112 protein-coding genes, 1 tRNA gene and 1 pseudogene (1 of these 114 cut by a window edge) are annotated in these 115,343 nt (G+C 32.5%); 46 read left to right on the top strand and 68 right to left on the bottom strand.

The features are described 5' to 3' along the window. From LPC11_RS01300 to LPC11_RS01275, 6 genes are all read right to left on the bottom strand, one after another. Positions 1–331, bottom strand: partial view of a DUF4064 domain-containing protein gene (locus LPC11_RS01300; RefSeq protein WP_023374222.1) — the 5' end (the start) only. It extends 512 nt beyond the left edge of the window; only the first 331 of its 843 coding nucleotides appear in the window; the start codon lies at positions 329–331; the stop codon falls past the left edge of the window. Positions 332–453: 122 nt separating this feature from the next. Then, the gene (locus LPC11_RS01295) at positions 454–2,448 is read right to left on the bottom strand and encodes an FtsX-like permease family protein (protein ID WP_231307311.1); all 1,995 of its coding nucleotides are present in this window, start codon (positions 2,446–2,448) and stop codon (positions 454–456) included. Positions 2,449–2,465: 17 nt separating this feature from the next. Beyond that, entirely contained in the window at positions 2,466–3,212 is a 747-nt protein-coding gene (locus LPC11_RS01290; protein ID WP_023374224.1) for an ABC transporter ATP-binding protein, read from the bottom strand. Positions 3,213–3,315: 103 nt separating this feature from the next. Continuing rightward, the gene (locus LPC11_RS01285; protein ID WP_023374225.1) at positions 3,316–4,212 is read right to left on the bottom strand and encodes a sensor histidine kinase; all 897 of its coding nucleotides are present in this window, start codon (positions 4,210–4,212) and stop codon (positions 3,316–3,318) included. Positions 4,213–4,217: 5 nt separating this feature from the next. Continuing rightward, positions 4,218–4,883 carry a response regulator transcription factor gene (locus LPC11_RS01280; RefSeq protein WP_107566263.1) on the bottom strand — a complete coding sequence of 222 codons (666 nt, stop codon included), beginning with the start codon at positions 4,881–4,883 and terminating at the stop codon, positions 4,218–4,220. A gap of 21 nt (positions 4,884–4,904) precedes the next feature. After that, a complete protein-coding gene (locus LPC11_RS01275) occupies positions 4,905–5,063 on the bottom strand; it encodes a hypothetical protein (protein WP_164967141.1) in 159 nt (52 codons plus the stop codon). A gap of 255 nt (positions 5,064–5,318) precedes the next feature. On the opposite strand from LPC11_RS01275, the gene LPC11_RS01270 reads away from it, so the two are divergent. Continuing rightward, complete coding sequence (locus LPC11_RS01270) at positions 5,319–6,773, top strand: alkaline phosphatase (protein ID WP_023374228.1); 1,455 nt, start codon at positions 5,319–5,321, stop codon at positions 6,771–6,773. A gap of 82 nt (positions 6,774–6,855) precedes the next feature. Here LPC11_RS01270 and LPC11_RS01265 read toward each other — a convergent pair whose 3' ends face one another. The 3 genes from LPC11_RS01265 to LPC11_RS01255 all read right to left on the bottom strand — a co-directional run bounded on the left by LPC11_RS01265 (position 6,856) and on the right by LPC11_RS01255 (position 9,314). Next, positions 6,856–6,957 carry an SE2200 family small protein gene (locus LPC11_RS01265; RefSeq protein ID WP_015364644.1) on the bottom strand — a complete coding sequence of 34 codons (102 nt, stop codon included), beginning with the start codon at positions 6,955–6,957 and terminating at the stop codon, positions 6,856–6,858. Between the two features lie 179 nt (positions 6,958–7,136). Then, the gene (locus LPC11_RS01260; RefSeq protein ID WP_114599525.1) at positions 7,137–8,609 is read right to left on the bottom strand and encodes a poly-gamma-glutamate hydrolase family protein; all 1,473 of its coding nucleotides are present in this window, start codon (positions 8,607–8,609) and stop codon (positions 7,137–7,139) included. 255 nt (positions 8,610–8,864) lie between these two features. Continuing rightward, complete coding sequence (locus LPC11_RS01255) at positions 8,865–9,314, bottom strand: MarR family winged helix-turn-helix transcriptional regulator (RefSeq protein ID WP_023374230.1); 450 nt, start codon at positions 9,312–9,314, stop codon at positions 8,865–8,867. Between the two features lie 163 nt (positions 9,315–9,477). Between LPC11_RS01255 and LPC11_RS01250 the strand changes: the two genes are divergently transcribed. Continuing rightward, the gene (locus LPC11_RS01250; RefSeq protein WP_023374231.1) at positions 9,478–11,118 is read left to right on the top strand and encodes an alpha-keto acid decarboxylase family protein; all 1,641 of its coding nucleotides are present in this window, start codon (positions 9,478–9,480) and stop codon (positions 11,116–11,118) included. Between the two features lie 353 nt (positions 11,119–11,471). Here the strand turns inward: LPC11_RS01250 and LPC11_RS01245 are convergent, their stop codons facing one another. From LPC11_RS01245 to LPC11_RS01215, 7 genes are all read right to left on the bottom strand, one after another. Next, a complete protein-coding gene (locus LPC11_RS01245; protein ID WP_023374232.1) occupies positions 11,472–11,684 on the bottom strand; it encodes a hypothetical protein in 213 nt (70 codons plus the stop codon). 24 nt (positions 11,685–11,708) lie between these two features. Further along, entirely contained in the window at positions 11,709–12,716 is a 1,008-nt protein-coding gene (argF, locus tag LPC11_RS01240) for an ornithine carbamoyltransferase (RefSeq protein ID WP_023374233.1), read from the bottom strand. A 247-nt stretch (positions 12,717–12,963) separates the two neighbouring features. Continuing rightward, positions 12,964–14,049: a CapA family protein gene (locus tag LPC11_RS01235; RefSeq protein ID WP_226956361.1), complete on the bottom strand. Its 1,086-nt coding sequence runs from the start codon at positions 14,047–14,049 to the stop codon at positions 12,964–12,966. A 301-nt stretch (positions 14,050–14,350) separates the two neighbouring features. Next, the gene (locus LPC11_RS01230; RefSeq protein WP_023374235.1) at positions 14,351–15,871 is read right to left on the bottom strand and encodes a M4 family metallopeptidase; all 1,521 of its coding nucleotides are present in this window, start codon (positions 15,869–15,871) and stop codon (positions 14,351–14,353) included. 140 nt (positions 15,872–16,011) lie between these two features. Further along, the gene (locus LPC11_RS01225) at positions 16,012–16,854 is read right to left on the bottom strand and encodes a M23 family metallopeptidase (protein ID WP_081698186.1); all 843 of its coding nucleotides are present in this window, start codon (positions 16,852–16,854) and stop codon (positions 16,012–16,014) included. 106 nt (positions 16,855–16,960) lie between these two features. Beyond that, positions 16,961–17,527, bottom strand: coding sequence for an immunodominant staphylococcal antigen IsaB family protein (gene isaB, locus LPC11_RS01220; protein ID WP_023374237.1), 567 nt, complete (start codon positions 17,525–17,527; stop codon positions 16,961–16,963). A gap of 156 nt (positions 17,528–17,683) precedes the next feature. Next, positions 17,684–18,919: an ArgE/DapE family deacylase gene (locus LPC11_RS01215; protein ID WP_023374238.1), complete on the bottom strand. Its 1,236-nt coding sequence runs from the start codon at positions 18,917–18,919 to the stop codon at positions 17,684–17,686. 112 nt (positions 18,920–19,031) lie between these two features. Here LPC11_RS01215 and LPC11_RS01210 point away from each other — a divergent pair, with 112 nt between their 5' ends. Beyond that, complete coding sequence (locus LPC11_RS01210) at positions 19,032–19,550, top strand: hypothetical protein (protein WP_041613769.1); 519 nt, start codon at positions 19,032–19,034, stop codon at positions 19,548–19,550. A gap of 141 nt (positions 19,551–19,691) precedes the next feature. On the opposite strand, the gene LPC11_RS01205 is transcribed toward LPC11_RS01210, so the two are convergent. Together LPC11_RS01205 and LPC11_RS01200 are read right to left on the bottom strand one after the other, a co-directional pair. Continuing rightward, on the bottom strand, positions 19,692–20,471 hold the full coding sequence (locus tag LPC11_RS01205; protein ID WP_023374240.1) for a (S)-acetoin forming diacetyl reductase: 780 nt from the start codon (positions 20,469–20,471) through the stop codon (positions 19,692–19,694). A 152-nt stretch (positions 20,472–20,623) separates the two neighbouring features. Beyond that, the gene (locus LPC11_RS01200; protein ID WP_023374241.1) at positions 20,624–23,485 is read right to left on the bottom strand and encodes a YhgE/Pip domain-containing protein; all 2,862 of its coding nucleotides are present in this window, start codon (positions 23,483–23,485) and stop codon (positions 20,624–20,626) included. Between the two features lie 259 nt (positions 23,486–23,744). Between LPC11_RS01200 and LPC11_RS01195 the strand changes: the two genes are divergently transcribed. Next, positions 23,745–25,796 carry an amidase domain-containing protein gene (locus LPC11_RS01195; protein WP_231307310.1) on the top strand — a complete coding sequence of 684 codons (2,052 nt, stop codon included), beginning with the start codon at positions 23,745–23,747 and terminating at the stop codon, positions 25,794–25,796. A 63-nt stretch (positions 25,797–25,859) separates the two neighbouring features. Here LPC11_RS01195 and LPC11_RS01190 read toward each other — a convergent pair whose 3' ends face one another. Continuing rightward, positions 25,860–27,836, bottom strand: a complete 1,977-nt coding sequence (locus tag LPC11_RS01190; protein WP_231307309.1) for a cell wall anchor protein — start codon at positions 27,834–27,836, stop codon at positions 25,860–25,862. A 231-nt stretch (positions 27,837–28,067) separates the two neighbouring features. On the opposite strand from LPC11_RS01190, the gene LPC11_RS01185 reads away from it, so the two are divergent. The 7 genes from LPC11_RS01185 (at position 28,068) to LPC11_RS01155 (ending at position 35,596) form a co-directional block, all read left to right on the top strand. Next, positions 28,068–28,496 (top strand): organic hydroperoxide resistance protein, encoded by a 429-nt coding sequence (locus tag LPC11_RS01185; protein ID WP_023374244.1) that lies wholly within the window; start codon positions 28,068–28,070, stop codon positions 28,494–28,496. A 291-nt stretch (positions 28,497–28,787) separates the two neighbouring features. Beyond that, positions 28,788–28,961 carry a hypothetical protein gene (locus LPC11_RS01180; protein WP_023374245.1) on the top strand — a complete coding sequence of 58 codons (174 nt, stop codon included), beginning with the start codon at positions 28,788–28,790 and terminating at the stop codon, positions 28,959–28,961. Positions 28,962–29,205: 244 nt separating this feature from the next. After that, positions 29,206–31,896, top strand: coding sequence for an MMPL family transporter (locus LPC11_RS01175; RefSeq protein WP_104681511.1), 2,691 nt, complete (start codon positions 29,206–29,208; stop codon positions 31,894–31,896). A gap of 23 nt (positions 31,897–31,919) precedes the next feature. Next, complete coding sequence (locus LPC11_RS01170) at positions 31,920–32,846, top strand: glycine betaine ABC transporter substrate-binding protein (protein WP_023374247.1); 927 nt, start codon at positions 31,920–31,922, stop codon at positions 32,844–32,846. Between the two features lie 213 nt (positions 32,847–33,059). Then, positions 33,060–33,632 (top strand): TetR/AcrR family transcriptional regulator, encoded by a 573-nt coding sequence (locus LPC11_RS01165; RefSeq protein ID WP_231307308.1) that lies wholly within the window; start codon positions 33,060–33,062, stop codon positions 33,630–33,632. A gap of 122 nt (positions 33,633–33,754) precedes the next feature. Next, positions 33,755–34,312, top strand: a complete 558-nt coding sequence (locus tag LPC11_RS01160) for a TetR/AcrR family transcriptional regulator (RefSeq protein WP_002467434.1) — start codon at positions 33,755–33,757, stop codon at positions 34,310–34,312. Positions 34,313–34,402: 90 nt separating this feature from the next. Then, the gene (locus LPC11_RS01155; RefSeq protein WP_107566267.1) at positions 34,403–35,596 is read left to right on the top strand and encodes an MFS transporter; all 1,194 of its coding nucleotides are present in this window, start codon (positions 34,403–34,405) and stop codon (positions 35,594–35,596) included. A gap of 96 nt (positions 35,597–35,692) precedes the next feature. Here LPC11_RS01155 and LPC11_RS01150 read toward each other — a convergent pair whose 3' ends face one another. After that, positions 35,693–36,379, bottom strand: coding sequence for a flavin reductase family protein (locus LPC11_RS01150; RefSeq protein WP_002452037.1), 687 nt, complete (start codon positions 36,377–36,379; stop codon positions 35,693–35,695). Between the two features lie 161 nt (positions 36,380–36,540). Further along, positions 36,541–37,716: an MFS transporter gene (locus tag LPC11_RS01145; protein WP_041613771.1), complete on the bottom strand. Its 1,176-nt coding sequence runs from the start codon at positions 37,714–37,716 to the stop codon at positions 36,541–36,543. Positions 37,717–37,964: 248 nt separating this feature from the next. Here LPC11_RS01145 and LPC11_RS01140 point away from each other — a divergent pair, with 248 nt between their 5' ends. Then, positions 37,965–39,017, top strand: a complete 1,053-nt coding sequence (locus tag LPC11_RS01140) for an LLM class flavin-dependent oxidoreductase (protein ID WP_107566268.1) — start codon at positions 37,965–37,967, stop codon at positions 39,015–39,017. A gap of 14 nt (positions 39,018–39,031) precedes the next feature. Then, the gene (locus LPC11_RS01135; RefSeq protein WP_023374252.1) at positions 39,032–39,391 is read left to right on the top strand and encodes a hypothetical protein; all 360 of its coding nucleotides are present in this window, start codon (positions 39,032–39,034) and stop codon (positions 39,389–39,391) included. Positions 39,392–39,647: 256 nt separating this feature from the next. Here LPC11_RS01135 and LPC11_RS01130 read toward each other — a convergent pair whose 3' ends face one another. After that, complete coding sequence (locus tag LPC11_RS01130) at positions 39,648–40,124, bottom strand: peptide-methionine (S)-S-oxide reductase (RefSeq protein WP_023374253.1); 477 nt, start codon at positions 40,122–40,124, stop codon at positions 39,648–39,650. A 282-nt stretch (positions 40,125–40,406) separates the two neighbouring features. On the opposite strand from LPC11_RS01130, the gene LPC11_RS01125 reads away from it, so the two are divergent. The 4 genes from LPC11_RS01125 to LPC11_RS01110 all read left to right on the top strand — a co-directional run bounded on the left by LPC11_RS01125 (position 40,407) and on the right by LPC11_RS01110 (position 44,566). Beyond that, positions 40,407–41,678 (top strand): hypothetical protein, encoded by a 1,272-nt coding sequence (locus LPC11_RS01125; RefSeq protein WP_104681510.1) that lies wholly within the window; start codon positions 40,407–40,409, stop codon positions 41,676–41,678. A 283-nt stretch (positions 41,679–41,961) separates the two neighbouring features. Then, complete coding sequence (locus LPC11_RS01120; RefSeq protein WP_023374255.1) at positions 41,962–42,924, top strand: trypsin-like serine peptidase; 963 nt, start codon at positions 41,962–41,964, stop codon at positions 42,922–42,924. Between the two features lie 88 nt (positions 42,925–43,012). After that, the gene (locus LPC11_RS01115; RefSeq protein ID WP_023374256.1) at positions 43,013–44,203 is read left to right on the top strand and encodes a C47 family peptidase; all 1,191 of its coding nucleotides are present in this window, start codon (positions 43,013–43,015) and stop codon (positions 44,201–44,203) included. A gap of 36 nt (positions 44,204–44,239) precedes the next feature. Beyond that, the gene (locus tag LPC11_RS01110) at positions 44,240–44,566 is read left to right on the top strand and encodes a cysteine protease inhibitor staphostatin B (protein ID WP_023374257.1); all 327 of its coding nucleotides are present in this window, start codon (positions 44,240–44,242) and stop codon (positions 44,564–44,566) included. 55 nt (positions 44,567–44,621) lie between these two features. On the opposite strand, the gene LPC11_RS01105 is transcribed toward LPC11_RS01110, so the two are convergent. From LPC11_RS01105 to LPC11_RS01080, 6 genes are all read right to left on the bottom strand, one after another. Further along, the gene (locus LPC11_RS01105) at positions 44,622–44,963 is read right to left on the bottom strand and encodes a hypothetical protein (protein ID WP_041613773.1); all 342 of its coding nucleotides are present in this window, start codon (positions 44,961–44,963) and stop codon (positions 44,622–44,624) included. Between the two features lie 132 nt (positions 44,964–45,095). Continuing rightward, on the bottom strand, positions 45,096–45,863 hold the full coding sequence (locus tag LPC11_RS01100; RefSeq protein WP_023374259.1) for a tyrosine-protein phosphatase: 768 nt from the start codon (positions 45,861–45,863) through the stop codon (positions 45,096–45,098). 240 nt (positions 45,864–46,103) lie between these two features. Then, positions 46,104–46,919, bottom strand: coding sequence for a phosphonate ABC transporter, permease protein PhnE (phnE, locus tag LPC11_RS01095; RefSeq protein ID WP_023374260.1), 816 nt, complete (start codon positions 46,917–46,919; stop codon positions 46,104–46,106). Then, positions 46,916–47,716, bottom strand: coding sequence for a phosphonate ABC transporter, permease protein PhnE (phnE, locus tag LPC11_RS01090; protein ID WP_023374261.1), 801 nt, complete (start codon positions 47,714–47,716; stop codon positions 46,916–46,918). Before phnE (LPC11_RS01090) ends, phnE (LPC11_RS01095) begins: the two co-directional genes overlap by 4 nt. A 1-nt stretch (position 47,717) precedes the next feature. After that, entirely contained in the window at positions 47,718–48,491 is a 774-nt protein-coding gene (phnC, locus tag LPC11_RS01085) for a phosphonate ABC transporter ATP-binding protein (RefSeq protein ID WP_023374262.1), read from the bottom strand. Between the two features lie 156 nt (positions 48,492–48,647). Further along, positions 48,648–49,604 (bottom strand): phosphate/phosphite/phosphonate ABC transporter substrate-binding protein, encoded by a 957-nt coding sequence (locus LPC11_RS01080; RefSeq protein WP_107566507.1) that lies wholly within the window; start codon positions 49,602–49,604, stop codon positions 48,648–48,650. Between the two features lie 219 nt (positions 49,605–49,823). Between LPC11_RS01080 and LPC11_RS01075 the strand changes: the two genes are divergently transcribed. After that, positions 49,824–51,359, top strand: coding sequence for a bifunctional metallophosphatase/5'-nucleotidase (locus LPC11_RS01075; protein ID WP_023374264.1), 1,536 nt, complete (start codon positions 49,824–49,826; stop codon positions 51,357–51,359). A 51-nt stretch (positions 51,360–51,410) separates the two neighbouring features. Here the strand turns inward: LPC11_RS01075 and LPC11_RS01070 are convergent, their stop codons facing one another. Beyond that, positions 51,411–52,580: an MFS transporter gene (locus tag LPC11_RS01070; protein ID WP_231307307.1), complete on the bottom strand. Its 1,170-nt coding sequence runs from the start codon at positions 52,578–52,580 to the stop codon at positions 51,411–51,413. 379 nt (positions 52,581–52,959) lie between these two features. On the opposite strand from LPC11_RS01070, the gene LPC11_RS01065 reads away from it, so the two are divergent. From LPC11_RS01065 to LPC11_RS01060, 3 genes are all read left to right on the top strand, one after another. Next, positions 52,960–53,103 carry a hypothetical protein gene (locus tag LPC11_RS01065; protein ID WP_164967142.1) on the top strand — a complete coding sequence of 48 codons (144 nt, stop codon included), beginning with the start codon at positions 52,960–52,962 and terminating at the stop codon, positions 53,101–53,103. A 45-nt stretch (positions 53,104–53,148) separates the two neighbouring features. Further along, positions 53,149–53,280: a hypothetical protein gene (locus tag LPC11_RS12555; protein ID WP_255202525.1), complete on the top strand. Its 132-nt coding sequence runs from the start codon at positions 53,149–53,151 to the stop codon at positions 53,278–53,280. A 120-nt stretch (positions 53,281–53,400) separates the two neighbouring features. Further along, a tRNA-Ile gene (locus LPC11_RS01060) sits at positions 53,401–53,490 on the top strand. 105 nt (positions 53,491–53,595) lie between these two features. Here LPC11_RS01060 and LPC11_RS01055 read toward each other — a convergent pair. Both LPC11_RS01055 and lip read right to left on the bottom strand, forming a co-directional pair. Continuing rightward, a complete protein-coding gene (locus LPC11_RS01055) occupies positions 53,596–53,916 on the bottom strand; it encodes a cell surface protein (protein ID WP_104681509.1) in 321 nt (106 codons plus the stop codon). Between the two features lie 306 nt (positions 53,917–54,222). After that, a complete protein-coding gene (lip, locus tag LPC11_RS01050) occupies positions 54,223–56,445 on the bottom strand; it encodes a YSIRK-targeted triacylglycerol lipase (protein WP_023374266.1) in 2,223 nt (740 codons plus the stop codon). A 383-nt stretch (positions 56,446–56,828) separates the two neighbouring features. On the opposite strand from lip, the gene LPC11_RS01045 reads away from it, so the two are divergent. Next, positions 56,829–59,087, top strand: a complete 2,259-nt coding sequence (locus LPC11_RS01045; protein ID WP_023374267.1) for an ATP-binding cassette domain-containing protein — start codon at positions 56,829–56,831, stop codon at positions 59,085–59,087. A gap of 79 nt (positions 59,088–59,166) precedes the next feature. Here LPC11_RS01045 and LPC11_RS01040 read toward each other — a convergent pair whose 3' ends face one another. Next, positions 59,167–59,577 carry a carboxymuconolactone decarboxylase family protein gene (locus tag LPC11_RS01040; RefSeq protein WP_023374268.1) on the bottom strand — a complete coding sequence of 137 codons (411 nt, stop codon included), beginning with the start codon at positions 59,575–59,577 and terminating at the stop codon, positions 59,167–59,169. A 108-nt stretch (positions 59,578–59,685) separates the two neighbouring features. Here LPC11_RS01040 and LPC11_RS01035 point away from each other — a divergent pair, with 108 nt between their 5' ends. Further along, positions 59,686–60,096 carry an Lrp/AsnC family transcriptional regulator gene (locus LPC11_RS01035; RefSeq protein WP_023374269.1) on the top strand — a complete coding sequence of 137 codons (411 nt, stop codon included), beginning with the start codon at positions 59,686–59,688 and terminating at the stop codon, positions 60,094–60,096. A gap of 75 nt (positions 60,097–60,171) precedes the next feature. Here the strand turns inward: LPC11_RS01035 and LPC11_RS01030 are convergent, their stop codons facing one another. Genes LPC11_RS01030 through LPC11_RS01020 form a run of 3 tightly spaced genes read right to left on the bottom strand, consistent with a single transcriptional unit; the run spans position 60,172 to position 61,608 of the window. Then, positions 60,172–60,627: a GNAT family N-acetyltransferase gene (locus LPC11_RS01030; RefSeq protein ID WP_023374270.1), complete on the bottom strand. Its 456-nt coding sequence runs from the start codon at positions 60,625–60,627 to the stop codon at positions 60,172–60,174. Positions 60,628–60,655: 28 nt separating this feature from the next. After that, positions 60,656–61,201: an NAD(P)H-dependent oxidoreductase gene (locus LPC11_RS01025; protein ID WP_023374271.1), complete on the bottom strand. Its 546-nt coding sequence runs from the start codon at positions 61,199–61,201 to the stop codon at positions 60,656–60,658. Further along, the gene (locus LPC11_RS01020) at positions 61,198–61,608 is read right to left on the bottom strand and encodes a MerR family transcriptional regulator (RefSeq protein ID WP_023374272.1); all 411 of its coding nucleotides are present in this window, start codon (positions 61,606–61,608) and stop codon (positions 61,198–61,200) included. Before LPC11_RS01020 ends, LPC11_RS01025 begins: the two co-directional genes overlap by 4 nt. 233 nt (positions 61,609–61,841) lie before the next feature. Between LPC11_RS01020 and LPC11_RS01015 the strand changes: the two genes are divergently transcribed. Then, complete coding sequence (locus LPC11_RS01015) at positions 61,842–63,407, top strand: YfcC family protein (RefSeq protein WP_023374273.1); 1,566 nt, start codon at positions 61,842–61,844, stop codon at positions 63,405–63,407. 59 nt (positions 63,408–63,466) lie between these two features. On the opposite strand, the gene LPC11_RS01010 is transcribed toward LPC11_RS01015, so the two are convergent. Beyond that, positions 63,467–64,279, bottom strand: coding sequence for an alpha/beta hydrolase (locus tag LPC11_RS01010; protein WP_023374274.1), 813 nt, complete (start codon positions 64,277–64,279; stop codon positions 63,467–63,469). A 49-nt stretch (positions 64,280–64,328) separates the two neighbouring features. Continuing rightward, positions 64,329–64,859 carry a VOC family protein gene (locus tag LPC11_RS01005; protein WP_107566383.1) on the bottom strand — a complete coding sequence of 177 codons (531 nt, stop codon included), beginning with the start codon at positions 64,857–64,859 and terminating at the stop codon, positions 64,329–64,331. A gap of 225 nt (positions 64,860–65,084) precedes the next feature. On the opposite strand from LPC11_RS01005, the gene LPC11_RS01000 reads away from it, so the two are divergent. Further along, positions 65,085–65,600: a YceI family protein gene (locus tag LPC11_RS01000; protein ID WP_023374276.1), complete on the top strand. Its 516-nt coding sequence runs from the start codon at positions 65,085–65,087 to the stop codon at positions 65,598–65,600. A gap of 60 nt (positions 65,601–65,660) precedes the next feature. Here LPC11_RS01000 and LPC11_RS00995 read toward each other — a convergent pair whose 3' ends face one another. Next, a complete protein-coding gene (locus LPC11_RS00995) occupies positions 65,661–66,632 on the bottom strand; it encodes an SMP-30/gluconolactonase/LRE family protein (RefSeq protein ID WP_231307306.1) in 972 nt (323 codons plus the stop codon). Positions 66,633–66,966: 334 nt separating this feature from the next. On the opposite strand from LPC11_RS00995, the gene trhO reads away from it, so the two are divergent. Then, positions 66,967–67,929 (top strand): oxygen-dependent tRNA uridine(34) hydroxylase TrhO, encoded by a 963-nt coding sequence (gene trhO, locus LPC11_RS00990; RefSeq protein WP_002466585.1) that lies wholly within the window; start codon positions 66,967–66,969, stop codon positions 67,927–67,929. Positions 67,930–68,040: 111 nt separating this feature from the next. Further along, on the top strand, positions 68,041–68,679 hold the full coding sequence (gene pcp, locus LPC11_RS00985; RefSeq protein WP_023374278.1) for a pyroglutamyl-peptidase I: 639 nt from the start codon (positions 68,041–68,043) through the stop codon (positions 68,677–68,679). Positions 68,680–68,731: 52 nt separating this feature from the next. Here pcp and LPC11_RS00980 read toward each other — a convergent pair whose 3' ends face one another. From LPC11_RS00980 to LPC11_RS00970, 3 genes are read right to left on the bottom strand one after another with little or no spacing between them, the layout of a single operon-like run. Continuing rightward, a complete protein-coding gene (locus tag LPC11_RS00980; protein ID WP_023374279.1) occupies positions 68,732–69,295 on the bottom strand; it encodes a tubby C-terminal domain-like protein in 564 nt (187 codons plus the stop codon). Between the two features lie 28 nt (positions 69,296–69,323). Continuing rightward, a complete protein-coding gene (locus LPC11_RS00975; protein WP_231307305.1) occupies positions 69,324–70,100 on the bottom strand; it encodes a hypothetical protein in 777 nt (258 codons plus the stop codon). Positions 70,101–70,102: 2 nt separating this feature from the next. Continuing rightward, positions 70,103–70,429 (bottom strand): PadR family transcriptional regulator, encoded by a 327-nt coding sequence (locus LPC11_RS00970; RefSeq protein WP_023374281.1) that lies wholly within the window; start codon positions 70,427–70,429, stop codon positions 70,103–70,105. 200 nt (positions 70,430–70,629) lie between these two features. Here LPC11_RS00970 and LPC11_RS00965 point away from each other — a divergent pair, with 200 nt between their 5' ends. Then, the gene (locus LPC11_RS00965) at positions 70,630–71,097 is read left to right on the top strand and encodes a DinB family protein (protein WP_231307304.1); all 468 of its coding nucleotides are present in this window, start codon (positions 70,630–70,632) and stop codon (positions 71,095–71,097) included. A gap of 219 nt (positions 71,098–71,316) precedes the next feature. Beyond that, the gene (locus LPC11_RS00960) at positions 71,317–72,735 is read left to right on the top strand and encodes an anion permease (RefSeq protein WP_002466590.1); all 1,419 of its coding nucleotides are present in this window, start codon (positions 71,317–71,319) and stop codon (positions 72,733–72,735) included. Between the two features lie 69 nt (positions 72,736–72,804). Here LPC11_RS00960 and rarD read toward each other — a convergent pair whose 3' ends face one another. Together rarD and LPC11_RS00950 are read right to left on the bottom strand one after the other, a co-directional pair. Beyond that, positions 72,805–73,707, bottom strand: coding sequence for an EamA family transporter RarD (gene rarD / locus LPC11_RS00955; protein WP_023374284.1), 903 nt, complete (start codon positions 73,705–73,707; stop codon positions 72,805–72,807). 193 nt (positions 73,708–73,900) lie between these two features. Further along, positions 73,901–74,110, bottom strand: a complete 210-nt coding sequence (locus LPC11_RS00950; protein WP_002466596.1) for a zinc ribbon domain-containing protein — start codon at positions 74,108–74,110, stop codon at positions 73,901–73,903. A 189-nt stretch (positions 74,111–74,299) separates the two neighbouring features. On the opposite strand from LPC11_RS00950, the gene LPC11_RS00945 reads away from it, so the two are divergent. Together LPC11_RS00945 and LPC11_RS00940 are read left to right on the top strand one after the other, a co-directional pair. Continuing rightward, positions 74,300–75,355 (top strand): HoxN/HupN/NixA family nickel/cobalt transporter, encoded by a 1,056-nt coding sequence (locus LPC11_RS00945; protein ID WP_104681507.1) that lies wholly within the window; start codon positions 74,300–74,302, stop codon positions 75,353–75,355. Positions 75,356–75,433: 78 nt separating this feature from the next. Continuing rightward, complete coding sequence (locus LPC11_RS00940; protein ID WP_023374286.1) at positions 75,434–76,291, top strand: SDR family oxidoreductase; 858 nt, start codon at positions 75,434–75,436, stop codon at positions 76,289–76,291. A gap of 62 nt (positions 76,292–76,353) precedes the next feature. Here the strand turns inward: LPC11_RS00940 and LPC11_RS00935 are convergent, their stop codons facing one another. Then, positions 76,354–77,382, bottom strand: a complete 1,029-nt coding sequence (locus tag LPC11_RS00935; RefSeq protein ID WP_107566386.1) for an SDR family oxidoreductase — start codon at positions 77,380–77,382, stop codon at positions 76,354–76,356. Positions 77,383–77,592: 210 nt separating this feature from the next. On the opposite strand from LPC11_RS00935, the gene LPC11_RS00930 reads away from it, so the two are divergent. The 3 genes from LPC11_RS00930 (at position 77,593) to LPC11_RS00920 (ending at position 79,810) form a co-directional block, all read left to right on the top strand. Next, complete coding sequence (locus tag LPC11_RS00930) at positions 77,593–78,642, top strand: ABC transporter permease (RefSeq protein ID WP_023374287.1); 1,050 nt, start codon at positions 77,593–77,595, stop codon at positions 78,640–78,642. 14 nt (positions 78,643–78,656) lie between these two features. Further along, positions 78,657–79,319, top strand: coding sequence for an ABC transporter ATP-binding protein (locus LPC11_RS00925; RefSeq protein WP_023374288.1), 663 nt, complete (start codon positions 78,657–78,659; stop codon positions 79,317–79,319). Positions 79,320–79,396: 77 nt separating this feature from the next. Beyond that, a complete protein-coding gene (locus LPC11_RS00920) occupies positions 79,397–79,810 on the top strand; it encodes a GNAT family N-acetyltransferase (RefSeq protein ID WP_023374289.1) in 414 nt (137 codons plus the stop codon). Here LPC11_RS00920 and LPC11_RS00915 read toward each other — a convergent pair. The 4 genes from LPC11_RS00915 to LPC11_RS00900 all read right to left on the bottom strand — a co-directional run bounded on the left by LPC11_RS00915 (position 79,794) and on the right by LPC11_RS00900 (position 83,137). Further along, positions 79,794–80,696 carry a sensor histidine kinase gene (locus LPC11_RS00915; protein ID WP_023374290.1) on the bottom strand — a complete coding sequence of 301 codons (903 nt, stop codon included), beginning with the start codon at positions 80,694–80,696 and terminating at the stop codon, positions 79,794–79,796. The genes LPC11_RS00920 and LPC11_RS00915 overlap by 17 nt on opposite strands. Before the next feature lie 17 nt (positions 80,697–80,713). After that, positions 80,714–81,469 carry a hypothetical protein gene (locus LPC11_RS00910; RefSeq protein ID WP_231307303.1) on the bottom strand — a complete coding sequence of 252 codons (756 nt, stop codon included), beginning with the start codon at positions 81,467–81,469 and terminating at the stop codon, positions 80,714–80,716. A gap of 1 nt (position 81,470) precedes the next feature. Beyond that, entirely contained in the window at positions 81,471–82,379 is a 909-nt protein-coding gene (locus tag LPC11_RS00905) for an ABC transporter ATP-binding protein (protein WP_023374292.1), read from the bottom strand. An 89-nt stretch (positions 82,380–82,468) separates the two neighbouring features. Then, a complete protein-coding gene (locus LPC11_RS00900; RefSeq protein ID WP_023374293.1) occupies positions 82,469–83,137 on the bottom strand; it encodes a response regulator transcription factor in 669 nt (222 codons plus the stop codon). Between the two features lie 150 nt (positions 83,138–83,287). Between LPC11_RS00900 and LPC11_RS00895 the strand changes: the two genes are divergently transcribed. From LPC11_RS00895 to LPC11_RS00885, 3 genes are all read left to right on the top strand, one after another. Continuing rightward, entirely contained in the window at positions 83,288–83,461 is a 174-nt protein-coding gene (locus tag LPC11_RS00895) for a hypothetical protein (RefSeq protein WP_023374294.1), read from the top strand. 179 nt (positions 83,462–83,640) lie between these two features. Further along, complete coding sequence (locus tag LPC11_RS00890) at positions 83,641–83,991, top strand: DUF4064 domain-containing protein (RefSeq protein ID WP_002466687.1); 351 nt, start codon at positions 83,641–83,643, stop codon at positions 83,989–83,991. A 203-nt stretch (positions 83,992–84,194) separates the two neighbouring features. Continuing rightward, positions 84,195–84,554 carry a hypothetical protein gene (locus LPC11_RS00885; RefSeq protein ID WP_023374295.1) on the top strand — a complete coding sequence of 120 codons (360 nt, stop codon included), beginning with the start codon at positions 84,195–84,197 and terminating at the stop codon, positions 84,552–84,554. Positions 84,555–84,622: 68 nt separating this feature from the next. On the opposite strand, the gene LPC11_RS00880 is transcribed toward LPC11_RS00885, so the two are convergent. The 9 genes and pseudogenes from LPC11_RS00880 to LPC11_RS00840 form a co-directional block, all read right to left on the bottom strand. Continuing rightward, positions 84,623–84,886: a hypothetical protein gene (locus LPC11_RS00880; RefSeq protein WP_002466695.1), complete on the bottom strand. Its 264-nt coding sequence runs from the start codon at positions 84,884–84,886 to the stop codon at positions 84,623–84,625. Between the two features lie 71 nt (positions 84,887–84,957). Then, entirely contained in the window at positions 84,958–86,652 is a 1,695-nt protein-coding gene (locus LPC11_RS00875; RefSeq protein ID WP_231307302.1) for an ABC-ATPase domain-containing protein, read from the bottom strand. After that, a pseudogene (locus LPC11_RS00870) lies at positions 86,652–87,085 on the bottom strand (TIGR01741 family protein). The gene LPC11_RS00875 and the pseudogene LPC11_RS00870 overlap by 1 nt, the downstream one beginning before the upstream one ends. A 407-nt stretch (positions 87,086–87,492) precedes the next feature. Beyond that, positions 87,493–88,149: an SMI1/KNR4 family protein gene (locus tag LPC11_RS00865; protein WP_023374298.1), complete on the bottom strand. Its 657-nt coding sequence runs from the start codon at positions 88,147–88,149 to the stop codon at positions 87,493–87,495. A 145-nt stretch (positions 88,150–88,294) separates the two neighbouring features. Further along, on the bottom strand, positions 88,295–88,687 hold the full coding sequence (locus LPC11_RS00860) for a DUF5084 family protein (protein ID WP_023374299.1): 393 nt from the start codon (positions 88,685–88,687) through the stop codon (positions 88,295–88,297). Position 88,688: 1 nt separating this feature from the next. Continuing rightward, positions 88,689–89,078 carry a DUF4064 domain-containing protein gene (locus LPC11_RS00855; RefSeq protein WP_023374300.1) on the bottom strand — a complete coding sequence of 130 codons (390 nt, stop codon included), beginning with the start codon at positions 89,076–89,078 and terminating at the stop codon, positions 88,689–88,691. 21 nt (positions 89,079–89,099) lie between these two features. Next, entirely contained in the window at positions 89,100–89,474 is a 375-nt protein-coding gene (locus LPC11_RS00850; protein WP_023374301.1) for a DUF4467 domain-containing protein, read from the bottom strand. A gap of 13 nt (positions 89,475–89,487) precedes the next feature. Further along, a complete protein-coding gene (locus LPC11_RS00845; RefSeq protein ID WP_023374302.1) occupies positions 89,488–89,961 on the bottom strand; it encodes a DUF5083 family protein in 474 nt (157 codons plus the stop codon). 317 nt (positions 89,962–90,278) lie between these two features. Further along, complete coding sequence (locus tag LPC11_RS00840) at positions 90,279–90,737, bottom strand: DUF1433 domain-containing protein (protein WP_023374304.1); 459 nt, start codon at positions 90,735–90,737, stop codon at positions 90,279–90,281. Between the two features lie 430 nt (positions 90,738–91,167). Between LPC11_RS00840 and LPC11_RS00835 the strand changes: the two genes are divergently transcribed. The 6 genes from LPC11_RS00835 (at position 91,168) to LPC11_RS00810 (ending at position 97,244) form a co-directional block, all read left to right on the top strand. After that, positions 91,168–91,779, top strand: a complete 612-nt coding sequence (locus LPC11_RS00835) for a DUF5067 domain-containing protein (protein ID WP_023374305.1) — start codon at positions 91,168–91,170, stop codon at positions 91,777–91,779. A gap of 104 nt (positions 91,780–91,883) precedes the next feature. Continuing rightward, positions 91,884–93,368, top strand: a complete 1,485-nt coding sequence (locus tag LPC11_RS00830) for a DUF6583 family protein (protein ID WP_023374306.1) — start codon at positions 91,884–91,886, stop codon at positions 93,366–93,368. Positions 93,369–93,522: 154 nt separating this feature from the next. Then, positions 93,523–94,689 carry an ABC transporter permease gene (locus LPC11_RS00825; protein WP_107566292.1) on the top strand — a complete coding sequence of 389 codons (1,167 nt, stop codon included), beginning with the start codon at positions 93,523–93,525 and terminating at the stop codon, positions 94,687–94,689. Continuing rightward, positions 94,686–95,606: an ABC transporter permease gene (locus LPC11_RS00820; protein ID WP_023374308.1), complete on the top strand. Its 921-nt coding sequence runs from the start codon at positions 94,686–94,688 to the stop codon at positions 95,604–95,606. Before LPC11_RS00825 ends, LPC11_RS00820 begins: the two co-directional genes overlap by 4 nt. 15 nt (positions 95,607–95,621) lie before the next feature. Further along, positions 95,622–96,296, top strand: a complete 675-nt coding sequence (locus LPC11_RS00815; protein ID WP_023374309.1) for an ABC transporter ATP-binding protein — start codon at positions 95,622–95,624, stop codon at positions 96,294–96,296. Between the two features lie 24 nt (positions 96,297–96,320). Continuing rightward, entirely contained in the window at positions 96,321–97,244 is a 924-nt protein-coding gene (locus LPC11_RS00810) for a hypothetical protein (RefSeq protein WP_023374310.1), read from the top strand. A 176-nt stretch (positions 97,245–97,420) separates the two neighbouring features. Here LPC11_RS00810 and isaB (LPC11_RS00805) read toward each other — a convergent pair whose 3' ends face one another. The 4 genes from isaB (LPC11_RS00805) to LPC11_RS00790 all read right to left on the bottom strand — a co-directional run bounded on the left by isaB (LPC11_RS00805) (position 97,421) and on the right by LPC11_RS00790 (position 103,683). Continuing rightward, positions 97,421–97,963, bottom strand: coding sequence for an immunodominant staphylococcal antigen IsaB family protein (isaB, locus tag LPC11_RS00805; RefSeq protein ID WP_023374311.1), 543 nt, complete (start codon positions 97,961–97,963; stop codon positions 97,421–97,423). Between the two features lie 113 nt (positions 97,964–98,076). Then, entirely contained in the window at positions 98,077–101,031 is a 2,955-nt protein-coding gene (locus LPC11_RS00800) for a CDP-glycerol glycerophosphotransferase family protein (RefSeq protein WP_231307391.1), read from the bottom strand. A gap of 89 nt (positions 101,032–101,120) precedes the next feature. Further along, positions 101,121–101,984, bottom strand: a complete 864-nt coding sequence (gene galU / locus LPC11_RS00795) for a UTP--glucose-1-phosphate uridylyltransferase GalU (RefSeq protein WP_015364618.1) — start codon at positions 101,982–101,984, stop codon at positions 101,121–101,123. Positions 101,985–102,288: 304 nt separating this feature from the next. Then, entirely contained in the window at positions 102,289–103,683 is a 1,395-nt protein-coding gene (locus tag LPC11_RS00790) for a YfcC family protein (protein WP_106913180.1), read from the bottom strand. A gap of 381 nt (positions 103,684–104,064) precedes the next feature. Between LPC11_RS00790 and LPC11_RS00785 the strand changes: the two genes are divergently transcribed. Further along, complete coding sequence (locus LPC11_RS00785) at positions 104,065–104,931, top strand: hypothetical protein (protein WP_107566291.1); 867 nt, start codon at positions 104,065–104,067, stop codon at positions 104,929–104,931. A gap of 312 nt (positions 104,932–105,243) precedes the next feature. Here the strand turns inward: LPC11_RS00785 and pflA are convergent, their stop codons facing one another. Next, positions 105,244–105,999 (bottom strand): pyruvate formate-lyase-activating protein, encoded by a 756-nt coding sequence (gene pflA / locus LPC11_RS00780; protein ID WP_023374315.1) that lies wholly within the window; start codon positions 105,997–105,999, stop codon positions 105,244–105,246. A 19-nt stretch (positions 106,000–106,018) separates the two neighbouring features. Then, positions 106,019–108,265, bottom strand: a complete 2,247-nt coding sequence (pflB, locus tag LPC11_RS00775; protein WP_023374316.1) for a formate C-acetyltransferase — start codon at positions 108,263–108,265, stop codon at positions 106,019–106,021. Between the two features lie 338 nt (positions 108,266–108,603). On the opposite strand from pflB, the gene LPC11_RS00770 reads away from it, so the two are divergent. Beyond that, positions 108,604–109,272, top strand: coding sequence for a M15 family metallopeptidase (locus LPC11_RS00770; protein ID WP_023374317.1), 669 nt, complete (start codon positions 108,604–108,606; stop codon positions 109,270–109,272). A 106-nt stretch (positions 109,273–109,378) separates the two neighbouring features. Here LPC11_RS00770 and LPC11_RS00765 read toward each other — a convergent pair whose 3' ends face one another. The 3 genes from LPC11_RS00765 to pbp4 form a co-directional block, all read right to left on the bottom strand. Next, a complete protein-coding gene (locus tag LPC11_RS00765) occupies positions 109,379–110,017 on the bottom strand; it encodes an NAD(P)-dependent oxidoreductase (protein WP_023374318.1) in 639 nt (212 codons plus the stop codon). A 109-nt stretch (positions 110,018–110,126) separates the two neighbouring features. Beyond that, positions 110,127–110,555 carry an Rrf2 family transcriptional regulator gene (locus tag LPC11_RS00760; RefSeq protein WP_002466793.1) on the bottom strand — a complete coding sequence of 143 codons (429 nt, stop codon included), beginning with the start codon at positions 110,553–110,555 and terminating at the stop codon, positions 110,127–110,129. 553 nt (positions 110,556–111,108) lie between these two features. Then, positions 111,109–112,347 (bottom strand): penicillin-binding protein PBP4, encoded by a 1,239-nt coding sequence (gene pbp4 / locus LPC11_RS00755; protein WP_041613778.1) that lies wholly within the window; start codon positions 112,345–112,347, stop codon positions 111,109–111,111. Positions 112,348–112,742: 395 nt separating this feature from the next. Between pbp4 and LPC11_RS00750 the strand changes: the two genes are divergently transcribed. Further along, positions 112,743–113,099, top strand: coding sequence for a DoxX family protein (locus LPC11_RS00750; RefSeq protein WP_023374321.1), 357 nt, complete (start codon positions 112,743–112,745; stop codon positions 113,097–113,099). 151 nt (positions 113,100–113,250) lie between these two features. Here LPC11_RS00750 and LPC11_RS00745 read toward each other — a convergent pair whose 3' ends face one another. Beyond that, positions 113,251–114,450 (bottom strand): IS110 family RNA-guided transposase, encoded by a 1,200-nt coding sequence (locus tag LPC11_RS00745; RefSeq protein ID WP_331275759.1) that lies wholly within the window; start codon positions 114,448–114,450, stop codon positions 113,251–113,253. A 274-nt stretch (positions 114,451–114,724) separates the two neighbouring features. After that, positions 114,725–115,288: a PepSY domain-containing protein gene (locus LPC11_RS00740; RefSeq protein WP_023374322.1), complete on the bottom strand. Its 564-nt coding sequence runs from the start codon at positions 115,286–115,288 to the stop codon at positions 114,725–114,727. Positions 115,289–115,343: the final 55 nt, after the last annotated feature.

Here is a 115,343-nt window from a genome sequence, read left to right as displayed (position 1 = left end):
TCATTACTAATGAAAGTACAGCAGCAATGATGAGTAAAACACCTGCTAATTTAGCCTTTTTCTTTATTAATAATGTCGCAATAAGTGCAATTACTAAAATAACTAAACCATAAATAAGTCCAACTTTAAAAAGTGATGGTAATAATTCAGACATATGTGATGATGAGTCAACAGCTGGGTTTGAAGCTGCCTGCTCTTTAGCTTGTCTTTTAATTTCTTTTTGTACTTCACTTGTACCACCAAACATGGCACCAATGCCTAAACCTAATATTATAAATAATTGAGTAATGATTCCTAACCAAGCAAGAATCCGTTCAATTGTCCTTTTCATTAAATGACACCTCTTTCTTTGTTTCTTTATCATTACCCAATTGACATACTATGTATGCTTAAATTATAAAATTAAATTGGTAATAGTTTTATTTTTCCTATTATATCAGTAGTTTATTAGTTTTATTTTTTTAATTGATTTACATATTTTAAATATAAATAAGAAGTCATTTTATACATCAAGAGGTAGAGTGCACTTACCACAATGATCACACTTATAAAACTAGTTATAAATATACCTTTACTAACTTCTCCAAATAATCCGAGTACATTATATATTATTTTAGAAGCAACCACTGTATGGAATATACCCACAATGAATGGAACGCTAAATAACCAAATTAACTGTTGATCTAATATATGTTTGATATCATCATTATCTAGTCCTAGATGTGCCATCGTAACATAATGATCAACATCTTCTTGCGCTTCTGATACTTGTTTATAGTAAATCATTAAGAATATACCAATCACTAAAACGAAAGAAACTAAACTCCCCACAAATATTAAGCCGCCATTGAAGTTATAAAACATCTTACGAAATGAATCATAGCTGGTAATATTAATATGATATTTTTGCTCAATTTTATGAATATCCGGTGTATCTTTTCCTTTTAAATCATACGCATTAAATTCAATCATCGTGTGTGTGACTTGATCATCAGCTTTACCTGAATTTTTAGTATAATATTGGATGATTTGATCACGTTCTTTGTCATTTTTAACGATTAAATTAATGTTTTCGCTAAATCTTATAGAATTCACATTAGTTTCTTCAACAGGTTTAATATTAAAGGCTTTTCCTCTTAGTACTAAATTGTCATTTATATTTAGCATTTGCATGCTCGTGTTCACACCGATTTCATTTGATTTTAAATGTAGCGGGCGATTAAATTGGTTATAATCATTCAATGTCATAATCGTAATAAACACATTTTTAGTACTCCAAGGATCAATATTGAACTTGTTAGGTGTATCGCTTGGTTTGAGTAAACGCCGATAATCTGAATGATTGTCTAAAAGCACATTAAACATGGATTGGGTATATATTTTCGGCGTATCTGAATTTATATTTTGTTTAATATCTTCTGTTACTGCTTTAACCTTTTGAGCTACCTTTTTATCTCGATGAATATCACCATCAATACTGGTAAGATATTGATTTTTCCACATATTACGAACATTATCACTCATACTTCTGTATATCGTGATAGTCATACCTAAAGTAACAATCAAGAACGTACATAATATCGCGATACTTGCTAACCCTACTGCGTTCGATTTCATACGTGCTCTTAATCCTGATATCAAAAAGAAACGTTTAGGTCGATAGTAATACTTAGGCAACTTTTGTAACCTTTCAATAAGTAAAATACTCAATGAAATAAATAATAAATATGTACCTATAAACACAAAGAATATGGCAGCAAATAATGCCAAAATCGACTCTATTGGTGTATTATTTTGTAAAGCTATACGATAACCATTGCCAACACATAACATTCCGATAATTAATAAACTATAATTGAATACATTTTGAAATCGATAATTACGATACGCTTTCTTATTCATTAATTGCATAGGATTTTGCATAGTGATTTTAAATACATTAATCATTAATAATAATATCATGACGATTGATAATAATAGCAATGTTATCCACATGGCTTTAAAATCAAATGGATAGGCACTTAGATACCCTTCCCGCCCTGTCGTCACTTTATGAATGAACATAAATAATAGTGCACCGAATAAATATCCTCCAACGATACTCAATAATGCGATAATACAATATTTTACTATGGATTCTATTAGTATTATGATGCCAAGATGACGTTTTTCCATACCTAAAATAATATAAAGTGAATAGGTCTTTTGTTGTTGTTTTATGACAAATTGATTTGCATAAATGATAAAAATGATAGCTAATAATGACATAAACACATTTCCAATTATTGCAAAAACACCTAATAATTGATGATGTTGTTGAATATATGTATTAGTGGTTAATGATATTAGTATGTATTCAATCGCAAATATCGTACTTGAAGACAAAATAAATGGTATGATGATATGCCGTTGCGTTACAAAATGGCGTTTAACGATTGTCCAAATCATTGTTAGGGGCACGTTATCTACTCCCTTCCATTTATGATTGCTAAACTATCAGCAATACGCTTTTGATATGCTATCTGGCTCTCTTCCCCACGATATATCTCATGATATAAACGACCATCTTTAATAAAAACAACACGATTAGCATACGAAGCATCAATATTAGAATGCGTAACCATTAAAATCGTTTGTTGTTGTTGATTGAGGTGTTGAAATAATTGCATTAACTGTTTCGAACTTTTTGAATCAAGCGCCCCCGTTGGTTCGTCTGCTAATAATAGTTTAGGATGCGTAATAAGGGCACGTGCTATAGCAACGCGTTGTTTTTGTCCGCCAGAAATTTGATTTGGAAATTGATTTAAAATGTCACTAATATTAAGCTGCTGACTCACTTTATCTAGACGTTCTTCCATCGTATGCACAGATTGATTACTTAAGACAAGCGGCATTAAAATATTATCTTTATTTGTCATTGATTCTAAAATATTAAATTCTTGAAAGACAAATCCTAATTGTTCTCGTCGAAATTGAGCAATATCTTTTTGTTTCAATGACGCTAAAGATTGACCATTCAATTGAATGGTACCCTCCGTTAATTGATCAAACGTAGCAATCAGTTGTAATAATGTAGATTTACCGGATCCTGATTCACCCATAATGGCTACAAACTCTCCAGTATCAACTAATAAATTCATATCACTTAATGCTTCAGTTCTATTTAAACCCTTTCCAAATACCTTTTTGACATGTTTGACTTCCAGTAACATATGGACGCTCCTTTCTAATACCAACTCTATTTTATATTAAAAAAGAACCAACAACATTTATAATTTCTTACAAATCTTGTTGGCCATCTTACAATTTTGAAAGTTAGCTTTGCGTTGGAAAGCTAATTGTAAATTGTGTACCTTTATTTAATTCTGATGTTACTTCAACATTTAAATTCAGATGTTGCGCAATATGTTTAACGATAAACAATCCAATACCACTAGAGGATTCATTGAGGCTACCATTGTAACCAGAATATCCTTTGTCAAAGATTTTCGGCAAGTCTGCTTGACTAATACCAATACCATTATCTTTAATAAATAATTGGTGAGAACTTGAGTCAAAGTCAATCCAAATATCTTTTCCACGTGCGTACTTTAAGGCGTTATTCAGTATCTGTTCTATCAATATCGAAGTCCATTGTGCATCTGTTAAGATACTATCATCTATAGATTGATAATGAATTTTAGTATGTTGTTCAATAAAGTGAATTCGATATTTCATGATTAAGGGTTTGATTAAATCATCTAGGCTAACCTCTGTGATTGTCATATCGGAGGCTTCATTAAGTAATTTTAAGTAACTTAGCGCTAGGCGAGTATAATTTTCAATTTGTACAATTTCTTGTCTCACTTGATTAGCAACATTAGGTTCATTACGTTCTAGCAATAGTTGCGATGCAGTGATTGGCGTTTTGATTTGATGTACCCATGTTAAGAAATAACTTTCAACATCTTTACGATATTCAATTTGTTTGTTCTTCATTTCAAATAGTTCTTCTTCGAGTGATACTACTTTTTCTTTAAGTCTTTCTTGTTTTTGAAAACCTAAATAACTGATCCACCAATAAATACACATAATAAATAAAATAATTGCTAACCCAAGAATCAACGCACTTTTGGGGAGTGAAAACACAAAGAAAATGAGTACAAACAGTAAGGATATAAAGGTAACAATCGCTATTTCATTTTTAATTGATTTAATAAACGTTAGTAACATCTTATTTACACCCTATAACCCACATTTTTCTTCGTTTCAATAAAATCTGTTAAGCCAATTTGACTTAATTTTTTTCGCAATCGTGTCATATTTACCGCCAAAGTATTATCATCAATATAATTCTCTGATTCCCAACATTTTTCAATTAAAGCTGTTCGATTTACAAATTTACCTTCATTTTGAAACAACAATTTAGCGATTTGAAGTTCTGTTAAAGATAGTTGTGTCGCATCATCTTGAAATATTAATTTAGCCTCATCAACGATAAGTTTACATCCTTTAACATTTAATTCGTTGTTAGATACAGCTAAATCATAAGTTCGTCGTAATAAAGCTTGTACTTTAGCAACTGTTAATGATAAATTGAATGGTTTCTCAATAAAATCATCGCCACCCATTTGAATCGCCATAATTTGGTCCATATTATCTGTCCTTGAACTAATAAATATAATAGGTACGTTCGAGATTTTTCTCATTTCTTGGCACCAATGGAATCCATTTAAAGTAGGTAAATTAATATCTAGTAGTACTAAGTCAGGTAGATAGCCTTTGAAATCATCTAAAACATGCGAAAATTGTTTTGCCATCTTAACGTCATAGTTCCATTTCTTAAGTTCACTTGCTAAACTTTCTGCAATGACTAAGTCATCTTCTACTATATAAATCTTCATTGAGATACACCTTTCGTTGCGTTACGTTGATTTATCTTGATGTTGCGCTTGATTCTCATCAGTTTGAGCGTCATTTGATGCCTTTTTAGCATCTTCATTCTTCTTTCTTCTTTTTTCTTCATAAATACTTAATGCAATAAAACCTATGATGAATAACGGAGATAACATAACAAATATCAATTTTTTCACCTCGTTTATTTTAAGCATGAGTTGTCATGGTGGAAAAATGGCTTCCAATTTTCCCCTTGCTGTACTCTATTTAATATCTATTTTACATGTTTATTATTAAAAGTACATTTGTTATGAGTAATCCACTAATAAAATCCTCTTTTATCCATGTTTACAATCTATTTACAAGAACCACACATCTAATCAAAATGATTTGCTTATACTTAAATTGTAATGCGTTTATACATACATTAGGGGGCTTTTTAAATGAAATTATTTAATCAATATACTAAATACTTGTTGTCAGGTAGTATCATTGCTGCAACATTATTAAGTAGTACGAATGTAACTTTAGCTTCTGGGACAAATACAGATAACCATAAAAAACAAGGTAATGACGATGCTATTGCTTTCGGTAATACTAAAAACCCTAAAAATGTCATTTTCTTAGTTGGCGATGGAATGGGGCCTTCATTCAACACAGCTTATCGTTATTATCAAAACGATCCTTCAACTAAATCGATGAAACCCACTACATTTGATAAATATTTAAAGGGTACTAACCGTACTTATCCTAATGACCCTAAGGAAAACGTTACAGATTCTGCGGCAGGTGCTACAGCATTTAGTTCAGGCCATAAAACGTATAACGGTGCCATTGGTGTCGATGCTAATAAGAAAAATGTTAAAACTGTGTTAGAAAGTGCAAAAGAAAAAGGTAAATCTACTGGTCTTGTATCTACAGCAGAAATCACTGATGCAACCCCAGCAGCCTATGCATCACATGTCGATTCTCGTGATAAAAAAGATGACATTGCGAAACAATTCTATAATGATAAAATTAACGGCAAACATAAAGTAGATGTCATTTTAGGTGGCGGTTCTAAATATTTTGGTAAAGATAATGGGAACTTAGATCAAAAATTCAAAAAAGATGGTTACGATGTAGTTTCTAATAAAAATGAACTGAATCAATCTACTGGCAATCAGGTATTAGGTTTATTCTCTGAGAAAGATATGCCACTTCAAATTGATGCGCCAGAAAGTAATCCATTATTAGTAGATATGGAAAATAGCGCTTTAAGTAAACTTGAAAAGAATGATAAAGGATTCTTCTTAATGGTAGAAGGTGCGTCTATCGACAAAGCTGCACATCCAAATGATGTGACGGGTGTAATGTCTGAAATGCAAGGATTTGATAAAGCCTTCTCAAATGCGATTAACTATGCTAAACAACATAAAGATACACTTGTTGTAGCAACAGCAGATCATTCTACAGGTGGTATGACCATTGGTAAAGGTAAAGATTACAAATGGAATCCTCAATCAATTCATCAAATGAAACATTCTGGTATGTATATGACAAAAGAAATTGCTGCTGGTAAAGACCCTGAAAAAGTAATCGACGATGGCTATGGTATTGACTTCCCTAAAGAACAACTGGATAAAGTTAAAAAAGAAGCTAAAAAGCTTAAGAAATTAACAAAATCAGGCAAAGATGAAAAAGATCCAAAAGTTGTCGAACAAACTACGCGTCTACAAGATGCAATTCAAAAACCAATCAATGATGCATCACATACAGGTTGGACGACTTACGGTCACACTGGTGAAGATGTAAATACGTATGCATATGGTCCTGGATCTAATCAATTCAAAGGAAATAAAGAAAATACAGATAGTGCAAAAAATATCTTTGATTTCTTTGCTAATGACGTAAAATAAACTTTGATACTAAATAATCCGAGATGAGCGTGACTCATCCCGGATTATTTTAATGTATGCATCTAATTACTTATGATACATATTAATATTCAATATTAGGCGCTTGGTTCACATGATTTTGATATTTTTTAAATGCATAGTAACCTGCACCGACTAAAGTTAATAATATAGCGAATTTTTTCATCATAAAAACTCCTTCTTCGATTATTCATTTCAACTATCGCTTTGAAATTCTTATGACATAATTATACACTTTTTTTCAACAATTTTAAAAACCTTATTATCAATGGATTGAAAAAACATAAATTAAATTTAATATACTTCATCGACATTATTTTTTCGATAACACTCAACACGTTGATTTTAATGTGTTAATGTCTCCGTTGTTTGTGATATTGCTGTATGCAATGCATCTGCAAATTGATACATTAACGAGGACCAATTATCTTCATTTTTTCGTGATGTTGTACTCATATCTTGATTAATAAATAATGCTTTTCGTAATGCAGTCGTTAACTCTAATTGTACACCAGTGCTATTTTCATTTTTATTAATAAAATTATCCTCATTTAATCCGCCTAAATATTCAGGCGGTACTTGTACAGCAAAACCTCTACTTTCCAATTGTGATTGAATTGCATCTCTTAGGACAGACTTAGCGCCGCCTAAGAATACAATTTGGTCGTCTCCTTTAGCTCCATGTATAGAAATGGTAGCCACACGTCCCTCTACCATTTGATGTAAAGTTGGATCATCATAATGTGTCGACGTTACATGCAATTGTGTATTGTTAGATGGTCTCATAGCTTCAAATGAAAAATAATCATAACCGCCTTGTTGTGCAAGTAATTTTGTTAACTCAGACGTACCTTGTTCTATATTACCTCCATGAGGTGCAACGATTAGTACTTGGTTGCCTTGGTCACGAATTTCTTTCTTCCAATCTATGCCTTCTTTAGTTTCTCGTTGAAGTTGGGTCATTGAAGCATAATAATCTTTATGTGTACTTTCAATCGGCATGATCGGTTTAACATCTGAATTAACACCTGTTGATGGTCTTGTAGTATCTTTCGAACTTGAACTCGTTTGTATTGGATTGGGTGTTGTCGGCGTTACTGATTTCGTTGAAGAAGCAGTCGTCTTTGATATTTGAGTAATTGGTTGTGATGTTGATGTCGTAGGTGATTTTACAGTACTTGTTGATGTTGATGTCTTGGATACTGTCTTCGATGTCTGGATCGATGGACGAGTCGTTGTGGATGTTTTCGTCGACGCTGTTGATTTTGATAGTGTTGTATTCGTATGGTTTGTCGTGCTCGTTGGCTTAGTTGTTGATGTCTTGGATACTGTTGGTTGAGTTGTAGGTGTTTTAGTTGTTGGCGTACGGTTTATCGAAGACTTAATCGTTGTTTTACTGCTTTTATGGTGTGTAGATGTAGGTGCCATAGCAGATGTTGGTTTTTGTGTATGACTCGTGCTTGTTTTGATCTTAGATGTTTGACTTGTTTTAGGAGCTGAAACAGATACCGTTTTTACTGTTTGAGTTGGTTGCTTAACGGTTGCTACTTTCGTCGTCGTTTTCACTGTAGTTGGAGTCTTAACTTTTGTTGTGACATGTTTCACAGGTGTCTTCGTTTGGGATATATGAGACGCTGTCGATAATGTTCGTGTTTGATTTTGCGTGCTCGTATGGTTGTGAATCGATTGTACAGTAGAGGCGTGAGCAGTGGCTTGTTGGGTCACGACACTTATCGTTGCTAAACTAATTGACGCAGTGATTAAACCTAACGTTATTTTAACAATGGGTTTAGTTTTTTTAGTTACATATCTTTTCATTCATAGGCTCCTTAAAATAAAATGCTTTTATCCTATGTTAACTTATCCATTGAAAATAGCAATATTTTTATTTAATATATCAACTATTTATTACATTATTAACAAAAATTTTAAAAAGAGTATGTATGTAGTTAATATTTTTAACATTATTTCTTAACAATACTTTCTTTTAAAATAACTCACTTTTTCTTTCACTACTTCATTATAAAAATCCCCTATCACATCATATGTAACGGGGGTTCGTGAAAGTATTAGTTAATCTTGTCCTTTTAAATGTTCAATATGTTTAAAACCATCTCTTTGGTTGGCTAACGCTTCCATTATATCGTACCAGTTGTTTCCTACTTTTTGTTGAATCGTTTGTAATAGATGATCTTGTGCGTAATTGAGTTCATTAATTAACGCATTACCTTTATCCGTAGCAAATAACTGTTTAACACGCCGATCTTGTTTTGATGTTTGCTCGATGATAAGTTCCTTTTCTTTTAACGTTCTCAGTGTAGCATGAGAACCCTGCTTTGATATTTCCAATGTTTGAAGTAACTCTTTTATCGTAATTCCAGGTAATTTATTGATAAAAAATAAAAAACGGTGATGTTGGCGACTCATACCGTATTGCTCAATAATGTCATCCGCTGTCGTTACAAAGGTTTTATATGCAAAGTAAAATAGCATATGCTCATAATCGTTTTTATTTGTCGACATGTACTTTCTTTCCTTTTCTAATATTTAAGGTTCATTATAATAAAGTTTCCTTATTTCGTCATGTTAAACTTTCTTAAAAAGGTCAAGTTGATTGACTTTCTTTTTACAAAAAGTTATCTTTTAATTGTAAAATGCAAATACATAAACAAAGGTGGAATGCATAATGAAACAACGTGTAGGACAATATTTAATGGATGCAGTTAATGTTGCTGGGGTAGATAAAATATTCGGTGTCCCTGGTGATTTCAATTTAGCCTTTTTAGACGATATTATTTCTCATGACCAAGTAGAGTGGGTTGGTAATACTAACGAATTAAATGCGAGCTATGCCGCTGATGGTTATGCTCGAATCAATGGATTAGGTGCGTTAGTTACTACGTTTGGTGTTGGAGAATTAAGTGCAGTTAACGGCATTGCTGGTTCTTATGCTGAGCGTGTACCTGTCATTGCGATTACTGGTGCACCCACTCGTGCTGTTGAATCAGCTGGAAAATATGTTCATCATTCTTTAGGTGAAGGTACATTTGATGATTATAGAAAAATGTTTGAACCTATAACAACCGCGCAAGGATATATTACGCCTGAGAATGCAACGACTGAAATTCCTAGACTTATACAAGCAGCGATCAACGAACGTCGTCCAGTTCATTTACATTTACCAATCGATGTTGCAATGACTGAAATCGACGTGTCTAAACCTTTCCAACCTGAAGCACGTGATGATCAAGATGTATCTCACTATATTCAAATGATTGAAGATAAATTAAATTCTGCTAAACAACCTGTGATTATAACTGGACATGAAATTAATAGTTTTGGTCTTCATTCTGAATTAGAACAATTTGTAAATCAAACTCATATTCCCGTCGCTCAATTGTCTCTTGGTAAAGGGGCTTTTAATGAAGAAAACGAACATTATCTTGGTATCTTTGATGGTAGTATCGCTGAAGAAAACGTTAAAAACTATGTCAATCAAAGTGATGCTATTTTAAATATTGGTGCGAAGTTAACTGATTCAGCTACAGCTGGTTTCTCATTTGAATTTGATATCGACGATGTTGTTATGATTAACCATAACTATTTTAAAATGAACGAAACAATCACTGAACAAGCTGCACTACCTCATCTTATAAAAGGTTTAATGTCAATTTCTTATAAAAATAAATCAGAATTTCCAAAGTATCAACGACCACAAGAACATGACTATCAAGTTGATCATGAACCATTAACTCAAGCAACGTATTTCAAGATGATGCAAGATTTCTTACAACTAGACGATATATTACTCGCTGAACAAGGTTCTTCATTCTTTGGCGCTTATGATTTAGCTTTATATAAAGACAATACCTTTATTGGCCAGCCATTATGGGGATCTATCGGTTACACATTACCTGCAACATTAGGTACACAAATCGCTGCACCGCATAGACGTAATGTCTTACTTATCGGGGACGGTTCACTACAACTGACAGTTCAATCGTTATCAACAATGATTAGACAACAATTGAAACCAATTATATTTGTAGTCAACAACGATGGTTATACAGTGGAACGTTTAATTCATGGTATGAAAGAGCCATATAATGATATTCATATGTGGGATTACAAAGCGCTCCCTGCAGTATTTGGCGGAGATAATGTAGTCATCCATGATGTTAATACATCACATGAACTTAAAGAAACATTTGAAAAAATCAATGCACATAGCGATTGCATGCACTTTGTTGAAGTAAAAATGGCAATTGAAGATGCACCAGCTAAATTAAGTGATATCGCTAAAGCATTTGCTTCACAAAATAAATAATAAATCATGAAAGAGGTTGAGAGATAAAGCTTTAGTACTCTGGGAAACCGATTAACAACGTCCCAAAACAGGATTATCTGCCGGGAATCAGCAGAGAGAATTTCAATCAGCAATTCTACAAGCAATGCAAGCTAGGCATGGGCCTAGCAGAAAGGTTTTCATTTTGAAAACCTACTGGCAATGCGAGCTGGACATGGTATTCTCACAATCAGACAAAATTAAAAAAAACAATTCAAATGAACAAACTCAACTATTGAGTTTGTAAGAACTACTAACCTATGAATAAGGAAGTAGTTCTTTATCATCGTTCGGTTCTTCTCAAATCCTAAACACTTTTGTCTCAACCTCTTCATTCATTTATGATTAATTATCTTTTCAGATTCTAACTTTGCTATAACATCATTAATAGTTTGGTTTTGAATTTCTGTCTTCATATCTTCGTGTATTTCATTTTCTATCATAGGATAGATGTGATCAATAATTTGCTTACTTGCTATTTCTCCTATTTCTATTTGGTAGTGTTCATAAAGAAATGACTTTAATGCTTTAGAGACTTCTATAATCATGCATAACACCTCATTTGTAATCTCTTATTTTATGCCACCTAAAGTTAATGCCATTATGGCTTTAATAGAATGCAAACGATTTTCTGCTTGTTTAAAAACAATAGAATAAGGACTATTAAAGACCTCATCTGTGATTTCCATTTCTGATAATCCATATTTTTCGTAGACCTCTTTGCCTACTTGGGTTTGTGTATTATGGAAAGCTGGTAAACAATGCAGTACTTTCACATCTGGATTTTGTATCTTTTGAATTAATGACATATTAATTTGATAAGGTTGTAATGCCTTAACTCTTTCTTCTATAACATCTGTTGGTTCTCCCATTGAAAACCAAACATCCGTATAAATAGCATCCGTTTGATAAACGGTCTTTTCAATATCACTACTGATTTGAATCGTTGCGCCTGTTTGTTCCGCATAGTCTTTAGCCATCATTACCACATGTGATTCTGGCAAGCGAGATTCTGGTGCCACAATATTCATATTGACGCCTAATAACGACCCTGTAACTAATAAATCATTGGCTACATTATTTCGAGCGTCTCCAATATATGTTAAAGTCTTACCTTTTAACGTCCCCCACTCTTCTTTAAGTGTCATAAAGTCCGCTAACATTTGTGTTGGGTGCCATTCATTAGTTAAACCATTCCAGACTGGTACATTAGCATGTTGTGCTAGTGTTTCAACATCGTTATGGTCATGTCCTCTAAATTCGATACCATCATACATACTACCGAGCACTTTCGCCGTGTCATATATACTTTCTTTTTTTCCTAAATGTATCTCTCCTTGTCCAAAATAATCTACTTGAACACCTAAATCATGGGCTGCAACACTAAATGCTGCTCGTGTACGTGTAGATGGTTTTTCAAATATAATGGCTATATTTTTATTAGTTAATAATTGATGTGATTGTTTATTTTTCTTTTCTGCTTTTAATTGTTGTGCCTTATCTATGATGTAATTCAATTCATCTTTAGAATAATCGGTCGATTTTAATAAACATTTACCTTCAAAGTTAAACTCGCTCATGTCATCAACTCCTTGATAACATCTTACAACATAACTAATATAAATTCAATATATTGTTTATTTATGCAATATACAAAATGACTTCCCCGCACATTTTACCTACTTTATCGACATCAGAGTGATACAAATCATTCAGTATTGTATACATTATTAAAATGAGAAACATCATTTGCGATGTTTCTCATGAAACATTTAATGATTATGTTGGGGAAATGCTAGTAGTACATATATATAACTGCTAATAATCTTAGAAACTATCATCATCTAAAAATGATTCGTTAACGACTTCTTTAGTTATTTGTTGTAATCGTAATTGACTCATATCAGAATTCGGGTCATAATATCGGCCATGTTTACGAATTAAGCGTTCATCCACATCCTTTAATGGATAAATTTTAAAGTTTTCTTTACTGTTTTTATTGTATACATCACTTAATTCATAATAATTAACCATACTTCGCCATTTAACGTTTTCGATTTTTACTGCTTTAGGCGTTTTCATTATTTTAAATTCTAATCTACCGAGTAAGTCATTACTTTCATTTCCAGTTTCTTGTCCATTCAAGAAATTTCCTAAGGAATAAGCGACTAAGGTACGATGATGATCCTTACCTTTAATCCATTCAACAGGTTGTATGACATGGGGATGTGTACCTAGTACTACATCCACCCCTTCATCAGCAAATAATTTTGCATATTTACGTTGTATTGGATTAGGTTGATGAGATCCTTCATTACCCCAGTGTGCCGATACAAATATGACGTCTGCCACTTCTTTAGCTTGTTGAATATCCTTCTTAATTTGTTTGTCATCAAAATAGTTGATTTCGTATTGATGTTTAGGTTTAATTCCATTCGTACCAAATGTATAACTCAACATAGCTATATTGATACCATTTATCTTTTTGACAGCCACTTGATCATGAGACTTTTGCGAATCGTAAATACCTGTAAACAAGACTTTATTTTTATATTTATTCCATTGTTGAAGATGATATTTAAGTCCTTCATCACCTTGATCTAAAGCATGATTATTAGATCCATTAATAAAATTAAATCCGGTTTGCACTAAACTATCTGAAATATCACTAGGTGTGTTAAATCGCTTAAACCCATGATAAGGACGATGATCACCACCAATTGGAGATTCTTGATTGATGAATGCAATATCTGCAGATTGAATATCTTTTTTTATATTTTGATACATAGGGGTAAAATTGTATGTAACACCATCTGATTCAAGTGCATCCCTATATATATTAGGGTGTATTAAATTATCGCCTACTGCTAAAACTTGTGCCTCTTGCTTTAAATCCATCCGATATGCCAACATGCTAACTATCAAAAATAAAATAAAAGACAAAATCGTTATTAAATAATACTTTTTCAATGTTGTATCTCCTTATATACTATATACATACAACATTACTATATTCATGAATAAAAACAATATTTTTAGTTTTAAATTTATGTAAATTATTGTTTTACAAAATAAAATATGACGAGTTAATTTAAATCGTACACTCTTAACTTTTTTAAATTAGACTGCTCGTTGTCTAACGTTAGACAACCCTAAGTGTTACCACATCAAACAAGCCTTTCACTGTGCTTATCTCAGTGAAAGGCTTATTAGATTAAACGCCAACATCTTCCCATGATTGATTAACTTGATCTGCTGTGGATTTATCATATAAATCAAGCGCAGCTTGATGTAATGATTTTTTAGCATCTTCGAAATCTGAATTAGAAGATAGATAATGTGTTAACGTTCTATAATAAATTTGTTCAGCTTTATCTTTACCCATACGTTTGATTGTTAAATATGCAGCTTTATTAGGGATACCAGAATTGGTGTGTACACCACCATTATCTTCTTGTGTTTTAGAGTAATGTTTCATATGTGCAGGTTGATCATATTTTTCAGGATTAGACATACTTCTTAATGCATCACCTTTAACATTAGGTGTGTATATATCCTCACCAATTAGGAAATTATCACTATCAATAAAATATGCAAAGACATCTGAGAAACTTTCGTTCAATGCACCGGGTTGATTTTCGTAAACTAAATTGGCTGTTTCCTGAGTTATACCATGTGTAATTTCATGTGCTACCACATCTTTAGCACCAGAGAATGGTAAATAATTGTCATTATCTCCATCTCCATAAATCATTTTGTCACCAATCCAAGCAGCATTGTTACGATTATCTTCATTTTCAAATTGATTCACATGAGTTAATGAATCGATAGGACTTCCCTTATCATCGTATGATTCTCGACCAAATTTATTTTTATAATAATCATACACATCTTTAGCATAATCGTTCGCATCAACAGCAGCATGTTGCGACTTGTCTACAAATTCTTTATCTTTATCGGTCATCAGTTTCGAACTGCCATCCTCATCATTATAGTCATAAGCTGAAATATTCCCTTTATGCGTCACATCCTTCAACTCATATCCTTTATCCTTACTATTAATATTAATTTTTTTCGTTTTGTTTAATACGCTTTTTCCCGTACCTTCAGTATGTGCATGTTGGATATTATTGATCTTATCAATAACTTTCCCGGTTTCAGCATCAACTTGAATGTTCCAATGTGATATTTTAGGAGACGTCGTTACAATTTCTACCTGATAAACATATTTGTTATGTTGACCGCTAATTTGAATTTCATTCTTTTTAATGACCTCATTATTAAAGTTTTTGGCTTTATCTGAAGACATAGAAACAGCGTCAAAAGCTTTATTGATGGCCTCTTTTTTATGGATTTGAACATTATTACTAGGATTTATTTCACTACCACCTGTGTCACCATTAATAAGTACAACTTTACCTTGAGGATTGGTATGTATTTTAACTTCTCTATCAGGAACATATGCATTTTTAAATTTTGGTTGTAATGTATAGTGCGTGTAGCCTAATTGATCTGTATTGACGTCGACTGTTTTATAGTGTTTAAATTGCTTTTTAGCATTTTTATCATTGGGTAATAATTTTAATGCCTGGAATGCTTTATTCTTATTCTTAACTTCTAATTTGTTTTGATTTGCTGAACGATCATTCTTTGCATCCACTTCTCCGCTATAAAATGTACTACTTATAGTTATTACTGAAAGACCGGAAATGATAGTTTTAGACAATCGATTCATGTTAATCCTCCGTATATGTATAAATTTTAATCTCCCTTCATACTATTTATATTTTTGTAAAAAGTAAATGGAAATTACATAAAATTCAATAAATATACGTTTCGTTTTGTAATATAATATGTTAATTTTATTAAATTAGTTTATCGACAAATCGTTTCACCTTTAACAGGCATTCTATTATTTTTAAAATTAATTTTGAGTGATTGTCCTTCTATTAAACTAGGTTGATTACTCACCTGAAAATGAATATGAGGCTCTGACGAATTACCTGAATTTCCACAAAGCCCTATCCTATCGTTATCTGTTATTTCATCTCCAATGTTCACTTTGACCGAATGTTGTTTTAAATGTCCAATTAGACTAAATTCATTTGTCGAATGCTTTATCACGACATAATTACCAAGTGGTTGTTTTTGATTCGTTTGTCCTATACGATTATCTTTTATATTATTCTCAATATCGACAACAACACCATTTAATGGTGCATATACTTGAGTACCATAGGCATAATAATGTTTACATCTCATGCCATCATCAATGTAGCTCATTCCAGAGTCTTTATTTATCTTTATAAAATCATATGCATACCTTTGTGTTTCTAAAGGATAATGATAATTGAATAGTTCATTATCGCCACCCCAATATACAAACCATTCATCATAAAATGGAAATTGATAAGTTAAAGTTGTTCGTTTATCTTTAAAATAATACAAAGGTTTAAATAAAAGTGCAGATATTTTGCCATGAGTGACATGGATTGAAATACCATAGTTTTCAAAAGCATCTAACCATACATTCTCACCATACTTTTCAGTCCCGATATCTACAAAACACTTGTGTTGATGCGCAAATCTATTGTAGTCTTGCATCAACTTTTTTAATGCTTTCTTAGAAATCTGTTTCTTCATTTCTTTAGTAAAGTATGAATAAAGTGTTTTATAATCATTTTGTTCAATCATATTCATAAAGCCGTTATAAATCACTAGACCTAACCTCCTTCATAGTTATCATTAACTTCAATCTATCATAATTGAACCCATCAAAAAAACAGACATCCTTTATACGGACGTCTGTTCATATCAGTCTAGCTTATTTAATTTTATTTAATGTTTTATCTTTTTGAATGGCTACTTTAGTTTTTTCATAGCCAATAACAACGCGGTCGATTTTACCTTTTGATGCATCGAACCAAACCGCTTCACCATTTTTCTTAGGTTGGTAGTAATAAATTCCTGTTGTATTATTTTTACCATTATCTACTTTTTTCAAATCTTTACCATAGGATTTTTGTAAATCTGTTAACTTCAATTGCTTTTTCAATGGAATATCAACTAATGAAGCTTTTTTAGATTTTTTATCATATTGACGGAATAATTGATCTGATTTGATTACTGTTTGAGTTGATTGAGTTGGTGCAATTTTAATACCATTAAATGTAACGTTGCCAGCTTTGATTGCATTTTTGAAATTTTTATCTAAAACAAACTTCGCATCATAACCTGCATTACCTTTATAAGTATAATAAGCAGATTGATGTGCTTGTGTTGTTGCTGCATGTGCCGTGTGATTGATTACTGGTGCTACACTCGCTGAAGCACTTAATACTGTACCGAAAGCTAATGTAGACGCAATGATTGATTTTGTCTTTTTATTCATAACGTATCCTCTCTTTCTTTACCCATACCTTCTAGGCTTACTGGGTCTTCTAAATTATACGTCATCAACTAAAGACATACAATTAAAAGTAATAGCCCTTACAGTTTTGTCATATCTAATTTACGATTAAATTTAAAATTTATATTACACGTCTTATCAATTTTCATTTAGATATGTCAGTAATAATTCAATATAATAATCGATAAATTTTAAGTAATGATTTTTATTAACACATTCATCAACTTGATGAGGTCCTTGACCTGGCCCTATCATTAAGAAGGGAAAGTCCTCGCTCTTACCTTTTAATAAATTAGATGCATCCGTAACGGCCACTGTTGGTGTAGCTATCAATGCCGAAGGGTCAAAGTATGTTTGAGCCAATTGATGACCTAATTTAAATAAGTGATTGTCACCCGTTGTTACAACTGGTTCAAGATCTAAATATATGTCATGAGTCAAATGTGCTCCTTGTTGATTCGCTTCATCGATATATTTATTAAATAGTGCTTTAACTTTTGTATTATCATATTCTGGAATCGTGCGAACATTGAACGTTGCAGTTGCATAATCGGGAACAGAATTAACTTGAGAACCACCATTAATCATACTATTGGTCATCACAAGTCCCTGAATTCTAGTTTGAACTTCGTCTTTACTTACAAAACTAGGCAATTGATCAGCCATCTGATTGACCATATTGCTATAATCTAAAGCCCTTCCTTTTATGCTATGCGTTATTTCTTCATATGCTTGATTAATATTTTGAACCAATTCAATAAGTGGTGTTATGGCATTTTCCCCCATAAATGGTGTAGAACTGTGACTTGAACGTCCTTGCGATGTGATTTTAATATCCATTGAGCCTTTATGAGCATATACAACACTTGGATAAGATGGCTCTGCGATGACTAAGGCATCGACATCATCCATATAACCTTTACGATATAATTGTGCTGATCCTGCTTGTTCCATTTCCTCTCCAGCAGTTGCTAATAATCTAATGGTACCGTGTTTTAACTGTCCACTTGCTTTAATTTCAATCATCGCAATCACTAGCGCAGCTAATCCCGATTTCATATCAGCAGCACCTCTTCCATATAAATGACCATTTCGTTCAGTCAATTCAAATGGTGGAGAGGTCCAATCCTCATGGTTTCCTTCATTTACTACATCCATATGTCCTGAAACTGCAATGACTGGTTTACCAGATCCTATAGTTGCAATTAGATTTGCACGTTGACCTGAAATGTAATCAATGTGTGTGTCAATATCATACCGATTAAGCCATTGTTCTAAATATTGTGCTACGGCTAATTCATTATCATTGACTGAAGGGATAGCCACTATTTCGGATAATATTCCCACCTTTTGTTCATTAGTTAATACACCCATATATTTCACTCACTTTCCTATTTTTTTAAAATATCATTAAATATTGTGTTCTTATTCAAAAATTTGATTATAATATAGTTAATGATTATCGAAGTTAATGGAGGACACACTTTTGAAGAAATTATTAGCAAGTATTGTTATTTTTGCACTTGTATTAGCTTTAGGATTTTCTGTTTTTGCAGCTTTAACACACCAAAACAAATCATCTCATCATAAAACTGAACACCAAACTGAAGAAAAAGATAAAAAGAAAACGTCAAAAGACAAAGCCAAAAATAATACAACAGATCAAGAAACTGTTCAAGCTGAACCTACGAATTCACAACAAAATAACGTAAGCAATTCCAATCATTCAGCTAATCAACAACTAACTCAAAAATCATCTCAAGCTAATCATCAGACATCACCTAGTCAATCAACTCAATCTAAACCGTCAAACCAACCAGCACAAAAAAGTAGTAATCAACCTGCGCGTACACAACAATCAGAACCAGCAAATAAACCAAAAGCAAGTACTGAATCACCACAAGGTCAAGGCGGTCAAGGTGGTCAAGGATCTAATAACAATAATAATGCGAATCGTTCAACTCAGAACGATAGCACTTCAAACAAACAGAACAAATCAGAATAATAAAAAGACAGGATTAAGTCATTCTCATTGGCTCTTACTTGAGCTGAATGTCTTATCCTGTCTTTTTTATTAAACACTCAATCGTTCATGAGTCTGGTTTGAATCAAATTTTCAAATTTCTTCTAAAATCATTTCACTAGTCTAGTGGAATCTCATACCACCATCAACGATAATTGTTTGTCCTGTAATATAATCTGAATCACTGCTAGCTAAGAAACTAACAACATTCGCAACATCTTCTGGTTTAGATAAACGTTTTAAAGTAATTTGATCTGTAAATTGTTTCCACCCCCATTCTTCAGGTTGATTATTTTCTTTAGCTAATTTAATAGCGATACCTTCCATCATTGGTGTTTCAACAATACCTGGTGCAAATGCATTTACTGTTATACCTTTATCAGCTAAATCACGCGCAGCTACTTGTGTTAAACCTCTAACTGCAAATTTCGAACTACAGTATAGTGATAATCCTTTATTACCTTCTACACCTGCTTGAGACGTTGCATTTATAATCTTTCCGCCGTGACCTAACGTTTCAAATTGTTCGAGTGCTGCTTGAATACCCCAGAATACACCACCGACATTCACACCAATAACTTGATTGAATTGCTCAGTTGTTACAGTATCTATAGGTGTCATTGGGCCTAACCCAGCATTATTCACTACTACATTTAATTCTCCAAAGTGTTTAACTACTTGACTAAAAACATGAAAGACTTCATCACGATTAGCGACATCAGCTTTAAATGCGATAGCTTCTTGGTCTTTACCCTTTAATGTGGCAGCCGCTTCTTTCGCACCTTGTTCATTATAATCCACCAACACAACATTAAAGCCATCATTAAATAGTCTTTTGGCTATTTCAAAACCAATACCTTGTGCTGCTCCTGTTACTATAGCCACTTTATTTTGATGTGTCATTCTACACACGCTCCTTAAATATATTCACTTATTATAATATCACTGAAGAATATATTTTTTGTGTATAACTCGTGTCTTAATGCATCTTACATAAAAAAATCTAGCACTTAAGGGATGCATATTATGCCCTAAGTGCTAGAAACTCATTCATTTTATTCAGTTACATTACTTTCATCAACTTTGGATGAAACTTTTCTCATCAATGGATCTGTGATTGGTTTTAAAATAACCCCAACTATGATAAATCCTAATCCAAATAATGCTAAGATAATCACTTTCGTAATTAATATTTCTGGAACAATACCCCCTACCGTTTCACGTAAAGCATCAATCGCATACGTAAATGGTAAATACGGTGATATCGTTTGGAAGAACTTAGGCGTTGTTTGAATTGGGAAGGTACCGCCACCACCAGCGATTTGTAATACTAAGAAAATAATCGCAATCGCTTTACCAGGGTTTCCTAATAACGATACGCAAGTATAAATAATTGAGTTAAATACTAGTGAGCAGAATACCGCTATCGTCACAAATAATACTGGCGACTCGACTGCTGCTTTTAATATAACTAAGTCTCCAATTGATACAATTAATGATTGTACAATTCCTAATAGGAAGAAGAAACCTGCTTTCCCCAGGAAGATTTCTCTTGGACTTAGAATTGGTTTTAATGACTGATGTTTGTTATCTACGGATAATAAACTAACCATTAACAATCCACCTACCCAAATAGATAAGGCTGTATAAAATGGTGTCATTCCTGAACCATAATCTTTAACAGGGAACACATCGGTGGTCTTTTTATTTATTGGATGTGCAATGACATCAGCTTGCTTTTTCAAATCATTTTTCAATACATCGATTAAATTATCTACGGCATCATCTTTATCTAATTGTTTAAATATTTTATTGGCTTTCTTCAGATCTTTCTCAACACCTGGTAATTTATTTTCTGAGAAATCCGCTAAGTTAGACAAGGCTTCTTTAGCTCTTGGTTGGTTCTCATCTAATAAATTCACCGCATTATCATATTTACTAAATAACGATGGTAAATTATCATTAACTGCTTGAGTAGCATTCGCTAGGCGTTGTTCTAAGCCAGGTAAATCATTACGCACAAAGTCTGATGCTTTAGCTACATCTTTCTTCACTGTAGGGAAGTAATCTTGTGCTGTTTTCATTGCGTTAATATACGTTTGTTCTATACCAGGTAATGCTGTTTGAATACGATCAATACGCTTTTTACCACTATCTAATATACTTTGCCCTGACTGAATCACTTGATTAATTGAATTTAATTTAGATTGAACAGTTGATAATGCTTGTTGACCTGATGCCAATTGCGACGTAATATCATTCGAAATGTTTAATAAACTTTGATTTAATTCTTTCTTAACATACGTACGGAATTGACTTAACGTCTTATTCGTATCACTGATTTTGTTCAATACGTTAATCGCTTCTGATTTACCAGAACTACCGTTTGATAAAGCATCAATTAATTGGTTGGTTGTTTTTAACTGATCATTGAGTTGATTATTAGCTGTTTTTATTTGCTTAATTTCTTTTGATAAATCAACATCTTCATTTTTTTCAAGCTCTGATAATATATCTATAAATTGTTGATTATATTTCGTAGCATTTTCTAAACGAGATGATACATTCTCTAACGGCTCTTTAAACTCAGTCGGTTTGTCTGATGCTAATATACCGTATGATATATGTTTCAATGCATCCATATCTTTTTGAGATGCTTTGGCCTGAACATCACTTAAATTAGAAAGTGATAATAATGATTCGGTCAATGCTATATTCATTGATTTAACATCATTTGAACTTACCAGCTCGTTTGACTGGTTATTATCTTTATTACCTGAAGTACTTAACGATTGTGTCTTGATTCCAGTTTGATAACTATGTCCTTCATCACGTTGTTGACTATGAGCACTTTGTTGACTCGTACCTGATTGTTGACGTAAATCTTGGTTAACATCATTATTTACATTTTGGGCACGTCCTGCTGCATCTTGATAATCACCAACTCGATTTTGAACTTGTGTTAAAAATCCTTTAGCATCTGTGAGTTGGTCATTCGCAGCATCAATACCTTGCCCCGCTAAAGAGACACCTCTATTGATTTTAGGAAATTGTGCTGATACATCATTAGCTGCTACATTTAGTACTCTTTCAATATCAGGCATATAATTATTCAACGCAATTATTAATTTAGCCTTTTCATTTAATGCTGGTATTGATGAATTAACTTGATTTAATCTCTCTTGTGCATCTAAAATATCACCTTTATAATTACCTAAATTTCTAAATTGATTCGCATAGCGATCAAGGTCATCTTGGTGTTCATTTAAATAGATGACTTTATTTTTAAACTTATTAATTTCTGGCAGAGAATTATTTGCTGCATAGACGGCATTTTTGATTTTATTAATTGTTGGCACTTCATCTTCAATTTTTAGACCTACTTTATTCGCCTCTGAAAGTAATGCTTTCGTCACGGTTTGATTAAATTGTTCATTTGCTTTTTCTACCACTAATGAAGAACCTGTATCCGTTAATTTCGCAGCAACAGCATTAATTTTCTGATTGACTTTGAAATCGACATCCGCTTTTTCAGGATGTTTCCTTAATGTTCCCGTAATTTGATGTGTAAACTTGCTCGGTATGTATATGCCTGCATAATATTTCCCCATTTTAATTTCATGATCTGCTTTTTCACGGCTGACAAATTGCCAATCAAAGCTATCATTTTTCTTTAGGGTTTGTACCATCTTATTACCTACATTAATCTCTTTCCCTCTAACTTTGTCACCTTTATCTTCATTGACAATCGCTACTTTAATATGACCTGTATTTCCGTATGGATCCCACATTGCCCATAAGTTAAACCATGCATAGAATGAGGGTAATATGGCTAATCCCGCTAATATGATCCAAACTGCTGGTGTTTTAGCAATTTTCTTTAAATCTGTTTTAAACAGCTTTAGTGCGTTTTTCATTGTCACACTCCTAAAAACGATTGATAAACTTTCCTATCTATATTTATATCGCCATCATATTTATACTTATTTTACCAAATGTTAGATTACATTTTTCTAAAAACAATTTATTTTTCTGATAAAGGTTAGTATAATTAATTTTACTAGATTAATTCAATTCGTTGATATGTATCAACTATAAATGTCATAAGTTAAATTATAACAAATGTCCAATAAGTATCTCAATCATTTTTCAAATTTTTAAGGGAGCTAATCATAGATGTCTAAAGAAAAATTCTTAATATATTTACTTACAACTACATTAATTGTGCCATCTTTCTCAACAGCACCCATAGCTAATGCTGCAGATGACCACTCAACAACACCATCTTCATCACAACAGCGTGACACTCAAGGTGACAATGATTCAACAAACATTGATGATAAAAGTACTAAAGACACACAAGAAGATAATGAAATTAACACATCAGAACACAAACATGAAAAAACGAGGCAATCATCACACCAAGACACTAAAAAGGAAAAACAAGACAAAGCGCACCAACAAAAGCATCACGGAACACAAACATCTGTAACAGATGATAATTATAAACAGTCACATCAATCAACTAATTTAATTAATCAATTTTATGATGGATTATCCACGCATCAATCTGACTTTAATCGATTATGGTCTCCAGACCAATATGACAATAGCTTTAGTTTAACGACGTTAATTCAAAACCTATTTCATTTTAACTCCGATATTTCAGACTACCAACAACCTTCTCATGAAGAAGATGATACAAATACAACGTCTGAAAATAAACAGAATGATGATAATGATACGATGACTGATAAAGATCAAAATACAGACAATAACGATAGCTCGGAAAATCATACCCAACAAGATGAATCTAATAATGATGACCAATCTATAAATAGTAACGATAAGGAAAATAGTGACCTATCAGACCAAGATCATCATTCACAAAGTGATAAAGTTCAAGATCATGAACAAAGCGACAACAATCAACAAGACCATTCTTCAAATCAATCGAATGGTTCGAACAAGAATGACAAGTCATCATCTAATCAAAGCATTTCCGACTCAGCCATCGATTCTATTTTAGATGAGTATAGTGAAGATGCAACGAAGACGCAAAAGCAATATCAAACATCTAAAGATAAACACACTCAAGATGATAAACAACAAGATACAAAGCAAAACAATACAAAACAGCAAGACGTCAATCCTCAACTTCCAACACCAGATGAATTAAAACATAAAACAAAGCCCGCACAATCATTTGAAGGTGATTTTAAACAATCAAATACACGTGCCACTGGATTGTTTCAACAATTACCTAAAATAGAAGATGGGACTTTAACAGATGGCGATATCAATATCGTTGATAGTAAAAGCACGAGAGATTTTATTAAATCGATTGCCAAAGATGCACATCAAATAGGTCAAAAAGAAGACCTCTATGCCTCAGTGATGATGGCACAAGCTATATTAGAGTCCGATTCTGGTAATAGTGCTTTAGCACAAAAACCTAATTTTAATCTATTTGGCATTAAAGGAACTTATCAAGGACAGTCTGTTTCATTTAACACTTTAGAAGCTGATAGTACAAATAACATGTTTAATATTACAGCTGGTTTCCGTAAGTATCCTGATACAAAAGCCTCACTCGAAGATTACGCACGTTTAATTAAAAAAGGTATAGATGGTAATCCTAACATTTACCGTCCAACATGGAAGAGCGAAGCGTCTACTTACCAGTCAGCAACTTCTCATTTATCACGTACTTATGCGACTGATCCTAATTATGCTAAGAAATTAAATAGTATTATAAAACATTATCATTTAACTGATTTTGATAAGAAAGAAATGCCAAGTTTGGATAAATATAATCATACGATTCATAGCGATGATCAATCACAATCAAGTTTCAAACCGTTCGAAGAAAACCAAGGAAGTTCAAGCTATCCACAAGGACAATGTACATGGTACGTGGATCAGCGTATGAAACAATTTGGTCAATATATTCATAGTAATTTAGGCGATGCACATCATTGGAATAATCGCGCAGCACGGGAAGGTTATCAAGTATCTTCAACACCTAAAAAACATACAGCAGTCGTTTTTGAAGCTGGTCAATTAGGTGCGGATACACAATATGGTCACGTTGCATTCGTAGAAAAAGTTAACGCTGATGGTTCAATTATCATTTCAGAATCAAATGTGAAAGGCTTAGGCGTTATCTCATATAGAACGATTGATGCTGATGATGCATCACAATTGGATTATATAACGGGTAAATAAATCACTCGGATTACACCATTAAAAAGAGCGAGACAAAGTTAACTTTGTCTCGCTTGTTTTAATTTATTTTGATCTTTTACGTTGGCTAAACCAGATAATACTACCACCAATAATGGCTATAACTAATGCGATAGGCATCCAATGTTGCTTAACTGCCTGACCTGCATCAGGTAATGATAGATTACCATCATCATTAAACAATCCATCTAGGAATCCATCATTAGAACCAAGCGTTAGGCCTTTTTCAGGTGTTGGCGTTGGAATATCAGGAATACTATCCAATAGACTACCACCAGAATTAAGTTGATCTAATAAACGAGAGCCTTGATTTGAATGTTGATTCATTCTATCAAAAATGCTTGGTCTATTTTTGATCGGAGAAACAATATTGTCTAAATCTTTCTTAGCACTGTCCATCTTATGTTGCAGTTGCAATAAATCATTAGCCTTACCGTTAATTGCAGACTTGATTAAATCTAAAGCACTTGCTTTATCACTTTGTATACGATTAATGATATCTGCTAGCACTTTTGCTTTTCCTTGTTCAATTCTCGTTGCTAATATAGTTTCAATCGCTTGTCGTTTATCTTTTGCATTATTTAATACATCATTTAAAATGTCATCTGCGCTCACATGTCCTTGTTTATCAATGTGTCGTTTGAGTTGCTCTACAATTTGTTGGTTTGATAACTGTCCATTAGCTAATTGTTTCGCAATACGTTGTGCTTCCTTATCCCCTAATCGTGTAGCAAGGAGTTGTTTAATTAATTGTTGCTTATCTTCAGATTGATCTAACATTGATTTTAAAATATTGTCTGACGAAGTATGTGCAAGCCCATCCAACTGTTTATCAATTTGATTGGCAATTTGTTGATCTGTCTTACCTTCCGTATTTACGTGTTTCATTGCCTGTTTCGCTTCATTTTGACTCATCACTGTATCCAAAATGGATTGAGCCGCTTTATTTTTATCTTTAGATTGTTGCAACTGATTAAGTATTAAATCATGTTGTTGATTCATACGTTGTTCTGTTTGACGAATGTCTTGTTTTAAAGCCTGTTTACGTTGATTGTTAAAATCGCTTTGTTGATTGACATCCTTTTCTAATGCCTTAAGTGTATCTCTTTTATCATTAATGTATTGATTGTCATTCATTTTATTAGAAGCTAATTGACTAGAAATCGCTTGATCTATTTTGTCGCTACCCTCTAACTCTTTTGTAATCTTGCCTACGTGTCCATCTTGTTTATGATCTGATTGTTTCACATCCGCTTCATCTGCAATGTGTTTCAAATCATCTATTGTTTCTTGTTCTTTGGCGTTAGAATGTGGCAGTTCTTTAGTAGTAGCTTGTGATTGATCTTTAGAATCTTGTTGTGCATCTTGACGTTGATTAGATGATGAATCGGAGCGCTTTTGTTTTTGTGTCGTATCGGCAGCTTCATCTAATGTTGTATCTTGTTTTATTTTATCTAAATCATCCAACACTGACGTTTGTTGCGTATCATGTGACTGACCTTGGTCCTGTGACTGACTCGTTTCCCCATCTTTTTGTTGATGGTTATCAACATTTTCTGAAGATAAATCCAAATCCGCTAAAATTTTGTCTAGGTCTTTTGTAACATCTTCATTATCTTTCACATTTCCATTATTTTTTTCATCAGAGGCAGCTTTATCTGAATCTGTTGAATGCTGCGCTTCTTTGTTTAATGATTTCAATTTGCGGTCTTCTTTTTTAGCATCTTCAATTATCTTATCCAATGTTGCATTATCAGATACATCATCTAGTTGTTTATAGTAATCCTGTCTTGAATCTTCTTTTAAATGCGTAAGTCGATCAATGTCATCTTTAGCGTCATCTATTTTATCTTGAAATGACTCATCTTTAGATTCAGATGTATGATGTGAAGTTGAAGTTTCTTTAGCTTGTACTGTCATATCAATAGCAGAACCATAACCTATCATTGATCCACTGATTAAAAGCGCTGAACAAGATAATTTCAAACACATGCTGACTTTGTCGAATTGTTTATCTTTCATGTTTTCAATCTCCTTTAATCAATTGCCGTTTTAAAATTCATCTCCATTATATAACAAAGTACTATAAAATTACACTTCGCATTTTAAATATAAGCTATTTAGTCTATCAGTAAAATGAAATAAACAAATAATTTGTAACTATATGTATATCCCTTTATAATTCAATCAAGTTAAATTAGTTAAAATCATAATATGATTTAACTTAATTTTATATTAAAAGGAGTTTTTAAAATGGCAGAATCAATTTATTCAACTACAATGATAAGTAATGGTGGTCGTGATGGTCGCGTATTTAGTCCAGATAATACGTTTGTTCAAAATTTAGCAACACCGAAAGAAATGGGCGGTCAAGGTGGTAATGATACTAACCCTGAACAATTATTTGCAGCAGGTTATAGTGCATGCTTTAACAGTGCATTATCATTAATTTTATCTCGACATAAAGTTAATGACGCAAACCCTGAAGTTGAAATCACTATTGAATTAGTGAAAGATACTACCGATAATGGTTTCAAATTAGCAGCAGACATTGAAGTTACGTTAGAAAATGTATCTCAGGAAGATGCTGAACAATATGTAGAACAAGCGCATCAATTCTGTCCATATTCTAAAGCAACGCGTGGTAATATTGACGTTAACTTAAAAGCTAACGCACAATAATGGTATTCAATTATTAAACCCTTGCGTTTGATTAATGAACAGCTCCTAAATACCTATTAAGTGGTGGTGAGTATTTAACTCTCCCCACTTTTTTTATATAAATTTTTATGTACCGATACACCAATGGGGATTCATGCCATCCTCATCCCTATTTTGATGTTTTTTATTAAATTAGTTTATTTAGCTCATTATTTAACTGAATAAAGGGAATATAACTTATACTAAGCACTTTTTAATTATTTCTTTTCATCTTAAGTTAGCTCATGTTTCATACTGTAAGGAGGCATCCACATGGCTTTATCCATCATACTTATAATTTTAGGCTCTATTTTAATCATTATTTCCAAAATCGTGATGTATGCTAACGAAAAACGCCATGAATTAAAAGAGAAATTTTATTTACCTGGTTTATGCTTAGTATTGATAGGTATTTTAATTCTCATTGGACATTTTGTCACAAGTTAACAGTTGCTATCACTACTCATAAATCACACTTCTGAGTTATCTTTTCAATAAAATGTCCAACAATTCTTACAATCTGTTTCATTTTTCAACGACTCAATAAAATTAATGGTGTTTCAAGCAGTTGAATCTTGTTAAATTAATAACTGTAACTTTAAAACACCATAGATTTATCTCAATTGAATTGAGTCCAACTTCATAGTTCCGTCACAAGTTAACTAATAAAAAACAAATAGGAGGAAATGTCTTGGCAAAACTTTTATACAAATTAGGCAAATTCATTGCTGAGCACAAATGGGTTAGTATCATTGCGTGGCTTTTGATTCTAGGCGTTATCATTACACCATTATTGATTAGCGCCCCTAAATTTGATAGCAATATTACAATGAATGGTCTTAAATCATTAGATACAAATGACAAGATGTCAAAAGAGTTCCATCAAGATAGTGAGAAAGCATCGATGAAAATTGTAATACATTCTGATAAAAAGGATGGCATTACAGATAAAGACACTAAGAAGGACATTGAAAAAGCACTTGATAACATTAAACAAGATGATGATTACGTACAAAATGTAAGTAATCCATATGAAACAAATCAAGTCAATGATGATAAAGATACTGCAATTGCGACAGTCAATTATGTAGTTAACCAGACATCATTAAAAGATTCATCTAAGAAAATTATCGATCGCGAAATGAAAGATGTGAAAGATAACCACAATGTTCAAATTGAACAAGCACAAGGTGGTAGCGGTGGTTCTGAACCAGGTGGTAACTCAGAATTAGTTGGTATTGTCACTGCATTTATCATCTTATTAATTACATTTGGTTCATTAATCGCAGCAGGTATGCCAATTGTCAGTGCCCTCATGGGACTTGGTTCAAGTATTGGTATCATTGCATTATTAACAAAAGTATTTGATATTCCAAACTTCACATTAACACTAGCCGTAATGATTGGATTAGCTGTTGGTATCGACTATTCTCTATTCATCTTATTTAGATACAAAGAAATTAGGAAAAAAGGTACCCCACCTGTTGAATCGATTGCCTTAGCTGTTGGTACAGCAGGAAGCGCAGTTATATTCGCCGGCTTAACAGTTATGATTGCCGTTTGTGGTCTTTCATTAGTAGGTATTGATTTCTTAGCCGTTATGGGATTCGCTTCTGCAATTAGTGTTTTATTCGCGGTACTTGCCGCTTTAACATTATTACCTGCATTGATCAGTGTTTTCCATAAACGTATTAAAATCAAAGACAAACCAGAAAAAAGTAAAGACCCTAAAAATCATCCATGGGCTAAATTTGTAGTTGGTAAACCAGTACTAGCTATTATTATTAGTTTAATTATTTTAATCGCAGCTATCATACCAATTTCTGGAATGCGTTTAGGTATGCCAGATGATAGCTTAAAACCTAACGATTCATCCGCACATAAAGCGTATAACTTAGTTACTGACAACTTTGGTGCCGGATATAACGGTCAAATTGCAATGCTTGTAAATACTAAAGATGGTGGCAGTAAAAAAGACATTGAATCTGATTTAAATAGTATGAGAAAAGATCTTAAAGATATGGATAATGTCGATACTGTCGAAAAACCTCAATTAAATGATAATAATCATTATGCATTAATCTCTATCATTCCTGAAGATGGACCTAATGCGCAATCAACAAGCAATTTAGTTTATGATTTACGTGATTACAATAAACAAGCCAAAGAAAAATACGACTTTAATACAGAAGTAACAGGCCAAAGCGTAATCAACATCGATATGGCTGAAAAATTAAATAATGCTATTCCAGTATTTGCTGGTGTTATCGTATTATTAGCATTTGTATTATTAGTATTTGTATTCCGTTCAATCCTTGTTCCATTAAAAGCCGTTCTCGGTTTCGTATTATCATTAATGGCTACACTCGGATTCACAACCTTAGTCATGCAAGATGGCTTCCTTGGTGGTCTATTCGGCGTAGAAAACACTGGTCCACTATTAGCATTCTTACCAGTTATTACAATCGGTTTACTATTTGGTCTAGCCATTGACTACGAACTATTCTTAATGACGCGTGTACATGAAGAATATAGTAAAACTGGTGACAATGATCACTCTATTAGAGTAGGTATTAAAGAAAGTGGCCCTGTTATTGTAGCAGCTGCATTGATTATGTTCAGTGTGTTTATCGCCTTTGTATTCCAAGACGATATGCAAATCAAATCAATGGGTATCTCTCTAGCATTTGGTGTACTATTTGATGCCTTTGTCGTACGTATGACATTAATTCCAGCATTAACGAAATTATTTGGTAAAGGATCATGGTACTTACCTAAATGGTTAGGCAGCATCCTCCCAGAATTAGATATCGAAGGTAAAGCATTAGAACAAGATTCACATCAAGTTGAATCTCATGCATCTACCAATGAAGATCGTCATGGTGCTTACGCTACTGATCGTCGTGAAAGAGATGACAGAGACTTTGAAAGTGAACACCCTTCCCGTTTAGATCGTCAATATCATCGCGATGAAGATGAACGACGTTATCAAGATGATACACATCGTTCAACTTACACAAGCGAATCACACGTATCACGATTTGCATCTAATGAACCAAACGACGATGTAGATTATGAATCTTTATATAATAAACAAGGTAATGGTCACGATAATTATCCAAGACGTGACGACAGATTAGACGACCATTCTGAGCGCAGTCATTCATACGCACGTCGCTCTCAATCTCGTCCACAAAGTAACGAAGCACGTACAACTGATTTATTCAAACAGTTATCAAATCAAACGAATGATCAAGACATGCTATTTAATGCATTAATGTTATATGCAAGAGAAAATAGTAAAGATGTATACGATCAATATTCAAATCATACTGACAACAAACATCGTACCGATTTCAATCATGACGATGACAGATATTAATTTTAAAAAGGAGGATATGCTGAATGTTTAAAACAAGAGGTTTCAAACTGTTAGGCCTGTTTGCCACTATTGCCTTAGCCATCGTGCTAAGTGCATGTGGTAACGGTGGCGGAAGTTCATCAAAAGATGACAATACTTCCATAGGCAATAAAGAAATCGAATTACCATATATTGCTAGTGATAACTCAGCGCCACGTACATTAGTCATAGCTGAAGTACTTAAAAAAGCTGGTTATGACGTTACAACTACACCTGTACAAGCAAGCGGTCCATTATATGCATCTGTAGCTGAAAATCCAGATTCATTCCATGCGTCAGGTATTTTCCCATCTACAGATAAAAGTTACTATAATAAATACAAAAGTAAATTATCCGTTTACGACAAAAAGAACCTTGTCGATGATGTTAAAGTAGGCTTAGCCGTACCAAAATATGAACAAAATATCGACTCAATTGCGGACTTAAAGGATAGCAAGAAGTTCGATAAAGAAATTCAAGGTACAGACGCTAGAAATGGTGTCATGAAACAAACTAAAAGTGAACTTGATGAAGATAATCTAGACGGTTATAGTCTTAAAGAATCTTCTGACCAAGATCAATTTAAAGCAGTACAAAAAGCTTATAAACAACAACAACCAATCCTATTTACAGCAATGGATTCTAGTTGGTTCTCTAAAGAATTAGGCGTTAAAATGTTAAAAGACCCTGACAAAATTTATGGTAAAGAAGATCAACATATTAACTTAGTATTTAATAAAGAATTCAAAGCCAATCATCCAGCAGCATACACAATTGCAACACGTATGTCAGATGACTGGAGTAAAAAAGATGAAGATCAATTAGCTAAGAAAATCTTCAAAGACCAGAAAAATCCAGAACAAGTTGCCAAAGACTATGTTGATGACAACGATAATAAAGTAGATGAATGGTTAGAAGGTATTGATCATTAATTCTTCTAGTAAAATCTAATAACTCCGAGTAACAATCATGTAAGCAGGACTTGAGCTATCTATTCTCAAGTCCTGCTTTTTTTGTGTTGTCTCCGCAATCCACTAATGTGTATTTCATGTAAAAAGCATTTATATTTGGTAAAATAACAACGTCTATGATAAATTATCTATCAATCTTATCTTAATAAAATGACTATTCGGGGAGTCCTGCTTATGACGACATCTACACAAAAACGTATGATAAAACATATTAATCAAACAGTTTTTGAATTATTAAATGACTATCACTTTGATGAAATCACTGTTCAAAAAATATGTGATGCTGCTGAAATTAATCGCAGTACATTTTATCGATATTTCCAAGATAAATACGACTTACTATATTCATTAACAGAATATATGAAGGAAGCACTCGATTTAGATTCTTTACATCAGCACGGTCCAACAGATGCATTAGAATCATTTATCTCTTTCATCAATACACATAAACCAGTATTTAAACATTTACTTGTTGCATCAAGACAAGACGATGTCTTTCATAGTTTGACTCAATTCTGTAGTGAGAATATATTAGAAGGTGCTGAGTGTAATAACGATTTATTAGCACATAAAATTATGAAAAGCGATCATCCACAATTAATTGCTGATTTTTATAGTAGTGGTCTTATTGAAATTATACGAAGATGGGTTGAGAATAATTATAATTACTCAGAAGAAGAAATATTATCCGCATTGCATGTTACTCTCGATTTCACCCGTCCTACAGATCATGTATCTACCAACTAGGTATTTAATGAGTGATGACAACAGGACATTTTAATCATTGCGAATTTTTCACTTTGACAGCTAGTGATAAAATTGTTATTTTAAACTAGAATGACTATTCTATTTTTAAATGAGTGATGATAATGTCAAAGAAAAAGCAAGATTTATTAGAAGTAGCAGAACGCTTATTTTACGAACATGGCTTTCGTGGTGTCGGATTAAAGCAAATTATTCAAGAAGCCAATGTAGCTACTATGACACTCTATAACCATTTCGACTCTAAAGAAAAACTAGTCGAAGCCGTACTTCAACAACGAGAAATGCGTTATTGGCAATACTTAGAAGACGGTGTTCATCAATCTCCACAACAACCATTCATTGCTGCAGTAGATGCACACTGTAAGTGGTTGAAGGATTATTCGTACACTGGTGATATGTTTATTCGTGCGATTGAAGACTATAGCGATACCGATAATAATATCGAAGCTATCGCACGTGGACATAAAGAACGATTATTAACTTATCTTGAAAATTTAGCCAACCGTTCTAATTTTAAAAACGGACGCGATTTAGCTATTAGATATACCTTGCTAATGGAAGGTACAACCTCTATGACTACCCTTTTAGGTGTCGATGAAGCAACCAAGCATGCACGCTACGTTGCCCACCTATTTATCGACGAAGCAACTAAATATAATTAAACCAACGATGAGATTGATAACTAAATCAATCTCTCTCATTTTTAAACTAAAATAGAATGAACGTTCTATATAAAAAGGAGTTGTTACTATATGAATTTCTATAAATTAGTTTTTCCTGGCATTGCCATGATTGCTACCATTTATGGCTTAGGTCGATTTAGCTTTGGTCTATTTCTTCCCGATATATCTAATGATTTAAAACTTAGTGCTTCTAGTGCAGGACTCATTTCATCTTTATTCTATTTGTCATATTGTTTTACTATCGTCTATGCAACATTAAGAACTGCCAAAACGGGGCCAAAATACATGATTATGTTAGCTAGTGTGTTAGTCATATTAGGTTTATTTATGATAAGCATTTCACCTAATGCCTTAACACTGTCATTAGGTGTCTTACTCGCTGGCGCAAGTTCTGGATTAATCTCTCCACCTTATGGTTACGCCATTTCTTTATGGATTAAATGGGAACAACAAGGTAAGGCCAATACTTGGATTAATTCGGGTACAAGTTTAGGCTTAGTATTCACTGGTATCACTGCAATGTTAGTATTTATTGATTGGCGAACAACATATTTAATCTATGGTGTGATCGCCATACTCATTACTGTTTGGAATTTTTTCGTTATTCCATCTTTAAAACATAGTTTAAAAATCTATCCAGGTTCTTTAAATATTTTAGATATTAGTGCAAGTAAAAGAATCATTATGGCTTCCACAATATTAGGTTTTTCAACTGCACCATTTTGGACTTTCTCTAAATCATATGTCCAACAAACAGACCATTATTCTCCAATCGCTTTATCAATTTTTTGGATTCTAATCGGTGTAGCTGGTATTTTTGGTGGGATTTCTGGCCATATCATTGATCAATATGGTATTCAATTCGCCTACTTTTTTGGCGTTATCTTAATGTCAGTTGCTTCTATTCTCTTAGCCTTAACACCTATCGTGTGGATAGTACCTTTCCTTTCATCATTGATCTTTGGTGTGAGTTATATTTTCATTACAGGTGTGCTACTCGTTTGGGGTGTGAAGATATTTGTGAAGAACGCCTCATTAGGAATCGGAATACCCTTTTTAATGTTAGCCGTTGGGCAAGTGCTAGGATCTATGGTAGCAGGACCATTTATTGAAGATTTAGGTTATACACTGACTTTTGTTATATACGGTTTAATAGGTTTAGTCGCTTTAATACTATTTCCAAAAGTTGATGTACAACCTCCAAAAGTAAACATTGATGGCGACTATACAGAACTACAAAAAGTGAATAAAGATTTACTATAGATATCAGGATTTCAAAATCCGATATTGAATGTCCAAATTAAAATAGCCAGTTAATGGGGTTCTAACACCGCATTAACTGGCTATTTTTCTATATTATTAGTCATCATTTTTATTATCGAAGTTTCTACCTTCTAATCCTGCTAATTCTTCTTTAGAAGCATGAGGTGCTTTCATTTCGAATACTTGATCAACAACTGTATAATCATAATATCCTAAACGTGCAATTGGACGAATAGATGGAATATCTAATTTCCCATCTTCAGTGATGACTTTATCATCGATATGCACTTGAGCAACACGTCCAATCACAATATCAACTGTAGATACAGGATCACCAGTTGGTATACGAATTGTTTGAACATATTCACATTCGAAATGCACTGGAGACTCTTTCACTCTGTAGCCAGGTGCTTCAATACATGATTCTTTAGTAACCCCAGCGTAGTCAAATTCATCTTCGTCGGGCGCTAATGCTTTAGATGATAAATTAACCGCTTCTCTTAAATCATATGTCGCCATATTCCATACAAACCAACCTGTCTCTTCAGCATTTTTCACAGTATCTTTACGTTCGTGATCACCTAATACTGACTGATTCGCCGCAAACATAACCATAGGTGGGTCCCATGTTAAATTTTGGTATTGGCTATAAGGTGCCAGATTATCTTTACCATCTTTCGAAACTGTAGATATCCAACCGATAGGTCTTGGTACTGTACTACTTTTAAATGGATCGTGTGGTAATCCATGAGATTTAGTGCCTTGCTTTGGTGAATAATTCATCGTTTCTCACCCCTATTAAATATTTGTATTTCTTCAATCATATAATAGCTATTTGCATAATTCTAATACTAAAAAACGATTTACTTATAGCTATACGCTATAAATAAATCGTTTAAATATATATCATATCTATTAACTAAATCATTCGTTATGCTTTTTATTTAATATGCACTTTCATCTTTAGGCATTAATAACGATACAATAAATGAAATAAAACCAATACATGCGATTGAAACAAACATTAAGAAATATTGCGGTAACTTAGCGATATAAATCATTAAAATAGGTGCAATTGCTGTTCCCATGAATAATATGACAGTATTGACTGATAAAAAGAATCCTTGGTTGTGTTTAACAGTCATACCTACCTTCGAAATGACTGATGGAATCGCAAATGCAATACCAGCAACAAATGTAACACTAAATATTGTGACACAAATAATATTTGTCGTAATTCCCATCAGTATAAGTGATAACGTACTTGTAAGTAAGGCAAGTGAGATCACACGCTTAATACCTATTCTGCCACTTAAACGGCCCCCTAACAATGATACTAACATCCCTATCACACCAAATAATTTTACTAATGATGCTGTAGACATATCTCCATTTACTTTATCTGATAAAATGTATAAATTTAAAATGGCGTACATACTGATAAACATAATTAATAATGTAAATGAGATGAATAAACAGTATAAAACTTTTAGATTATCGCGAAAATCTTTAAAGTTATTAAAAAATTTAAGTAATTGTACATCCCTATTTCGACGTGGGCTTTCCGGTACAAATCTGTATATAAAAAATATCAAGCACAAATATAATACAGTTAAAGTGAAATAAACCCAATGCCAGTTAAGCTGATGAACAATGAGTTCGCTTAAGTTCTGTCCTAATACACCAGACAACATGAAACTTGTACTAATAAAGCTAATAGCAGTCACTCTTTTTTTAGCTGGATATGTTTCTGTCGTGTACGTGATTGCTACCGGAGAAAATGTTGCAGCGAATATACCTTGTAATGCACGCATAATGAGTAATAGTGGAAATGATTGTACAAATCCGATAATAAAACAAATGATGGTCAAACCACTCAAACCTATTAATATGGTTTTAATTCTTCCATATTTGTCGGAAATCGTTCCATAAAACAAACAACTTATTGAATACATAATTGAAAAAATGACACCATTTAATGTGGCTACCGATTGGGGTATATGAAAGGAATGTGCAAATGCTGCTGTAAGTGGAAGTGCAGTATATAAACTACCCATAACGATAATTCCTGAGAAAAATAGAATCGTAGTGATAAGATTATAATGACGTTGTTCCTCCAATGATACCGATGCTCCCTTCCTATTTATGATAACGTTCACTATTATTACACTTTCTTCAATAAAACTAAAGAACCTATTTAATTTTCAAAAAAGTTTTAAATTTACCGCAAATTAAATTGCTATCACAAATATGCTTTTTTCATCCCCGAAATTAGCCCCAATAATGAGACGAATAAATAGTATTGACTTTCAAAACCTACGGATATATAATATATCCAGTATAAAAAATATATTAGGAGGTGGCAATAATGAAAATTGAATTAGGATTAACTTCATTTGCCGATAATAGTGTGATTCATATGCCGGAAGGTTCTGAACTTCCTATCTCAAATGCACAACGAATTAGAAATATCGTAGAAGAAATAGAATTGGCAGATCAACTAGGCTTAGATATCTATGGCTTAGGCGAACATCATCGTAAAGATTACGCTGTGTCAGATCCAGTAACTGTATTAGCTGCTGCAGCTACACGTACTTCTCATATCAAACTGTCATCTGCTGTTACTGTTTTATCTTCTGATGACCCAGTCAGAGTATATGAGCGCTTCTCTACATTAGATGCTGTATCTAATGGTCGAGCTGAAGTTATGATAGGTAGAGGATCATTTATTGAATCTTTCCCATTATTTGGTTACAACTTAAATGACTATGAAGATTTATTTAATGAAAAACTTCAAATGCTATTAAAAATTAATAAGCATGAAATCATAAATTGGGAAGGCAAATTACGTCCTAGCATTGAAAACACAGGTGTTTATCCTAGAATAGAACATGGCGAATTACCGATTTCTATCGCTACAGGTGGTACACCTGAATCATCATTACGAGCAGGTGCATTTGGTTTACCAATCACTTATGCTATTATTGGTGGTAATCCTAAACGATTCGCACGCAACATAGAAATTTACAAATCTGTTGCTGAATCATATGGACATGATCCATCTCAATTACCAATATCTGTACATTCTTGGGGATATATTGCTGAAACTGATGAGCAAGCTAAACGCGAATTCTTCCCTTCATTAAAAGCCCATCAAGATATACTTGGTAGAGAACGTGGTTGGCCACCTTTCGATGAACAAGCCTTTGAAAGAGAAATTGGAAGTGAAGGTGCGATATACTTAGGTAGCCCTGAAACGGTCGCACAAAAAATTATTGAAACTGTAGAAACTCTAGGTCTTAATCGTTTTATGATTCATACACCAGTTGGATCAATGCCTCATGAAAAAACAATGCATTCCATCCGTCTTTTCGGGGAAAAGGTTAAACCTATAGTAGATAAATATTTTGAAGATAAATAGGAGGAAATATTTTTATGATTTTACGTTATGCTACAAATTTAAAACTTGCTAAAGAACTTTACGATGCATCAAAACCAAAATTACAAGGTGACCAAGGTATGACTGATACATTCACAAATGTCTTCGGTATGCCTGAAAAATCAGTTAAATTAGCTGGTACGATTGAAGCAGCTGCTGCAGGCTTATTCGCAGTAAGTTTCTTAAGTAAAACTGCTTCACGTTTAGGCTCATTGGCTACAATTTCAGTACTAAGTGTAGCAGCTTACAAACACTTCGAAGCTGGACATGGTAAAAAAGGTGCTCAACATGCATTAGACTTATTAGGCTTAGCAACATTAAGCTTATTCGATACTTTTGACGGTAAACGCAAATAATTACACGGAGGTCACATTAAGTGACCTCTTTTTTATTTGGGAGTGAGACAGAAATAATAAAGAACCACTAATCATTTATGATGTAGTGGTTCTTACGCATTAGCCACAGCCAATGTGTACTTTAAAATAGGAATACATGAGTGAAACTCATGCATAAGAAATACTAATTTCTATAAGAAAAAGAATGACTTTACAGTCAACTACTGCCTACATATGAATGTAACTCGAAATATATATTTATGTCCAAACCTGTTTTTTATTTATATTTATTTAACATATGCATAGGTATATGACACATATGATGATCTTCAGGATAATGTTCCAATCTATCTTGATGTTCGGGCGCGCTTTTCACATAGTTAGACAGAGGTAAGACTTCCACTACAATATGATCACTATCTTCACGCTCATTAATAAAATTTTGTGCTTCGTTCAAATGTTGTGCATTTTCACTATATAATCCTGTTCTATATTTCTTGCCTATATCTTGACCTTGTTGATTTAAACTATAAGGATCAATTACCTCAAAAAGATATGCCATAATATTACGAATAGTTAAACTATCCGGATCAAACGTTAACTTTACACACTCGGCATAACCATCGTAGTCACCATTCAAATTTGATGTTGTTCCATTTGCTCTTCCAGCTTCAGTTAATACGATACCTGGTATAGTTTTAAAAAAAGCTTGAACACCCCACAAGCAACCACCAGCAACATATACTGTTTCCATCGTCTTCACCTCTTTATACGTATTCTACATAAAATAAAGCCTTATCAAAAGTACTTACTATACTGGATAATATTAAGCATTAATTCATGATTGATGATTAGAGTGACAAAACTGTTATTTCATTGACACCTGATTCATAGGGCTTTCAAATGCTTTGATGCTATATTTAGATTGTACATAACGAAGTTTTGATAACTAAACATTTAACTTTATGAGTTAACTACAATAGCTTAGATAAAAATTCTTTACTGTATAAATAAATATATTCAAGGAGAGATTTTTTTGACGCATCATTCTATCAAATACTTAATCGGCTCAACTATCACTACTTCTGCTTTATTTCTTACATCACATCACGAGGCTTCAGCTGCAACTATAGAAAATAATCAAGTAGACCAAGGTTTTAACCATCAGTCGAATGGTAATGCCATCACTCAAGCTAATCAAACAGATTCAACTTTTAATCACGACGAAAACGGTAACCCTATTACTGGGGAAAATAACATCGATAGCAGTTTCAATCATGACCAAGACGGCAACCCTATTGCCACTGACAACAACATCGATAACAACTTTAATCATGACCAAAATGGCGATGCGATCGTTGCTGATGATAATGCAGGTGCTGGCTTCAACCATGATGAAGACGGTAATCCTTTAATGACAGCTAATAGTGTAGATAGTGACTTTAATCACGATCAAGACGGCAACCCTATTGCCGCTGATAACAACATCGATAACAACTTTAATCATGACCAAAATGGCGATGCGATCGTTTCTGATGATAATGCAGATGCTGATTTCAATCACGATGAAGACGGTAATCCTTTAATGACAGCTAATAGCGTTGATAGTGACTTTAATCATGACCAAGACGGCAACCCTATTGCTGCTGACAACAACATCGATAACAACTTTAATCATGACCAAAATGGCGATGCGATCGTTTCTGATGATAATGTGGATACTAGTTTCAATCATGATGAAGACGGTAATCCTTTAATGACAGCTAATAGCGTTGATAGTGACTTCAATCACGACCAAGACGGCAACCCTATTGCCGCTGACAACAACATCGATAACAACTTTAATCATAATCAAAATGGTGATGCGATCGTTTCTGATGATAATGCAGACACTGGCTTCAATCATGATGAAGACGGTAATCCTTTAATGACAGCTAATAGTGTAGATAATGACTTTAATCACGATCAAGACGGCAACCCTATTGCCGCTGATAATAACATCGATAACAACTTTAATCATGACCAAAATGGCGATGCTATCGTTGCTGATGATAATGCAGATACTGGCTTCAATCATGATGCAGTTGGACAACCTATTCATGCTAACAACCAAGCAATGATAAGTCGTTCAATGCAACAATCACATAATTCTACAACACCGCAATCAGCTATAACAACTCATCACCAATCAAAATCATTACCTGCAACAGGTCAAGACAGAACACGTTCGCCATACATTGGCTTTGTAATCACACTCGTTTTAGGCGTAACCTTTATTTTATTAAGAAAATCATCCGCTAAAAAATAGGATAATCATTTAAACATCATTAATTCCATTACAATTGATATAATACAAATAAGCACCAGCTAATTACTATTTTTATAGTTTTAGTCGGTGCTTTTTATATAGTTAAAATCCATTTTTGTACAATTAAATAATATAAAATGATATTTAATTCAATCTTATAGAAAACATTTCATAAAACACTATTTTCTACAAAACTTTTTTAATTATTTTATATATTTGTATTGACTTAAAAATTTTTGGTGTTATATTTGTGTTGGAAATATAATTTTTAGGAGGTTTTAAAATGAAAGTTAAGTTTTTTACAGCAAGTTCTTTGTTAATTGCAACTTTGACATCAGCGACATTAATTAATCCGGCACATGCAGAAACGACTTCATCAACCGATAATCACCAACAAACAACACAATCTCAACAACAAAAGACGCCTAAGATTGATAAAGGTAATAACGTCAAACCTGTTGAAAAGAAAGAACGCGCTAATGTCATATTACCTAACAATGATCGACATCAAATTAACGATACAACGTTAGGTCACTATGCCCCTGTTACTTTCGTTCAAGTTCAATCAAATGAAGGTACATTTATCGCATCAGGTGTTGTTGTTGGTAAAGACAAATTTTTAACTAACAAGCATGTTGTAGATGCGACTCACGGAAATCCACGCGCTTTAAAAGCCTTCCCTTCTGCAGTTAATCAAAATAATTATCCAAATGGTGGCTTTACTGGAGAACAAATCACTAAATATCCAGGCAATGCGGACTTAGCCATCGTTAAATTCTCACCTAATGACAAAAATCAAAATATTGGTGAAGTGGTTACACCAGCCACTTTAAGTGACAATGCGGACACAAATCAAAATCAACCTATCACCGTTACTGGTTACCCAGGAGATAAACCACTTGCTACAATGTGGGAAAGTAGAGGTAAAATCACTCAAATACAAGGTGAAGATATGCACTATGACTTAAGTACAACTGGTGGTAATTCAGGTTCCCCTGTATTCAATAGCCGTAACGAAGTCATTGGTATTCATTGGGGTGGCGCAGCCAATAGCTACAATGGTGCTGTCTTTATCAACAAAGATGTACAAAACTTCTTAAAACAAAATATTGAAGACATTCATTTCTCAAATAGCGACAATAATGACGACAATGATAACAACAATGGTACAGACGATAATAATAATAATAATAACAATAATACTAACGATGACGATAATAACTACGATAATCCAGACGCAGCGTAACTTGCCAAACATATTAATATAAAAATTCAGAATAAACAGACAACGTATACTTATAAATCAATCATCAAACATTATCGGAGGCTGTTAAATGCATCATTCATATAAACATATATCATTTAAATTAATAAGTATTCTCTTATTCGCTATACTTTTATTATCAACCATTGCTTTTACTGACCTTAACAAATCTTATGCCGCACAGAAATCCAATCAACTAGAAATTAACGTTAAAAATGATAAAGTCCCTCAAAAAGTGCAGAATCTAGCACAACAACAATATCAAGGCTATGCTCAAGCACTAGACAAACAAAAAAATAGCCAAACTGGTAACTATCAATTAGGCGAAGCATTTAAAATCTATAAATTTAATGGTGAAGAAGATAATAGTTATTATTATCCAGTATTAAAAGACGGCAAAATCATTTATACATTAACGATTAGCCCTAAAAATGAAGCTGATTTAAAACAATCTAAAGAAAATGCAAACTATAGTGTGAAAATCTCAAATTTCATCGCTAAAGATTTAGATGAAATTAAAGACAAACACACAAATATAACGATTTTAACTGATGAAAAGGGCTTCTACTTTGAAGAAAATGGACAAGTTAGATTAGTTAAAGCTACACCGCTTCCTACAAACATCAAAGACAAAGAAAATAGCCAACAAATGTCATCTCATCTTAAACAACAACTTAAAGCCACATCTAATCCAACAAAAATAAATGAAAATCAAGCAGCTGAAGCCAACCAAGACAATCAAGTTCAATATGAAAATACGTTAAAAAACTTCAAAATAAGAGAACAACAATTTGATAATTCATGGTGTGCTGGTTTTAGTATGGCAGCCCTACTGAATGCTACTAAGAATACAGATAAATATAAAGCATACGACATTATGAGAACATTATATCCAGATGTCAGTGAAGAAGAATTACCACAATACTCTACTAACCCACAACAAATGATTAAATATGGTAATTCACAAGGTAGAGACATACAACATCAAAGTGGTATGCCTTCTTATAATCAAGTTGATCAATTAACTAAAGAGAATAAAGGCGCAATGATTTTAGCACATAGTGTTGAAAATAATCCTAATGATCCTCATCTTGGGCACGCTATGGCAGTTGTCGGTAATGCTAAAATTAATAATGAAGACAAACTGATTTTTTGGAATCCATGGGATACCGATTTATCTATTCAAGATGCAGATTCTAATTTACTTCATTTATCATTCAACAGAGACTATACTTGGGACGACACAATGATAGGTTATTAAACATAATATAGATATTGATTGAAGGCAGGCGACGCTATGTATCAACTCCACTTTATTCATATTAATGACGACGCACATACACTCACAAAGTCACAGCAAGACACGATTCACTTATTTTTAGGCAATTGGATTAACCCATCAGCCCAAAAATCTATTAGCATTCATACTGGCGTTGATACAAGTCACAATCAATATCAAATTCTTCAAGTCGATACCGAACATCAACGTATTAAACTGACATCTGAAAAAGCTCATCAACTCATGTATATTTTAGACTATGAAGATACAAACCATATATTCGTACAAACTTCAGTTAAAAATTCGTACGGCACGTCAAGACCCATAAGATACGAAAAATTCTAATACTACATTTAAAGCGTCGTTCAAAGTCATTGAACGACGCTTCCCTTATGAGTAATTAATCAATTAATAATTGAATACCTCTAACGATATTAATAATAAAAAGTGCTCCTGATCCTAAGATAAATGCGATACCCAAAATAAACAAAATTACCATTAACACTGTACTTTGATTGTATACTGCTGGCGCCATTGCAAAACAAATAATGCCTAAAACCATACAAACCCAAGACATGACATGGTTTAATAACGCTTTTTTAGAATATGTAGATGCAGGTGGCTCCGCAACGATCCAAACAATAATTGGAAAAAGTACAGGTGCAAAGAATATACTTAAATAACTTAATGCCCCCAATACATTACTTGTTCTGTCGTTAACTACTTTATGATTATCTTCCAACTCTATCACCTCTTCATTTTAATGGTTAATTGATTTCCCGGGTTATTCATCCATACCTCTCTTTATTTAACCTTACACATTGCATTCACGACTATTGTCTACATTAATCTCATTATTCATTCAAATTCATTCTTAAAACCATCTTAGAAATCGTCTCATCATTTCCGGCTCACATGGTTTATCCGAATAAACAGCTTCATTGTTCACAATAGCTTTAGCATTTTCAATCATTTCTTCTATTTTATTTCTATAAGTCATTAATTTTCGTTCATCAAACAATTGATTTAAGACGAAAGGTCTATGATCTACAGAATGTGCATCAGATGCTATGAAGTGTGCTAAATGACAATCAATAAAACGTAATGATAATTTTTGAGCACTTCTTCCGAAATCACCTAATAAAGAACTTGCTGTTAATTGGCTCAATGCCCCGTTACAAATCAACTCATACAAGAGATACGGATTTTTGGCAATTGCTTTATTACGTTCTGGATGCGCTATGATTGGTATATATCCTAAAGATTGTAATTCATTACACAGTCGATTAGCATTGTCTGGTACATCACCAAATGGTAGTTCAATCAATAAATAACGTGATTTATTTAATCCTTGTATACTGCGATATTCAATTTCCTTAATCATTGCTTCTGTTAGCCTTACTTCTTGACCTGGAAATAATTCGATACCTAAGTGTTTAATTTCTGGTACTTTTCTCATTTCTGCTAATGTCAAAGAAACGTCTTGAAAGCTATTATTAAATTTAGGGTTTAGATGGTGTGGTGTAGCTATAATGCCTGTGATACCTTCTTTTTTAGCTTGATTAAGCAATTGAATCATGGCTTGTTTCGTTTTTGGTCCATCATCCATATTAACCAATATATGGTTATGAATATCGATCATGATTTGTCATCTCCGTCATTGAATCATATATAATAGTGTTTAAACGTTTATGATATCCATACAACATCAAAACACATTATATAAAATATTTATTTAATATCATTATACCACGATGACTCATGAATATATATTCGGTTGCTAACTATATTTTTAATCTTAAAATGAGATCTTCTATTAAAAAAATGCTTCCTAATTAAAAAGAGCTTCCCATAATGAGAAACTCTAGCTTAATCTACTTATTTAAACGATGCGTTTACGTATTGCACCAGATATCAAATCAACGATAGCTACCATGACTACAAGTCCAATTAATATAATACCTACACGGTCCCAAGAACGAGTTTGAATTGCAAAGATAAGTGGTGTCCCGATACCACCCGCACCTATTAATCCAAGAATCGACGCAGAACGTAAATTCAATTCAAATCGATAAAGGATTAATGATAAAAATGATGGTAAAATCTGTGGAATAACTGCAAACACTAATGTTTTCATTTTATTAGCACCACTGGCTTTTAATGATTCTACGGCGCTAAAATCCAAACTCTCGATATCTTCTGCCAATAATTTCCCTAACATACCAACTGAATGAATACCAAGTGCCAAAACACCTGAAAATGAACCAGGACCTACCGCTTTAATAAAAATTAATGCCATCACGATTTCTGGAAATACTCGAATAACACTCAATATAAATTTGCTTATGCCTGAAACAGGTCGTAATTTCACCATATTTTGAGCACCTAAAAATGCTAGTGGAATACAAATAATGGCTGCTATAACAGTACCAATGACTGCTATAGCAAATGTTTCTAATAACCCTCTTAATAAATCTTCGCCTTCAGGAATGTAAATATATTTTAAATCTGGGTGAAACAAACCGTTAAAAATAGCTTTTAAAATTTCAATAGATTTACTTTTGAGTTCTAAACTTGGCACACCTGAAAAAGCCCAAATAATTATACTCACTACTACAATTGCAATGAGCCATTGTTTAATCAACTTTTTGCGATGATTTTTAGTGTGTAATGGATATTGCGTATCTTTATTCGTCATGCGAGTTGTTCCCTCACTTTCGTACTAACGTAATCAATGATGACTACGATAACCAACGTGAATAAAATAATGGTAGCGGTTTTCGGGTATTGAAATAGACCTAATGTTTGATCGTAAAACAATCCAATACCACCCGCACCTACTAAACCTAGCACGGCTGAAGCACGTATATTTACTTCGAATGCATAAAGTACATACGAGGCAAATGATGATATCGCTTGCGGCACCACACCATAAACAATCCATGTCACCTTATTTGCACCTACCGCCGTCATCGCTTCCATAGGTCCTGCATCTATCGTTTCTAAAGATTCGTATAATAGCTTACCTATGATACAAATCGTTAAAATAAATAACGCTAAAATACCTGGAATTTGACCAATACCAAACACAGCAACAAATATTGCCGCAAGTAGTAGATCTGGAATCGTACGGACAATATTCAATACAAATCGTGCTGGTATATTAATCCATTTCTTCTGTACTATATTACTGGCGCATAATAATGCGACTGGAATAGACACGATGCTTCCTAATACAGTGCTGACAATCGCCATTCTAATTGTGTCTAACATAGGTTGTGTAATTTGACTTAAATAGCTCATATCAGGCGGAATCATTTGAGCAAACAAATCACCTATTTGAGGTAAGCCAACCATTAAGTCCCCAACATTAAAACCTGTATAAATAAAACTCCAAACAATTAACGCGATGAATAATACAAATGTGAAACTTGTCTTGAGCGACATTTTCCGCTTTAAATATGTATCATATTTCTGTTGTACTGGTCCGGTCATACTAATTCACTCCCAGCTTTTCGTCTTCGCTAATTGAGCGTCCATAAATGTCACTAAACACATCATCTGTCGCTTCAGAAGCAGGTCCATCATAGACTACTTCACCATCGCGCAATCCAATAATACGTGTACCATATTCTCTTGCTAAATCGACAAAGTGTAAGTTAATTAAAATCGTAATGCCTAATTCTTGATTGATGTTCTTTAAATCATCCATAACCTGTTTCGTTGTTAATGGGTCTAATGATGCTACAGGTTCATCTGCCAATATGATTTCAGACTCTTGGCATAATGCACGTGCAATTGAAATACGTTGTTGTTGTCCACCTGAAAGTTCATCCGAACGTTGATCATATTTATCTAAAATATTTACGCGTTCTAGTGCATGCATTGCTTTAATTTTATCTTCTTTAGGAAATAACCCAAGCACCATTTTCCAAGTCGAATGATAGCCCACTCTCCCACTTAATACATTTCTCAAAACACTAGACCGTTTGACTAAATTAAAATGTTGGAAAATCATACCAATGTTACGGCGCATTTCAAGTAATTCTTTGCCTCGTGCTTTCGTTATCGATTGACCTTGAATGAAAATCTCACCAGAAGTAATATCATGGAGACGATTGACTGATCTTAGTAATGTTGATTTACCTGCCCCAGATAAGCCAACTATAACTGCAAATTCTCCCTTTTCTATTTCTAAATTAATATTTTTTAATCCTACATGTCCGTTAGGATAAACCTTACTGACATCTTTAAATTCTATTTGACTCATGATTGACACCTTTCTTTTACAAAGAAATACTAAGGCGAATTGAATATCAAAATCTCCCAATATTTCATCCAATTCAACACTTAGCATTTCAAAGTCATGTACTTTGTTTATGTCATTTGAACTTTATTCACCTTATTTAGATAGTTGCTTTATGCATTACTTCATATCTTTAACTGCCTTTTCATTTTCTCTGACAACATCAAATTTAGAATCATCTGTATCAGTATAACCTTCATGTGAGTATACTTCTTTAATTATTTTGTGTCCCTCTTTAGTTTTTGAAATATCTTTAAATGCTTTTTTCAATTTATCTTGGAATTTTTTATCCATATCGGGTCTTACAGAAATCGTATCATTCGGAATCGCATCCGTAAGTTTTAAAATTTTAGTATCTTTGAATACATCTGGTTGGTCTTTCTTAACAATATTACGTGCATCATTAAATACGGCTGCTGCATCAACATCACCATTTAACAATGAAATGATTGCTTGGTCATGACCTTTAACGTTGACGATTTTCATATCTTTAGTTGCATTAATACCCGCTTCTTCTTTTAATGTAGCTAATGGGAATGTGTAACCTGCTGTTGAAGTTACATCTTGTAAGGCAATTTTCTTACCTTTTAAATCTTTTAAACTTTTAATATTCGAGTCTTTTTTCACTAAAATTTCTGATTTGTAGTCATCCACAAGTTGCTTATTAGGTGAACCATCTTTGTTCACACCATAACGTTGTGCTTGTAATAATAAATCTGCTGCTTTTTGATCATGTGCTAATGTGTAAGCTGTAGGAGGTAAGAAGCCGACATCTACTTTTTTAGATTTCATGGCTTCGACAATTGTATTGTAGTTGGTAGAAACGGATACTTTAACTGGCATATCCAATTCTTTAGAGAGAAGTTTTTCAAGTGGCTTCGCTTTTGCTTCTAATTTATCTGCATTTTGTGACGGTACAAATTGTACCGTTAATTCTTTTGGTTTATAATCTCCAGATTTAGAATCTGAACCTTTGTCAGAACTCTTTTGATTATCTAAAGAGCTTGAATTTCCACATGCTACCGTAAACATAATGACTGATAAAACAAGAATCAATAAACACTTCAACTTTTTCATCTAATAACTGTCCCTTCTAATACGTATTTGGTGTAATATGTATACAATAAAATTACACTTATAGATTACCACATATTAAAGTGAATTTGTATTATATTAAAATGAATTTTAATAACTTATTTTTAAATACAGTTGAAGTTTTTGTAAATTTTATTAAATAATACACAATGTAACAATGATGTTCTATAATTCATGATGAGTAAAAAGGAGTGATATTTTATGGAACAACTTGCGTTTTACGTAGTGAGCGATATACATGGTTACATATATCCAACAGATTTCTCCAAAAGAGACCAGTACCTACCTATGGGTTTATTGTTGGCTAATCATTTGATTGAAAAAGACCAACAACATTACGCACATCATATTAAAATAGATAATGGCGATTTTTTACAAGGATCACCATTTTGTAATTATCTCGTCTCTCATATCAAGAATAGCCAGCCTTTAGCCAATTTCTATAATCGTATGTCATTTGACTTTGGTACGCTAGGTAACCATGAATTTAATTACGGGTTACCTTATTTGAAAGATACATTGAATCGTCTAAACTATCCGGTGGTATGTGCCAATATCTTTGACAATGGTGAATTACTCACGCATCAGGGTATTCACTATTTTGAAATTAATGGTAAAACAATTGGCGTAATTGGATTAACAACGCAGTATATCCCTCATTGGGAACAACCTGAACACATCCAGTCACTCACCTTTGAAAGTGCCGTAGCAACATTACAACGTTGGCTATCCGAAGTACGCCGCCAATCAGACTTCGTTGTTGTGAGCTATCACGGTGGCTTTGAAAAAGATTTAGAAACTGGAGACGCTACCGAAGCACAAACAGGTGAAAATGAAGGTTATGCAATTTTAGAACACTTCTTTGAGGATATTGATATATTCATTACAGGTCATCAACATAGAGATATCGCAACATTCTTCAAACAAACAGCTGTCATACAACCAGGTACTCGAGGAAAATCTGTAGGTAAAGTCGTTCTGAATTTAAACGATGACACTACTGAACGTATTGCATCATGTAGTTTATTATCTGTTACAGATGATGATGACTTTGTTGTTAGTAAAGATGATCGCAATTTAAGAAGTCAATTAGAAGACTGGCTAGATACTCAGATTGCTGAATTACCTAATGAAATGATTGTGCATAATGCATTTGAAGCTCGTGTAGCACCACATCCATTTATTAATTTTTTAAATTATGTCTTATTAGCTAAGAGTGGCGCAGATATTGCTTGTACAGCCTTATTTGATTCAGCAACTGGTTTTACAAAACACGTTACAATGCGTGATGTCATTAACAATTATCCTTTCCCAAATACATTTAAAGTATTACGTGTTAGCGGTGCAGATATTAAAGCTGCAATTGAACGCTCTGCTGAATATTTCGATGTTATTCATCAAGAAATCACCATCAGTAAAGCGTTTATGGAACCGAAACCTCAACATTTTAATTATGATATATTCGCCGGTGTACGTTATACGATTCAAGCTAGTCAGCCTAGAGGACAACGAGTGTCACATATTCAATTCAATGGTGAACCATTAGATTTTGATCAAACGTATACGATTTGTGTGAATAACTATCGTTCTGTGGGTGGCGGTCAGTATGATATGTACGCCAACGCACCAGTGGTTAAAGATATCCAAATTGACGGCGCACAATTAATTATCGATTACCTTCAAGCACATTCAAATTCTCATATTCCTCAGGTCGTCAATTTTAAAGTTGAAAAGTAATGATTAAATATGAGAAACCCTGCTCGATCACGTGTCGAACAGGGTTATTAATTAATTATGAAATTGTATGTGCTTTTTCTCGTAAACATTATTTACAGTATTGAGTATGATACCTAATATAATAATGCTACCAGATATGAATGTAATCGTCATATATGGTAATCCAATTGATAATAATATTGAACCAAGTATAGCACCAATAAAGTTAGCTACGTTAAATATGGAAGCAGCTAGTGTACTTGCTAGTAATGGTGCTTCATGCGCACTTAAAATAATTTTACTATTTAGCAGCGGTGTTGTACCAAATGTTCCAAAACCAAATAAGAAGCAAATGAGTAATGCTAATACTGCATAATGAACAAAAGTAACGAATAAGATAATCGTAATAAATAATAAGAAGAACGTATAGAATAAATATTTAGTTAAAGCATGTTCTGGTACACTACCTGTCACTAAATTACCAATTACGCCACCTAGTCCAAATAAGAATAAACATACGGTTAATCCAATTATTTTAAAAGGTGCATAGTCATGAATCATAGGTTCCATAAACGTATAAGTTGTAAACACACCTGAATAACCAAATACGATGATGGAAATCACAATTAAAATATGTGGATTCTTAAATACAGTTAATTCTTTAGAAATATTGGCTTCCGCGCTTAATGAAACGTGCGGTGTAAACTTCATCATACCTAACATCGTTATCACTGCTAAAATAATCATGATACCAAATACAACTCTCCAATTAGCCAAACCACCTAAAAATGATCCGAATGGCACACCAATCATGACTGCTATCGTCAGACCCGCTTGAACTAAGGCAATCGCTTGCGGTTTCTTAGCTGGTGGTGCAACAGCTGCTGCTACGCTCATACAAACGCCAAAGAACGGTGCATGCATAGCTGCAGACATTAATCTTGATAATAAGAGCACATTAAAATTAGGCGCTAACATCCCTACTAAGTTACTCACGATAAATATAGCTACAAGTACAGGTAACAAACGATGCGCATGGACTTTCATCGTAAATATACGCATGAATGGACCAATCACTGCCACACTAATCGCATAAACACTCACAAGCAGTCCCGCACTTGAAATAGATACATGCATGTCATCAGATATTTGTGTTAGTAATCCTGTGACAACATATTCAGCCATACCAACAGTAAACGTACCTAACATAAAAATAAAAAACATCATTTTATTTTCTCTCATCACTGCTTCCCCCTTTTCATTTCGTTCAAAAAATCAACATGAGTGATATACTACAAAAGATTTTGAACTACGTGAAGAGGTATATAGAAATTTTTCGAATTCTTCAATACGAGTTTTCATAAGCTTTCATTTCATTTTCATTATATTAAAATTAAGACAATTTTGGATTAGGCATTCTAGAGCATTATCGTTTAAATGTAATGTCTCTGTACATTGAATCTCTATACATCATCATGCATATGATTAAATTTTGACAATCATGTGACAAAATTGATATTGATTGGACTAGCCCACATCAACTCTTCATATTATGATAGATATCAAATACACGTTATAATAAGATGAAAGCGATACAAAGATGAATATGGAGGTAGCTACAATGACATCCCAACAAGACCAGAAAGACGAAAAAGTAATTGCTGAAGATGAAAAACAAACTAAAAACTCATTTTGGGCAGACGTATTTAGTTTTTTACCTGAAATACTAGGTGGCCTTATGCGTCTAATTCGTTCATTGTTTTAATGTTTTTAACTTTCGTTATTACGATGATGAACTGGAGGGATGATTTTGGCAACAAAAAATAAAAATGGTAAAAGAAGAAAAGTGGACATTCTAAAAGAGACGGTCTATGAAATTTTATTTCAAAGTATACCTGAAATCATTTATGGCTTGATTCGTATTGTTAAAGGATTGTTTTAACTATAAAAGTAAATTGATTCTTTTAGAATATTGCACGTCTTTACAAATTTTTAATTTTTAAATACATTTATCTTTACATTTACTATAGATAGTTATATACTGTTCATTGTTAATTGATTTGGAGGGATACTCAAGTCTGGCTTAAGAGGCCAATCATTTATGATTGGTAGGAGCTTCGTGCTCGCGTTGGTTCAAATCCTTCTCCCTCCGCTACTGAATATATTATTGTAACCTGAGGCATTTCTATATGTCTTAGGTTCTTTTTTTACCAATAAAGGCGTCTCGCATTGTGCGAGACGCCTTATTATTTATGAATTATTGATGTGGATGGAATGTTTTTTGTGGTGCATGAATAGTCACATCATATTTATCAGCGATGCGTTGTGTTTCTTTATCAAGTAATTGATTATATTCTTTAGTTGATACTTCACTTGCTTTTGGTAATCTCTTTTCTAATTCTGCATATTGTTTCTCTGACATACCCTTAGGTGCAATTCCACCATAAGGACGGTCACCTTGAGTTGTTTGATGTTTGGCAGTTTTATGTACTGAGCTTGCGTCCGCCACACCAGATACACCTGCAACTGCGAGTGTGCCTGCTAATACTGAACCTGCTAACATTGTCATTTTTTTCATTTTTAAAATCTCCTTCCAAAAGTGAATCATTGACACATCTATATCATAACAACTTTTTAAAATTAAATCATTTATTTTTATATTTCTTTACATATTTTTTACTTTTATAAATTTAGATATTTAAATTCAATTGTTTTTTCGTATTAAAAAAGCACCTAACATGCTCATTAAGCGTGTTAGGTACTTTACTAATATAGTACTTACTTAAATAATTCTTTTAATACTTTGAAGAATGATCCGATTAATTGGAAGAAATCTGCAGTCATAGCGCATGCTCCTTTCTCTATTAATATTAGAGTCTCTTGTTTATGCTTGTGCTTTTGGCTCTGATGTTAACTTTTCACTTTGTACTAAATCATCTGCTAGACCATGCCAAAATTGTTGCAACTCTTCTCTAGTTCTTACTGTATCAGAACTATCTTGTCCAACAAAGTCAACATGATCCCAATCATGTTTAGTAGGTGTTACTTGCCAAATACCTTTTTGGTTTTTATCTGTTGCTTGTGTATATTTTTGGTTAAATGGATGTTGTGAAGAAATCACAGATACAAGTCCATCATTTTCTCGCCATTCTTTTTCGTTAGCTTTACCGATTACATTTCCAGTTAAAATAAATGGTAAGAACATGTTTAAATCAGCTTTTTGTCTACCAAATAGTGATGGATGTGTTGCTTCACCAGTATATGTTTTATATACAATATTTGGATTTAATGATGTTTTACGGTTTAAGTCTGTTGCACCATCTCGAGTTAAATCATAGAAACCATTGTCTTGTGATTTCCATAACTTAGAGTTTTTCACACGTTTAGCATAATCGATATATGATTCATTTGGTTTTTGTTTTAAGCCCCATTGAGATAAACCGAAATCGACTCTTGAATCTTTATTACCAAATGCTTTACCAATATCATAAACAACCTGTCTTACCACCGCTTCATTACCTAATACATCTGAAGCGTGTGTACCATTATGTGGTGTACCAAGTGTCGTAATTGAAGAAACCATATTATCATTATTACCTTTGAATAATGGTGAAATTGTGCCACCATGTTTCTTCTGATATTCAATTTCCTCTTGGTTACCATTTCTTAAAAGTTCTTCAAGTTGGCGAATCGTTTGTCCACCCATACTATGACCAACTAAGTGCACTTTTTGACCTGGTTTCCAGTCTTTATATACACCTTCATATGTTTTACCATATCGCTCATGACCATATTTCGCAGCATGTGCCGCACCATAATCTACACGACCACCTTTGATATAGTAGTAAAGCTCTACTGCTCTGTCATAGTTACTACCGAAGGCACTGATACTTGCTTCATATGATTTATAGCCGTTTTCTTCTAAATCTTGGCGAATATTCATTTTATCGCCGCCCCAATAATGTGATAAGACAGCTGGGTTAATATCATCAGTGAATCCATTAAATCCATGAACGAGAATGATTGGATCATGATTTTTATACTGTTGTTGTTTAGCTTTCTTATTTGTTTGATCTTTATCTGCCACGGCTACTTTATTTTTAGATTGGTTATTTAATGTAGCAACTGAATTCGATTTTAGCGCTTGTAAACCGTCTTTTTGTTCTTTATCTTTTTTACTTGGATTATCTTTTGATAATAATGGTGAATCCTTTTCTAATTGATCAAGAGAGACTGGTTGCTTTTGTTTTGATTTTTGAGATGAATCAGTTTGATTCGGAGCTGTAGCTTTTTGTTCAACTGATTGTGCTGTCACTTTTTGTTGGTCTTTTTGATTAATTGTGGCATCTGCTTTGTCTTTATTCACAGTAGCATGACGTCGAGAGAAATCTGGATCCACTTGTTGCGCTTTATGATTTTTATTGAACTCTGGATCTACATCCTCTTTCTTTTGCGCTTGCTTATGACTAAATTCTGGATCCACTTGTGAGTCTTTATGTTTGCTATTAAATTCTGGATCTACATCATGTTGATGCGTTTGAGCTGATGATGCTTTATCTTGTGCCTTTAGACTAGGTGTTGGCGTTTCTTCTTTTGCTGCTTTGCTGTTAGCTTTGTCCTTTTGATTTGGTGTTGTAGCATCTGGTTTTTCAACTGATTTTGTTGATTGATCTTCTGTTGTTTTTTCTTTAGGTGTTGTTTTAACATCTTGCTGTACTTGATCAGCTGATTGATCAGTTTCTACTGTTGCCTCTTTTGGTTGTTTCTCTTCAGTATTGTCTTGTGACGTATGTGTCGTATCTTTCTCAGATGTTTCTTTATGTAAGCTTGTTGGTGTTGCATCTTTTTGATTGTCATTTTGTGCTTTAACGCTATCGTTACGTTCTTTTAATTCACTAGATTGATTTGTTTGTTCATTTTTAACATCATTTCCCTGTTGTTCCCCAATAGATTGTGCTTGTTGTGCTTCTGAATCAACATTTCCCTTATCTTGATTTTCAGCTGCTTGAGCAGAACCTCCACCAATAAATAATAATGCTGCAATTAAAATGGAAGATGTTCCTACACTAAATTTACGAATACTATATTTATTTTCTCTGTTTTTCATATTCGGCACCTCTATTTTATTTTATTTTTTAATCAATCTTAAGTGACTAGATGAATAAATTGACAATTGCACGTGGTAAAAACTCAATTAATTTTGTAAACCAAGCTTTCATAAAAACCATCCTTTCTTTGATTAGTAAGCGCTTACAATAATATTAAAATAAAAAATTTCGACATCATCACTTACACTTACTTCAACTAGTAATTGATTAAAATGTTACGAAAATTTGTCTGAAAAGTCAATAATCAAATCCAATTCTATACAATTTTTATTTTTTGTAATTATACACACTTCATCTTATGGCGAATAAGCGTTGTTAAATGCCTATTCATAACGAATTGAAAATACATATTAGGGTAATAACGTATTAAGAGGTGAAACACATGTCAGAAATCAAAATCATTGGTGCCAAGCAAAATAATTTAAAAAATATAGATGTAACCATTCCTAAACATCAATTAACTGTTTTTACAGGGCGCTCCGGTTCAGGTAAGTCTTCCCTAGTATTTAATACGTTAGCAGCCGAATCTGAACGTTTACTCAATGAAACTTACTCGAGTTATATCCAACATCAATTAAGTCAATATTCCAAGCCGGAAGTCGATCAAATTCAACATTTACCTGTAGCGATGATTATTAATCAGAAACGTTTAGGTGGTAATTCGCGTTCTACAGTAGGCACAATTTCAGATATTTATGCTTCTGTACGTTTATTATGGTCGCGTATTGGCGAACCATTTGTCGGGTACTCCGATGTCTTTTCATTTAATAATACACGAGGCATGTGCGAAACATGTTCAGGCTTAGGCTATGTCGAAGATATCGATTTAAATGAACTGCTTGATTTTGATAAATCCTTAAATGAAGATGCGATTAACTTTCCATCATTTCGTCCTGACAGTTGGAGAGGAAAACGTTATTTATATACAGGTTTATTCGATAATGATAAAAAATTAAAAGATTATACTAAAGAAGAATTAGACACGTTCTTATATACAGAACCAACAAAGCTTAAAAATCCACCAGCGAATTGGCCTAGAACCGCAAAGTTTGAAGGATTAATTCATAGATTTAGACGTTCATTTTTATTAAATGATAACTTTGAGAAAAAACGCTTTGCGAAAGATATTGAACGTGTTGTAAGTAAACATGCTTGTCCATCATGCCAAGGTAAACGACTTAATGACAAAGTATTAAGTTGTAAAATCAATGGTATGAATATCGCTGATTTTACCGATTTACAAATCGATGATGCTTTAGCATTTTTAGAAACGATTGAATCGACCAAAGCACAAGTTATCATCGAACCACTCAAACAACAACTTAAATCATTGAGCTATGTCGGTCTTAATTATCTAACTTTATCACGTGAAACGACATCTTTATCTGGTGGCGAATCACAGCGAATTAAGCTCATCAGACATTTGAACAGTCCACTCAGTGACCTTGTCTATATTATCGATGAACCGAGTGTGGGACTTCATCCTGAGGATATTCAACGGATTAATGACTTAATACAATCTTTAAAAGATAAAGGCAATACCGTACTTGTTGTAGAACACGACCCTGACGTTATCAAGACTGCCGATCATGTTATTGACATTGGGCCTTTAGCTGGTAAAGATGGTGGCGAAATTACATTTGAAGGCACTTATAAAGATTTACTCAAATCTCAAACAAGTACCGGCCAAGCACTTCATCGTACGCATACTTTAAAAGATGACATTAGATCAAACAATGATATGTTAGAGATTAACGATATTTCTAAAAATAATTTGCAACATATCACTACTCAATTGCCTAAACATGCAATGACTGTCGTAACTGGCGTAGCAGGTTCAGGTAAAAGTTCATTAATCACATCAGCATTTGAAAAAGATAGCCATGCGATTTTCATAGACCAAAAACCTGCCCACGCATCAAACCGTTCAAACTTGCTAACTTATTTAAATATCTTTGATGACGTGCGCGCGTTCTTTAGTCAACATACTGGTCTTAAGAAAAGTATGTTCAGTTATAATTCTGAAGGTGCATGCCCTGAGTGTCATGGTAAGGGCATAATTAAAACCGAGTTGGCATTTATGCCTGATTTCTCTCAAACATGTGAAATGTGCGGTGGTACAAGGTATCGTCCCGAAGTACTTGAAGCCAAAGTTGATGGCTACTCAATTGCAGATATTTTATCGTTAACTGTCCAAGAAGCCATCGAAAAATTCAAAAATGATAAGCACATTGTACAACCATTACAAGCTTTAGCAAATACTGGCTTAAATTATATGACACTAGGACAATCTCTTGATACGCTTTCTGGTGGAGAGATACAACGTGTTAAATTGAGTAAATATTTAACAGAAACGGTACAAGATGCCATATTTATTTTTGATGAGCCTACAACAGGTCTTCATGAAGACGACCTTCCCATACTCATCGAATGTTTCAATCATTTGATTGATCAAGGTAACACAGTAATCCTAATCGAGCATAACTTAACGATGATGACACAAGCAGATTGGTTTATCGATATCGGTCCATATGCAGGTGATAAAGGCGGACAACTCCTTTATAGCGGTGAACCACAAGGCTTACTTGATGTTGAACAATCTGTAACCGCCAAGCATCTAAGAAGATATATTGAACAATAGTATATTGGCGACAGACGAAACCAGTACGTGAAGACAAAAACGTACTGGTTATTTTTAGGCAACTTGATTTAATAATAGCTTAGTCAGAGGGATTGAGTTTCATTAATGCACCAAATTGTTGCTGACAATTTGTAAAAGAAATAAATGCAAATAATTCTACTATCTCAGCATTTGTTAAACTTTGCTTCAATAAATGGATTATTTCATTTGGTATCCTATCTCCTACTTTCATATACACTTCAACTAAGCCTATGCAAATTTGTTCTTTCTCATTTCCAAGGATTCCACGTGGTTTCCCTTTTGCCTTACAATATTGACAATGATTTTTTTGAGCTAGCATACGACGTATTTCTTCTTTAACTTGAGCTGATAAATAACTCGTTTTTTCTAAATTATTAGCTAAATTATTCCATTCTTTATAAATATGATGATGCCCTAATAATTTTTGAAATTGTGTTTCTCCTATACTTGATTCGTCAATAATCGCCATGATCACTCCTCCTTAATATATTAATAATAATTAAAAATATCACCTTTCTAAATACTATATTTAAGTTATAATCAACATAAACTTTCAAAATTTTAGGAGAATAGATACATGGACATTATAGATTATAAAATCATTGATTTACTATCAGAAAACAGTAAATTGTCTTTAAATAAATTAAGCGAAATTATTAATTTATCTGTACCCTCTACTAGAGAAAGAATCTTGAAATTACAAGATCAAGGCATTATCACTAAATATACAATTGATATAGATTTTAAAAAATTAGGCTATGAAATCGAGGTTATTATAGAACTTACGATTAAAAATAATTTGTATTCTGATTTCAAAACATTTATTTCTAATCAAGTATTTGTAGATGAATGTTTTAGAGTTTCTGGCGATAGTTGTTTTATGTTTAAAGCACGTTTTAAAAACATGAGAGATGTAGAATCATTTATAGACACTATTCAAAAATATGGTCATAGTAAAACACACTTTATATTTTCAAAAACAAAATAAAGTGTGTTTACATTTATAATAACTTCTGTATTAACTTTTAAAAAGGCATATGTCCCCTTTATTGATGATATCGTCTCATTCCTTATCCCTCTTAAATCCCAATCTTTGAGCCAGTTTAATGGATGGAACATTTTGTATATTGGTTCTGACAATATGCATTGTCTCATTATCTCTACTTAGCATCCATTCATCAATTCGACTAATCGCTTCATATGCATAATTACGACCAGTATATTCTGGTAGTAATCGGTAATAAAGATTTAAAAAGCGTTGGTCATTTATCGTTCTATATTCGTACCCCATGATACCGACTACCTCATCTTTATCTTTAGGTTGAATCAAGAAATAACCAAATTGATTATCTTGCCAATGTTGTTGCCATTGTTGAATGTAATGAGTTGTATCTTCAATATCTTCATGGCGACCTAAAGGTGTATATCTTGTCGCCTCGTCATTAGTATGTAATTGAAATAAGTCCTCTACATATTTCATAGACGGTTGTATTAATTTTAAATGTTCTGTTTCTATCATTGCCATCCCCCCCTATTTATTAAATCAACTATAATACTTTTTCAATTTTTTTGATTACTTTATTTACATTCCTATCATTAGTGGATTTACTCAAATTGTCTATATAGAAGTGTTTAATATTTTTAATGCCTGCAAGTTTTAATGGGTATTTCATGACTCTATACCCTAATCTACCTTGTAATATATGAAACCATTCACTACCACCTAAAGTATAAATAATGATTGCTCTTTTATCTTTCCAAAGTCCATTTTTAAAATATTTTTTTCGCTTAAAACTAAAGGCATATTCTGGCCAAAATACCATGTCAATAAACCCTTTTAATATCATTGGTAAATTCAACCAATATAATGGATAAATAAAAATAAATAATTCACTTTTATTCAATTTTTCTATACTTCTAATTTGATATTCAGACATTTTAGTATGATATCCCTTGCTAAGGGAATAAATTTCATGTTGATCATTTTGCAAATTAAATTTTTGATATTCTTGATCTAAAAGTAATTTTTCAACTCTTTGAAGAATATCTTTACATTTACCTTTTTCATTTCCAGCATAAATTAAACTAATCATATATTTTCCTTCCATCCCGATAATTCATCTAAAATCTTAGATTTATTTTCTTCATATTTCATGTTTTCAGACATAATTTTTATTTTTTCTACTCTTTCTAAAATTAGAATTTGTTCATCAATGTTGGCTTTTATTATTTGGATTATATTATCCAGGAATATTTGAGATTCATCATTACAACTTTGTGTTACGGGTTTTTGAAATAACGAAATAATGTATTCAATATCTTTCAATTTTAGATTCAGTCTTTTCAAATCATTAATTATTTTCAATAGTTGAATATCTTCTTCTTTGAAATCTCTATAACCATTTTCTTTTCTTTGAACTTTAATTAAATCCATTTCTTCATAATAGCGAATCTTGGATTTAGAAAGACCAGATATTTCGGAAACTTTATCAATATTCATAAAACCACTCCTTATTTTGTAATTTTACATTATCATTAAAGTATACTTTAAGGTCAATTTATTTTTAAAAGTATATGAATTACACTTCTAGCAATTCTTAATTATTTTTTCTTTGAAAATGTTAATTTTTCCTCATTATTTTTCATAATAAATGTTATGCTTAATTTGTTTGAAATTATATGTATATTTTTTATAATTATTCACTAATAAAGTATGTATAGGGAGGAGATTGAATGGAAACGGAACACAGAATGAACGATGGTCACACATCTTCACCAAAAAGAAAGTTTAAATTAAAAATGCCTGGTGCATTTGCAATTTTATTCATCTTAACGATTTTAGCTGTTTTAGCAACTTGGATGATTCCTGCAGGTTCTTACTCTAAATTATCTTATGATGATCATGTATTAAAGGTCGAAAGTCCGCAAGGTAAAGTTGAATCACACAAAGCTACACAACATGAACTAGATAAGATGGGTGTCAAAATTGATATTGATCAATTTACTTCAGGTGCCATTAATAAACCTGTATCCATTCCCAATACATATGAGCGCTTAGATCAACACCCAGCTCATTTGTCTGATATTACGAGTAGTATGGTAAATGGTACGATTGAAGCTGCTGATATTATGGTATTCATTTTAGTACTCGGTGGTTTAATTGGTGTCGTTCAAGCTAGTGGTGCCTTTGAATCTGGCTTACTAGCACTAACTAAAAAGACCAAAGGTAGAGAATTTTTATTAATCTTCTTTGTATCTTTATTAATGGTTCTTGGTGGTACCTTGTGTGGTATTGAGGAAGAGGCTGTGGCTTTCTACCCTATACTTGTCCCTATCTTTTTAGCTATGGGTTATGACTCTATTGTTTGTGTGGGGGCTATCTTTTTAGCAAGTTCGATGGGCTCAACCTTCTCTACGATCAATCCATTCTCAGTAGTTATCGCATCTAATGCGGCCGGCACTACATTTACTGAAGGTTTGTACTGGCGTATCGCTGGTTGTATTATCGGTGCACTATTTGTTATTGGTTACCTCTATTGGTATAGTAAAAAAATTAAAAAAGACCCTACCGCGTCTTATAGTTACGAAGACAAAGACGAATTTGATCAACAATGGTCTGTGATGCAACACGATACCACACAACAATCATTTACAACGCGTAAAAAATTAATTTTACTACTCTTTGTGATACCTTTCCCAGTCATGGTATGGGGTGTGATGTCACAAGGTTGGTGGTTCCCAACAATGGCTTCTGCATTCCTTATCTTTACCATTATTATCATGCTACTCACTGCAACTGGTCCTAATGGTTTAGGTGAACAAGGTGTCGTAGATGAATTTGTCAAAGGTGCTTCCAGTTTAGTTGGGGTATCACTCATTATCGGATTAGCACGTGGCATAAACTTAGTATTAAATAATGGTCGCATTTCAGATACGATTTTACATTTTTCTTCTTCGCTCGTAGAACATATTCAAGGTCCATTATTTATAATCGCTTTATTATTTATCTTCTTCTTCCTAGGATTTATTATTCCATCATCATCTGGATTAGCTGTGTTAGCTATGCCTATTTTCGCACCACTAGCTGATACAGTAGGTATTCCTAGATATACCATTGTATCTGCATATCAATTTGGACAATATGCAATGCTATTCTTAGCACCAACAGGTTTAGTCATGGCGACATTACAAATGCTCAATATGCGTTATTCTCATTGGTTCCGTTTTGTATGGCCTGTTGTCGTCTTTGTACTTGTATTTGATGGTGGCATGTTAGTCACACAAGTTTTATTACATTAATCGTTTGATATAAAAATAACCGGGATAAGTGCACAGCTAGCACTATCCCGGTTATCATTTTATTGAGATACATTATGATTTAGCCAGTCTACTATTTCCTGGAAAATACTTTGATTATACGAAGATTCATTAAATATTTCATGTTTCAGTCCATCATAAATATGCATTGATTTATGTTCGGAACTAATGTCATTAAACAATTCAAGTGAATCTTGATAACTTACAAGACCATCTTCCTTGCCATGTAATATCAATATTGGATCAGTAAACGATGCTGCTTGTGCTTTTAATAATTCTACGCCATCAAGCAGTGTATAAATTAATCCATAAGAGATATCTTTAGCTACTAAATCGTCTAATTCATACTTTCGAATCGTATCTTCATCTGAACATACACCATCACCAAGTTCATTCGGTAAATATTTATCTACTGGTTGACTACGGTCAGGTTCTCCAAATAATTTCAGGTTATACCGTGTTAATGCTCCAGAAGTGATTATACCATCGACAAGTCCAGGATGTTTTGTACCATATAATGTGACTGTGTATCCGCCCATACTATGTCCAATAAGATAGACGTTACCTTTGTATGTTTCTTTCACAAATTGAATCATTGCATCTAAATCTTCCACAATTTCATCTTTATTACTATAATATACAGGCTTTCCTTCTGAACGACCGTGTCCGCGCTGATCGTATCGAATGACGTTAAATTGATTGTCATTTAAAAATGTAGTGATGTGATCATAACGTTCAAGGTGTTCAGCTAAACCGTGAACAACAATGATATTGGCCTTTGGTTCCGATACCTCGTTGACCTTAGCATATAGGTTAGTACCGTCTGCTGATTGAATGTATTTAATATAATTCATTGTCATCCCCCTTTAGTTCACTTATACCCACTTTCGAACAATAATGACATCAATCATTAATTTTATTCGGAATAAATACATCTGCTTCACTATCAGGAGGATAATAATAACCATTTGGTATCGTTTGTAACTCAATTAAGCTTCCCCACGGTGTCTTAACATAAACTGTTTGATTATCTTTCGTATCTTCATAACGTGTATTTAGATGTGGTTCAGATATGGGTTGCCCACCTGCACGTTTAATTTGTGCCAAAGCTTTCTCAAAATGATCTACATAGAATGAAAGATGAGTGAAACCTATATCTTGTAATGATACAGCTTGTTGTTGTGTCGCATCTTTAAATTCAAATAGTTCAATATTTGGACCATTACCAAAAACCATCATGCGCTTTTTAATAATTTTGGCACTTTTCTCAAGGCCTAATACCTCTTCTACAAATTTGCCCTCTCTAGGACTATCTTTTTGTGTTTGGCTGTCATAAGCCACTTTCCCGTCTAATCCTTGCTTAAAAAATTCTGTCGCTACTTCAATGTCTGGAACAGTCAATCCAATATGATTGATACCTCTTGTGATACTCATCATTAATGACACCTCTGATTTAAATAGTTTAGCCTCTTTTTATTTTCTATTCCCAATATATTTTCATTTGACACATTTAGAAGTTAAATATACTTTTAGAGTATAAAAGATATAAACTTTTGAAGATTTAATCATAAAAAGTTTGCTTTTCTAAAATGTATGTGGTATATTCTTTATATCAAATATAAATGATATATTTAAAAAGAGAAAACGGAGGAGTTAATTATGACTCAATTTACATTCGATAGCGTACACAGTGCATTAGATTTCCAAATCAAACATTTAATGGTTTCAAAAGTGAAAGGTGCATTCGACAAATTCGACGTTAACGTTGAAGGCGATATTAACGATTTAAGTACTTTAAAAGCAACTGCAACAATTGATCCTGCTTCAATCAATACTGGTAACGAAGACCGTGACAACCACTTAAAAACAGGCGATTTCTTCGGTACTGATGAATTCGATAAAATCACTTTCGTATCAAAAGAAGTAAGCGAAAATAGTGTTGTTGGTGACTTAACAATTAAAGGCGAAACACACGAAGAAAAATTCGACGTTGAATTTAATGGCGTAAGTAAAAACCCTATGAACGGTGAACAAGTAACTGGTTTCATCGTAACTGGTAAAATCGATAGAGAAAAATATGGCATTAGCTTTAACCAAGCATTAGAAACTGGTGGCGTAATGTTAGGTAGAGAAGTAAAATTCGAAGTTTCAGCAGAATTTTCAATCCAAGACTAATATATTAAATAAAACGGTTTTCTACATATACGTAGAAAACCGTTTTTTTCATACTCTTTTTTAATGAAATTGGAAACTATGATGACCTTTAGCAAATCCATTTACCGTATATAACATTGATCCGCCACCCATTTCGATGTCATTCGAACAAATAATAAGTTGATTTGTTCCAGGGATAAATTGTGGATGCGTAGAGCGTAGCATATGACCTTCATCTCGACCTGGAATTAGAATTTGCCCAATAGGATAGCCTTTTTTATTAAATACTAAGACTCTTCCTTGTCCATACATCGCAACATACAAATTATCATCACTATCAATACAACAAGAATCTGGGCCTTCATGACCAGTAAAATAATAAGGAATCGTCGCGCCGAATGGTGCAATCGTCACTCCATCTTCCTCTAATTCAATACGGTGTAATCGGTTCGTAGTCGTTTCAGTCACCCAAAGCACACGTTCATCTGTACTTAAGGCAACACCATTTGCGACACTAATATTTTGAATCACAGGTGTCACCTTTTGAAAATCTGGTGATACATAATACACACCGCCTAGAGGATGCGTTGAATAACCTCTAAAATCAGTAAAATAAAAGCCACCTTTACGATCAAATACCATATCGTCAATACAATATTCCGTATTTAATTCTGAAATAATCTCTTCAAATTGGTCCCCTTTGTCAGTTGTAGCAAATATGCCACCTGTCGATTTGAAATCACCTAGATGACATATAAATAATCGACCGTCTTTATGAATTTTAATGGCTGCTGGATTTTCTTTTTTCGATTTAAATGGACGTGTCACTTCTTTGGTGTCAGGATTAACTTTAAAGATATTACCTTCAAAGACATCAAGTAAGAATAATTGCCCATCACAATCAAAGTTTAATCCCTCAAGTTGTAATCCTTTATCCGAGATTTCTACCCATGGTTCAACTGTTATCGTTTGCAATTCACTTTCCGAAACAATCGGCGCAACACTAGCCGATAGCCCCTCATACTTTAATGTTGGTAAACCATTATTTTCCATTTCCATACCCCTTCTTTCATATATAATGATATCATCACTATTTTATCTGAAATTAAATTTAAAGTCATTGAGGGATATAACCCATTTGCTAATTCTGTTACATAAGAAAAATTCTTATATCATTAATGCCTTATTTTGTTATTTTTATATCTTAGTAAAATACATTTAAATACTCAGTCACTTGAATGAATTATAAGCTGAGATATTGAATCATTTGCTAATTTTGGTACAATATTATAATGGTGTAAAAATACGTAGACATTAACGAGACGTTTAACAATGTATAAATAATGATGTAAAACACATAGATTAATAGATTAGAGGAGAATAGAAAATGGATTATAGAGTACTTTTATATTACAAATATACAACGATTGAAGATCCCGAAACATTTGCTGCAGAACACTTAGCATTCTGTAAAGAGAATAACTTAAAAGGGCGTATCTTAGTATCAACAGAAGGTATCAACGGTACACTATCAGGTACTAAAGAAGATACAGATAAATATATTGAACATATGCATGCAGACGAACGTTTTAAAGATATGACATTCAAAATTGATGAAGCTGAAGGTCACACATTCAAAAAAATGCACGTACGTCCAAGAAAAGAAATCGTTGCACTTGATTTAGAAGAAGATGTAGATCCACGTGAAACAACTGGTAAATACTACTCACCAAAAGAATTTAAAGAAGCACTTGAAGATGAAAATACAGTCATCTTAGATGCTAGAAATGATTACGAATTTGATTTAGGTCATTTCCGTGGTGCTGTGCGTCCAGACATTACACGTTTCAGAGACTTACCAGATTGGATCCGCGACAACAAAGACAAATTAGACGGTAAAAACATTGTCACTTATTGTACTGGTGGTATTCGTTGTGAAAAATTCTCAGGTTGGTTAGTTAAAGAAGGCTTCGAAAACGTTGGTCAATTACACGGCGGTATCGCAACTTATGGTAAAGACCCAGAAACCAAAGGCCAATACTGGGATGGTAAAATGTACGTCTTCGATGAACGTATTAGCGTAGATGTTAACCAAGTTGAGAAAACAGTTGTCGGTAAAGAACATTTCGACGGCACACCTTGCGAACGTTATATCAATTGTGCCAACCCAGAATGTAACAAACAAATCCTTGTTTCAGAAGAAAATGAAGAAAAATATTTAGGCGCATGCTCATACGACTGCGCTAAACATGAACGCAACCGTTACGTTGCAACACATGATATTAGTGATGAAGAATGGGAACGTCGTTTAGAAAACTTCAAAGACGTTCCAGAACATGCACACGCATAATTAAAATATTTAAAACAGGCCGTAAAACGATACGTTTTACGACCTGTTTTTTTATTGAGTCATTGGGTTTAAATGATACTATATAAATAAATCATATTAAGAGGTGGGCGTATGAAGATTCTAGTTACTGGATTTGATCCATTTGAGGGCAATCAAGTTAATCCTTCTTGGGAGGCGGTTAAGCAGTTGCCTGACTATATCGGACAACATGATATTACAAAGTTAGAAGTACCAACTGTCTTTCATAAAGTGATGAATGTCATACAACAAGCGTTAGATTCCGGAGAATATGACGCCGTCGTTGCAGTAGGTCAAGCCGGTGGTCGTGCCGAAATCACCCCTGAACGTATCGGTATCAATATAGATGATGCTAGAATAGCTGATAATGACGGACAACAACCTATTGATATTCCTATACAACCTAAGGGTGCATCAGCTTATTTTTCAAATTTACCTGTTAAACGAATGACAGAAAATATCAAACAACAAGGTATTCCTGCTAAGCTATCAAACAGTGCAGGTACGTTTGTATGTAATCATATTTTATATCAACTCGGTTACTTAAATGCTACACGTTTTCCAAACTTGCTATTCGGATTCATTCATGTGCCCTATATTCCTGAACAAGTCGAAGCACCATCTCAATCACCCTCATTATCATTGGACACAATTGTTAAAGGGTTAATCGCAGCAATCGAAGCAATTGACAGAAATGATGACATCAAAATTGCTTTAGGTGAAACGCATTAATGTATAAAAAATAGCCAAGAATGATCTACACCTATCATTCTTGGCTAATTTATTATATCGTAGGTGGTCCTATCATTGACCATCCTTTATGACGTGTATAGACATGATTCACTGCAAAGACATGGAGTATCGCCATACACAAGATCTTATGATCTTCAAAAAACCGGTCTTCTCCACCACGTATTTCTGCGTAGTCCCCAACCTGTTTCCAATATGCAATATCACGATCTAATTTAGCATCTTTAATGTGCGTCTGATTATTTTCATCGGCATATATATTTAAAATTCGATTATCTAATTTAATAATGCCATACGTATCTTTAGTTCCACTACTTTTCTTATCAAATAAAACCTTTTGTGTGCTGCCCTTGTCGTGATAATACAATTCGAAATGTTTACCCTCTAACACAGACTTTGCACTAGCTTCGACAACGATTTCTCCCGCTGAATTCCTCAATTCATATCTTCTAAATCTTAAAGATAATGTGACAATACTTACGATTCTTTGAAATGGATTACGAAAAACTTTCTGTATATCAACAATATGTTGGTTCCCTTCATCATAAACTGGAGATGATTGGGTAGAAAAAGGATTCCTCTTTTTATACTTATACATCATACTGCCACCTCTTTTAATTGATTTGTTAACGTTTATCTTCTTTTCTTAATTTCCAAAGCTTATAAACATAATAACCTATGAATCCCCAACTAATCACTACAAGTATCACCGAGGAAATAATGATAAATGTTTCTAGATTACCACTCATACTTCCAGTGAAAAGGTGCGCAATTAAGTTTGGTGCAGACACTATTAAAATAATGAATGCGAAAATCTTCTGTTTAACAATGAAACAACCAATCATTGTCAAAATAAGTAAGATGATTCCAATCACTAAACTTTGTATATTAGATAATTTAATCATCGTATAGATTGGATAATGCCTTAATAAATATTCGCCAGCTATCATCAATAAATAAACACCAATACCAAATCCTATGATCACAATGTAAGATTCTTTCTTATCTCCCCATCGAACTAACGCTTTCCTCATCACTACGAGTTGTACAACCACACCTAAAACGAATACACCTATAATATAAAGCAGGAGTGATACTGACACATCAAACGTACCTTGATCAAGCATTCTAGGTATCATAAAAATGGCCAATAAGAATACTATAAAGTACATCACATATTTATATAGTCCCTGTGTCATTGTCATTTCTTTAGCGAAACGATCTGCATATGATTTCACAGGCGTTTGGATAATTGGCCGTACATCTTCACCATTTTGTTCAGCAGTCAGTAAATGATCTCGCAATTCATCGTCTATCTCATTCACTTCATCTTCGTCTTTTCCTCTAAAAAGAAGTTCGACTCTTAATTTGTCCAAGAAATTTTCCGATTCTTTACTCAACATAACTATTCACTCCCGAATAAATTATTCATACCTGAGTTTAAATACTTCCACTTCTCTTGAAATGCTGCTAACTCTACTTTGCCGTTTTCTGTAATCGTATAATATTTTCTTTTAGGCCCACCATTATCAGATTTACGAACCGTTGTTTCTACGTATCCTTTTTTACTCAAACGTAAGAGTACAGGATAAATACTTCCATCACTAATTTCTGGAAATTGATTGGCATGCAACTTTTCTAATATTTCATAACCATATGTTTCACCTTTAGCTATTAGTCCTAAAATTGCGCCATCTAGCAGTCCTTTCATCATTTGATTTGATACTGACATCATCAACGCCTCCGACCACTATCTTATAATATAAGATAGTCAATAAATCTATTCTTGTCAACTATCTTACAATAAAAGATAGTCATTTCATAATATTCACTATCAATCACACTCATTTGATAATGTCTAAGATGCGATGAATCTGGGTAAACACAATTAGAACTATTGAGTATATTTTTTATACAGAGGAGAGATGAATAATGACGAATACGGTTTATTATGTTATAGATACGGGTGTTCATTATTTAGTAAATATGTATGATAGTTGGAAAGTTGAAGCTATTTTAGATCAAGATAGTGATATATTTCCTAATAATATACATTGGCAATTCGGTCATGTATTAACTGTTTTTGAAAATGCATTATCTAAAGGTAATCAACATGTGGTTGATTTAGAACGCTATAAACAACTATTTGCGCCTGGATCTAAACCAGCTGACTGGCCTCAAATTGAAGGTGGTGTGCCGAGTATCGATGAGATTTTAAAAGATATTCAAACTATTCCTGAACGTGCAAGACAATTAACAGATGAACAGTTAGCACAAACACTAGATCAACCCATTGCAGGATTCTCCACAGTGGAAGGTCTATTAATGTTGAATGCTATTCATATCCCACTTCACGCTGGTAAAATTGAAGAAATGGCACGTGTCATAAAACAACAATAATTCAACAATGCTTTTTGATAGTCTGGTTGTTAAAACAGTATCTTAAGCTATCATCATTTAAAGGATTTCGCTTGTAAAGTGAGGTCCTTTTTTATGTCCTAAATCATCGAAAATGATTCTCAATTAATTGCACAAACCCTCTGTACATTCACTATAAATAGGATTATCCTAGTGGTGTACTAATGAATCTCCTAATAGAAAGAAAGAAGGAAACTCATCTTGGAAAATAATGTAAAATACAAAAAGTTTATTCTTCCTATTGTAGTTGGTTTACTCATATGGGCATTAACCCCTTTTAAACCAGATGCACTAGATACTCAAGCATGGTATATGTTTGCGATATTTGTCGCTACGATCATCGCTTGTATCACGCAACCTATGCCAATTGGTGCCGTATCTATTATTGGATTTACATTAACCGTTTTGGTTGGTGTTGTTGATATTAAGACCGCTGTCCAAGGATTCGGTAATAATAGTATATGGCTTATCGCTATGGCATTCTTCATTTCAAGAGGCTTTGTTAAAACGGGTTTAGGTCGTCGAATCGCACTGCAATTCGTCAAACTGTTTGGGAAAAAGACCTTGGGCTTAGCCTATTCATTAGTAGGCGTCGATTTAATATTAGCCCCTGCAACACCAAGTAATACTGCACGTGCCGGTGGTATTATGTTCCCTATTATTAAATCATTGTCTGAATCATTTGGTTCAAGTCCTAAAGATGGTACAGAACGTAAAATGGGTGCCTTTCTCATTTTCACTGAATTCCAAGGTAACCTCATTACAGCAGCAATGTTCTTAACTGCAATGGCAGGTAATCCACTAGCTCAAAACTTAGCCGAAAAAACTGCGCATGTACATATTACGTGGATGAATTGGTTTTTAGCTGCACTTGTACCTGGACTAGTATCCTTAATCGTCGTTCCATTTATTATTTATAAAATGTATCCACCTACTGTAAAGGAAACACCCAATGCCAAACAGTGGGCTGAAAATGAATTAGCCAATATGGGACCTATATCCATTGCTGAAAAATTCATGACAGGTATCTTTATCGTGGCATTAGCATTATGGGTAACAGGTAGCTTTATCCATGTTGATGCAACATTAACAGCATTTATTGCGTTAGCATTACTGTTACTTACAGGTGTCTTAACATGGAAAGATATTTTAAATGAAACAGGTGCATGGAATACATTAGTTTGGTTCTCAGTACTTGTACTCATGGCAGATCAGTTAAACCAGCTAGGATTTATTCCATGGTTGAGTCAATTGATTGCACATAGCTTACATGGTTTAAGTTGGCCAATTGTCATTGTGCTACTTATACTATTTTTCTTCTATTCACATTATTTATTCGCAAGTGCAACTGCACATGTCAGTGCAATGTATGCCGCATTATTAGGCGTGGCAGTCGCAGCCGGAGCACCTCCATTGTTCAGTGCTTTAATCCTTGGGTTCTTCGGTAACTTATTAGCGTCAACAACACACTATAGTAGTGGTCCAGCGCCTATTCTTTATGGTTCAGGCTACATCACACAAAAACGTTGGTGGACAATGAATATCGTATTAGGATTCGTCTACTTTATCATCTGGATTGGCTTAGGCTCATTATGGATGAAATTAATCGGTATATTTTAATCAATTCAATATCAATAAGAAAAATCATCACCTATACCACTTATTCTTGGGTAAAGGTGATGATTTTTCTTATTCTGTAATTGGTCTTCTTTTCATTTTTAAATATTGAGATGTACTGTATAACACAATACCTATCCAGATAAAGATAAACGTAATCAATTGATTGATATCAAATGGTTCGTTAAATAAGAAGATACCTAAAACAAACATAATGGTTGGTCCAACATATTGGATGAAGCCTGTTAAAGATAGTGGAATACGTTTTGCGCCTGCTGAGAATAGTATTAAAGGAATCGCTGTAATCGCACCAGAGAATAATAACCAGAACGAAGACATGTTCATACCAAAGCTAAGTTGGTGCTGTTGCCATAAATAACCAACATAGATTAATCCTGCAGGAGCCGTGACAATACATTCTACTGTAATACTACTAATCGCATCGATATGGACAACCTTTTTCAATAATCCATAAATCCCAAATGAAAATGCCAACATTAGTGCCACGATTGGGAATTCTCCTACTTTCAATGTCATGTAAAGTACGCCAATAAATGCAAATAGAATCGCTAACCATTCAAATTTATTAAATCGTTCTTTTAGGAAAATGAGCGCTAATAAGATACTCACTAACGGATTAATATAATAACCTAAACTAGATTGTAATACATGTCCATTCGTCACTGCCCATATAAATGTCCCCCAGTTAATCGTTATCACATAACCAGCAACGACGATGGCTACAAGTTGTATAGGATGTGTCACCAATTGATTCACATCTCGAATAAATGCTTGCCTCTGATTCTTGCCAATGATTAAAATAAAAATCATGAATATCGCTGAAAAGATAATTCTAAAGGCTAAAATTTCAAATGCACCAATATGATGAATCAGTTCCCAATATATAGGTAAAATGCCCCATAAAACATATGCACCTAGTGCGAAAAATATGCCTTTTTTATATTCATTATTCATCAAAGTCCTCCCTCCACACATCTCAATCGTTATAATAATATCAGTCTACTAATAAATGAATCAGAAAAACAATAGTTTGTTTATAAAAAAACACCCCAACATATTGAAAATTTAATTCAACAATCGGGATGTTTATTCATATACTCACTATCAACGATTAAAGATAGTTTATTTAAGGACTCATAGTCAGTCACTAGCCACCGAAAAAGAGATCAATGATATCTGATTTTCTATTCTTATCATCTTTATAAAATTCCGTATAACCACAATTTTTACAAGTAATCGTTATAAAATTATTATGTTGTAAATCGAAAACTTTTGAGAGCCCTGAACCAGTTGCAGATAGTGTGCCCTCTTCGACTTCAGTATGTCCGCATTTAACACACCCTTGATGTTCAACCATTTGTCATCTCCCCCTTATTTAAAAACTTGTCATTAATTTATACCTGACAATATAATCATTCAAACGTTTAATCTGTTGACCTTATTTCGTTGTAATATCAATTAAATAATAATTAAAACTAATTTATTTTCGGCATAACATTTTTGTTACACTAATAAAATTTTCTATGCGTTTATCATTAATCGGAGTATGATTAATTATTATGTTTATCAGAAAGAGGGTATTATTTTGAAATCAATGCAACGACAATCATTAAGTTGGTTACCATACATAAGCATTGTCATCTTACTACACATTATTGGGTTTAGTTTTTTATGGTTTGCAGGTAAAGATCATCATATTTTATTTGGCATGGGTATTTTGGCATATACGTTAGGTTTACGTCACGCTTTCGATGCCGATCATATTGCTGCCATCGATAATACAGTTAGGAAGTTATTACAACAACGTCGCGATCCTGTAGGTGTCGGCTTCTACTTTTCAATCGGTCACTCTACCGTCGTATTTTTAATGGCAGTATTACTAGGCATATCAGTCAAATGGGCTAAAAGTGAATTACCCCATTTCCAAGACATAGGCGGTACGATTGGCACGTTAGTTTCCGGATTTTTCTTAGTTTTAATTGGTATCTTAAATTTAATTATTCTAGTATCTCTAGTTCAATTATTTATGAAATTACGTAAACAAAAAGGCATTGATGATGAGGAAGTGAATGAACTTTTAGAATCTAGAGGCTTTATCACTCGATTTGTAGGACCTTACTTCAAAGTCATCAGTAGAAGTTGGCACGTATTACCATTAGGTTTCCTCTTTGGTTTAGGGTTTGATACAGCAAGTGAAATTGCATTGCTCGCGTTGTCATCTGGTGCTTCTCAACAAGCTATTTCATTTATAGGTATCTTATCATTACCTATTTTATTTGCAGCAGGTATGAGTTTATTAGATACCTTAGATGGTGTAGTGATGAAATCTGCCTACAACTGGGCATTCTTTAATCCTATTCGCAAAATCTATTACAACATTACAATTACAACCATTTCAGTTATTGCAGCTTTAATTATTGGCCTAATAGAATTATTACAAATTATGGCTGATAAATTTGCGTTATCAGGTGGTTTTTGGTCATTAATTCAATCCATTCAATTTGACTATTTAGGTTATATTTTGGTTGGTTTGTTCTTAATCACATGGTTGATTTCAACACTGATTTGGAAATTCGGAAAAGTTGAGCAACGTTGGTCTTAAATCTTTGCTATTCCGTTGATAACCACGTAAACTTAGCGCAACTAATCATTTAAATAAAAATAATCGGGGTATTCGTTCATGAATAAAAAAATCGCATTAATTACTGGGTCTTCAACAGGCTTAGGCTTAGAAACTGCTTCACTACTTGCTAAAAATGGATATAAAGTATACGCAACGATGCGTCATTTAGAAAAGCAAGATGCACTCACACAATTATCACAGCAAGAGGGTATAGACTTAGAAGTCAAACAACTGGATGTTACAAACTTAGATCATATCAATCAAGTCGTTTCTGACATTATCAATACTGAAGGTCGTATTGATATCCTTATTAATAACGCAGGTGCTGGCTTTGTTAAAACAACGGAACTCGCAACAGATGATGAAATCATGTGGCAATTAAATTTAAACTTAATGGGCGTCATCCGTATGACAAAAGCAGTCTTACCATATATGAGAAATCAAAGAGACGGTCGTATCATTAATATATCTTCTGTTGGCGGTCTTGTAGGTCAACCATTTAACGAAATTTATTGTGCAACTAAATTCGGTGTAGAAGGTTATACAGAAGCGATGGCTAGTTACGTTCAACCGGAATTCAATATTAAATTCACTCTCATTGAACCAGGTGGCATTCAATCAGAATTCACAAATAATGTGATGGCACAACTACAGTCTACGGGTGGTCTTAAAGATGATGAGTATAAGCCAATCCTTGACTCATACTTAGGTGGTCTTAAAGAGAATTATGGCGCGGGGTCATCTCAAACTTCTGAAGAAGTCGCTACCGTCATACTTAATACGTTAGAAATGGAAGAACCACCTATTCGTACTCGTACATCAGACTGGTCTGAAGCATTTACTGAACTTAAAACACAAGCTGATCCAACGGGTAAAGAACAACAACGACGTGTTGTTAAATTATTAGGAAAATAGATATACAACATAAAAGCAGTAGTAAGTCATTTTAAACACTGACCTACTACTGCTTTTTTAATTTATTTAATCAAGTTATACTTAGCCATACTATCAAGTGCTTCTAGAATTGCCTCTTCTTGTGTTCCAATTGGGCGCCAACCAAGCATTGATTTAGCATGTTCGTTACTTACATTTCTATTCATATCAAGTAACAATTTACCTTCTTTAGCCTCTTTATTAAACTTCGCACCTAAACCTAATACAAAGTTAGGCAATTTCTTTGTAGATGTTTGAGTAGCTAATTCAGGACGTTGATGTTTAATTAATTGGGCAATTTCTGGCATTGAAATTTGTCCGTCTGCCGTAGCGATAAATCGTTGGTTATTAGCTTCAGGTGTAGTCATCGCTAAAATGTGTAAACGCGCCACATCTCTGACATCTACTACATTTAATGGAATATTAGGCACACGTTTCAATGAACCATTAACTATGTTTTTAATGACATTAAAACTACCTGAAATATGACTATCTAATGATGGTCCTAACATTGCTACAGGATTAATCGTCGCAAATTCTAAATTATTATCCTTATTCTTAACGAAGTCCCATGCCGCCTTCTCTGCTAATAACTTAGATTTTTCATAAGCTGACAATCCAGGCTCATCTTGGTTTGTCCAGTTTTCTTCGGTAGTGACACTAGATTTGTCTTTATTACTAAAACCAACAGCACCAAAGTTTGATGTCATCACTACACGTTTCACATTCGCTTTCTCCGCTGCTCTCAAAATTCGTTGAATACCTTCAATTGCTGGTCTAATGACTTCCGTTTCATCTTCCGGAATATCAAAAAATACTGGTGAAGCGACACTCAATACATATTTACAATCTTTCATCGCTTCATTCCAATGTTCATCCTTCGATAAATCCGCTTCTACAAATGTTAATTTATCCGTTTTTATGTGATGATCATTTAATGTTTTAATTACTTGTTTCTTTTTATCTAAAGAACGTAACGTCGTACGTACCTCATAACCATCTTTTAATAATTCACTAATGATACGCATTCCTAAGAACCCGCTACCACCTGTGACCAAGACTTGTTCATTCATATTTAACCTCCTCAGGTTAACTTATTTGAGCTTTGATTATAACAGGTTCTATGACATTCAACTAATTATATGAATATTACCAATGCTTTGTTATCATTTTAAATCAACCGAAATTTTATGAAATAAGCGTAAAAAATGGTATCTTAAAGTAATCTAATCACGATAAGTTATATAATGGTCTTATCTATTTTCAAAGGAGGATACAACCTAATGTTCTTAGCCTGGAATGAAATTAAAAGAAACAAACTTAAGTTCAGTTTAATTATTGGGATTTTAGTACTCATTAGCTATTTATTATTTTTATTATCTGGACTTGCAAATGGGTTAATCAAAATGAATACAGAAGGCATTGAAAAGTGGCATGCTGACGCTATTATTTTAAACAAAGATGCCAATCAAACCGTAGAACAATCTGTATTTGATCAATCCAAAGTGAAAGACGACTTCAAAAAAGCAGCATCACTGAAACAACAAGGCGTCATCGTTTCAAATAAACGAAAAGAAGAAAATGCCCTACTCTTCGGTGTGACATCTCATTCATTTTTAGTGCCAAAATTAGTTGAGGGGCATCAAGTAAAAAAGACTAATGATGTAGTAATTGACCAAACCCTCAAAGATAAAGGATTCAAAGTTGGCGATACATTATCATTGTCACAATCAGACGAGAAATTGAAGGTCGTTGGTATTACAGAAAGTGCGAAGTACAATGCATCACCAGTAATTTTTTCTAATAACAAAACGATTGAAAAGATTAATCCAGCGCTTTCAAAAGATAAAACCAATGCCATTGTCGTGAAAGATAAAGATTGGAAGAATCATAAGCTCGATAGTAATTTAGAAGCTGTATCTATCAATGCGTTTATTGAAAACTTACCGGGGTATAAAGCGCAAAATCTAACTTTAAACTTTATGATTTCTTTCCTATTTGTGATTTCAGCAACGGTTATCGGTGTGTTCTTATACGTCATGACACTACAAAAGACAAACCTATTCGGTGTCTTAAAAGCACAAGGCTTCACTAATACCTATCTAGCTAAAATGGTATTAGCACAAACCTTTATATTGTCACTGATTGGTACGGCAATTGGACTGGGACTAACATTATTAACGAGCACTATCCTGCCTGACGCTGTTCCAATACAGTTTAATATCATCACACTACTTATATTTGGTATAGTACTCATCATTATTTCATTATTGGGAAGTCTATTTTCAGTCTTATCTATTAGAAAAATTGATCCATTAAAAGCAATTGGATAGAAAGGAGTATGCAAATGTTACAATTTAAAGCTGTTACGAAATCATTTAAAGATGGTAACCAAACGATAGAAGCTGTTAAATCAACTGATTTGTCGTTTAATCAAGGCGAACTCATCGCCATTGTAGGGCCGTCTGGTTCTGGGAAAAGTACTTTTTTAACAATGGCAGGTGCATTACAAACACCTACTACGGGTGACATATGGATTAATCATCAAAATATTACCCAATTAAAACAAAAGGCCCTTGCCCGTATTAGAATTCAAGAAATTGGATTTATTCTACAATCCACTAATTTAGTGCCATTTTTAACGGTTAAACAACAATTTCAGTTACTTAAAAAGTATAAAAAAGATGTACTCAATAAAGATGAATATAAAGATTTACTAAATCAATTAGGCCTCACCGAAATAGAGAACCAACTCCCTAGTGAAATATCAGGTGGTCAAAAGCAACGTGTTGCCATTGCCAAAGCAATCTACACTAACCCATCAATCATATTGGCCGATGAACCAACTGCTTCTCTAGATACAGACAACGCGATGGCCGTTATGAAAATCTTAGAACATCAAACAAAGCAACGAAACAAAACATGCATCATCGTTACCCACGACGAACGATTAACCCAATTCTGCGACAAAGTCTATCACATGCAAGACGGTGTATTGAAAGAGCAATAATTTAAATAAACCTGTTCTCCACAACTTGAAGTTGAGAACAGGTTATTTATATGGGATGATGATAAGGAGGAGTCGCTATGCAATACATAACTTCCAAACATATCCCTATTGAAGAATTAAGATTAATATACAATGATGTCGGTTGGTTCAACTATACTTATGATCTGAATAAACTCAGTCAAGCTTTTCATCATTCACTATATGTGTTATCGGTATGGGATGATACTGAACTCATAGGACTCATAAGACTTGTTGGTGATGGTATTTCAGTTATCATAATTCAAGATTTATTAGTTAAACGTCAGTATCAAAACCATGGTATAGGTTCTAAGCTTCTTGGAGAAGTTCTTAGTCAATTTGACCACACAATGCAAATCGTCTGTATGACTGACGATCAAGAAAGTACTAAATCATTTTATAAAAAACATGATTTAAAACCAGTAACCAAATATAATATTGTAGGTATGGCAAATATTAAATCGCATATTTAGGAAATTCAATGGATATATTAAACTGATTATTTTGGAAAGTAGCTGTAATTCTACCATTCTGTACTTCTACTAATCGCTTAACCATGTATAAACCTAATCCCGTACTACCATTATGTCTACTGACGTCAAGTGTTTGAGATCTTTTGAATAAGTTAGTTTGATCACCATCACTTAATGGTTCATCAGTATCATTTTGTATTTCAATAAGCACCCTGTCTTTGTTATCGAAAACTTTAATCTTCGCATATGTCTTACCATATTTAAGAATATTCGATATTAAATTATTGATAATCCGTTCTAAACATACTCGATCAGCTTTGACTAAGTGTGTACCATCCTCATTAAATAATACATTAATAGACTTGTTATCAAATTGGTTGAAATACGATAAAAATTGTTCTTTTAAACATTCATCAATATTAATTTCTTGTATATTTAAAGCATAGTCACCTGAATTTAATTTGGTCATTTCATGAAATAGATCCACCATATTGATAAGGTTATCTGTTTTACTATTAATCACCTTAGCATAACGATTGATTTCGTCTATTGTTTCAATCTCTTGCATTAAGTTAGCATATCCTTTAATAGCTGTTAAAGGTGTTCGAATATCATGAGATATATTGGTAATTTCTTGATTTAACAGTAATTCCTGTTGCTTATATTTCACAACTTCTTTTCTCTTTGCATTTAACACGTCATTGATTTCATTAATCAGGTTAACTGAGTGTTTATGATGAGTATTAGTTCGAATAATTTGATTCGAATTAATATGATGTTTTATATATTTTAATTGTTTCGTTAATTGAGTCATATCATATTTCAACAATAAATATTTATAAATTATAACAACAAGAATGAGTACTAATATCATACTGATTATCATTTAATAACTTCCTTAAATTAGTCTATAAACTCTTTATTTCTATAAATTAAATAACCTACTATTAAAAACATCAATCCTAATAATACACCTATCAACCAATAATGAATCCCAAACTGACTTGACTCCTGCATAAATTCTTTGAAATTTTGATTAAATAGCTCTGTTGGAGAATTATCATAAATAACATCAAATTTATGACTGATCATCGTCAATACTTGTAATATCATTGCCGATTGATAGTAAAAAATACTAATAATAATGATAACTATTGCAAGATTAGCTTTAAAACTATTAATAGCATGGGCTAGAGCGAGACCACCAAATACAATAGGGGCCATATTAACTAAAGCTATTAAATAATTCGTGAGTGCTGTTTGATCAAAATCAAATAATGTGATACCTAATATAACTGTTATAGCAGTACTAATTAGAGATAAAACTAAGAAACTCAAGATATAAACTATAAATTTGCCCCAATAAATAGATGAAACTGCTGTATCAAAAGAAATTGAAATTTTTTTTAATGCTTTGTTTTGTTTACTATTCACTAACATATTCATGGATGCACCAATAACCAAGATGAGTAATCCAGCTGTAATTACATTTGTATAGAAAAACTTAGCATTACCATAAGGAAAATTATTTTCCGTTTTATCAAAATAAAATAATGTGAGTGCCGCAAGTATCATTAGAACATTACAAATAATTAAGTATATATATAATCCTTTACTATGAAATATTCTATAAAGTTCACTTTTCATATAATTAATCATGTTAATTTCCCACTCCCTTATTTAAGAAATAATCTTCCAAATTCGTTGTTTCAATCTTGAATTCTTCAACTTCGATATTATTATTAAGTAGTAACTTATTAATATCACTACTTTCTATATTGGGTGGTTCTATAACAATTTCTTTATTATGCAATACTTTATAGTTAATATTTTCAATATGTTCTTCTAATATTCTTACTGCGCTTTCAGGCTTATCAACTTTGATTATTAGTTGACGCTTTCCTTTACTAAGCATTTGTTCTTTGCTTATATCTTCAATAATTTCACCATTTTCAATGAATACAAATCGATAAGCAAGTTGTTGTAGTTCATTTAAAATATGGCTAGATATTAATATTGTAATTCCATTTTCTTCATTTAATTTTAAAATTAAATCTCGAAAACTTTTAATACCTTGAGCATCTAATCCATTAATCGGTTCATCTAGTACTAATATATCTGGCCCTGTCAATAAAGCCAACGCTATACCAAGCCTTTGCTTCATTCCTAATGAATATTGCTTTACCTTTTTAGTGATATTCTTCAAACCTACTAGAGTTAATACTTCTTCTAATTTTTCACTGTTCGTAACACCACGTTGAATACTAAAATAATGTAGATTTTGATAAGCCGTAAAATTAGATATAAATTCTGGTGTTTCAATCATAAATCCTACTCTTTTTCGCCCCTGATTATTAATATTATAGCCATCTTCTCCAAACAATTTGATACTACCACTCGTAGGATGAATTTGATTCGCAATTAATTTAAATAACGTCGATTTACCTGCGCCATTTCGTCCGATAATCGCGCATATTTCTCCTTCATAAAGATTGAAATCGGTAGGTTGTAACCCATAGTCGTGTTTAAACTTTTTAGATAATTGCTTTGTTTGTATGACTGGATTCATTTAATCATCTCCTTCGCTATTCTTACACTTAACATAACGAAATATTCCTTAAGTTCCTTTAAGTAAAATATAAAGAAATCATAAAGATTTTAGATCAACATAAACCCAATCCCCCACACTGTTTGTATATATGTTTCAGTTGTATGCAGCGCTATCTTCTTTCTAATATTAGATATATGTACATTGATGGTATTGTCATCACCTAAATAAACACCTTGTATGGATTCATAAATCTTTTGCTTTGAAAATGCCTTCTCAGGATATTGCATTAACAACTTCATAATCTCGAACTCTGAATTAGTTAAATTAATTTCAGTATTTTTATAGAACATTTGATGTTTACTAATATCCAAAGTAAGATCTTTCCATTTAAGTTGCTCCATTTGAGATTTGCTATCTAAATTTCTCAATTGAACCAAAACACGAGCTGTTACTTCTTTAGCATCGAATGGTTTAGTCATATAATCATCTGCACCTAAATTTAATAGTTTTACTTTTTCTTCTACATCAGTCTTAGCAGATATAACTATAACTTTGCTATATGTATTTTCTTTTATAAAAGGAAGTATTTCTTCACCACTTAATTCTGGTAACATCAAATCTAAAATCACTATATCAAATTGATTATTTTTTAATGTTTGAAGCGCTTCTTGACCGGAATAATTAATTGTTGTATGTACCGTCATCTTTGTAAGAGTTAAAGATAAAATATGTGCTATATCTATATCATCTTCAACGATTAATGCGTTATATGACATAATAAGACCTTCCTTTTCTTTATAACTTTTTAATAAGCAATCTTTCATATTTAATTATTTAACAACATTATAAATTACTTTATAATTAAACTATTAGAATCATTATATATTTACAATACCATGTTTTAAATACATAGGAGGTTATACATCATGCTACGTACAATTGAAATGTTAGCGTGTGTGGTCGTTTGTTTATTAGCAATTGTCATGATTGTTTGGAATATCATCCATGGTTTTAGTTTATCTGTATTTATTCCATTTCTTATTATCGCATGTATTAGTATTTATTATTTTGTTAGAGCGTTTAAGGACAATCATAATTAAAACGAATCATTTTTCATATAAAAGTTGGACACATCTTTAAAGTGTGTTCAACTTCTTTTTGTATATTAAATGTTTTTACATCAATTAAGTATTATTATTTTAATAAGTTGCTACAAAACTATTTATTTAATTTGTTTAATAGTATATATTAAAGTTATGAATAATAACGAGGTGACATAATGAATAATTATCAGTTTGAAAGACCAACAAACCGAGTAGCGGAAATGATTCTAGGCATTATGGGAAGTATTTTCGGTATGCTTGGTGGATTATTTGCGATTATGGTGGGTAGTATCGGTAATGAATTTGAAGCATCAGATAGTGGACAAGTTTTCGGACTAGGTGTCGCTGTCATCCTTACATGTATTATCACTTTAATCTTAAGTTGTATCATCAATAAGAAAAGAGTTTTAATGGGTGTTTTATTAGTTATTGGTGGCCTTTTAAACTTCATCTTTATCGGTTTCTTTGGTATCTTATCAGGTATTTTAATTTTAGTTGCTGGTATTCTAGCTTTAATTCGAAAATAGCAACGTACTGACCTTCATCAATCTATCGGATGAAGGTTTTATTTTTTATATTAATTTAATATCCCCTACAACATCAAATGTAATCAATAGCACACATCACTCCAATAGCACTACTTTTTTATTTATACCAAATGATATTTGGTCACTTTTTATAATTTTGTGATATTATTTCATTAATAAGTGATATTTTAAGGGGAACATAGATGATCAGGGAACAATTAAGACCATTTCGTAATAAAAATGTCGTAGTCACTGGTAGAGTTGAATATGTAGGTTATAAAAATAGATTGAATCGCGATATTCCATATTTGCGCAATGTCAAAATCTTATTAAAAGATGTCCAAATTAATGGTGCTATGATTGACCATATATGGCTTTTTGAGAGGCAAAAATATTATGACATTGGGTTTTCACTTCTTTATAAAAAAGTAAAATTTAGAGCAACTGTAGTACCCTATTTAAAAGAAGGAGCGCACTGTTTCAAAGAAGATTACGGTTTGCAGAGAAAAAGTAGATTGATGACTGAAGCAGAATATAATGACAATAAACCTTTTATTAAATAACATCTATCATACATTAATGCGCATGTTATCTTAGTACCTCACGTACTTCTAGATACATGCGCATCTCATTATTCTTTCATTTTTGATTTTCTAGCTTGTTGTGCACGTTGCCATTCTCCTAATAACATAAATAATCCCATAATTGTTAAGAAGATGATAGGCATTAATCCTAATTCAAAATAATTCATCATATAACCATATGTGACACCTACAACTAATACAACTGGCATAATTAAACCTAATATTTTACTACCTGTTCGAGATAAAAAATATTGTAACGCTAAAATGATGACATAAATAATAACAGGGAAGAAAATACTCAAAAATTTCAACGTGTTATTCCGTCCTTTCGTTAAAATTTAAAAATACTTTATTCATCTCTTTATTCATCATTACATTTATATCATTTCACATGCAACCCTCTATAGCGATTCAACGTACCTATCAATTCTTGTTTACGAGGTAATGCTAAATTACCTGGATGACCTTGATGATGTGACATCGCCTCTAACCCTTGTTCGTCTATCAATTGATAAATAGCATCGACTATCTCTACAATCGTCTGCTCGTTGTTCACCTTATGACGTTGCATATAATCTAACATCATTGCCAAACAGTTAGTCTGACTATCATCTACTAATTGTTCTAACCCATATATATCAATCGCCTCTTTACCATACACCACTGCATGTTGGCCTTTTGCTTTTAATCGACCGTCTTTACCTTTTTTAGTAAAACTTGACGTAAGTGGCACTCTTGACGGGATGTTACCAAATGATTGTTGTGAAATCACGTCACGTTCATATCCGGTGGAATGTGCTATTGCCTTAGCTTCTTCAGTGACATCTTTGAGTACATATTCATCCATCATCAGTACTTGATCAGCCACTTCAAAGTAATCGCCTGACCCACCTACAATTAAAATAGTCGATACATTATAGTCATCATATAATGGCTTCACTTTATTTGAAAATGGTGTAATCGGTTCTTTCTCGGGTGCTATTAACTTTTGCATACGCCCATCACGAATCATAAAATTCGTAGCTGATGTATCTTCATCAATTAACATCACCTTGGATTGTGCTTCAAGTACTTCCATCACATTGGTGGCTTGTGATGTACTACCACTTGCATTATCTGTTGAAAATTGACTTGTGTCTTTTTTACCTGGTAGGTGATCAATAAATGGTTGTATATTAACTTTTTCAACGCTACGACCGTCTTCAGCACGAATCTTCATTGCACTGTCATTGGTAATGACATATTCTCGCCCATCACCAGCAATATGGTCATAGACACCTCTCTCTAACGCTTGTAATAATGTTGATTTACCATGATAGCCACCACCAACAATGAGTGTAATGCCTTTAGGTATTCCCATACCTTTTACTGCTTCACCAAACGGCACATGCATAGTCGTCTCAAATGACTTAGGGCTTATAAATGATTTGGCTTTGGACATTGGTCCATCAGATATACCACTTTTCCTCGGTAATATGGCCCCATTAGCTACAAATGCGATAAGTCCTTGTTGCTCAAGTTGCGCTCTAATATAAGTTTGATTTAATTTTAATTCAACCTGTTGTTTTAAAGATGCTTGATCAATTTGTTGATAGTTAAGTGCCTGAGATACAAGCTGAGGTAATAGTTCGGTCAGTGTTGTTGCTGCAGCTTTGCCTAATATTTTGCGTCCTGCAGCTGGAAGACCTACCTCGAGACGCACCTCTATATTATTGTTGTTAATTACTACTGACGTTCTTTTCAACATTTCTTGACCGCAACGATCGATCAATAGTTTGTGTTGTCCCTTTGATTTAGAAACTAAAGATTTCAATACATGTGCGACATTTCTTGTTAAAAAGTCAGCAACAGCTACATGCTTATCTTCAGTATTTAAATATTTATCTGGTATACCTACAATATCTCTATCAATGATTAATCTTATTTTAGATGGCGGCGCATATGGATCCACTTGTATATGATCAATGGCTAATTGAAAGTCATTAAAATCATAGACATTTTTAATACGTTTATAAGCACCGTACTTTTGACCATCTAATTGAAATAATGTCTTTTTTAAGTCTTGTGCTTGTTTCATTAATCATTCTCCTTTTCTTCAACAAATTTTTCTACTTTTTTAATTTCTTCTATAGCATATTCTTTTCAGGTAGAATACCAAATTTTTTATATCTATAATAATTGAACCGGTCATATTGCCCAAAATCTGAGTTTTTCCAATCTATATACCCAAATGATACATTCAATTTTCCTTCATTTGTAAAATTGAATTCACATGATGTCCATGGTTCCTGATTTTCCTTTTTAAAAACATCTATTAATTTTATAAATTTTTCATGAACCTCTATCAATAAATATTTGTATATTGCTGAAGACACATTATATAACTTTGGAATATCACCACTATAATATATTTCATTTTCATTTTTCTTAGTGAAAAAGAAAAACACTTCACTGCCTTCATCATTCACATATGCTTTTAAATAAATATTTTCCCATTTATCAGGTATCATATCACTAACATCACTAGCAATATCATTGTAAAGCTTACTTATTTGTTCTTAAAAAATCATTTCTATTCCTCCTAAATATTCTTAATGTATTTGATTATCTCCGTTTATTTCATAATCAACTGAAAAACCACTTGGTCTTTGACTTCCATTTTAATATTTTTTACTTGATCACCTGATTCAATAGCTTCTCGCCATTCCTGCTCCATGTTATACCATTAGGTGCATTATCTTCTTTGATTATTTGTTTAGTCACTTATAATTATAGAGATATTTGTACTTTTTTGTATTTAAATGAAAATAACGGCTGGTGAATTTTATTCACCACCGTTATAATATACGAACTCAAACTTTATTTGACTGACTTCAATAAATCTCCTGACTATTCGTTAATTGTTAAACAATATTTTTTACTCTTCCATCCCCATTTTTATCCATTCATCACAAAAATCCCAAAAGTTTTTTTGATACATTGGTGCTTCGTCATCAAACCAAATCGTTGCGTTATCTATCCCTTTATTTACATCTACAACAATAAATCCGCCCATACCAGAATCAAAAATGATATAAGCTGTATCTAAATTTATTTCTGGTTCATCTATTTCTTCTAAAATCGCCCAATCATATTCATTTAAATTTTTAATCATACTCAATTCCAAAATTCCTATTGAGTCACTTGCATAATAATAAAATCCATCATGAAGATTAGAATAAAAAGTTTGTAATGAAGAAGGCAGTTTATCATATATAGAAGATATTTTTTTATTTTCATTAGGTATCTTCCCTACATATATCCCTTCTTCTTTATTTTCAGCAAGAATGTTATACAAAATATAATAATCTTCATTAACTTTTATACATTGTATATCAATTAAATGATTTTCCATATATTGAATTGTATTACTTAAATTTTGCCCCACTACTTCTTTCCAATATTCGACTACTCTCTCAAGTCTATTCTCAGATAGCAAAATATACTTCCAACATTGTGGTATCTTTTCTAGTTCATTTTCTTTTAAAATTTTTATATTTTGATTGAATCTTTTTAAATATTGTACATATTCCATAATTCACCTTCTATATAATTATTCATTAAGTTTTAGTATATATTACATGATGCGATTGTAACATTTAAAATCAGACTCATCTTATATGTATAAACCAATAGGACGGCATTCTCATTAAACCGTCCTAATTCACATTCTATTCGTTTTATTGTCTTAATCGTGATTGTTGTATTTTAAATACAAGCCATGTACCAATAGTAAATAAAATAATGCCAATGATAAATAATGGCAATCCTAACGTATTGAAAGATTCACCGTATAATTTTGTTCCTATATCATTAAAATCAGTTTTCATTACAAAGTAAAATAGAATGGACATCAATGTTATGACAGCGTATGTTCCAATGATTGACAAATATATTGTTGGTTTTGAAACAGATTCAAGTGCTTTTGAATTTTTATGTGGTGTGTAGACAAATAACCACATGACATTCAACGCCACCATTCCAAAGCTACCTACACATAGAATAAATCCATAAACACTGATTAAACTTAAAATTCCAGCAATTATTAAAAGTATCCACCAAACATATTTCATTCTACGACACTTCTTTTCCTGTTTTATTATATCTTAAAATAGAAATACCACTGATTAACCAAGCAATAAATGTTAATAAATTAGCACTGATAACTGCCCCAATAATATGCAAAATACCACTCATTTTATTATTCACAAATAACTTTTTCATAGCGAAAATACCTAATAAATCTGAAACTAATGAAATTACAAAGAAAATGGCAAATACCGTAACGAATGTTGCTTGAGCTGTTTCTGGACTTTGTACTGTTTCCTTTCCATTAACAGTTGTGGTTAAATCAGGTTGTATAATTCCTGTGGCTGATAAAATTAAAAATAATAAAAACAATAATGTTAAAAAGCTTTGTATGATAACGCCAATTAAAGACGTCACTTTAATTAATTTTTCCATTTATTTTCCGACTCCTTTAAATTATTTTACTTTAATATCCTTATAATCTGGGTGATGTTCTTTCACATATGTTTTAGGATCAATATCTCTCTTATAATAAATTTTGTCATCTTTAAATTCATATGTTGCATAGAACAATTCATCTTTATCTTTAAATAGCTTATAACTAAGGATAATCAATTTACCATCTTCAAAGACATAAGTATTCACTTGATCTTTATTGAATTTAGGTGTAACTTGATCACTTTTTTTAACCATCTCTTTATGTGTTTCTTGTTGTATTTCCATTACTTTATCAATGTGACTTTGATATTTATTTTCTTTTTGGTCGTGACTACAACCACTATTGATGATACTCATCATGATAATTAACACTCCTATACATAACTTTTTCATTAGTTTCTCCTTATTATCTATTTTTAATAAATAAGTCTTTCAACTCAAATGGTTTTCTGTCAGCTTTTATAAAGCTTTCCCAAAAATGATAAGCAGGTTGTCCCGACTTTTTATTTTCTCTAAATGAGCGAACATGTAAAAATCTAAAATAAAATGGAATCGCATATAAACCTGGAATCATATATAAAATTGATAATACTTTTGTGACTTTAACTCTATTAGCTAATTCAACATTTGTTTGATCATATTGATAATTTTTCAGTATTTTAAAATAAAAAATAATTTCTAACAATATGGTAATAACATATACACTCATAATTGAAATATAAGAATATAACGCAACTTTATCACTAAAATCCCTACCATACTGCAAGCGATTATTCATTAATTCTGCTAACATCGGTGCAAACATTAACAAAACAAACATAATAAAAGGAATAATCTCAAACGAAAAAAACATTTTATTTATCTTTTTAATATCTTTCATATTATCCCCTCAAAAAATCATATTTTTAAATTGCTTAAATTAATTGTACTGAGCAAATTGACATTATATTTACAAAAAATAATAGAAAATTAGCGATTATATGTATTGAAAAGAAAAACTTTAGATATTTATGTTTAATATATTTTAGTGAAAAAGATAATATAAAACTGCCGAAGACAACAATTGTAGATGCAATAGGCGTCCAATATGGAAATAATCCCCAACCAAATATAAATAGTATATTCCCCACAGTTATCAATATAACGAAACTGCTCATTATTGTTGATAGAATAGCAATAAGCATTAATGTCTTCCGCTTAGTTATTCTCTTCATGTTGTTCACCTTCCGATTTTAATTTCTTTAAGGCATCATTAACAGAATTGGTATTTTTTTCTTTTAATATATCTTTTACTAATTTTATCTTTCTATTTGCTTTCTTCTTTTTTAGATTACCGTTTAAAATATACTCCTCTCCATTGAATTTTGGTTTATAGTTCCCGCATTCACCATCATAATTTAATTCTTTATTTTTATCCCCATTAATACGAACGATAATATTATAACTTCCTAGCGGTGAATCACTATTACTCTTATATACTGTTGTACTATTAATATTTTTAAAGTTATATTTTAAAAACAATTCAATCCGTTTCTCTTCTTTCTGTATATATTGATGTTGGAAATATAAATGAGTACACAATGCACCTATAAAAATGATAATTTCAACGAGAACTAAAATAGTAAATATTCTCAGTATTAATGCGAACCTTTTCATATTTATCCTCCTTGAATTCATAAATCATAATTAGATATTTCCAAGTTTTTTAAACCATTCTAGCAATCAACTAAATGTATTAAGCTTATTAAATTATCAACATAACGAATGATCTTTTTAATCTAGATATTTATCTAGAAATGCCTCAATTACATTACCCAAAATTGAATTTAACACTATTGAATTTACTGTATTTAAATTCAAAATAAAAACTATTATATTTTAAAATAAACATAATTATTTCAGTTTTATTCATTCAGTCTATAAACATATTTTAACGTAATTTTTTTTGAAATAAAGTATTACTTTAACAACAATTAAATGCTATACTAATTACCATAAATATTCATTATTTTATTATTCATTTAATATTAATAAGTGAATATTTTCATTACATACTATTCATTTTATAATATTGGGAGGTTTAATTATGAAAAAATTATTAGCTTTACTATTTGCGTCAGTTTTAATCTTAGGCGCTTGTGGTAGCAAAGATGATTCTTCTAAGGATTCATCAGATAGTGATTCATCAAACAAATCATCTGAAAGCAAGAAAGATTCTGGTAATACTGATTCTGTTAAAGTTGATTCTTCTGACGATGATAAAGAAAAATCTAACTCTAAATTCAAAAATGATAAATTGACAAGTAAAGATTTTGACATTGAAATTTTAGATACTGAAATCGTTGATGCAAGTAAATATGCAGATGATGACAAACCAAATATTGCTATTGTTTATGGTGTTAAAAAGAAAACTGATAAAGAAGATGTAACAGCATCATCAGCATTCAGTCAAAGCTTTGAAGCATACCAAGATTCTAAAGATGTAAAAAGAAAATTAGAAACTGGCGATGCTTATGATAGTAAATTAGATAGAAAATACGGAGATAACGATACTGACGAAATCAATAAAGGTGGTAAAGTTAAAGCAGTTAAATTCTTTAAGTTAAAAGATACTAAAACACCAGTAACATTACAGGTTAAAGATCCTAACGATTATAGCAACGATAATCTTGCTAAAAAAGAAATCAAGTTAAAATAGTAAAATTGAAGGAGGTTGAGACATAAAGATTTTTGTCCTGACCTCCTTTTGTTAAATAGTTGAAGTCTAATTGGGGATAATAGCAAATTTTGGGAGGATACGATATGTCGAAAAAACTTAAAATTATCTTACCTATCGTGGTCGGATTATTACTTGTATTTGGAATAGCTTGGGGCGTATATGCTTTTATTACTAACACACCCAAAAATACATATTTATTAAGTGAAAAGAAAACAGCTAAGAACTTAAATTCATATGTAAATGATCGTTTTGAAAACGAAATGAAATTCCAAGAAAAATATAACGATAATTCATTCTTATCTAAATTCGAGGTTACTGCAGATGCCTCTAAAGATTTTATCGAAGATCTTGGATTACCTAAATCAGTAGTAGATGGCACAAAACTTAAAGGTACCGTTGGTCATGATCCTAAAAGTAAGAAAAGTACTGTCAGTTTGTCACCTACAATCGTTGATGAAGAAATCGGTAAATTCCAAACTAGTGCTGATGATAAAAATCAATATTATCAATCACCGTTCTTCAAAGATACTTATAGTATCAAAAACTCCGAAATCATTGATGGATTAGCTGAATTACAAGATGTTGATGCATCCGAACTAAAAGATAAAGGCTATTCAAATGTTAATTTCAACCTGAATAATCAACTGGGTGTATTGCAAACTCGACAAGATGATGTTGACAAAATAACTAAACGCTATACTGATTTAATCACAGATCAATTAGATGATGATGACTTTAAAAAAGGCGATAAAGAAAAGGTCAAAATTGACGGCGAATCTAAAAAGATTAAACCTGTCACATTAACTATTAGTAGAGAAAAAGCTAAGAAAATAACAGTAGCCGCATTAAAAAAAGCAAAGAATGACAATGAACTTTTGCGACTTTCAAATATGAATGAAAAAGATTATAACAAATCAATTAAAGATGCACTCAAAGATGCACAGGATGCTCAAGATAAAGATTTCCCTAAAATCGAATCTAAAATTTATCAAGAAAAGCACCAAATATTAAAACGAGATATTACTATTACTGATTCAGATGACAAAAAAATCACTATCAAAGGTACAAATAAAATTGATGATGATTTAAAAGTGGATTACAAAGTGTCTGGTAATGATAATACATTTGAGATTAATGGTACATCTAAAAAGAAAGATGATAACTACAAAGATAAATACACATTAACAAGTAGTATAGATTATGATCGTTATACAGTTGATATCGATAATAAGGAAAGTCAAAGCGATTCAAAACGAAAAGATGCTGGTACTGTAACTATAGATGATGGTACAGATAACTATGATATTGACTATGAAAATAATTTAGATACTGATACAAAGAATAATCAACAAAAACAGAAGCTTAATGTAGAGTTTAAAATAGAAAATGAACCTATTAACATCATTTTAAATGCAGATACCAAATTAAAAGAAAAAATTGACTTTGATACAAAAGGTGCTAAAGATTTTAATGATTTATCTGAAAAAGACAAAGAAAAACTAACCAAAGAAATCAATAAAAGTTATAAAGATAATTTCAAAAAAATAACTAAAAAATTAGAAGATTAAGTAGCTAGAGAATGATATATCAAATACATTTTCAAACTATTGATTGGCTCATACCCCTATCCATTTCAATATAGGATATCGTAGCCAATACAACCATACGGGGTGGGACATAATTTCCACCCCATTTTTCATATCATTTAATAGGAGTGGGTATATGAAAGCATTAAAATTGTTTCACATCTACCACTCTTTTTTATTGAAGAAGTGGTATTTATTTTTATATTTATTACTGATGATTATGGCTTTAATCACGACACTAACAATTCTACAGCAACTTAACCAAGATCAATCATCTTTCAAGATAGGTATCGTTGACAAGGATCATTCCAAAGAAACCCAACTTATTTTAGGGTCTGTAGGTAAAGGGAGTCACTTAGGAAAAAACGTCTCTTTGAAAAAATATGATGAACATCAAGCACATCAATTGTTGCAACAACAGAAATTACAGGGCTATTTCGTCTTTGATAAAGGTATGACAAAGGCTTTTTATAAAAACGGTAGTCTTCCTATTTCAGTTTATACATATGACAAACAGTCCACTAAAAGTGTAGTCATTAACCAACTCACTCATTCTGTGTATGATCGCTTAATGTTGTCGATGGGTGGCATTTTGAGTTTCAGTCATCTTGCGGATAAACCTTCTGACAATGAGACATTAATGACAATGACTGACATGCTATTTACAGGCCTCAATCGTACTGGTGCCTTCGATTATGAACCTATAAATATCTATGACACTGGTAGTTATTATGTGGTGACTGGTTATTTACTTTCAATATATATCCTATGTCTATCACTCTATACTGTACTTAAAATGAACCAAGAATCTGCATTAAAAGAGCGATTACAAATGTTTCACTTTTCCTATGAGAAACTCACACTTGTCCGTGGGTTTATCGCTTGGTTTTACACGCTACTATGGTCAGCTATAGGGTTTATTTGGATTCATCATGCACTAAATAGTCCCTTTAGAAATTACAATTGGCCTACAGTAACTATTGAATTACTATACTTTGTAACAATGATGACCTTATGCTTAATCATAATCGATTTATTAGCTAAATCATGGTTTAATTTACTATTAAAAGTCAGTTTAAGCATCATAATTATTGGATTTTCTGGTATCACTGTCCCAACCATTTTCTTCCAACATATATTTAATAATATGATAGTCAGTCAACCATTTAGTTTAGTCACTAATCAAATGCTAGAAATTACATTAAATAATTACATTTTAAATACACACCCTGCTTTTTATTCTAGTTTGGTTGTATTGATTATGATGTTAATACTTGTTCTTGTTTGGAGGTACCGCCGATGAAACCTTATATTCAACTTGTGATTAAAAAGCAATGGCTAGCTTATTTGATCTTGATATTGACGATTGTCTTAACATTAACTGCCTTATGGTTGGGTCAAAAATCTGCAAATCAAACGTTTAAAATTCCAATCGCAGTACAAGATATGAGTCATACCCAATCATCTAAGCAACTCATACATCAAATTAATCAAAGTAAATATGTTGATGTTCGTCAACTATCTGAAGACGACTTTTATATCGATGATTTAGTAAAGAAAAAGGAAGTCATGGCAAGCCTACAAATTCCTAAAGACTTTGATCGTAAACTTAAAGACAACAATTTAAAGGCTGCCCTGCCGTTATATGGACGTGATGATTTCATAGGTAGTATAGCCATTGAAATCATAAGTCGTTCCTTATATGAGCAACAAATTCCAAATATTATATATGAACATTTAAGTGATACAAAACAACCTAAAACAATGTCAGACATTCAAAAGCAATACAACAAAGACACACCCAAATCACAAATGACTACGCATGCCATCAATCATAATGCCAATCAATCTATCTCTATCGGCATTGTATTTGCCGTTGTGATATGGGTCAGTGTGATTCAAATTCTATTACATCAACGACTTAAACAAAATGCACCGCTTCATCGACTATTCCTGACTAACAATAGTCAGCTCAAACTCTACAGTACCTATATCATCACGCACGTTCTGATTTTATTAGCTGTATTATTACTCATTAGTATAGGCATGCACCAACCTTTGAGTATATGGTTTTACTTGAAATCAATCATTATATTGGTGGTTTATGAGATAGGTATGGCATTACTACTATTTAAAGTAAATATCTTAAGTCATCGTCTATTTATGGCGATTGTGTATGCCATCATATTAAGTGTGATTTATATATGGATTCAATTATAAAGGAGTGTGATAAATATGATAGACGTTCAAAACGTAGCGAAACATTATAAGAAGAAGCATATTTTCGATTCACTAAATATGACATTTCAGAACAATCTCATCACTATTCTATTAGGTGAAAATGGTGCCGGTAAGTCTACGTTATTGCGCTTAATTGCTGGTATTGAAAAAGTCGATGCAGGTAGTATTCAATATTTTGGAAAGTCATTAACTAAGCGTCAAATCAGACAATTAGTCGGTTATGTACCACAAGACATCGCATTATTTGAACATATGACAGTTATTGAAAATATTAACTTTTTTAAATCACTTTGTGAGCACCCTATTTCAGAAGATACGATTCAAAGTTATTTAAAACAACTCAATTTTGATGACACTAAAGCTAAAGTTTCTAATTTATCCGGCGGTAATAAAAGAAAAATTAATATTTTAATCGGATTACTTAGTCAACCTAAAATTTTAATTCTAGATGAACCAACCGTGGGTATAGATCTTGAGTCTAGATACGATATCCATCGCTTATTAGTGCAGTTGAAATCCCAATGTTTAATTATTATGACCACACATCATTTAGATGAGGTTGAAGTATTAGCTGATTACATTAAAATTATCGGTCAAAATCCTTTTTATCGTCATGTTCTTGAAGACAAAGGGATGGCTTATGAAAAATATAATAATGCATTAACTTAAAACATAGTTAAAGGAGAATTTATTATGAAAAAATTAATTAGTGTATTTATTTTAGCCTTAGTATTATGTTTAGCAGGTTGTAGCAATAGTAATAATGATAAAGATTCACATAAAAATGATGAGAAAAAATCAGAATCTAAAGCTAAAAGTAAAAGTGAACGTTTTAAAGAATACGATGACAATAGTGAAGCGTATGAAGAAGCTAAGAAAAAGTATAATAAACAAAAACCAATCTCTATGCTTAATAAATTAGATCCAATAATGACAGATAAAACTTTTACTAATCAAAAAGGAATGCAAGGTTGGAAAGATTATAAGAAATTAATGGATAAAGTAAAGCTTGCTGATTATAAATATACTAAAGAATCTAAGGGTTCTTCATTAGACGATGTTGATGCATTTTTCAAAGATAAAAAAGATGTAAAACGTCAAAAAATGGATGCAGGCGAAGATGGTATTAAGCAAGTTAATTATTGGTATGTCACTGGCTCTGGTAAAAAAGTCGGCAACACTAATTACCCAGAATATTATACTGAAATCATGACTAAATATAAAGACGGTAAACTTATTTATGCTTCTGTTGAACCAGGTCTATATCATGTAAGTTTCAGTGATGCTGTAGAAAATAAAGATTTCACTAAAGTTAAAAATTTAAACCAATTATTAAAACTTAACCAATCAAAACCTGTACCATATAGTGTAGCTCAAATGAATTATGAAGCACTTCCAGTTACTAATGTGTCAATATTAGTTAAAGGTGAAAAGGAAAAAGACGAAAAAGACGATTCTAACTATTTAGCTTATTTTAATTTCTCACCTGTTAAGTATGATAAAGATAAAAATCATGAAGTAGTGAGTGTTAATGGCGCTCCGTTTGAAAGTGCACAAGCAGACTTTGGTAACTATGCTTATGTCGCTATGAAAGAAGCACTCAAAGAAGCATTATAAAAAATATCCTCAACTTAAATGGATGAACACCATTGAATCTAGAGTGATGATTGATTCACACTTTTCAATAGTGTTGATACCACAAGTTGAGGATTTTATATTTATGTTTCTTCATTTAGAGTTCTTTTAAAAGTATAATTATCTACCCTTAGACAAACCGCAGACTTACCCTTACTTTATCCTTCTGGATTCACTTGACCGACTGTTACAGTTGATACATAGCCCTTTTTAACTACAAATTGTAATCGCGTAGCATCACCTTGATAAACATAAGTACCATCATTAGGATATTGTGCATCATCACTTGTATGAGGGATATGTTTTAGCTTTGATGCATCATATACGTCCTTCATCTGTTGTAATGACACACTTGAATTGGCTACTGAAAATCTCACACTCGATGCTGAATGGGAATCAATAACTGTGATATCTTGATCAAACACATGCTTGTTATACGTTGATTTTCCATCATCGTTTGATACAACTTGGTAACCATTAAATGAAACAGTTCCTTTATCTAGTGATTTTAGAAATGATTCATCAAGTAAAAATTGTGCGTGATTACCGACATTTCCCGATTGTTTAAAATGAGTATCACGAGTATCAGTATGTACTGATGACATATTTGTTTGATTAGTTTGCGCATGTGCTGAACCATTCATCGGTATCACAGTTAACGTACAAATTAACACGAGACCTGACCATCGAATTAACTTCATATTTATTCTCCTTTACACTAAATATATTGATACATTTAATGTAACAATAACTTGATAATCGGAGACTTATCTTCCCCAGTTGATGGTTAGCAATGCCTGTACGTCTATATGAATTATTTAAAGACTTCTTCAAATTCCTTAATAGACGATTGTCTAAATGGTTCGAAATTAAATGGTTTAATTTCATATTGATTATATCTATGTTTATATAAACCGTTATAGATTCCTTTCGCATTATTATCTACAATAATGGCTTGATCATCTTCTAAGTATTGTATTGTTTCTGGAAGATCTACAGTGATTACATCTGTTTCTAGCGCTAATGCTTCGTATACAACCAATCCTAATCCCTCGTAATTTGATGATAATACAAATGCATCACAATTCGATAATAGTGGGTATGGATTATTCATTCCACCTAAAATGACGATGCTTTCCCTAGCCGATGAATTTCTAACCCTATTAATCGTTTTACTTTTTAGTGGACCATGCGGACAAACTAAAACTAAGAATATATTTTGATTGATTTCATATAAGTCTTCGAATGCCTCAATTAATTTATCGTGTCCTTTTTGATAATCATATCGTCTTATATTAATGTAAACCTTAATATTTTCATCATATATAGCATTTAAAAGTTTCACTTTAGAAATTCTAAAGTGATTGTAAAAATCAAATATTGGTTTTTTAGATAACTGATTTTCATTATCTAAAACTGAGTGATTCATATAGTTAGACACTTTTTCAAACTGTTTACCAAATAAATGATCATATTTAGCTGATAAATCTTTTTCTCTTTTTAAAGTTTGATAACTATCTAAAATTAATTTTTCAACTTTTGTAGATAGTTGTTGTCTAGGTTGGTTAATTGCATCATTACTCAAATTTTCATTTTCATCGATTTCACTATCTCTATATTGTTCTATTCGATCGTTTAACTCAGGAAAATCAAAGTGCAGTTCGTCTTCTTTATCTTTTAATGTAGGAAGTATAGCTGATACAAACTCTTCAAATGCTAGTTCATATACCAAATCTTCATTATCATTAAATATACCTTGAAGTCTGTGTATAGACTCATTAATCATTTCAACCTCTTTATTAACGACATGAGTTAAATAGTCACTAAGCTTGTATGTTGAGCTAATTTCAATAATTTTATCTATGACTAACTTATAGTTTATATTTTTCTTATTTTTAATTTCATTTAATAGAGTTTGAATTTCATCTTTAAAGTTCTCTAGATGAATTTGGTTCTTAGATTTATATGCATTGTCATTAAAAGAATAATCGACCTTAACACCCTCTAATGATTCAAACAAATCTTCATTACCAAGATTTCGAGTTCTATTTTCTCCTAAGAAATTATTCACAGTTGTCATTTTATGACTAATACCTTTGATATTGTTCACTAGATTCTCTCTTAAATTATTATGTACCAAAACAATCTTATCTACATCTTTATATGCGCCAAATACAATCTTTTTACTAAAATTACGTTTTGCTTTATATTCTTCAAACATATCAGTATGCACCCATATAGCTGTTTTAGCATCTATATGTCTCATCATCTCGGCTTCTTTTCGTTCAAAACCAGTATAATGAATCATCCAATCTATTTTTACATCTCCGAATAATCGTTTGAATTCTTCTCTATAAAGTCGTTTTAATTGGTTTTTCCTAGCTTTTGCAGAATAATTTTCATCCCATAAATACTTTTTAACTAACATCCGATCATATAAATTACCATTTAATTCCCCAGTTGTAGGATAAAAAAGTACATTTTCTGGAAGATTTAGCAATCTATAATAGTGCTCTGGTTTCACTTTAGATTTTTCAAAAAAGCATATATAGTTACGTTGAGAGGTGTCAACATTTTCCAAAGTATTGATAAGTGCCGTCGTTACACCATTATTCCAAAAGCCCCCGCTAAGAATGGCTACAGTTTCTTTTCCGTTGTGTATATCATATTCTATGATTGAATCATCCGTATAATCATTCAATATATTTTTAGTTATTTTATAGGCGCCTGCTTGGCTATCGTATTTAGTGAATCTATTTTTCATTTCAGTGTAATCATTGGTTGGTTCAATTTTATTAATAACCTTTTCTAATTCTTCTAAGGTATCTGTATTAATAAATGGATAATCAGTTAAATCCTCATACATTCCTCTAGTATTGGCGTATTCATCTAAGTCATATGTATATAGAATGACAGGTTTATCCATGTTCAAATAATCGTACATCACTGATGAATAGTCTGTTATTAAAGCATCTGTAGCAGTTAAGAATTCATATGTTTCAAAGTTTTCTGGGAAGAAACGAATATTTCTATACGTATTTTTTATACTATTTTTTTCGAAATCATGAAGTTTAACAAATAATATAGTATTATCATCTAAAAATTTATCTAAGTAGTTGAGCATTCTTTCGACTTCTGTTGATTTTTTTACCTTACCTACTGTTCCTCTCCATGTCGGCATGTAACTTATCACTTTTTTATTATCTATACCTAAGTTTTTTCTAATAACTTCTCGTAATTCCTGATTATAAAACACGCTATTTCTAGGTGATGGTCCGACAACTACTTTACCTGGATAGATATTTTTTAAATTATGTGAATCTACTAAAACGTCTTTAGTATGTTCATTACTTACAATGATTTTGTCAGCCATATAGAAGTTTCGTTGGACATTAGCAACATCTACGACTACTTCCATATCTTTCCCCATATTTTTTAAAGGTGTACCATGCCAAATAATATAATATTTTTGTCCTTCTCTTTTACTGAAGAATGGATAAAATGTTGTATCATTGATTAAATACTCAGAAACCGCCATCAATTCATAATATTCTTCTGATAAATGTTTCACCATATGAATGTTAGAAATTCCTTTTTCATCAAGCAATTTTTTATGCTTGTCTGGTTGTTTAGATACTATGAAAATTTTACTTTTTTCAACTTGTTTTTGAATTTCATCAATAAGATAAAAAATATGTCCCCCTACCGAATCACCATGAGTGGACTCTAATACAAAATAGTTTTTTTTGTATCTTTTTCTTTCTTCGATTCTCTATATAACAAAATTTACCTTTATTCTTTTTGTAATTATCAATCTTTTTTTTAATATCTACTTTTTTCAATTTTTTTCTCCTAATATTAAAAATTCAATTCTCTAATATATTTTTTCACATCGTCTTTCATATCTTCGTCTTTTAATGCATACTCAATCGTAGTTTTAACAAAGCCTAGTTTTTCGCCGACATCGTAACGGTCACCTTCGAAATCGTATGCGTATACTTGGCTTTCGGCGTTCATACGTTCAATCGCATCTGTTAATTGGATTTCGTTACCTGCACCTTCTTCTTGTGTTTCAAGATAATCAAAGATTTCAGGTGTTAGTACATAACGTCCCATAATCGCTAAATTAGATGGTGCTGTACCTTGTTTTGGCTTTTCTACGAATTTCTTAACTTCATAACGTAAACCAGATTTTTCTAACGGATCGATAATACCGTAACGGTGAGTGTCTTCTTCAGCTACTTCTTGAACACCAATTACGGATTTACCTGTTTCATCGTAAACATCCATCAATTGTTTAATTGCTGGTGTATCTGATTCCACAATGTCATCACCTAATAATACAGCGAATGGTTCATTTCCAATGAATTGACGTGCTGTATGAATAGCATGACCTAAACCTTTTTGTTCTTTTTGACGAACATAGAAGATGTTAGCTAAATCTGTTGAGTATTGAACCTTTTCTAATAGGTCATTTTTCCCTTTTTCTTGTAATACCATTTCTAATTCTTTTTGGTTATCGAAATGATCTTCAATCGCACGTTTATGTTTACCTGTAACGATAATGATATCTTCGATCCCTGCTCTTGATGCTTCTTCAACAATATACTGAATAGTTGGTTTATCTAAGATGGGTAACATTTCTTTTGGCATTGCTTTCGTTGCTGGTAAAAATCTTGTCCCCAAACCAGCTGCTGGAATAATTGCTTTTTTAACTTTCACTCAAATAGCTCCCCTCGAATAACCGTTCAATCCCTCGAATAAATCATTTATTAGATTAACAATCAATATATATAGTATATGTATTACTTACATAGATTTATTCAATTTATTAAAAAGTTAAGTATTTACACTATATTATATTATCACAACATTTCACTTATTTTTAGTATTGATTTTTATAAATATTGCACTAGTCTGTATTGTGTAGCAATTTAAATTAACTTATTCTATAAAAAAACTGATTCTACACCTTAGATGTAAAATCAGTTTTAAATATTTTTCATTTATAAATTATATAAACATACTAGTAACCTATCATCAGAGCGATAGACATTGCTGTTGCACAGATAATGATCCATACAACAATGAGTTTCCATGCAAATTTTAGCCATTGTGTATATGAAATGCGTGCAACTGCTAAAGCACCCATCAGTGTCGCTGATGTTGGGAATAATATATTACTAATGGCGTCGCCATATTGGAAGGCTAGCACTGTAATTTGTCGATTGATGTGTAGTAAATCTGAAATAGGTATCATGAGTGGCATTGTTGTTAAGGCTTGTCCTGAGCCTGACGGAATAAAGAAATTCAATATAAATTGTAAAATAAACATCACCATGATAACTAAAGAAGCAGGTACGTCAGATAAGAGTGTTGTCATACCATGTACAATTGTGTCGATGATTTTACCATTTTCTAATAGTACAACAATCCCTTTAGCAATACCCACGACTAACGCACCATAGAGAATATCTTGCATCCCTTTAACTAGTGCATCAAATGTTCCATTAAATCCAAGTCCAGCGACTAATCCTGCTACGATACCAGCCAATAGAAAGTTGGCACTCATTTGTGTAAAGGTCCAATCATACTTAAAAATACCAAATACATTAAATAAAATCGCACCAAGAATCAATGCTAGACTGAAAGCTTGCCTCTTACTAAAATGTTGATATTCAATTTCTGTATTAAGTTGTCCTTCTTCTTTTTCCAACTCATAAACAATACTCTTCAACTTATTCTTTTTAACTTTTTGACCGTAAAGCATGACTGTAGTAATAGCTGCAGTGAGTATAAAGACGTATATAATCGTACGTAATCCCCAACCAGAGAACAATGGTAACTCAGCTACTTTTTGCGCAACACCAACAGTAAACGGATTAAGCATACCACCCATAAATCCGCTTCCAGCTCCTAATATGACTACTGCTGCACCTGTTAATGCATCATAACCAAGTGTGCGAGCAATCAACACTCCTATAGGTACAAAAATAATCGTTTCCTCTGATAAACCGATAGAAAACCCTAAAATGGAAAAGGCCGTCATCGTCAGTGGAATCATTAAAAAATTGGCTTTGCCTAATGTACGCATTGCTTTGTTCACACCATTTTCAAATGCACCTGTTTGGTGAACTATCCCAAATGCGCCACCTACTAAAAATACATAAAATACAATTTCACCGCCACTTACCAAACCTTCTGGCACTGCTCTAAAAATATCTAAAAATGATAAATGCTGATTCGCAACTTCATGGTAGGAACCAGAAACAACTACTGTTTGACCACTTTTCTTTTCTCGTGCATATTCCCCTGCTGGTATCAAATAGGTCATTACCCAAGCAAATATAATAACCATTAATAATAAAACATACGTATGAGGTGTTTTAAATTTGAACTTCTTCGATTTTTCTTTTTCCATATGATTAATCCCCTTTTTAAATCATTGAAGTTAATATTTTTATACCGATACCCTATTTTCAGAAAATTAACAATAATTTGTTTAGAAATTTAAAAAGCGTTTAGTAACCTTGATATGTCACTAAACGCTTCATCAATACATTATTCTTCTGATTGATTATGACTAAAATATTTAATTACACGCTTCACAAATCAATAATTTATGTCATGCATATCCATTTATTACATGAAAAGCCAGGTGTGTATGTCTTTCATACTATAGTCCAAATAATACACCTCATTTTGCGTATTACTTTCGTATCCATATAAATACATATTGAAAAATATAAAATAATTATTTAAATTTATATTAGTAATAACACATTAGAAAGGAGTCGTATTGATGAAACTTATTTTCATTTTATGTTTATCAGTATTTCTAGTTTTAGCTGGTTGTAATTCAGACGATAAAGTATCTACTAAATCTCAGAAAACAGAAACTGATATAGACTCAAAAAAACGGGAAATTCATAAAGATCAAGGAAACAGTAAAAAAGACACAAATAAATCGGCGATTCATTTATCAGATAAACAAAGATTAGCATTAGCTTTTTATGCTGACGAAGCAGGTCAATATACATTAACCAAAAATGAAATACTAACAGGTATATATGATTGTAAAAAAGGAAGAGAAACTGAAAAAGCACAAACAGAAGATATACTGTTAGAAAAAATGCCTCCAATAAATAATGCACCAACTGGAATGCATTTTTATTATGTGTATCCTCCTAAAGGTCAATTTGCTTCAATTATAGGTATGAATAAGGATAAAATTTTTATGTGTGGTACTCAAGGTGCTGTAACTGATTATCAACTTTTATTGAAGTCAGGGATAGAATTAGATATTAATAATCTATATCAAAAAAATAAATATAATAAATCCTTACCTGAAATGGAAAAGAAAATAAAAATTGTTAATAGAGATGAAAGCATTAAATTATTTGACCCCGATAAAAATAATATCGGTATGATGGCTCATATGAGAAGTCAACTATATAGAATGATTCGTGAATTTGGTGGAGAATTAAATAACAATGCATATCTTTGGGATAACATTAGATTAGACAAAGACGGTAATTGGACTGTTAATTATCGTAATCATGATGGTGAAATTTTGGGAACATACAAATTTGTAAACGATAATCTTATTAAATTAGATCAAAATGGTAATAAGATAAAAGAAAAGAAAATTACTATTAGAGAAGAATAATATACCAAATATAGGGATTTAGTAGCTAAATAGAACTACTAAATCCCTCTTTTAAATACTAATTTCTTATTTCACGATTTATATTTCTTCACGATAATCTACTAATAATCTTGGAAGCTTAATACCAGTCTTATTAATTAATACATCAATCTTATTATGTTTATTCATAATCGTTTCCACAGTCATTTTTACTTCTGAGTACTGACCTACATAAGTTATCTAATAGAACTTATTATTATAAAAAACACACCAATTCCAACAAGGAACTGATGTGTTTGTGAAGGGTGTTTAGTGTTATGGGTTTATATCTTTTTATAATGTGACTGGGATTTTCCCTTTGAAATTGACGTAACGGTAGGCGTTTTTGACCGCTTCATCGTCGGGTGGTTCAACATTTTCTAATTGATATGGGATGCCTAAATTTTTCCACTTATGCACGCCGAGTTGATGATAGGGTAAGATTTCAAATTTTTCTACGTTATCTAGAGAATTAATAAATTCTCCAAGTTGGATGAGATCTTCTTTATCATCTGAGATACCTGGTACTAGGACGTGACGAATCCAAACAGGTTGTTTCATATCTGACAATTTACGGGCAAATTTGAGTATATGTGTATTGGGTTTGCCTGTTAATTTAATATGTTTTTCATTATTAATATGTTTGATGTCTAATAATATAAGATCTGTATGTTTCTGTAGTTCATCAAAGTGTCGGTTAAACGCTGGTGTATCATTGACGCATCCTGCAGAGGTATCAAGACACGTATGCACACCATTTGCTTGTAGTTCTTTGAATAACGCTTCTAGAAATGGCATTTGTAGTAATGGCTCGCCTCCGCTTACGGTCACGCCACCACCAGATGCATCAAAGTAAGGTTGATACGGTAATATTTCATTAACCATTTCATCTACAGTAACTTCTCTTGATGGTTCATTGATTTTCCAAGTGTCTGGATTATGACAATATAAACATCTTAATAAGCAACCTTGTGTAAATAATATATATCTAATACCTGGTCCATCGACTGTGCCCATACTTTCGACGGAGTGTAAGTGTCCTTTAAGCATTTTGCTCCCACCTTATTTTCTACATTTGTTCGTGGAATGTACGTGAAATGACATCCAATTGTTGTTCGCGCGTTAATTTAATGAAGTTAACTGCATAACCAGATACACGGATTGTTAATTGTGGATACTCTTCTGGATGTTCCATTGCATCTAATAATGTTTCTCTGTTAAATACATTGATATTTAAGTGATGACCATGTTGCATTGCATAGCCGTCTAACATACTTGTTAAGTTTTTATTCTGAGCTTCTTCTTCTTTACCTAATGATTTTGGTACGATACTAAATGTATTTGAAATACCGTCTTTACAGCAATCATAAGGAATTTTAGCAACAGAACTTAATGAAGATAATGCACCTTTTTGGTCTCTACCGTGCATTGGGTTTGCCCCTGGTGCAAATGGTTCGCCGGCTTTACGACCGTCTGGTGTGTTACCTGTTTTCTTACCGTAAACAACGTTTGATGTAATTGTTAATACACTCATTGTATGTTCTGAGTCACGGTATGTTTTATGGCTACGTAATTTTGTCATGAAGCGTTCAACTAAGTCGACTGCGATATCATCCACACGGCTATCATTATTACCATATTTAGGGAAGTCGCCTTCGATTTCGAAGTCTGTAACTAGACCTTCTTCATTACGGATAGGTTTTACTTGTGCATATTTGATTGCTGATAAAGAGTCAGCTGCTACTGATAATCCAGCAATACCTGTTGCCATCGTACGAATAATATTTGTATCATGTAACGCCATTTCAATACGTTCATAACTATATTTATCGTGCATGTAATGAATGATATTTAATGAATTAATGTAAACACCTGCAAGCCAGTCCATCATTTTTTCAAATTTCTCAAATACTTCATCATAATCTAATACGTCTGAATGGATACCTTCATAACTTGGACCTACTTGTTTGCCAGATTTTTCATCTTTACCACCATTGATGGCATATAGTAATGTTTTAGCTAAGTTAGCACGAGCACCGAAGAATTGCATTTGCTTACCGATTTTCATTGCTGATACACAACATGCGATACCATAGTCATCACCATAGCTTTCACGCATTAAATCATCGTTTTCATATTGAATTGAGCTTGTTTTAATACTCATTTTTGCACAATAAATTTTGAAGTTTTCAGGCAATCTTACTGACCAAAGCACAGTTAAGTTTGGTTCAGGTGCCGGACCTAGGTTATCTAATGAATGTAAGAAACGGAATGAGTTTTTCGTAACTAATGGTCTACCATCAATACCTACACCACCGATAGATTCAGTAACCCAAGTTGGATCGCCAGAGAATAATTCGTTATAGTCTGGTGTACGTGCAAATTTAACGATACGTAATTTCATAATGAAGTGGTCGATAATTTCTTGTACTTCACTTTCTGTAATGTCACCATTTTTCAAATCACGTTCAGCATAAATATCTAAGAATGTTGATGTACGTCCTAAACTCATGGCAGCACCATTTTGTTCTTTGATTGCTGCAAGATATGCTAAGTATAACCATTGCACCGCTTCTTTAAAATTAGTAGCTGGTCGACTTAAATCAAATCCGTACATTTGTCCTAGTTCTTTTAATTCATTTAATGCACGATATTGTTCGGATAATTCTTCTCTTAATCTAATCACATCTTCTGACATTTCAGTAGACATCGTATTAAAGTCTTTAAGTTTTTCTTCCATTAAGAAGTCAACACCATATAACGCCACACGACGATAGTCACCGATGATACGTCCACGGCCATATGCATCTGGTAATCCTGTAATTATTCCAGCTTTTCGACAATTTAACATTTCTCTGGAATATGCATCGAATACACCTTGGTTATGCGTTTTACGATAGTCTGTAAAGATTTTTTCTGTTTCTGGATCTAATTCATAACCGTATGCTTCACATGCTGCTTTAGCCATACGAATACCACCGAATGGTTGCATTGATCGTTTAAATGGTTTCTCTGTTTGCACGCCGACAACTGTTTCTAAATCTTTGTCTAAATATCCAGCGTCATGTGATGTGATCGTGGATGCTACTTTCGTATCCATATCCCACATGCCACCGCGTTCACGTTCTTCTTTAGATAATTGCATCACTTGGTCCCATAATTTTGATGTTGCTTCAGTTGGACCTTCTAAAAAGGCATCGTCACCTTCATATAATGAATAATTTAGTTGAATAAATTCTCTCACGTCTACATGTCTATTCCAACGACCATTTTTAAAACCTTGCCAAGCACTAGTATGATGATTTGTTTCTAACATACTGTTCGCCTCCATTTCGTTTTGTTAACGTTTTCACATGTAGTGTAGCATGTTTATTGTGATAATTTTCACAAAATTTATGACTAATTTTCAACTAAAATATGGCTGATTAGCGAACCTGTATTTTAAATTAATACAGAATTACATTTTTATTCACTGTTACATAACAGATTTATAAATATCATAAATTCAAAATTAACATACTTACATAAAAACCAAATGAATTCATTTCTTATATACCATTAATATACTAATAAAATATGTTAAACTTATTTCGTGTACAATTAGTTGGTTATTTGGTAAATCACGTTAACAATATAAAAGGAGTTTTGTGTGGTATGAAAAAGTTGTGGACTGTGCTATTGATGGGGTTACTAGTACTATCAGCATGTTCAAATCATCATTCTGAAGGAAAAAATGAAGCGAGCAAGCAAGATAGTAATAAACAGAATCAATCTCACAAGAAAGTTAAAAAAGATGGTAAAACTTATATTGACGGTATCTTAATGGTGAATAAGCAAATTAAATTACCAAAAGACTATAATCCTGGGGAAAATCCTAAAGCAGTGAAAGCATTAAATAAAATGATTGCTGATGCGAAAAAAGATCACATCAATTTATACAAAATTAGTGGCTTCAGAAGCTATCAAACTCAAATTCAATTATTCAATAATTATAAAGCTAGAGATGGTGAAAAAGCAGCTAATAAATACAGCTCTAAACCAGGTCATTCAGAACATCAAACTGGTTTATCATTCGATGTGGGTGCACAGGGGTCTGATAAAAACTTATACCGCAGTTTTGGTAAAACCAAAGAAGGTCAATGGATTAAACGCCATGCAGATGAATATGGCTTTATTATTAGATACGGTAAAGGCAAAGAAAATGAAACAGGCTATCAATATGAGCCATGGCATTTACGCTATTTAGGTAAAGAGAAAGCCAAAGAAGTCAAAGATTCAGGACAAAGTTTAGAATCTTATTTAGGTTTATATCCTAAAAAATAATAAAAATAAGGCTGAGATACATGATGGATAATCTGAGTGATTGTGTGATATGTACACATCAACTCATAACCAGTCCTCATGAATATCTCAACCTTTTTTAATTCTATTATTTTGCTTCTCCCACAACAGTAAAGCGTTCATTGATGTGTTGAGGATTTTCAATTTCGTCTACTAATGCAACGGCATAATCTGCATAACTGATATAGCTATTTCCCTCAGAATTAACAATTAATTGATCTTTACCAGATTGGTAATGACCTGTTCTAACACCCTCTGGATCAAATTCTGCAGCAGGGCTTAGGAACGTCCATGTTATACCTTCTGAGTTGCGTAATTCTTCAAGGTTTTGTCCTTGACCACTTGCTGTAGGTTTAACAATATCAGGAAATTCTGGTGTGTCGATTAATTGAACTGTATGTGCATCATCTACATATAGACTTCCGGCACCACCAACAATAATTGCTCTTGTATCTGTTCCTTTTAAAATATCAATTAAATGACGGCCTGCATTGATATGTCCTTCTGAATCGCCTAATGGTGCGCCAAAGGCATTAACAACAACATCAAATGATGCTATGTCTGTAGTTGTTAAATCATGAATGTCTTTCTCGATAACTTCTACTTCCGTATTTGTTATTTTTGATGCATTTCTTACAATGGCAGTTACTTGATGTCCTCTATCTAAAGCTTCTTTTAATACAAGTTGTCCTACTTTACCTGAAGCGCCTATAATTCCTATTTTCATTGTGAAACTCCTCCGTTTATCTCTTTTAAGATTAATTACATTTTGAAATATGTTTATCATTAATGTAACTGTAACAGTTACAGTTACATACAGTCAAATAACGAATACGCTATTCGTTATGTTGCAATACTTGATTAACGATATCGTTCATTGTTACTTTCGCTAGAACACCTTCCATAGCATCTTGTGCTTGCATTAATATAATCTCTAACACCCCTTGAATGTTGGCACCTACCACACAGTTCACGTTCGTGTCTTCATGTATCTGAAACAATTGTCCTTCTTCAACCACATCTACAGCATGATATACATCTAGTAATGTAATATCTGATAACGGTTTTAATAAGTATAGACCGCCATTGCCACGATACATATCTACTAATTGTGCACGTTTAAGATAGCCAATAATACGTCGAATAACAACGGGATTAGTGTTAACACTGCCAGCTATATATTTTGATGATAGCTCTTGATTGGACTCTATTTGAATTAAAGACAATATATGCACTGCTACTGTAAATCTACTACTAATTTTCAAATGAATTAACCTCCTGTAACCATTGTAGTTACACTTATATCTTTTGTCAATTTCATTGATTTTTAATTTTAAAAAACAGACTAGGACATAAATATATACTTCAAGTTACATTTATATTTTGACTGTAAAGTCATTCTTGTTCTTATAGAAATTAGAATGACTTACACATGCGTATTGACTCATGTGTTCAAATTAAGCTTTAGAGGTATACATGAACTAAAGTTCATGCATAAAACCGTCTAAGTAATCAATTACAAAGACGGTCTAATGTATCAAACTTATTCATTTCTAGTCAACCTTGCCAGGGGGACAGGCCCCAAACATAGAGAATTTCGAAATGAAAATCTAAAGACAATGCAAGTTGGGGATGGACAACGATAAAGAAATACTTTTTCTTTAGAAATTAGTATTTCTTATGCATGAGTTTCACTCATGTATTCCTATTTTAAAGTACACATTAGCTGTGGCTAATGTGTAAGAACCACTACATCATAAATGATGTAGTGGTTCTTTATTATTTCTGTCCCTCTCCCTTTTATACGTCATCATTTGATTAAAACTTTTTGTAATAAATTTTGATACCTATGATGGTCAACATACCTAGTAGTACTAGCCCGGCAATTGCCATACATATGTATAGAAAAATCATGCCCCAATGTGTCGTAGGTTCGACTTCTACGGTAGGTGCTTGATGTCCTTTCGTAAATTGACGATCGTAATCGACATATAATTGATTATCGTCAGACACTTTTAATTGATATTTACTTTTATCTTTAGGTACTAAATCATATAAATCTTTTTTCACTTCATATTTTTTACCGTCTATTTCATGTTCACCTTTTGAAATGACTTTACGGTAGTCGTATTGCTTAAATGCATGTTCAGTTAAAGCATTCGCCAATTTTTGACGGGCATGTTTCGCTTGTTCATCAGGGTACGGCTTAACATTAAATATGCCTGTTACGATTCTTAAATGATCTCGTTTGGCAGTTAATTCTAAATTGTATCCATTGTCACTTGTCCCTGTTTTTAAACCATCAACATCTTTCATACCATCTGCTTCATTAGGTAATGATGTATTGGTATTATGTAATTCTTGATTTGACTGCTTATCTTTAGATAGTTTTGTAATTTTTAAAACATCTGGATGTGCATTCAATATATGATTACTTAATAATGACATATCACGTGCAGTTGTATGAGAAATCGTATCATCTTTATAACTTTTTGGCTCATATGGTTTTAATATTTTATTATTAGCACCACTTGGATTCGTGAAGGTTGTATCCTTCATGCCTAAGTCTTTAGCTTTTTGATTCATTCTATCTGTAAATTTCGAAGAACTACCATCAATATGTTCTGCCAATACTAATGTCGCAGCGTTACTTGATTCTAATGCAGCTTGCTTCAATAATTGATTGATTGTAACGGTTGTTCCTTCTTTAAGTGGAAATGTAGTTAAATTAGGTAATTCTGACATTTTTTCATATCGTGATGTAATTTTCACTTTATCATTCATTTTAATTTTGCCTGATTTAATATCATCATAAACCAAATTCATCGTCATCAATTTAGTAGTAGATGCCGGATCAACTTGAGTACTTCCATGATAATCATAAAGTATTTGACCATCTTTAGTTGTTACTATCATCCCTTTTGGATTGTATTGCTTATCAATATCTTGATGTTCTTGTTTAGCAACATCGACTGGAGACTGTTCAGCAAAAACAGTTGGCGATATCAAGACTAAACACATCATAATCATCATTAAACTGGTAAAAACTTTTTTCAACGATGCTCCCCCTTTAGTTTGCTTTACGCAATCATTCTTAAAACTAGATGTAACTTGCATTAATATACAGTGATGAAGTCATTAACGTTTTTCGCACAAAAAACTTTTAATACATCAAATTAAATTAATTATATGTATATTGCATACGCATATGTATTATAACGCAAATTTATATCCAATTTAAAATCAAAATCAAATTTATTCGTTTTTATCAATTTAATCATTTGAACCGGACATCATGTGTCCTCTTAATAGCTTTGTTACTACTTCTATATGTTATGTCTTTGAAATCATTTCAAAAAAAATCAAATTCGTGGTTGCATTGAAAATAATGTTATTGTAGTATACTAACCATATCGAATATAAAAAATATATTTAAAGGAAGGTAATTATTTATGCGCTTAGGATTACTATTAATTAGACTGATGTTAGGTATTACATTTACAATACATGGATCACAAAAGGTATTTAGTGGGTTTAAAGAGCCTATGGAAATGATGTCTGGATTAGGATTTCCTGCATTTTTAGGAATTGTATTAGGCTTGTTTGAATTTATCGGTGGTATTTTAATGATTATCGGATTATTTTCAAATTACGTTGCTGCTGGATTTATCGTCATTATGTTAGGCGCCCTATTTACCGTACACTTATCACAAGGATACATGGCGTCTGAACTTGTCATCTTGTTACTAGTTATGAGCATTGCGGTTATGGTTTCTTATAACTGGAAGAAATTATTGGAAATATATTAAAAAATTGAAGCCTGAGACATTTTATTTATGTCCCAGGCTCGTTTCCTACGATTAGTCAAGTACTTATAATTAAAATAAGCATTACTTAACTAAACCGTTCAATTTAATTTTTTTGCATAAGGTGTTAAACTGTATTTGATTGTACGTTTGGCTAATGTGGGGACATTTGATAATCGTACAATTTCTGATTCATTATCAAGTAATGAATCGTTTTTAATAGTCGATTTATACAAGCGATGACGGCAGTCTTATGAGATTTCTCATTAGGCTGCTTTCTTAGTTTGTAATAATAATCGACGACATGATTATCATAATGATGTTGACCCCTTATAATATTCATAACCACCCAAAATAAAAGTCTTCTCGCTTTTTTATTTCCACGCTTGTTGATTGTATCTCTACTAGAAGTACCACCTGATTGATATCGTTTGATATCAATACCTACAAAAGCATTGAGCTGTTTATGTGATCTAAATCTTGTAATATCTCCAATTTCCCCAATAATCATCGCTGCGCTTAGTTCACCAATACCTGGTATCGAATAAATCTTTTCAAAACAATCGAGTTGTTTTGCTAATTGAATCATGGCATCATCTAATTGTTTAAGACGTTGGATAGATTGTTTTAATTGTTGAATAAGTAAACGTACTTTTTCAACTAGAAAAGAATGTCTATCGACATTAGGATAGCTTTCCGAAGCGATATTTATTAGTTGTTGCGCATATTTTTCAGCTTTATATATTGATAAACCTTTATCTGTAGAATTGAATATATGTGTAATCAGTATGTCTCTATCTAAATCAATAACCAAGTCTGGATGAGTGAATATTTCAGCGATGTTAAGCGCAATGATTGAATATCGACTACTAAATAATTTTTCTAAACCAGGAAATGTTTGATGGAGTAGTTCAACAATCTCAAATTTAAAATGATTTTGTTCACTTTCAATCTCTAGATGAAAACGGGCACGTTCTCTTAATTCAAAGAATATTGATTCATGAGTAGGTAAGCTGTCCGTTTGTTTGAGAGTAGGCGCTAAATGAGCGAGTTTGTGAGCATCAGCCTGATCAGTTTTCCATGATCTTAAAGAACTCGTTCTAAATTTAGCTTCTAACGGATTCATTTCTATATAGTTAATTTGATTTACACGACAAAATCGTACCATAGCTCTTGAATAGATACCTGTAGATTCAAAAATGATTTTTGGATGGTTTAAGTCGTTCAAATACTTTAATAAATAATTGTAACCATTTTTATTATTCTGAATGGTAAATTCCTTTTGGAATTTCTCATCTTTATAATGGGCGACGACACTATTTCTTTTACTAATATCAATCCCTAAATAATCGATAACTAAAACCTCCTTGCTTAATTTGAGAAGTTTAAACTTTACTTAACCTTTCTCATTTCATTTTCCTATACACGGTTTCAAGAACCCAACATACTACAATCGAATTTCAAAAGGCGAGAGTAAAGCTGACTTGTTTTATAAACGGATTTAAAACCCAAGAGCCTGCACAGTCTACTTCTCTCTTTACAACTATAAAAAATAGCTGTGAAAAAATCTATCGTCATAGATTTCTTCACAGCTAATCTTAGTATGTTTTCATATTAGCGCATGTATTTTAATCGTCTTTTTGATTGTCTAATACTTTTCCAGTTTTAGCATCGACAGTCACTTCATGCTTTTCTTTACCTTTTTGTAGGTCAAAGTTATATACTAATTTGCCATCATCTTTTGATAATGACCACTCTTTCACATCTCCATCAAAGTCTTTTTGCGCTGATTTAATAGCATCTTTATAATTCTTCACATCACTGTAATTAAATGTGTCATTAGACTGATTAGATTCACCTTTTTCAGTTTCTTTGTGAATCACTTTTTTATCTTTATCATTGATGATAACTTCAGATTCTTTATTATTTTTCGTATCTTGTTGTTCAACTTTGTAGACCCAGTCACCATTTGATTTTTCATAAGATATATCTTTTAAATCTTGGTTTTTATATGTTTGTTGTGCCTTTTTAATTGCATCTTCAGGCTTTGTTTTAATATCTTTGACTGCTACAGTGGCGTCTTTGGTACCTTCATCTTTCTTATTTGAAGCAGAATCACTGCCACCGTTACCGCACGCACCTAATAAAATGGCTGCTGATGATAATAAAGCTATTGTTTTTGTATGTTTCATTACTAATCTCTCCTTTATATTAGATTATTTTACATTCCCGCTCCTAATATAAAGA

The sequence above is a fragment of the Staphylococcus sp. HL28 genome (assembly GCF_021117155.1).
GTDB classification, from domain to species: domain Bacteria; phylum Bacillota; class Bacilli; order Staphylococcales; family Staphylococcaceae; genus Staphylococcus; species Staphylococcus warneri.
Note: the sequence above shows the minus strand (reverse complement) of the source record. Positions and strands in the feature narration are given on the sequence as shown.

Excerpts from the sequence above, each read along its gene's own strand:
- LPC11_RS01295 (WP_231307311.1), bottom strand. The coding sequence starts at position 2,448 with ATGATTTGGACAATCGTTAAACGCCATTTTGTAACGCAACGGCATATC.
- LPC11_RS01290 (WP_023374224.1), bottom strand. The coding sequence starts at position 3,212 with ATGTTACTGGAAGTCAAACATGTCAAAAAGGTATTTGGAAAGGGTTTA.
- LPC11_RS01285 (WP_023374225.1), bottom strand. The coding sequence starts at position 4,212 with ATGTTACTAACGTTTATTAAATCAATTAAAAATGAAATAGCGATTGTT.
- LPC11_RS01280 (WP_107566263.1), bottom strand. The coding sequence starts at position 4,883 with ATGAAGATTTATATAGTAGAAGATGACTTAGTCATTGCAGAAAGTTTA.
- LPC11_RS01270 (WP_023374228.1), top strand. The coding sequence starts at position 5,319 with ATGAAATTATTTAATCAATATACTAAATACTTGTTGTCAGGTAGTATC.
- LPC11_RS01265 (WP_015364644.1), bottom strand. The coding sequence starts at position 6,957 with ATGAAAAAATTCGCTATATTATTAACTTTAGTCGGTGCAGGTTACTAT.
- LPC11_RS01260 (WP_114599525.1), bottom strand. The coding sequence starts at position 8,609 with ATGAAAAGATATGTAACTAAAAAAACTAAACCCATTGTTAAAATAACG.
- LPC11_RS01255 (WP_023374230.1), bottom strand. The coding sequence starts at position 9,314 with ATGTCGACAAATAAAAACGATTATGAGCATATGCTATTTTACTTTGCA.
- LPC11_RS01250 (WP_023374231.1), top strand. The coding sequence starts at position 9,478 with ATGAAACAACGTGTAGGACAATATTTAATGGATGCAGTTAATGTTGCT.
- LPC11_RS01245 (WP_023374232.1), bottom strand. The coding sequence starts at position 11,684 with ATGATTATAGAAGTCTCTAAAGCATTAAAGTCATTTCTTTATGAACAC.
- argF (WP_023374233.1), bottom strand. The coding sequence starts at position 12,716 with ATGAGCGAGTTTAACTTTGAAGGTAAATGTTTATTAAAATCGACCGAT.
- LPC11_RS01235 (WP_226956361.1), bottom strand. The coding sequence starts at position 14,049 with ATGTTGGCATATCGGATGGATTTAAAGCAAGAGGCACAAGTTTTAGCA.
- LPC11_RS01230 (WP_023374235.1), bottom strand. The coding sequence starts at position 15,871 with ATGAATCGATTGTCTAAAACTATCATTTCCGGTCTTTCAGTAATAACT.
- isaB (WP_023374237.1), bottom strand. The coding sequence starts at position 17,527 with ATGAATAAAAAGACAAAATCAATCATTGCGTCTACATTAGCTTTCGGT.
- LPC11_RS01215 (WP_023374238.1), bottom strand. The coding sequence starts at position 18,919 with ATGGGTGTATTAACTAATGAACAAAAGGTGGGAATATTATCCGAAATA.
- LPC11_RS01205 (WP_023374240.1), bottom strand. The coding sequence starts at position 20,471 with ATGACACATCAAAATAAAGTGGCTATAGTAACAGGAGCAGCACAAGGT.
- LPC11_RS01200 (WP_023374241.1), bottom strand. The coding sequence starts at position 23,485 with ATGAAAAACGCACTAAAGCTGTTTAAAACAGATTTAAAGAAAATTGCT.
- LPC11_RS01195 (WP_231307310.1), top strand. The coding sequence starts at position 23,745 with ATGTCTAAAGAAAAATTCTTAATATATTTACTTACAACTACATTAATT.
- LPC11_RS01190 (WP_231307309.1), bottom strand. The coding sequence starts at position 27,836 with ATGAAAGATAAACAATTCGACAAAGTCAGCATGTGTTTGAAATTATCT.
- LPC11_RS01185 (WP_023374244.1), top strand. The coding sequence starts at position 28,068 with ATGGCAGAATCAATTTATTCAACTACAATGATAAGTAATGGTGGTCGT.
- LPC11_RS01180 (WP_023374245.1), top strand. The coding sequence starts at position 28,788 with ATGGCTTTATCCATCATACTTATAATTTTAGGCTCTATTTTAATCATT.
- LPC11_RS01170 (WP_023374247.1), top strand. The coding sequence starts at position 31,920 with ATGTTTAAAACAAGAGGTTTCAAACTGTTAGGCCTGTTTGCCACTATT.
- LPC11_RS01165 (WP_231307308.1), top strand. The coding sequence starts at position 33,060 with ATGACGACATCTACACAAAAACGTATGATAAAACATATTAATCAAACA.
- LPC11_RS01160 (WP_002467434.1), top strand. The coding sequence starts at position 33,755 with ATGTCAAAGAAAAAGCAAGATTTATTAGAAGTAGCAGAACGCTTATTT.
- LPC11_RS01155 (WP_107566267.1), top strand. The coding sequence starts at position 34,403 with ATGAATTTCTATAAATTAGTTTTTCCTGGCATTGCCATGATTGCTACC.
- LPC11_RS01150 (WP_002452037.1), bottom strand. The coding sequence starts at position 36,379 with ATGAATTATTCACCAAAGCAAGGCACTAAATCTCATGGATTACCACAC.
- LPC11_RS01140 (WP_107566268.1), top strand. The coding sequence starts at position 37,965 with ATGAAAATTGAATTAGGATTAACTTCATTTGCCGATAATAGTGTGATT.
- LPC11_RS01135 (WP_023374252.1), top strand. The coding sequence starts at position 39,032 with ATGATTTTACGTTATGCTACAAATTTAAAACTTGCTAAAGAACTTTAC.
- LPC11_RS01130 (WP_023374253.1), bottom strand. The coding sequence starts at position 40,124 with ATGGAAACAGTATATGTTGCTGGTGGTTGCTTGTGGGGTGTTCAAGCT.
- LPC11_RS01120 (WP_023374255.1), top strand. The coding sequence starts at position 41,962 with ATGAAAGTTAAGTTTTTTACAGCAAGTTCTTTGTTAATTGCAACTTTG.
- LPC11_RS01115 (WP_023374256.1), top strand. The coding sequence starts at position 43,013 with ATGCATCATTCATATAAACATATATCATTTAAATTAATAAGTATTCTC.
- LPC11_RS01110 (WP_023374257.1), top strand. The coding sequence starts at position 44,240 with ATGTATCAACTCCACTTTATTCATATTAATGACGACGCACATACACTC.
- LPC11_RS01100 (WP_023374259.1), bottom strand. The coding sequence starts at position 45,863 with ATGATCGATATTCATAACCATATATTGGTTAATATGGATGATGGACCA.
- phnE (WP_023374260.1), bottom strand. The coding sequence starts at position 46,919 with ATGACGAATAAAGATACGCAATATCCATTACACACTAAAAATCATCGC.
- phnE (WP_023374261.1), bottom strand. The coding sequence starts at position 47,716 with ATGACCGGACCAGTACAACAGAAATATGATACATATTTAAAGCGGAAA.
- phnC (WP_023374262.1), bottom strand. The coding sequence starts at position 48,491 with ATGAGTCAAATAGAATTTAAAGATGTCAGTAAGGTTTATCCTAACGGA.
- LPC11_RS01080 (WP_107566507.1), bottom strand. The coding sequence starts at position 49,604 with ATGAAAAAGTTGAAGTGTTTATTGATTCTTGTTTTATCAGTCATTATG.
- LPC11_RS01075 (WP_023374264.1), top strand. The coding sequence starts at position 49,824 with ATGGAACAACTTGCGTTTTACGTAGTGAGCGATATACATGGTTACATA.
- LPC11_RS01070 (WP_231307307.1), bottom strand. The coding sequence starts at position 52,580 with ATGAGAGAAAATAAAATGATGTTTTTTATTTTTATGTTAGGTACGTTT.
- LPC11_RS01065 (WP_164967142.1), top strand. The coding sequence starts at position 52,960 with ATGACATCCCAACAAGACCAGAAAGACGAAAAAGTAATTGCTGAAGAT.
- LPC11_RS01055 (WP_104681509.1), bottom strand. The coding sequence starts at position 53,916 with ATGAAAAAAATGACAATGTTAGCAGGTTCAGTATTAGCAGGCACACTC.
- lip (WP_023374266.1), bottom strand. The coding sequence starts at position 56,445 with ATGAAAAACAGAGAAAATAAATATAGTATTCGTAAATTTAGTGTAGGA.
- LPC11_RS01045 (WP_023374267.1), top strand. The coding sequence starts at position 56,829 with ATGTCAGAAATCAAAATCATTGGTGCCAAGCAAAATAATTTAAAAAAT.
- LPC11_RS01040 (WP_023374268.1), bottom strand. The coding sequence starts at position 59,577 with ATGGCGATTATTGACGAATCAAGTATAGGAGAAACACAATTTCAAAAA.
- LPC11_RS01035 (WP_023374269.1), top strand. The coding sequence starts at position 59,686 with ATGGACATTATAGATTATAAAATCATTGATTTACTATCAGAAAACAGT.
- LPC11_RS01030 (WP_023374270.1), bottom strand. The coding sequence starts at position 60,627 with ATGATAGAAACAGAACATTTAAAATTAATACAACCGTCTATGAAATAT.
- LPC11_RS01025 (WP_023374271.1), bottom strand. The coding sequence starts at position 61,201 with ATGATTAGTTTAATTTATGCTGGAAATGAAAAAGGTAAATGTAAAGAT.
- LPC11_RS01020 (WP_023374272.1), bottom strand. The coding sequence starts at position 61,608 with ATGAATATTGATAAAGTTTCCGAAATATCTGGTCTTTCTAAATCCAAG.
- LPC11_RS01015 (WP_023374273.1), top strand. The coding sequence starts at position 61,842 with ATGGAAACGGAACACAGAATGAACGATGGTCACACATCTTCACCAAAA.
- LPC11_RS01010 (WP_023374274.1), bottom strand. The coding sequence starts at position 64,279 with ATGAATTATATTAAATACATTCAATCAGCAGACGGTACTAACCTATAT.
- LPC11_RS01005 (WP_107566383.1), bottom strand. The coding sequence starts at position 64,859 with ATGAGTATCACAAGAGGTATCAATCATATTGGATTGACTGTTCCAGAC.
- LPC11_RS01000 (WP_023374276.1), top strand. The coding sequence starts at position 65,085 with ATGACTCAATTTACATTCGATAGCGTACACAGTGCATTAGATTTCCAA.
- LPC11_RS00995 (WP_231307306.1), bottom strand. The coding sequence starts at position 66,632 with ATGGAAAATAATGGTTTACCAACATTAAAGTATGAGGGGCTATCGGCT.
- trhO (WP_002466585.1), top strand. The coding sequence starts at position 66,967 with ATGGATTATAGAGTACTTTTATATTACAAATATACAACGATTGAAGAT.
- pcp (WP_023374278.1), top strand. The coding sequence starts at position 68,041 with ATGAAGATTCTAGTTACTGGATTTGATCCATTTGAGGGCAATCAAGTT.
- LPC11_RS00980 (WP_023374279.1), bottom strand. The coding sequence starts at position 69,295 with ATGTATAAGTATAAAAAGAGGAATCCTTTTTCTACCCAATCATCTCCA.
- LPC11_RS00975 (WP_231307305.1), bottom strand. The coding sequence starts at position 70,100 with ATGTTGAGTAAAGAATCGGAAAATTTCTTGGACAAATTAAGAGTCGAA.
- LPC11_RS00970 (WP_023374281.1), bottom strand. The coding sequence starts at position 70,429 with ATGTCAGTATCAAATCAAATGATGAAAGGACTGCTAGATGGCGCAATT.
- LPC11_RS00965 (WP_231307304.1), top strand. The coding sequence starts at position 70,630 with ATGACGAATACGGTTTATTATGTTATAGATACGGGTGTTCATTATTTA.
- rarD (WP_023374284.1), bottom strand. The coding sequence starts at position 73,707 with ATGAATAATGAATATAAAAAAGGCATATTTTTCGCACTAGGTGCATAT.
- LPC11_RS00950 (WP_002466596.1), bottom strand. The coding sequence starts at position 74,110 with ATGGTTGAACATCAAGGGTGTGTTAAATGCGGACATACTGAAGTCGAA.
- LPC11_RS00945 (WP_104681507.1), top strand. The coding sequence starts at position 74,300 with ATGATTAATTATTATGTTTATCAGAAAGAGGGTATTATTTTGAAATCA.
- LPC11_RS00940 (WP_023374286.1), top strand. The coding sequence starts at position 75,434 with ATGAATAAAAAAATCGCATTAATTACTGGGTCTTCAACAGGCTTAGGC.
- LPC11_RS00935 (WP_107566386.1), bottom strand. The coding sequence starts at position 77,382 with ATGAATGAACAAGTCTTGGTCACAGGTGGTAGCGGGTTCTTAGGAATG.
- LPC11_RS00930 (WP_023374287.1), top strand. The coding sequence starts at position 77,593 with ATGTTCTTAGCCTGGAATGAAATTAAAAGAAACAAACTTAAGTTCAGT.
- LPC11_RS00925 (WP_023374288.1), top strand. The coding sequence starts at position 78,657 with ATGTTACAATTTAAAGCTGTTACGAAATCATTTAAAGATGGTAACCAA.
- LPC11_RS00920 (WP_023374289.1), top strand. The coding sequence starts at position 79,397 with ATGCAATACATAACTTCCAAACATATCCCTATTGAAGAATTAAGATTA.
- LPC11_RS00915 (WP_023374290.1), bottom strand. The coding sequence starts at position 80,696 with ATGATAATCAGTATGATATTAGTACTCATTCTTGTTGTTATAATTTAT.
- LPC11_RS00910 (WP_231307303.1), bottom strand. The coding sequence starts at position 81,469 with ATGATTAATTATATGAAAAGTGAACTTTATAGAATATTTCATAGTAAA.
- LPC11_RS00905 (WP_023374292.1), bottom strand. The coding sequence starts at position 82,379 with ATGAATCCAGTCATACAAACAAAGCAATTATCTAAAAAGTTTAAACAC.
- LPC11_RS00900 (WP_023374293.1), bottom strand. The coding sequence starts at position 83,137 with ATGTCATATAACGCATTAATCGTTGAAGATGATATAGATATAGCACAT.
- LPC11_RS00895 (WP_023374294.1), top strand. The coding sequence starts at position 83,288 with ATGCTACGTACAATTGAAATGTTAGCGTGTGTGGTCGTTTGTTTATTA.
- LPC11_RS00890 (WP_002466687.1), top strand. The coding sequence starts at position 83,641 with ATGAATAATTATCAGTTTGAAAGACCAACAAACCGAGTAGCGGAAATG.
- LPC11_RS00885 (WP_023374295.1), top strand. The coding sequence starts at position 84,195 with ATGATCAGGGAACAATTAAGACCATTTCGTAATAAAAATGTCGTAGTC.
- LPC11_RS00875 (WP_231307302.1), bottom strand. The coding sequence starts at position 86,652 with ATGAAACAAGCACAAGACTTAAAAAAGACATTATTTCAATTAGATGGT.
- LPC11_RS00865 (WP_023374298.1), bottom strand. The coding sequence starts at position 88,149 with ATGGAATATGTACAATATTTAAAAAGATTCAATCAAAATATAAAAATT.
- LPC11_RS00860 (WP_023374299.1), bottom strand. The coding sequence starts at position 88,687 with ATGAAATATGTTTGGTGGATACTTTTAATAATTGCTGGAATTTTAAGT.
- LPC11_RS00855 (WP_023374300.1), bottom strand. The coding sequence starts at position 89,078 with ATGGAAAAATTAATTAAAGTGACGTCTTTAATTGGCGTTATCATACAA.
- LPC11_RS00850 (WP_023374301.1), bottom strand. The coding sequence starts at position 89,474 with ATGAAAAAGTTATGTATAGGAGTGTTAATTATCATGATGAGTATCATC.
- LPC11_RS00845 (WP_023374302.1), bottom strand. The coding sequence starts at position 89,961 with ATGAAAGATATTAAAAAGATAAATAAAATGTTTTTTTCGTTTGAGATT.
- LPC11_RS00840 (WP_023374304.1), bottom strand. The coding sequence starts at position 90,737 with ATGAAAAGGTTCGCATTAATACTGAGAATATTTACTATTTTAGTTCTC.
- LPC11_RS00835 (WP_023374305.1), top strand. The coding sequence starts at position 91,168 with ATGAAAAAATTATTAGCTTTACTATTTGCGTCAGTTTTAATCTTAGGC.
- LPC11_RS00830 (WP_023374306.1), top strand. The coding sequence starts at position 91,884 with ATGTCGAAAAAACTTAAAATTATCTTACCTATCGTGGTCGGATTATTA.
- LPC11_RS00825 (WP_107566292.1), top strand. The coding sequence starts at position 93,523 with ATGAAAGCATTAAAATTGTTTCACATCTACCACTCTTTTTTATTGAAG.
- LPC11_RS00820 (WP_023374308.1), top strand. The coding sequence starts at position 94,686 with ATGAAACCTTATATTCAACTTGTGATTAAAAAGCAATGGCTAGCTTAT.
- LPC11_RS00815 (WP_023374309.1), top strand. The coding sequence starts at position 95,622 with ATGATAGACGTTCAAAACGTAGCGAAACATTATAAGAAGAAGCATATT.
- LPC11_RS00810 (WP_023374310.1), top strand. The coding sequence starts at position 96,321 with ATGAAAAAATTAATTAGTGTATTTATTTTAGCCTTAGTATTATGTTTA.
- isaB (WP_023374311.1), bottom strand. The coding sequence starts at position 97,963 with ATGAAGTTAATTCGATGGTCAGGTCTCGTGTTAATTTGTACGTTAACT.
- LPC11_RS00790 (WP_106913180.1), bottom strand. The coding sequence starts at position 103,683 with ATGGAAAAAGAAAAATCGAAGAAGTTCAAATTTAAAACACCTCATACG.
- LPC11_RS00785 (WP_107566291.1), top strand. The coding sequence starts at position 104,065 with ATGAAACTTATTTTCATTTTATGTTTATCAGTATTTCTAGTTTTAGCT.
- pflA (WP_023374315.1), bottom strand. The coding sequence starts at position 105,999 with ATGCTTAAAGGACACTTACACTCCGTCGAAAGTATGGGCACAGTCGAT.
- pflB (WP_023374316.1), bottom strand. The coding sequence starts at position 108,265 with ATGTTAGAAACAAATCATCATACTAGTGCTTGGCAAGGTTTTAAAAAT.
- LPC11_RS00770 (WP_023374317.1), top strand. The coding sequence starts at position 108,604 with ATGAAAAAGTTGTGGACTGTGCTATTGATGGGGTTACTAGTACTATCA.
- LPC11_RS00765 (WP_023374318.1), bottom strand. The coding sequence starts at position 110,017 with ATGAAAATAGGAATTATAGGCGCTTCAGGTAAAGTAGGACAACTTGTA.
- LPC11_RS00750 (WP_023374321.1), top strand. The coding sequence starts at position 112,743 with ATGCGCTTAGGATTACTATTAATTAGACTGATGTTAGGTATTACATTT.
- LPC11_RS00740 (WP_023374322.1), bottom strand. The coding sequence starts at position 115,288 with ATGAAACATACAAAAACAATAGCTTTATTATCATCAGCAGCCATTTTA.